Here is a 112,941-nt window from a genome sequence, read left to right as displayed (position 1 = left end):
TACGTGGCCTCGACGGTGATCCCGCTCCGGCGCAGCACCCACCAGTCCTTGGCAATCGACCAGCACAACCGGGTGATCAGGCATCCGACGTAGAAGCCCGCGTAGGAAGCCGCCCACACGATGACGAGTCCGGACTCACCCGTGGCGGCCGTCAGGCAGATCCCCAGCACGAACAGTGCGCCGAACGCCCACCAGTACCACCGGCCCCCGCCCGGCGGCCGGGGCCCGCGCGGCGGTCTCGGCTCGTACGACACCGCCGTACGGCCACTGCGCCGCGGCTGGTCGGCGTCCCGCACCGGCAGCGCCGAGTTGACCGCGTCGGCGAACACCTTCGCGGCAGTCCGGCTGCTGGGACGCAGGCGGTACGTGGCGGGGTCCGGCTCGTCGGGGGCGGCGGTGAGGACGATCTCGATGCCGCGCCGCCCGGCCGCGCCGCGCGGGCGGACCGTCTCGATCGCGGTCAAGGGAATGCGCAGGCTCAGTCCGGTCCCGGCCCGGTCGAGCAGCACGGCGCCGCGCCGCAGGCGAGCGGTGGTGAGGCGGCTGCGCAACACCTGTTCGGTCGTCACGGCGGGGAGCGTAGGGCATGGGCATGACGTGAAGTAAGGGGCGCGGTCACACACGAAGGGGCGGTGACGATCCCCGTCGTCACTACGGCCGATGCCGCCCCCGGGACCTGATCCGGTGCGGCATCAGCTCACGGACCTCCGCCTCGGCCGCGCCGACGACCGGTAAAGGGAACTCGTCGCGGCCCCCGCTCCGATCACCGTGTCCCGCACCCTCTTCGCCGTCCGCGTGCTCACCCTCGGCCTGCTCCCGCCGGTCGGACCGCGTGGAATCGGGCGCACGGTCGTGTGCGCTGTCGTCCCCTGCACCCTCGTCCGTCGCGTCGCCGTTCTCCGCGACGCGCAGCCGCGGGGCCGGTGCCCCCGGCGGCATACCGGGCTCGTCCGGCCCGTCGTGAAGGGGTCCGGGGCGGGCCTCTCCGCTCTCGCCCGACACCAGACGCGCGTGCTCCTGCCAGCCGAGGCGGAACCAGTCCACCCGCTCGCGCTCGGCCTCCTCGACGGTGACGACGCGGAGCGCCTCGGGACCGAACTCCGCCAACTTCCGGCCGAGTTCGACGACTAAATCACCGGCGCGGCGCCGCCCGTCGGGCACTTCGCCACCCATACACCCCTGCCCCTTCGTCCCACCTGGGACTGATCACTGACTTCCCATTCAGCCGCCTTCCGGCAGGAACTGCTTCGCCACCCTGACGAAGGTGTCCCGCAACTCCGGCGGTACTCCCATGCGTTGGGCCGCTTCCTCAGGTGTCAGACGCGGCCCTTCGGCCTCTCCATTCCCCTGCGGGCTGCCGCCAACCGGCAGGTCCGCCTCGCTGAGCCGGCCCGACCTGATCAACATGTCCCGCACCGGCACCCCCAAAGCCACCGCGAGCCGCCGCATGGTCTCCAGGTCGGGCATGCTCTGCCGGTTCAACAACCGGCTGACGGCTGCCCGGTGGACACCGGCGTCGTCCGCGAGCCGCGACTTTCCGCCACCTCGCGGGCTGTCGATGGTGTAGCCGCGCTCCCGCATCAGACCTTCGATCCAGTCCGCGAACGCGTCCAGGCCCGACGGTTCGCCGCCGCGCTCCTGGCCCGCCCCCTGGTCCGGGCCTTGGTCAGGGCCCTGCTCGATGTGGGCCCGTGCCCACGAGCTTCCGCTCATGACGCTGATCTCCCCTCGTCGCGGGCACAGGGTACCGAGCGCGCGCGCACCAAAGCTGCGCGCGCACGCACACAGTTACGGAGATCTGTACAACACGCCGACGGGGACGGCTGGTTGGTCTCTTGGGTGCACCCTCCTCCCGCTCGCCTTGTACACATCGGACTCACTTGCGCACGCGCACGCAACATGCCACTGTCATCACGCGTTCGCATGTGTCGAACAAATGTTCCCATACGCGGGGAGGCGCTGCACGTGTCAAGCCCGAAAATTCTTCCCATTCCTTCGCTGACCAGGGTTTTCACCCGGCACGACGATGAACTCGACTGGCGCAGGTCCGCCGCCTGTGCCGAACTACCCCAGCACCACGTCTTTACGCGGAGCCCCTCGGAGGCCGCCCCTACGTTGCGAGCCTGCAACAAATGCGCGATCCGGCAGGAGTGCGAGGCCGTGGTCGACCCCGCCCGTACCTGGTTCGACGGCGTCTGCGCGGGCCGGCTGTGGCGCAACGGTCGCGCGGTCGACGCCCAGGAAGAGAGCGAGACCCGGCGATGAACGTACGCACCGAACGCCCGGCCCGTGAGACCGCCGAAGCCCTCGACTGGCTGCGCGCCCTCGCCGAGCGATTCCCTCTGCTGCTCGCGGAGTTGGCCCCGGCCCCCGCCTCCGGCACCCCCCGCCCCGGCGCCTCCGGAGGGAGCCGCGACGGTGGCCGCGCCCCGCTGCGGCTCTACGTCTCCGACACCCTGCGCGACGTCACCGACGGCGTCGTCGAGCTGGAGGAGGCGGTCCACGAACGGCTCGCACTGCGACCCACACGTCCGTCCCCCGCTCCCGTCCCCGTACGACTTCGGCGTCTCGCCGAACTCCTCGACCAGGTCGCCGCCGTACCGGACCTCTACGCCCACGTGACCAGCGAAGCCCGCCGGATGGCCGGCCGCTGCGCCCGCGCGACCGGCGACCCCGAGCAGCTCGTACGGATCCCCGGCCGCTGCCCCGCCTGCGACTCGGTCTCCCTGCGAGCACTGCCGGAGCGGGCCGTGGTGATGTGCGTGAACCCGGCCTGCCGCCACGTACTCGAAGAGGAGAGCGACGGATGACGTACGTGACCGGCGACCTGGCCGCCGCCGAAGCGGGCGTCGCACCCGCGACCATCCGCAAGTGGGTGCAGCTCGGACACCTCCCGCCGGCCGGGAAACAGGGGCGGCGAACGCTGTACCGGCTTGAGGACGTGTTCGCCGCCGAGCGCGCCGCACGCGGCAGGGGGAAGTGAGTCACCTCGACCCATCAGGGCCCGTCGACCTGCGTCGACGGGCCCTTTCGCATGTCTCCAACTGGCCACACTCCAGAGTCAGTTGCGGGATCCGGCACCCCGGATCACACTTGAAGCAGCGGCAGAGCTGCGCCCGGAACCCCGGGCGGCGGTCCTGCCGCTTTGTGTTGCCCGGACTCCCTCGTCGCGGTCGCGATCCGGGCGCGAACGCCGCGCGACTCCCCGTATCCGAAAGTCCGAAGGACCTAAGGAGCGTCCATGTGGCCGTCCTGAACTTTCCCGACGTCGAGATGCTCGTCGTCGACTTCCTCAAGAACCGCACCGAGATGGCGGGCGTGACCGTCGACAACCGGCCGCCCGCCGGGTTCGACGGCACCCAGAAGACCGTCCTGGTCTCCAGGGCAGGCGGCGCCTGGGTCGACGACCTCGCGCTCGACCACCCGCTGGTCGACCTGGAGGTGTACGCGGCCGACAAGACGGTCGCGCACGGCATCTCGCTCGCCGCCCGCGCCTGTGCCGTCGAGCTGGAGGGCACGACGTACGGCACCGCGCTCGTCACCGACGTCGCCGAGGCGGACGGGCCGCGCTGGCTGCCCGACTACAACCGTCCGGCGAGCAGCCGGTACCTCACGACGCTGCGGCTGTCGATCAGCCCCGCGTAGCCCCACCTCAACACACCGACACATAAGAGGAGTTCGCATGCCTTCTCCCAACACCAGCTCACAGATCCGCGTCGCCGGCACCGGCAAGGTGCTCGTCGCCCCGTACGGCGCCAGCCCGGCCGTCGTCGGCCCCATCGACACCAAGGCGACCTGGCCGACCGGGTGGACCGAGCTGGGCTACACCTCGACCGACGGCGTGAAGCTGGCCAAGAAGGACAAGATCGACCAGGTCGACGGCTGGCAGTCGGTGAGCGCGCTGCGCTACATCTACTCCGACCGTGAGCTGACGCTGAAGTTCCAGCTGATGCAGTTCAACAAGACCACGCTGCCGTTCTTCATGGGCGGCGGTTCGACGGCTGCCGTCGCCACCACCGGCGCGGAGGCGGGCACCTTCAAGTACGACCTCACCTCCAACCCGTCGGCGGACGAGCGTCAGCTCGGCTTCGAGTTCACCGACAACAAGGGCGGTACGCCGGTCGTCTACCGGCTGATCGTGCCGCGCGGCCAGGTCACCGAGACCGAGGAGCTCTCGATGACGCGAACCGGTGCGCTGAAGCTGGGCGTCACCTTCACGGCGTTCGCCCAGGACGACACGTCGCAGCCGCTGGCCACCTGGCTGATGAAGGACGACGCGTACGTGTAACCGGCCCCGGGGCCGCCACCCGGCCCCGCCCGTCCCCTCCAGCGGTACGGCGCCCACCCGAGCACGGGCGGGCGCCGTACCGCGCCACCCACCCAGTCTTCCGAAGGAGCACACCCATGCCCGGTTTCGACGTCAACGCCGCCCGCGCCCAGCGCCTGGAGGCGCTCGGCCGCACCTGGCCGTTCCAACTCGACGACGACACCTTCGAATTGCCGACGGAACTCGGCCGCGCGACGGCCCGCAAGCTGCGCGACCTCGACGACAACGACGTGGACGGCCTCCTGCACCTCCTCCTCGGCGACGAACAGTTCGCGCGCTTCGACCAGCACGACGTCACCGTGCAGGACATCGGCGCCATCCTGGAGGCCTACGGCAAGGAGACCGGGCTCGGCCTGGGGGAAGGCTGAGCCTCGACGCGCTCGTAGAAGAGCACGCCGAGGCCATCGAGGCCGACCTGCTGCGTCACTACGGTGTCGACCTGCTGGACTGGTACCGCGACCGGCTGACAGCGCGACGGCTCGCGACGCTGGTCAAGTATCTGCCGCACGACAGCAACCTTGCCCATGAGCTGCACGGGGAGAGTGCGGACTGGTCGGTGGGCGAACATCTGTTGGCCCACATCGCGGACCAACTCGCCGAAGCCAATTGGATGTTCGCGACGGTCAACCGGGACGAGGACGCGGAGCCCGTGGACTTCCCCGAGCCTCTTCCCCGGCCGGGCGTGCCGGCACCCGGCCAGTCGGGCGAGGAGGCGGAGCCCGACGCGGTGCACCTCCCGGCCCCCGAACAGCTGACCAGGTTCTTCGCCCACCCCTAGGGCGCTTCCGGCGGATCAGGCCAGAATCCTGGCTCCCCCGATGTAGACACAAGCCGCCTGTACGACTGCCCAGGTGCCGATGTGGACTCCGGCCCACGGAACGATGCGTGCCAGTTCGAACCGAGCACGCGACCGGGACGGTCTTCTGCGGTCGTAGACCACCTCGACCGGAGACCCGGTTTTCAACTCATCCGGTGGAGCGTAACGCAGTCTGACGCTCCGGAAGTGACTGACGTCACCCGAGTCGACGTATCGGTATCGGACCGGGTGCACCTGGTTGTCGTAATGGACCCAGTCGCATTTCCCCACGGTCTCGACGCCTCTCGCCCGGAGAACCCAGCGCACGCACAGAGACCTGACCACGAATGGGGAGACCACCAAGGAAGGAAGAAAAACTATTACATAGGAAAGCCAGGCTCCAGCAATCAACACAACCCCCTGGATGTGGACGAAACATGTCAGGACCAAAAGCGGGACCCGACGACGCCTGGGTACATCCGTTCTGGCTCAATAAGCAGGAAATAGAGCACCAGAAGTCCCTCTATCGCGACCTGAGCCACACGGTCAATTTGCTGAAGTTCGACCTAGCGGCAGTAGCCACTGGACTGACGCTGATCAAGGCCGACTTCACCCTCTTCAAAGTCGACGAAAAGGGAATAACGCTTCGCGGTAAGCAGCTCGCCACCTTCCCTTGGGCCGACAAGAAAAAGAGTCTTGAAGAGCGCATCGAAATGTACCACAAGGGCAACTTGAAGCGGCAGGAGAAGATCGACCGGCAGATCGCAAAGCTCACCACTACCAGGGACGCGGCTCTGGGGAAGGAGAGTTCCGCGAAGGGCTCCACGGACAAGTCGGCGGTATTTCGAATTCGAACCGAAATGTCAGGACTTGACGCCAAGGCCAATCGCATCGACTCGAAGGTCAAATTGCTGACCACTGTCCTGTCGAATCGCACCACCCGCGTGAACAAACTGCAAGTGAAGCTCGACGCGTTGAAGAAAAAAGAAGAAGAGGCCAAGACGGCACGCCGGGCGGTCAAGGATCAGACCACTGCGGCAAACAAGGAACTGACGAAAATGAGGCGCGAGATTCGCACCGCGCAGAGGTCGGTAGCGGATTTCAGCCGACAGCTCTGACCGAGGCCGCTTCATCGATTCTCCCGCACGAGCACACGAGAGGAACGTTCCATGGGACTCGCAGTCAGTCTCGGTACCGCCTCAGCAGCCACCAGAAAGTTCACACAGACCGTCTCGCAGAGCGCCTCCCAAGTCTCCAGGATGAAGACGGCCACCGCTCAGAACGTCACCGCGCTCAAACAATCGGACACGGCTCTGGGCAAGGCACGCTCGCGAAGCGACAAATTCAAGACGTCGCTCAACGGTCTGAAGTCCTCTTCAAGCAAGGCCAGTACCGCTCTTCGCGACGTAAAACGCCAGTCCGACGCCGTGGACAAGTCCGTCGGCAAGGCCGGCAAATCCGCCACCAGTGGCGGTAAGTCGATGACCGGGCTCGGGAAGGGGCTGAAGGGGGCCACCCTCGCGCAGAAGGGGCTCAACGTCGCCATGAAGGCGAACGCCTTCGGGCTCGTCATGACCCTGCTCGCGCCGATCATCAGCCAGTTCATCAACATGGACAAGGTCTCCAAGCTCCTCGCCAAGGGCGTGAAGTGGGCCTGGAACGCCATATCCGGCGCCATCAAGTCCCACTCCGGTCCCATCAAGGCCGTCATGAAGGGGATCATCAACGCCTTCACGGCCCTGCCCCGCGCCTACATCGGCGGCATGAACGCCATGATCGGCGGCCTGAACAAGATTCACGTGAAGATTCCGGGCTGGGTGCCGGTCGTCGGCGGCAAGGAATTCGGGATCAACCTCCCGAGAATTCCGAACATTCCGACGCTCGCCGAAGGCGGCGTCATCGGCGCGCGGACCGGCGGCCGTCTCGCCGTCGTCGGTGAGGCCGGTGAGGACGAGGCGGTCATTCCGCTGTCGAAACTGAACGCGATGCTCGGCCGTCACCCGGGCGGTGGCGCCGCCGTGGAACGGCTCGCCGCCGCTGTCGAGAAGCTCGCCGACCGGCCCGTACACATCCAGGTCGACTCGCAGACCATCGCGCGCGCCGTCTTCCTCGGCCAGCGCCAACTCGCCCGCCGATAAGCCGACTACACCGAACGGAGTGTGAATCGTGGGCAGCAATCTGTGGATCGGCGCGCCTGGGTCCCTCTACGAGATCGATCAGGCCACCACGTCCTTCGACCGCAGCGCCGACCTCGGCGTCAGTGAGTTCAAGTCGCTCGGCGGCCTCGTCACCGTCACCCGCACCGCGTCCACCACCCGTCGTACGAAGCTGAGTTGGGACCGGTTGCCGCCCGCCGACGCCCGCGCCCTCGACCGGCTCGCGCGGCGCATCGACGGTCCGGGCCCGCTCGTCCTCATCGACCCGGTCGCCGGGAACGTGCTCGGCGCCGCGCAGGCCGCGGGGCGCGGTGTCGCGGGGGCCGGGGACGTCAGCGGGCTCGACCAGTGGTTCAAGGTGTCGGCGACCGGCGCCGTCGTCGAGGTCGCGGGCGCGCCGGGGATGTTCGCGTTCACGGCCGCCGACGCGACCAGCAAGCTCGGCTGGCGGTGCGTGCCGTGGCAGGGCAACTTCCCGGTGGCGGCCGGCACCCGGATCTCGTTCCGCGCGCCGAGCGCCATCGCCGCGCTGGGGACGGTCGGGGTCAACATCGACTTCAAGAAGGCGGACGGGAGTTATCTGTCCGGGCCTTCCGCGACCGGCCCCTACGTCGCGGCCACCGTCCCCGCCGGAGCCGTCTTCGCCACGCCGTGCGCGACCCCCGGCACCGCCGGCACCTACTCCCTCGCCGGAGCCTGCCTCTCGTACGACGACGGGGCCGCGCACACCATCCCCGGCGACGGCCTCCCGCAGCTCGCCGTGACCACGTACACCGATACCCCCGGCCTCCCGCTGCCCTATCGCAGCATCAACCTCGAACTCGTGGAGGTGTCCCGTGCAACAAGCTGATCCGGCCACGGAGGCCGCGCTCGGCACCGGCGAGCGCACCGCCACGCACACCACCCGGCTCGGCGGGCAGGACGTCAGCGACCAGGTGCAGTCCTGGGAGCTGGAACGCTCGTACGCGACCGATCTCCCAGCCGCGATGCGCGCCTTCTCGGGGAGCTCGTCGGCGCAGCTTCAGCTCCAACTGGGCGGGAGTGGGACGGGCTTGGCTCCGGAGCTGTACTCGGCGTGGGCCGACCGGGCCACCGGCGACCTCGCCCGCCCCGGCCAGAGCGTCGTCCACGAGACCGGAGTCGGAGCCGGTGGCGCCCTGCCCTCCTTCCGCGGCACCCTGCGCGCCCGGTCCGCCGCATCCGGCACCGACACCGTGCAGCTCACCGCGCTCGACGGCGCCGAACGGCTCCGCTCGCCCGCCGAACTCCCGCGCCCCTACACGGGGTTGTACTGGGGCCGGCCCATCGCCACCGCCACGTGGTGCGTCGACGAACTGCTCCGCCAGGCCGGCTTCCTGACCAGCCCGCCGGCGCGGGCCCCGCTGTTCGTCGCGGGCGAGCCGCTGACGCTCGTCCACGCCACGCTCCACGGCGGGTTCGCGACCTCGTACGGCATGCCCGAGGACCTGCCCGACCCGCGCCACTACACGTGGGCGCGGGCCGGGGCGCCGCACGAGATGGCCCTCGTGCCGCGCGGTCTACCGGCCGGGGCGAGCGGCATCACGGCGTCCTGGTTCCCGCGCAGCCGCGTCACCGTACCGGGCAGCCGGCTGTTCGCCGAGGCGTGGGTGAACACCGCCGTCGGCATCGGCTCGACCGTCCGACTCGACCTGGAGCTGAACCGCACGGGTACGGCCACCGGCACCCTGTCCCTCGCACTCGACTTCACCGCGGGCACTGTCACGGCGTGGTCGCTCAGCAGCGACTCGGCGGTGCCGGGCGGCGGGCTCACCTGGAGCCAGAACGCCACCGCGATGAAGGCGCAGCGCGGCGTGTGGCACATCGGCGCGTACGTCGATGTGTACGCCTCGACGGGCGGTCGGGCCCTGCCGCAGATCACGCCGCTGCTGACGGCGCCCGACGGCACGACCTGGGTCGGCGGCGTCGGCGCGTTCACCGCGACGACGGGGCCGCAGCCTGTCGCCGAGCTGCGCAAGATCCGGCTGATCACGTCGATGGCGACGGAAGCGGTGCAGGTGACGAGCGGTCTGGCGGGACCGCCGACCGTCGCCGACTTCACGCAGGCGGGGCAGTGGGTCAAGTCGGCCGACCTCGACGAGGCGATCCTGCCGCTGCGGACCATTCCGAAGGTGTCGGGTTCGCAGTGGGAGGCCATCGGCCAGATCGCGAAGGCCAGCATGTCCACGGCCGAACTGGACGAACGCGGCCGCTTCCGCTGGCGCAACTTCACACGTTTCGCGACGACGCCGACCGGCCCGGATCTGACGTTGACGTCCGTGCGCTCGATCGCCGCCCTCACGGTCACCGAGGAGATCGACGCCTGCCGCAACTACTGCGTGCAGCCGGTCTCCGACTGGAGCGCGGTCCGCATCAAGCAGGCCGACTCGATCGTCGACACGGTGGTGCGGGAGATCCCGGCGGGCGGCTCGCTCACCGTGAACTACACCTTCGGAGAAGAGGAGTTGGACGTCGGACCGCCCGACACCGACGACGACTCGGTCGGTACACCCGGTTCGTCGTTCCGGGTCGCGACGCAGAACGCGGCGGGCACGAAGGCGGTCAAGGGGGCGGTCGACGCGATGGTGCGGCGCGAGAACGGCGTCATCGTCCTCCGTCTCACCAACCGCACGTCCTCCCGGCTCTACACGGTCGACACCAACGGCGCCCCGTCCATCCGGATCGCGCCGATCCAGCCGAACGCCGAACCGGTGGACCGGCAGGCGGTGTCGTACGTCGCGGGCAGCGACAGCGAGAAGTGGTACGGCCGCCAGGAGTTCTACGGCGACCAGTCGGAGTGGGTCCAGGATCTGGGTGCGGCGCAGCAGTTGGCGTCGGCGATGCGGACGGCCGGGGAACTCCCGGTCCCGGTCCTGGAAGACGTCCAGGTCCTGTACGACCCCCGTATCCAACTCGGCGACGTCGTCCGGGTGGTGGACACGTCCGGCGCGGCCCTTGACACCCTCGCCTGGGTCGTCGGCATCACGGCCTCCGCGGCGGCGGGCGGCGGAGTCCAGCAGACCCTGAGCCTGCGCGGCGTCGCCCCGAACGGCGTCCCGGCGGACGCGGGCCTCACCCCGGACGCCCCGGCGCTCCCTCCGGCCCCGACCCCGTCCCGCACGTACGCCTCGGTGGCGACGTCGTACGCCACCCTCACGGCGATGCGTTCCGCGAACCCGACATGGGAGGACGTCCGCCGCCCAGCGGTGGCGTAACCCGCGCCCCTCGAGCCCCTGCGGCGATTGAGCGGCGGGGTCCGGGGCGGAGCCCCGGGACCGCAACCCCAGTACCGGCAACCACACCTACCCACGGAGTGCACCGTGTCGGACGTCTCCGATGAACCCACCCCCGTACAACCTCCCGACGCCCTCCTCCAGGAGCTCGCCGCCACCCGGGCCGCCGAGGCCGACCCCTACGAGGACCCGCCCCCGGCCGACCGGCAATCCGTCGGCGACGAACTCCTGACCGTCACGCTCGACCCGCCACCCGTTGAGGAGACCCCGTGAGCACCCAGTACACCCCGATCAGCTCCCTGCCCTACCCCCAGGCCACCGACCCCGCCGACCTCCCCGCCCATCTCAAGGCCCTCGCCGACACCATCGACCCCCGCCTCGTCATGCGTTTCCCGGACACCGCGACCCGCGACGCGAAGCTGGCCGCCCCGGTCGCCGGCATGATCGCCTGGATCGGCACCCCGGGCCGGATGATGTACTACACCGGCACCGGATGGCTGCCGCTCGCCCCGGTCCCGGTGTACCGGGTCAACGTCGACGACGGCGACACCGCCTCGACCACCTACGCCGAGACCCTCGCCAACGCCGCAGGTGACCCCATGACGGCGACGTTCACCGTCCCGGCGTCCGGCCAGGTCATCGTCACCGTAGGCAGCTACATCCGGTCGTCCGGCGCCTACTCCTCGTACATGTCGGCCAACATCCGCAACGCCTCCGGCACGGTCGTCCTGGCCGCCGACGACAACCGTTCCGCGGCATCCTCGCTCAACAGCCGCAGCTCGGTCTCCGCCCAGTTCCTCGTCACCGGCCTCGTCGTCGGCACGACCCACGCGGCGACCCCCGCCTACCGCTCCGGCAACGCCTCGAACACGGCCTACTTCGACACCCGCTTCATCCGCGTCGATCCCATCCCGTAAAAGAGGAGCCTCGGTGGCCACACCCCTGACCGCGTCCGCCTTCGCCCGCGTCCTGCGCGACGAGGGCGTGACCGTCCGCGAACACGCCAACTGGCAGTCCCACAACCGTAATCACAAGGGCGCGTGGGGTCCGGTCAACGGCGTCATGCTGCACCACACCGCCGGCCGCGACAGCCTCGCCCTCTGCCGCGACGGCACCGCCACCCTCCCGGGCCCGCTCTGCACGGGCCTCGTCGCGAAGGACGGCACCGTGCACCTGGTCGGCTACGGCCGCACCAACCACGCGGGCTCCGGCTCCGCCGCCACCTACGCGGCCGTACGCGCCGAACGAGCCCTTCCGTCCCCACCGGGCCCCGACTCCGTCGACGGCAACATCCATTTCTACGGCTTCGAGATCGAGAACCTCGGCAACGGGCAGGACCCCTACCCCTCGCCCCAACTCACCGCCGTCGAACGGCTCTCCGCCGCCCTGTGCCGCGTCCACGGCTGGACGGCGGCGAGCGTCATCGGCCACAAGGAGTGGACCCGCCGCAAGATCGACCCGTCGTTCTCGATGAGCGGCATGCGGACCCGGATCGACGCCCGCCTCGGTGTCCGCCCCACCCCGCCCCCGTCCTCCTGCGCCGAGTTCCCCGGCGCCGCCTTCTTCGTGCCGGGCCGCCGCAGCGCGCTGATCACGGCGGTCGGGCGGCGGCTCGTCGCGGAGGGCTGCGGGCGGTACCGGATCGGTCCTGGCCCGGAGTGGACCGAGGCCGACGTGGCCTCGTACGCGGCCTGGCAGCGCAGGCTCGGCTATACGGGCGCGGACGCCGACGGCGTTCCCGGCCGTACCAGCTGGGACAAGCTGCGCGTGCCGCGCGCATGAGAGGAGACGGAGGAGTGGGTGAACAGGTCGATGTGGCCCTGGAGTTGGAGCGTCTTCGACGCTCCGTCGACGTCGGCTTCGCCGCCACCCAGGGCAACCTGGCACTGGTACTGCAACGCGCCGACCAGACGGACAAGACCCTCGGCGAGCACGAGGACCGCCTCGACGCCCTCGAACGCTCCCGCTGGCCGCTGCCGTCCCTCGCGGCACTCACCTCGTGCGCCGCGCTGGTGATCGCGGTGTGGCAGTCGACGGGGAGATGAGGACATGTGAAGGGGCCCGGAGGTCGTGACCTCCGGGCCCCTTCACGCGCGTGCGCCTACTTGTCCTGCGACCGCCTGTTCTTCGGCCGCCACACCACCAGCGCGCTCGTCTGCTGGACCTCCTGGTACGGGACCAGGTCCCGGCGGTAGGAGGCGTGCACCGCCGCCTCGCGCTGCTGGATCGCGGAGGCCGCGCTCTCCACTGCCGAGGAGAGTTCGGCCACCCGGGACTGCAACGCGGCGACCTGGTTCTCCAGCTCGATGATGCGCTTGATGCCGGCGAGATTGATGCCCTCGGCCTGCGACAACTGCTGGACGGTGCGCAGCAGTTCGATGTCGCGGGCCGAGTAGCGGCGGCCGCGCCCGGCCGTGCGGTCGGGCGAGACCAGGCCGAGCCGGTCGTACTGGCGCAGGGTCTGCGGGTGCAGGCCGGACAGCTGTGCCGCCACTGAGATGACGTACACCGGCGTCTCGTCGGTCAGTTCGTACGGATTGCTGCGCCGACGACCCGGCTGCCCGTCCATCACCCTCACGCTCCCTTCGCGGCCTTGAACAGTTCTGCCCGCACGTCGGTGTCCTCAGTCGCCTTGCGGTACGACTCGAGGGCCGAGCGGGCGTCCTCCGAAAGGTCCTTGGGTACGTCCACCTCGACCGTCACCAACAGGTCTCCGCGCGTACCGTCCTTGCGGACGGCGCCCTTGCCGCGGGCCCGCATCGTCCGCCCGTTCGGCGTGCCCGGGGGCAGCTTCAGGGTGACCGGCGGGCCGCCGAGCGTGGGCACCTTGACCTCGCCGCCGAGCGACGCCTCGGTGAAGGTCACCGGGACGGTGACCGTGAGGTTGTCGCCCTTGCGGCCGAAGACCGGGTGGGCGTCGACGTGCACGACGACATACAGATCGCCCGCGGGGCCGCCCCGTTCACCGGGAGCGCCCTTGCCGCGGAGTCGGATGCGCTGGCCGTCGGAGACCCCCGCGGGGATCCTGACCTGCATGGTGCGGGAGGACTTGGCCCGCCCGCTGCCCTTGCAGCTGTCGCACGGGGTCTCGGCGATCAGGCCGCGGCCCTTGCAGTCCACGCACGGGTCGGTGAGGGAGAAGCCGCCACCGCCGCCCCGCGAGACCTGTCCGGTGCCGACGCAGGTCGGGCACACGCGCGGTGTGCCGTTCGCGTCGCCGGTGCCGGAGCACGCCTTGCAGGGGGCCTGGGAGGACATCCGCAGCGGGACCGTCGCCCCGTCCACCGCCTCGGTGAAGCTGAGCGTCACCTCGGACTCGATGTCCTGGCCCCGGCGCGGCTGGGTACGCGTGCCCGGGCCCGCGCCGCCCCGGTTGAACAGTCCGCCGAACACATCGCCGATGCCGCCGCCGAAGCCGCCCGGACCGCCCTGGCCCTGGGCGCCGCCTCCGAAGAGGTCGCCCAGGTCGAAGTTGAACGAGCCGTTGCCACCGGCGGCGCCGGGTCCCGGACGGAACCCGCCGCTGCCGAACAGGGCGCGCGCCTCGTCGTACTCCTTGCGCTTCTTGGGGTCACCGAGGATGTCGTTCGCCTCGGAGATCTCCTTGAAGCGCTCCTCCGCCTTGTCGTTGCCCTTGTTGGCGTCGGGGTGGTTCTCGCGGGCGAGCTTGCGGTACGCCTTCTTGATCTCGGCGTCGGTGGCGTCCTTCGGGACGCCGAGGACCTTGTAGTAGTCCTTCTCGATGAAGTCCTTGGTGCTCATCGGCCTCGACGTCCCTCCTTACCCGTGTGTGTGACGTCAGCCCTCTTCCGGGCCACCGTTCTCCTTCTCGGCATCCTTGTCGGCTGCCTCGTCCGCCTTCGCGCCCGGCTGCGGCTCGGCCACGGCCACCCGCGCGGGGCGGATGGTGCGCTCGCCGATCCGGTAACCCGGCTGAAGGATCGCCACGCAGGTCGTCTCGGTCACGTCCGGCGCGTAGGAGTGCATCAGGGCCTCGTGCACGGTCGGGTCGAAGGGCTCGCCCTCCTTGCCGAACTGCTGAAGGCCCATCTTCGCGGCGACCGTCTCCAGGGATTCGGCCACCGACTTGAAGCCGCCGACGAGCTCGCCGTGCTCACGGGCACGGCCGATGTCGTCGAGAACGGGAAGCAGCTCGGTCAGGAGGTTCGCGACGGCGATCTCCTTGACCGTGACGCGGTCCCGCTCCACACGGCGCCGGTAGTTCTGGTACTCGGCCTGAAGCCGCTGGAGGTCCGCGGTGCGCTCGTTGAGCGCGGTGCGCACCTGGTCCAGCTGTGCTGTCAGGGCCACATCCGAAGCGGAAGCGGCCGAGTCCCCGGCCGGGGCCGCCCCCTCGCCCTTGTCGGGCGAGGTGGCGGCCTTCGGCTCGGCGTCGTCAGGGGTGGCGCCGGAGGGGACGTCAGGCTCTTCGCTCTCGCTGAAGCCCGGGGTCTCCTCGGTCACGCGGCACCGTCCTTGCGGTCCTTGTCCTCGTCGACGATCTCGGCGTCGACGACGTCGTCGTCGGCCTTGGCGTCACCCTGCGGGGCGTCGGCACCCGGGGCCTCGGCGCCACCGGCGGCCTGGGCGTCGGCGTACATGGCCTGGCCCAGCTTCTGCGAGACGGCGGCGACCTTCTCGGTCGCGGTGCGGATCTCGGCCGAGTCGTCGCCCTTGAGCTTCTCCTTCAGCTCGGTGACGGCCTCCTCGACCTCGGTCTTGACCTCGGCGGGAACCTTCTCCTCGTTGTCCTTGAGGAACTTCTCCGTCTGGTAGACGAGCTGCTCGCCCTGGTTGCGGGACTCGGCGGCCTCGCGGCGGGCGTGGTCCTCGTCCGCGTACTTCTCGGCCTCTTCGCGCATCCGGTTGACCTCGTCCTTCGGCAGCGAGGAGCCACCGGTGACGGTCATCTTCTGCTCCTTGCCCGTGCCGAGGTCCTTGGCCGTGACGTGCATGATGCCGTTCGCGTCGATGTCGAAGGCGACCTCGACCTGCGGGACACCGCGCGGGGCCGGCGGCAGACCGGTCAGCTCGAACATCCCGAGCTTCTTGTTGTACGCCGCGATCTCGCGCTCGCCCTGGTAGACCTGGATCTGCACCGACGGCTGGTTGTCCTCGGCCGTCGTGAAGATCTCGGAGCGCTTCGTCGGAATCGTGGTGTTCCGCTCGATGAGCTTGGTCATGATGCCGCCCTTGGTCTCGATGCCGAGGGACAGCGGGGTGACGTCGAGGAGCAGGACGTCCTTGACCTCGCCCTTGAGGACACCGGCCTGGAGGGCGGCGCCGATGGCGACGACCTCGTCCGGGTTGACGCCCTTGTTGGCCTCGTTGCCCGCGGTCAGTTCCTTGACCAGCTCGGCGACGGCCGGCATACGGGTCGAGCCACCGACGAGAACGACGTGGTCGATCTCGGAGAGGTTGATGCCCGCGTCCTTGATGACGTTGTGGAACGGCGTCTTGCAGCGCTCCAGAAGGTCGGACGTGAGCTGCTGGAACTGGGCGCGCGTGAGCTTCTCGTCCAGGTGCAGCGGGCCCTCGGCGGACGCCGTGATGTACGGCAGGTTGATCGTGGTCTCCGTGGAGGAGGACAGCTCGATCTTCGCCTTCTCGGCGGCCTCGCGCAGGCGCTGGAGCGCCATCTTGTCCTTGCCCAGGTCCACGCCGTGGCCGTTGTTGAACTGCTTGACCAGGTAGTCGACGACGCGCTGGTCCCAGTCGTCACCGCCGAGCTGGTTGTCGCCGTTCGTGGCCTTCACCTCGACGACGCCGTCGCCGATCTCCAGGAGCGAGACGTCGAAGGTGCCGCCACCGAGGTCGAAGACCAGGATGGTCTGGTCGTCCTTGTCCAGGCCGTAGGCCAGGGCCGCGGACGTCGGCTCGTTGACGATGCGCAGGACGTTCATGCCCGCGATCTCGCCGGCTTCCTTCGTCGCCTGCCGCTCGGAGTCGTTGAAGTAGGCCGGGACGGTGATGACCGCGTCCGTGACCTTCTCGCCGAGGTAGGACTCCGCGTCGCGCTTCAGCTTCTGCAGGATGAACGCGGAGATCTGCTGCGGGTTGAAGTCCTTCCCGTCCAGGTCGATCTTCCAGTCGGTGCCCATGTGGCGCTTCACCGAGCGGATGGTCCGGTCCACGTTCGTGACCGCCTGGCGCTTGGCGACCTCGCCGACCAGAACTTCGCCGTTCTTCGCGAAAGCGACGACGGACGGCGTGGTCCTGGCGCCCTCGGCGTTCGCGATGACGGTGGGCTCACCGCCCTCCAGAACGCTGACGACGGAGTTAGTCGTGCCCAGGTCGATGCCGACCGCACGTGCCATTTCGATTCCTCCAGCTACCTACTTGAGTGGAACTGGCTCAAGACTGCAACACCCTCCCCCTCGGCGTCAACAGACCTGAGTCCCACCCACTCAAGTTTTATCCTGCCCTTATCGGCAAACCGCTGGAGACATGCCTCTGACCTGGGCTTTTAAGAGGCTTCGGAAGCTCGTACGGAGATGATTACGCTACGAGCGAGGCGTAGAGGCACTCGGTGCGCTCGGTCCAGACGGCTTCCCCGTACCGCTTCGCGTACACCGCGCGGCAGTGCTCCCGCAGCGTCGGGAAGACCTTGGCGGCCACGTCGAGCGCGTCGGGCAGCTGCGCGTCCGGGGTCGTGACCGTACCCGTGCCCTCGGACCGTACGGCACGCGGCACCGCCGACGCCCCGGCCCCCTCGAAGGCCAGCACCGGCAGCCCCGCCGCGAGCGCCTCCGCGTACACGAGCGGCACCGCCCTGCGCGCCTCACGCCCCGGCAGCACGAGCCCCCGGTACCCCGGCAGCGCCCGCCTCAGCTCCCCCCGCCCCACGGCCCCGCACATCCGCACCGACGCGGGCGCCGCCGCCCGGCACCGCGCCTCCAGCGGCCCCGTCCCGACCAGATCGAGCCGCTCACCCGCGGGCCAGCGGCGCAGCAGTTCCAGCACGCCCCGCTCCGGCGCGAGCCGCCCGACGCACACCCAGGCGTCGCCCGCCCCGCCGGGCCCGGCCGCGGCATCGGGTTCCGCTTCCGCTTCCGCGACGGTGGGCACGAAGTCGGACACCACGTCGAGGCGCTCCCGGGGCAGCCCGGCGCGCGCGCAGGCGTCCCGGCTCGCCTCCGAGAGGACCACGAGGCGGTCGGCCCGCCGCAGCAGCGGGTCCTGGCGCAGCCCGCCGCGCGCCGACCGCGGGAACGGCAGCCCGGCGAACCGTGTGCCCCGGTGGGGGCCGTGCCGCAGGGTGGCGACCATGGGGCCGGTCCAGTCGGCGACCCAGGCGCGGCCGAAGGCGGGGAACAGGTTGTGGACGTGCACGACGTCCGGGCCGAACGCCCGCAGTGTGGCGAGGGGGCCGCCGCCGCGGCCGTTCGCCGAGACGAGGCGCACCTCGTGCCCGGCGCGGGTGAGCGCGGCGACTTGGTCTAGGACGGCCTCGTCCTCGCCGCCGGGGGCGCCGAAACCGTGGACGACGGCGATCCTCATGGTCAGACCCCGGCCGCGGCGGTCGTGACCACGCCGAACGCGCCGCCCGCGTCGACGAGGGCGGCGTCCGCGATGTCGAGGAGCCCCAGCGTCGGCTCCCAGCCGGTGAGTTCCCGCAGGGGCCCGGGGTCGGGATCGTGCGCCTCCTCGTCCTCCCCCGCGCCCAGCTCCTCGTACGGGAGGAAGCGGAGCGGGGACGGGGAACCCGAGCGTTCGACGAGGACGCCCGCCAGGTCGGCGACGGCGGTCTCCTGCGTGCCGCAGACGTCGAAGACACGCCCGGGCGCGGCCGGCTCGGCGAGCAGTCGCAGCAGCGCGTCGACGGTGTCGGCGACGTGCGTGAGGCGGAGCCGCCGGGTGCCGTCGCCGTGGATGGTGAGCGGCAGGCCCGCGACGGCCTGTTCGGCGAGGCGCGGCACGACGGCGCCGGACGCGGACGACTGGCGCGGGCCGACGGTGTGCCGGAGGCGCACCAGAATCGTTTCCTCGCAGTGGGCCGGGCCGTCCCCGACGGCGAGCAGTCGGCGGCCGTGCCGCCGGGCGGCCTCGGCGACGGGGCCCGCGCCCTCGGCCGCCAGGTGGACCACCACCGCGCAGCGGCCCGCGAGTTCGTCGACGAGCCGGGCGTCGAGGGCCGAGCCGCGCACGAAGCGGAGCCGGGGGCTGGGCCAGGCGGCGGCGAGGTTGGCGCGGTCGCCCGTGGACAGGTCGTCGAGGACGACGACGGTGTGTCCCTGGGCGAGCAGCGCATCGGTGAGGTGCGAGCCGACGAGGCCCGCGCCTCCGGTGACCAGATAAGTGGAGGATGCAGTGGTCGACGGTGCGCTCATCCCCATAAGTTATTCCGTTATGTCCAAATATGGGGTGAATAACACGATCCGCTTTGGCGCCCCACACGGCCCCGCACAGGGGTACCTGGGCGACACAGATCACCAACCCGGCGACTACATTGCGTCCGGGTAAGTGGGTAGTCTCAGACGGACAACCTAAGTTACCGCTTAGTAATGACCGTCCCCGAGAAGACTTCCCTCGCAGGCCCGAGGAGCCCCCAATGCAACTCGCCGCGATCATCGTGTCGCTGGTTACGATCGTGGTCGGCGCGGCACTGTTCGTCCGTGCCCTCCTGCAGATCTACAACTTCATGCGGCTCGGTCAGAACGTACCCGCAGGTACTCGCACCGACGAACCCGTGCAGCGCACCGTCACCGTGGCCAAGGAGTTCCTCGGCCACACGCGCATGAACAAGTGGGGCATCGTCGGCGTCGCGCACTGGTTCGTGGCGGTGGGCTTCTTCTCGCTGCTGCTGACGATCGTCAACGCCATCGGCCAGCTGTTCCAGGCCGACTGGCTGCTGCCGATCATCGGTGAGTGGGCGCCGTACAACATCTTCGTCGAGTTCATCGGCACGATGACGGTCCTCGGCATCGCCGTCCTCATCGTGATCCGCCAGCTCAGCAAGCCGAACAAGGCGGGCCGCAAGTCCCGCTTCGCGGGCTCGAACTTCGGCCAGGCGTACTTCGTCGAGGCCGTCATCCTCATCGTCGGCGTCTGCATCTTCATGCTGCACGCCCTCGAAGGCGCCCAGCACCACGTCGACAGCTACGAGGCGTCGTTCTTCATCTCGTACCCCGTCGTCAACGCGCTGTCCGGCCTGGACGTCTCCACGCTCCAGACGCTCACCTACTTCTTCGCCGGTCTGAAGATCGCGACCTCGTTCATCTGGATGATCACGGTCGCCCTGAAGACCGACATGGGTGTCGCCTGGCACCGCTTCCTCGCGTTCCCGAACATCTGGTTCAAGCGCAACGCGGACGGCGACGTCTCGCTGGGCGCGCTGCTGCCGATGACCTCGGGCGGCAAGGAGATCGACTTCGAGGACCCGGGCGAGGACGACACCTTCGGCGTCTCCCAGGTCGAGCAGTTCTCCTGGAAGGGCCTGCTGGACTTCTCCACCTGCACCGAGTGCGGGCGTTGCCAGTCGCAGTGCCCCGCGTGGAACACCGGCAAGCCGCTCTCCCCGAAGCTGCTCATCATGTCGCTGCGCGACCACGCGCACGCGAAGGCCCCGTACCTGCTCGCCGGTGGCGGCAAGGACATGGAGGGCAACGAGAAGGCGACCGAGGAGCAGCTCAAGGACGTGCCCGCCGCCGCCCTCGCGGAGGCCGAGCGCCCGCTGATCGGCACGGTCGAGGAGAACGGCGTCATCGACCCGGACGTCCTGTGGTCCTGCACCACCTGCGGCGCCTGCGTCGAGCAGTGCCCGGTCGACATCGAGCACATCGACCACATCGTCGACATGCGCCGCTACCAGGTGATGATCGAGTCCGCGTTCCCGTCCGAGGCGGGCACGATGCTCAAGAACCTGGAGAAGAAGGGCAACCCCTGGGGCCTGGCGAAGAAGCAGCGCCTGGAGTGGCTCAAGGAGCTCGACTTCGAGGTGCCGGTCGTCGGCAAGGACATCGAGGACCTCACCGAGGTCGAGTACCTCTACTGGGTCGGCTGCGCCGGCGCCCTGGAGGACCGCGCGAAGAAGACCACCAAGGCCTTCGCCGAGCTGCTCAACATCGCGGGCGTCAAGTTCGCGATCATGGGCGGCGACGAGAAGTGCACCGGTGACTCCGCCCGCCGCCTCGGCAACGAGCCGCTGTTCCAGCAGCTCGGCCAGGAGAACGTCATGTCGCTGAACATGGCCTTCGGCGAGGAGTACGACGAGGACGGCAAGGTCACCGAGGAGTCCAAGAAGCCCCGGACCGCGAAGAAGATCGTCGCGACCTGCCCGCACTGCCTCAACACGATCGGCAAGGAGTACCCGCAGATCGGCGGGGATTACGAGGTAATCCACCACACGCAGCTGCTCCAGCACCTCGTCGACGAGGGCAAGCTGACGCCGGTCACGCCGGTCGAGGGCATCATCACGTACCACGACCCGTGCTACCTGGGCCGTCACAACAAGATCTACTCCCCGCCGCGCGAGATCATCGCCAGCGTCCCGGGCGTCCGCAACGAGGAGATGCACCGCCACAAGGAGCGCGGCTTCTGCTGCGGCGCCGGTGGTGCGCGGATGTGGATGGAGGAGCGGATCGGCAAGCGCATCAACAACGAGCGCGTCGACGAAGCCCTCTCGCTCAACCCGGACATCGTCTCCACCGCCTGCCCGTTCTGCCTCGTCATGCTGACCGACTCGGTCAACGGCAAGAAGAACGACGGCAAGGCCAAGGAGTCCGTCACGGTCGTCGACGTCGCCCAGCTGCTGCTCGACTCCGTCAAGACGCCGGTCGACCCGGCGGGCGAAGCGGAGACCGAGGACGCTCCGGAGCCCGAGCCGGTGAAGTAACTCCCGTCCCCGTACGTCGATTTGGGCGCCCCGTTCCTGGAACCTCCTGGACCGGGGCGCCCACTTCTTTTGTTGCGTCCCGTACAACCCTTCCGGCCGATCCCGTGTCAAACGGTGCGCCGGACAAGGAACGGGCCCTTTCCGGCCATCCCCCCGCGCTGCCCGGTCTTCCTTCAGCCAAGGAGCCGCACGTGCGCAAGAACCGTCCGGCCGCCCTCGCGGCGGCCTCGTTCCTTCTTCTCGCCGGTACGTACATCGCCGCCGCCCCGGCCGCCTACGCGGGCACACCGGGGAGCACCCGCGCCAACGACCGCAACACCGACTTCAACGGCGACGGCTACGACGACGTGCTCGTCGGCGCCCCCGGGGCCACCGTCGGCGGGCAGGCCGGGGCCGGGCTCGTCACCGTCCAGTACGGCGCCGCGAGCGGGATGGGGACCTCCCGCTCCGCCGTCCTCAGCCAGAACACGACCGGCGTGCCGGGCGCCGCCGAGAAGGGCGACGCGTTCGGGCAGGCCGTCGCCACCGGTGACCTCGACGGCGACGGCTACGACGACGCGATCGTCGGCGCGCCCGGCGAGGACCTCGGCACGGTGACCGACTCGGGCGGCGGCGTCGTCCTGTGGGGCACGCCCAGGGGCCTGTCCGGCAGCGCCAGCACGGGCCTTGAAGCCGACGAGCCCGCCACCGGCGGCAAGTTCGGCCAGTCGCTCGCCGCCGCCCGGTTCACCGACGGCGGCGACGGCGACCTGCTCGCCGTCCTCGACTCGGTCGGCCTCGCGATCTTCCGCTACGAGGCCGCACCCACCGCCAGATCCACCACCGGGGCGGCGGCGAAGCACCTGGTCCGCGACTCCCGGACCGACTTCGCGCCCACGGCACCGAAGGCCAAGGCCCCCAAGGGCAAGGCGCCGACCGCCACCGCACGCGCCGCCACCCTCGCCGCGCCGACCGGCATCCAGCCCAAGTCCCTGACCACCGGCGACTACGACGCCAACGGCTTCGCCGACCTCGTTGTCTCCGGCCTCTCGGTCGGCGACGAGTCCGGCGACGGCTGGTCGTACGTCATCCCCGGCACCGCCTCCGACGCCGACCCGCTGCCGAACCTCACCCTGCGCGGCGGCCCCGTCGCCGCCTCCGGGGACGTCAACGGCGACGGCAAGGACGACCTCGTCACCGGCGAGCCCAACAGCCCCGACGACGGCGGCCCCTGGACGACCGGCGGCATGGTCGGCGTCCACTACGGCTCGGACTCGGGCCTCACCGGCGAACCGCAGTGGTGGACGCAGGACTCCGACGGCGTGCCCGGCACCGCCGAGAAGGGCGACGCCTGGGGCGGCGACCTGTCCGTCGGCGACACCAACGGCGACGGGTACGCCGACGTCGCGATCGGCGCGCCCGGCGAGGACATCGGGACGGTCGCCGACGCGGGCGCCGTGACGGTGATGCGGGGGACGACCCTCGGCCTGCGGACCAGCGATGTGCGGGACTTCAACCAGAACTCGGCGGACGTCCCCGGCGCAGCCGAGAAGGGCGACAAGTTCGGCGGCCAGGTCTCCTTCACCGACCCGAACGACGACGGCCGGTTCGGCCTCCTCGCGGCGGCGCCCGGCGAGAACACCAACGACGGTGTGGTGTGGGTGTTCTCCGCGGGGTCCGGTGGGGTCACGGCAGCCGGGTCGTGGACGTACGGGGCGGGAGCGCTGTCCGCTCCGTCCCTGGACGCACGGTTCGGCGCCGCGATCGACGACTGACCGACGACTGCTCGACGACGGGGGCCGGCTCACCGCGTACAACCATTCACCGGCCCCCAGCCGTCACACCAGCGGATCACTGAGAACAACCGAGTACAACTGCCTCACCCAACGCTGGAGTTGACGTGCGCCTCAAGAAACTCGCCATGGCCGCCGGGGTGGCCGCCCTCGCCGCGGGCGGCCTCACCCTCCCCCTCGCGGGGACCGCGACCGCCGCGACGAACCTCAAGGACGACTTCAACGGCGACGGGTACCGCGACCTCGCCATCGGCACGCCCAAGGCCAACGCCGTGACGGTGACGTTCGGTTCGGCCTCCGGCGTGAGCACCGGAAAGGCCGTCACGATCACGCAGGAGACCTCCGGCATACCCGGAACCACCGAGAAGGAGGACGAGTTCGGCGAGAACGTCACCAGCGGCGACGTCAACGGCGACGGATACGCCGACCTGATCGTCGGCGCCCCCGGCGAGCAGGTCACCGACTGGGCGAGCGGCTCGCTGAACGTCGTGTGGGGCGGCCCGAACGGCTTCACCAAGGGCGCCACCGTCTACCACGCGCCCTCCGCCGACGACCGGCGCTTCGGCGAGAGCGCCGTCTTCGTCGACCTCGACGGCGACGACCACGCGCAGCTCGCCGTCGTCAGCGCCAAGAAGTACTGGTGGTACTCCGACTCCAACAAGCCCGAGGACGCCTACGCGCCCGAGGTCGAGTTCGTACCCGCCGACGTGACCCTGGAGGGCCTCACCGCCGACCAGTTCCACGGCACGGGCGTCGGCAGGACGTACACCTACGTCCTCTACGGCAAGCACGCCGACGGCAGCCCCTACACGGGATGGGTCAACGGCGGCCCCGGCGACATCGGCTACTACTCCGGGCGCATCGACGGTCAGTTCGCCGGCTCCACCACCGAGGCCGCCGCGACCGGCGACGTGAACTGCGACGGCTACCCCGACCTGGTCACCGGCCAGGCGGCGGACAACTCGATCTGGGTGTTCTACGGCGGATCCACCATCTTCACCGACGAGATGGAGGGCATGGACAAGGTCACCCAGGACAGCGACGGGGTGCCGGGAGCGAGCGAGGCCGAGGACCGGTTCGGCGCGTCCGTGGCCGTCGGCGACGTGGACGGCGACGGCTGCGACGACGTCGCGGTCGGCGCGCCCGGCGAGACCGTCAACGGGGTCGAGGGCACCGGCTCCGTCGTCCTCCTCAAGGGCGGCAAGGGCTACATCAGCGCGGGCCGCTCCTACCACCAGGACACCGCCGGGGTGCCGGGCGTCGCGGAGCCGGGCGACCGCTTCGGGTCGACCGTACGGCTGAAGGACATCAACGGCGGCGGCCGCGCGGACCTCTCCGTCGCCGCGTCCGGCGAGGACATCGGCCCGGCCGCCGACGCGGGCGCCGTCACGGTGCTGCGGGGCTCGGCGCCGTACCCGACGACGACGGGCGTGACCTCGTTCAACGGCGCGGACTTCGGCCTGCCCGGCGCGGGCATCCAGTTCGGCACGTCCCTGCGCTGACGGCCCCGTCCCCCGCCCTGCCATCATGTGGACGTTGTGAACTCATGGGACGGGCGGGGGCTTTGTTGATGCCGGATCACATACGAAGAAGCGGCGGGGCGCTGTGCGCCGTGCTGCTCGCCGCCGCGCTCACCGCGTGCGGCAGCCACGACGACGGCGCCGTGCGCCGCCCCGCGACCGTGGCGGGCAAGCAGCACCGGAGCGCGCCGCTGCCGATCCCGCGCGGCAAGGGCAGCAAGGTCCCCAGCGACTTCAACGGCGACGGCGCCCCCGACCTCGTCATCGACGACCTCGCGCACGACGGGCTCGGCGACGACCCCGGCATCGGCGTCGTCTACGGGCGCAAGGGCCACGGACTCGTCTTCGCCACCCGGCAGTTGCTGACCCCGGCGAAGTACGCGGCACGGACCAAGGGGCGGGCCCCGGCGACGTTCGCCTCGGAGGCGAGCTGCGACCTCGACCGGGACGGCTACGCCGACCTCGTGGTCTCCACCGACCCTCCGTACGACGGCCAGGGCATGCCGCCCGTCCCGCTCCAGATCCTCTTCGGCTCGCCCACCGGGATCTCCGGCAAGGGCGTCACGCTGAAGATCCCCGCGCGGGCCCGCTTCGGCAACGAGTGGCCGGACCAGCCGGTGTGCGGGGACTTCGACGGCGACGGCCGGGACGACCTGGTGGTGCACGCGAGCGGCGGCCGCCTCAGCGTCCTGCCCGGCCCCTTCACCCGCGCGGGCGCCCCGCGCGGCACGGCCGGCATCGCCCAGGCCGGCGGCAACGTGCCGACCGGCCCCGCGGCCGACCTGAACGGCGACGGCGCCGACGACGTGCTGGTCCGCGCCCACGCGGGCACGGCCCGCTCCTCGGTCGCCCTGGGCGGGCCGAACGGCTTCACGAAGGGCGCCACCTACCCCTCCGGCACGGCAGCCGCGGCCGGGCGCTTCGGGGTGGCGGTGCTCGGCAAGGACGGACTGCGCCTGGGCGGGCGGGCGCTCGACGTCACCGGGGGCCGGCTGCTGCCGGCCGGCCGCGACGTACTCGTCTCCGACGCCGACACCACGTACCTGATCCACGCGGGCAAGGCCCACCGCCTCCCGGCGAAGGGCCACGCGATCGCCGCGGCGGACTACGACGGCGACGGCCACATCGACGCGGCCCTCCAGTCGGCCACCCCCGACCGCCTGACCATCGTCCCCAGCTCCACGCGGAGCCCCCGCCACCCCGCCTTCACCACCCGCGACTTCACGGACTGACTCGAGAAACCCGACCGCTTCCCCGTACAACCCTCCTGCCCCACCAACGGTCTCCTGTTAGCCGAACGCGGCGTCATGCCCGGGTCAACTCCCGGCGAACGCCCCGCGAACGGCACCCCGTTGACGGGACACCCGCCAGGCGTCCCCTTCCCGCAGGAGCCAACCGAATGGCCAAGCACAGACGCACGCCCGCCCCTTCCCCGACTCGTCTCCGCCTCGCCATGGCCACTGCCACGGCAGCCGCGCTGACCGGCGGGGTCTTCGTCGCCACGGCGGGGACCGCGACCGCGGCCACCCCGGGCGTCACCGCCGCCGACGCCGACTTCAACGGTGACGGCCTCGCCGACGTCGCGGTCTCCGCGCCCACCGCCTACGTGAACGGGCACGGCGGGGCCGGCCAGGTCAGCGTCCTGTACGGCGGCACCGGCAAGCACGCCACCATCAGCCAGAACACCGCAGGCGTCCCCGGCACCGCCGAGACGAGGGACAACTTCGGCTACGACACCGCCTACGGCGACTTCGACGGCGACGGCTACGACGACCTCGCCGTCAGCGCCCCCGCCGAGGACGTCGGCAGCGACACCGACGGCGGCACCGTGGCCGTCCTGTGGGGCTCGGCCTCCGGCCTGACCAGCGGCACGACGATCACCGACCCGCGGGCGTCCTCCCACGACTTCTTCGGCTCCTCCCTCCAGGCCGGCGACTTCGACGGCAACGGCAAGGACGACCTGGCCGTCGCCAGCCCCAGCTCCTCCACCGTCGACGTGATCCGCGGCGGTGCCCGCAGCGGCTCCATGGGCGGCGCGTACAAGGTCACCACCCCGGTCCAGACCGGCTCCGACGGCGTAGGCGTCATGAACCTGCACTCCGGCGACGTCAACGGCGACGGAAGGACCGACCTGATCGCGGACGGCTTCGAGGCCGACTCCGAGACGGGCTGGAACGCCAACTTCTACCTGCCCGGCACCGACTCCGGCGTCCGGTCCACCGGCGCCGTCAAGCTGCCCGCGGGCATCATCACCGACGTCGGCGACGTCGACGGCGACGGATACGGCGACGTCATCGCCGGGATGTCCTGGGACGACGACACCGGCGTCCCCGGGGCCCAGCTGGGCGGCGCCGTCAAGATCGTCCACGGCAGCGCGTCCGGCCCGGTCGTCTCCGACGTCCAGACCATCGACCAGGACACCTCCGGCGTCCCCGGCGGCGGCGAGAAGGGCGACGGGTTCGGCGGCGAGCTCGACCTCGGCGACGTCAACGGCGACGGCCACCTCGACCTCGTCGTGGGCGCCGACGGCGAGAACATCGACGGCGTGACCGACGCCGGCGCCGTCACCGTCCTGTACGGAGCCGCGGACGGCTCCGGCATCACGGGCGCGGGCTCCAAGATTCTCAGCCAGAACACTCCTGGCGTGCCCAACTCCAGCGAGAAGAGCGACCAGTTCGGCTCCGACGTCCACGTCGACGACCTCGACGGCGACGGCCGCGGCGACGTCGTGGTGGGCGCCAACGGCGAGAACGGCTTCAACGGCGCCGTCTACCCCCTTCAGTCCCGCACGGACGGCACCCTGTCGTCCTCCGCCGGCATCTACACCTCGACGCTCGGCATCTCCGCAACCGGCCAGCCCCAGCTCGGCGTCAACTTCGCCGACTGACGCCCCGGTTCACCGGCGGACCTGAGCAGTCGGCTCAGGTCCGCTCCACCCCCGCGCCGACCCCCGGAGCCACGGCTTGCCCCTGCACAGAAGCCTTTCCCGCCTGCTCGCAACGGCCCTCACCAGTGGGCTCCTCCTCACCGCGGTCGCACTGGCCCCCACCGCGAGCGCGACCCCGGCCACAGACCGCACCGCTCCCGACTTCAACGGCGACGGCTACCCCGACCTGGTCTCCTCCGCCCATGCCGCCACCGTCGGCTCCGCGAGCCGCGCGGGTGCCGTCGTCGCCCTCTACGGCTCGGCCACCGGCGTCGGCTCCGGCCACCGCAAGGTGATCAGCCAGAACACGTCCGGCGTGCCCGGCGTCGCGGAGAAGTACGACCTGTTCGGCGCCGCCACCGCCACCGCCGACTTCAACGGTGACGGCTACACGGACCTCGCCGTCGGCACCCCCGGCGAAGATGTCGACGACGACACCGACGGCGGCACGGTCGTCATCCTGTGGGGCTCGGCGAACGGCCTGACCCAAGGCACCACGGTCTCCGACCCGTCCCGAAGCTCCCACGACTCGTACGGACAGGCCCTGGCCGCGGGCGACTTCGACGGCGACGGCGACATCGACCTGGCCGTCGGCAGCACCAGTTCCACCGTCACCTTCCGCGAGGGCCCCTTCACCACGTCCGGTTCCAGCGGCGGCAGTTCGACCCTCGCCACGGACCTGCACGAGTGGAACTCCAGCGTGCGCGCCCTCGCGGCGGGCGATGTGAACGGCGACGGCACGGACGACCTCGCGGTCGACGGACAGAACATCGGCCACCTCTACCAGAGCGGCGCCGACGGCCTGACCCCCGCCGTACGGACGGAGGGCACCGACGGGCAGTTCCGTCACGGCCTCGCTTTCGGTGACGTCACCGGCGACGGCTACGACGACTTCGTCTACGGCGACATGCTCGACCTCAACTCCTCGAACCAGGGCGGCGGCAGCGTGAACCTGTATCGCGGCGGCCCGGACGGTGTCGGCGGCGCCAAGCCCCAGCACATCGACCAGAGCACCCAGGGCGTCCCCGGGGTGGACGAGTACGAGGACGCGTTCGGCGGCGCCGTCTCAGTCGGCGACATCGACGGAGACGGCTGCGCGGATGTCGCGGTCGGCGTCTCCGACGAGATCATCGGCACCGCCGAGACCACCGGCGAAGTCGTCGTCCTGCGCGGCGGCCCGGCCGGCCTGACCACATCCGGCATCCAGGTCTTCCACCAGAACACCAGCGGCGTCCCCGGCACCAACGAGGACGGCGACCGCTTCGGCTGGGCCGTGTCCCTCGACGACGTCGACAACGACAGCCACGCCGACCTGTTCATCGGGTCCCAGCACGAGAACGCAGGCAACGGCTCCCTCACCTACCTGAAGGGCCGCTCCTCCGGCATCACCACAAGCGGTGCCGCCGCCTTCGGCCCGAGCACCGTCGGCGTGTCCACCGCGGGCGCCCCCGCGTTCGGCGCGACGCTCGCCCCCTAAGTGGCCCCCGTAAGGGATGTCACAGGTCAGCCGCAATGCCGGGCCCGACCCCCGGGCCCGGCATTCCGTTCATGGAAACCAGGTACGTTCGAGTACGTGGCTGGATTCAGGAACGGACGCGGCCGGGACAACCGCGAAGCGCCCCAGGGGCACCCTCCGTACGGGCCCCCTCAGCAGCAGCACGGGTACGGGCAGCAGCAACAACAGCACCGGCAGCAGTGGCCGCAGGCGAACGGCGGGCACGGCGAGCCGGAGTACTTCGGCGACCCGAACGCGCCGCGCGCCCACGACCCGTACGCCGCGAACAACCCCGGCCACACCCAGGCCTTCTCGGTGAACCCCGGCGACGACCCGTACGCGTACGGCCAGGGCTCCACCTACCAGGCGGGCGCGCCGGGCCCGTCCGGTCCCGTCGGACCCCGCCTGCACTGGAAGCCGCTGCTCTCCGGAGTCGTCCTGCGCCCCTCGGCGACGTATCTCCAGATGCGTGACTACGCGATGTGGGGCCCTGCCCTGATCGTCACGTTCCTCTACGGACTCCTGGCGATCTTCGGCTTCGACGGCGCCCGCGAGGACGTCATCAACGCCACGATGTCCTCCGCGATCCCCTACGTCCTGACGACCGGCATCGCGATCACGGTCAGCTTCTTCGTGCTCGGCGTGGTCACCCACACCCTGGCCCGCCAGCTCGGCGGCGACGGCGCCTGGCAGCCCACGGTCGGCCTGTCCATGCTGATCGCCTCGCTCACCGACACCCCGCGCCTGGTCTTCGGCATGTTCCTCGGCGGCGACGCGATGTTCGTCCAGCTCATCGGCTGGGCGACGTGGGTCGCGGCGGGCGCGCTGCTGACCACGATGGTCTCCAAGTCCCACGACCTGCCCTGGCCGAAGGCGCTCGCGGCCTCGGCGATCCAGCTGATCGCCCTGCTCTCGATCATCAAGCTGGGCACGTTCTGACACGTCCCGGCACACGCCGTCCGGCACACGAAATGAGGGGCCCCGCAGGGCCCCTCATTTCGTACGTCCGGCGCACGCTCAGGCGTCGAGGACCTGGCCCTCGCGCTTCACGACGGGCGGTTCAACACTCCACGGGAAGTTGATCCACTCATCGGTGCGCTTCCACACGTACTCGCACTTCACGAGTGAGTGGGACTTCTCATAGACCACGGCCGAGCGGACCTCCGCCACGGTGTCGAGGCAGAAGTCGTGGACGAGCTTCAGGGTCTTGCCGGTGTCCGCGACGTCGTCGGTGATCAGGACCTTCTTGTCGCTGAAGTCGATCGCGTTGGGGACCGGCGCGAGCATGACCGGCATCTCGAGCGTGGTGCCGACGCCCGTGTAGAACTCCACGTTCACCAGGTGGATGTTCTTCACGTCCAGCGCGTACCCGAGCCCGCCGGCGACGAAGACGCCGCCGCGCGCGATGCTCAGGATGATGTCCGGCTGGTACCCGTCGTCGGCGATGGTCTGCGCGAGTTCGCGCATGGCGACCCCGAACTTCTCGTACGTGAGGTTCTCGCGCTCGGGGCTGACGTCACTCATGTCGCTGCTGCTCACACCTGGGTCCGATGGAAGTTGAGGAAGGAACGGGAGGCCGTCGGGCCGCGCTGTCCCTGGTAACGCGAACCGTAGCGCTCGCTGCCGTACGGGAACTCGGCGGGTGACGACAGCCGGAACATGCACAGCTGGCCGATCTTCATGCCGGGCCACAGCTTGATGGGGAGCGTCGCGAGGTTCGACAGCTCCAGCGTCACGTGGCCGCTGAAGCCGGGGTCGATGAAGCCCGCCGTGGAGTGGGTCACCAGGCCGAGGCGGCCGAGCGAGCTCTTGCCCTCGAGGCGCGAGGCGAGGTCCTCGGGCAGGGAGATGACCTCGTACGTGGAGGCGAGCACGAACTCACCGGGGTGCAGGATGAAGGGCTCGTCGCCTTCCGGCACCACCATCCGCGTCAGCTCCGACTGTTCGACGCTCGGGTCGATGTGCGGGTACTTGTGGTTCTCGAACACCCGGAAGTAGCGGTCGAGCCGCACATCGATGCTCGACGGCTGCACCATGGATTCGTCGTAAGGATCGATGCGGACCCGTCCGGCGTCGATCTCGGCCCGGATGTCCTTGTCTGAGAGAAGCACGTAGCGAGGATACGCAGTGGGCGCGGGCCCGCCACAATCGGCGGGGCCCGCGCCCACTGTCACTGGTGCCGCTTACCGCTCGTCCGGTCCCACAGGAACGGCGTGCCGAAGTCGCGCGCACCGCGGACACCGAATCAGCCGGCTGGGACCGAGGCGGTCCGCCTGCTGCATCGGGAACGAAGCGGTGCTGAACACGTGCCCTTCGGCACATCGGACGACGGTGCGATCCATCGAGTCCATCAAGTCCCGGAGTCCCTTCCCCACGGAGCCATTGGGCCAGTTTCCTGACCGACGACGAAAAGCAACATTACGGGATGAAAGGGACGCCAATCCAGGCGGCACCCCGAGGTGAATCGTCCTCGGCCGGAGTTCCCACCGTACGCTTCAACTCCCTTCACCCGCAGTCACTTCCAGCCCCCACAACGCAGCCGGGCCCCGGCGCTTCAGCGTCCGGGGCCCGGCATGGGGTACAGTGTCGGCAGTACGGATCGCCTCAACGGCCGTACCGCGCGGGTGTAGTTTAATGGTAGAACATAAGCTTCCCAAGCTTAGAGCGCGAGTTCGATTCTCGTCACCCGCTCCACGAAGAAGCCCCAGGCCAGCGGCCCGGGGCTTTTTGCTGTGCGGACTCTTCAGGGGAGTTTGTGGGCGAGGACGTCGAGGGTCTCGACGGAGGGCGGCTGGGCGAACAGTTCGTCGGCCCGTTCCATCAGTGCGCTGCCAAGGCGGCCGGCGAGATGGGCCTGGCGTGCATCGTCGTCGGGAAAGGCGTCGAAGATGGCGAAGGTGGACGGGCCCAGGCGCACGGCGAACCAGGCAAGGGTGCCGGGCTCCTCCTGGACGATGGCAAGGCCCTCGCGGAGAAAGGCGGCGACCTCTTCCTCCTTGCCGGGCAGTGCCTCGACCTGTACGTGCAGCGCGACGTTGATGTCTGCCATGAGAGGGCTCCTTTACCGTGCTCGGCCACCCGGGAGCGGCAGGGCACCGAAGTGAACGGGTGGCCTGGAACGGGTTTCCCGTATGGACGCGTTCATTCCCCATTGTCCACCTTTTCCCGGTTCATGGTCTCGGGCGCCTCTAGGTGTGGGAGAGCGGGTTCCGTCAGCTCAATGGAAAACCCCAGGCCCAGGGCCTGGGGTTTTTCGTGTGTTCAGATCGTGTCCAGGTCGCGGCTGCGGGTTTCCGGGAGGGCGAGGGCGCAGAGGAGGGAGAGGAGGGCCATGCCGCTCATGAACCAGCCGCCGACGGAGGCGCTGTAGGTCTCGGCCAGGGCCGTGACGACGAGGGGGGCCGCGGCGCCGCCGAGTACGCCGCCGAGGTTGTAGGAGAAGCCGGCGCCGGAGTAGCGCAGGCGGGTCGCGAAGAGTTCGGGCATGTAGGCGCCCGCCGGGCCGTAGATGATGCCCATGCAGAGCAGGGCCCCGCTCAGGGCGACGGCGATGAGGACGTAGTTGCCGGTTTCGAGGAGCGGGAAGAGGGCCGCACCCCAGACGACGCCGAACGCGGCGCCGCCGATGATGAGTTTGCGGCGGCCGACGCGGTCCGACCAACGGGCCACGGCGTAGGTGGAGATGCCGAGGACCGTGACGGCGACGAGGGTCAGGAGCAGCATGTCGTTCTTGGGGATGCCCAGGTCGTCGGTCGTGTACGTCATGCAGTACGTGGCCGCCGTGTAGAACATCACGTAGACGACGGTGATCATGCCCGCGCCGAGCAGCATCTCCTTGGGGTGCTTGCGGAAGGCCTCGGCGAGCGGGGCCTTGGCTGTTTCCTGTTCCGCCGTGACCTTCGCGAAGGCCGGGGTTTCGGAGATCTTGAGGCGGATGGCCAGGCCCACCGCGACCAGCACGAAGGACAGCAGGAACGGGATGCGCCAGCCCCAGCTGTCGAAGGCCGCGTCGTCCAGGAGCGACGACATCAGCAGGAACGTGACGGTGGCGGCGAAGTAGCCGACGGGTGAGCCCATTTGGGGGGCCGCGGCGTACAGGCCGCGTTTGCCCTTGGGGGCGTGTTCCACGGCGAGGAGGGCCGCGCCGCCCCACTCGCCGCCGAGGCCGAGGCCCTGGATCAGGCGGAGCAGGACCAGGAGGACCGGGGCAAGCACGCCGAGGGTGTCGTAGCCGGGAAGCAGGCCGATCAGGCCCGTGGACAGGCCCATCATCAGGAGCGAGACGACCAGGACGGCCTTGCGGCCGACGCGGTCGCCGAAGTGGCCGAAGATCGCGGCGCCCAGCGGTCGCGCGGCGAAGCCGACGGCGAAGGTGGACAGCGTGGCCAAGGTGCCCGCTGCTTCGGAGAGTTCGGGGAAGAAGGCCTCGTTGAGGACGAGCGCGGCGGCGGTTCCGTAGATGTAGTAGTCGTAGAACTCGATGGCCGTGCCGATGAAGCTCGCCGTGGCGATCCGGCGCATGCCGGACGGCGGTGTGGCGGGGACGGTGCCGCCCGCGGTGGCGGGCGAGGCGGATGAAGGCATGGGCCGGCCTCCGGAGGGGGCGGTGAGGGTCAGGGACTCCGTCGCGGAAGGCGAATGAACCGCGAACCGCGAACTGGGTGTGAACCTAAGGCGGTACGTGCGCCCCGCCCCTTGTCCGCTCGGACAGTGCTCGGGGCCCCCGAGTGTCCGGCCCGACAGGGTTCCGGTTCAGGCGCCGGGGAACGCCGGGTCGGTGAGATCCCGCGCGTCCAGGTCCAGGCGGAGCTGGAGGGTCGCGGCAAGCCGGTGTTCGGGGTCGTCGAGGTCGAGGCCGGTCAGTGCCACCGCCCGGCGGACCCGGTAACGCAGGGTGTTGGGGTGGACGTTGAGGCGCTTGGCGACAGCGGTGACGTCACCGAACGCGTCGAGGTAGAGGAGCAGGGAGCGGGCGAGGTCGGTGCCCTGGTCACGGTCGCGGATGACGAGCGCGGCCACCGCGGGGAAGCGGAGCCGCGGGGAGCGGTCGAGGAGTTCCAGGGTGTCGCGGATCAGGAGCGCCGGGGCGAGGCGGGTGTGGGTGCCGACGGTCGTCTCGGGTGTGCGGGCGAGGAGTTGCAGGGCGCGGTGGCCGCGGAGCTTGACGGCCGGGACGTCGGCGAGGCGCTCCGCGCGGCCCGCGAGGACGGCCTGGACGCGGGTACCGGTGAGGCGGCGCAGCGTGGCGACGAGTTCGTCGGCCCAGCGGACAAGGGGGGCTTCGTCCTCGTACGAGGACGGTGTGGGCGGCGAGGACGCAGCCGTCGGCAGCACCGCGTAGATCTGGCCGCACGCCTGCGCCACCAGCGCGTTCTCCCGGTGCGCCGCCACATGCACGGACACGATCCCCGCCGCCTCCGCCCGCCGCGCGTCGGCCCGCAGCGCGTCGCCGTCCTCGGCGGGGTCGCGCAGGTCCACGGCGACGACATCGGCCCCGGCCGCCGGGTCGATGCCGAGGTGGGCGGCGAGCGCAGCGGCGTCGAAGCGGCCGGTGAGCAGGCCGTGGCTGAGCTCCTCGCGGGAGGCGAGGCGGGCGCCCGGGTCGCCCTGGAAGTAGTGGTCGACGAGTTGGACGGCGGCGATCCGGGCGGCGCCGCGGAGCAGTTGCGGCGACCGTTCGGCGAGCGGCCTCGCGCCCTCCTGGACCCAGATGGTGCCGAGCGGACGGCGCCCGGCGTTGACGCCGATCACGAGGCGGCGGCGGGCGCCGAGGTCCGGCTGTTCGTCGACGGTGACGACCTCGTCGCCGGCCCGGACCCGCTGATGGACGCCGAGGCTGCGCAGCAGCGCGAGGTACGGCTCGGGGCAGCTGCGGCCGAGGATGGTGGCGCGGCGCAGTTCGTCGGCCTCGTCGACGGGTCCGGCGTACGCGAGGACGCGGTGCGCGCCGTCCTCCAGGCTGACCAGACCCTGCGTGAGCGTGGCCACGGTCTGGGCGAGGGAGAACAGGTCGCCGCTGCGGCTCGGGGCGAACTCCCCTGCGGGCGCCGCCAGTACGGCGCGGATCTCGGCCTCCGCGAGGTCCCAGCGCAGCCCGCGCGGCAGCCCGATGACGGCGGTCCCGGTGCCCTCCGCCGCCGCCCGCACCGCCTCCGGCAAGCCGTCGTCGCCGACCCGCACCGCGAGCGCGCCCGCGCCCGCTCCGGCGGCCGCCGCGACCATGTCCACGGCCTCGGCCTCCCGCGCGCCGACCGCGAGCACCAGGGCCCCGGCCGCCCCGTCGAGCGCCTCGCCCGGTTCGGCGATGACCACGTCGTGGATCTCGGCGTCGTCCGGCCCGCACCACACCGGCCGCGGCTCCAGCACGTCCGCGAGGCGTCGCACCACGGCACGTACATCGGCACGCACGTCGGCCCGGCCGCGGGCCCCGGTCTCCAGAGGTCTGTCGTCCACCCGGGCAGCGTAGACACCTGCCCTGTGCCGTGGAACGGCCGCGGGTTCCGGGCTCCCCAGTACTCTTCGCTTGGCCGATGGACGCGACGGACGAGTCGTGGGACGGAACGGGGACAGGTGATCAGTGACGGCATGGCCGAGGTACTGCGCTCCCTGCGCCTGTTGGATGCCGGGGGCGATCCCGGCGCGGCCTGTGCGCGGGCCCTCGGGGTACCGGGGGTGGCGGCGTCCTTGCTGGTGAAGGCGGGGCAGGGGGCCGAACCGTTGTGGTGCCACCCCGAGCTGAGCGGGCGGTTCGAGGATCTCCAGTTCACGCTGGGCGAGGGCCCCGGGCCCGACTCGCTGCGCGACGGAGTGCCCGTCCTCGAACCCGATCTGCGGCTGGTGCCGCCCGGCCGCTGGCCGGCGCTGCTGCCGTCGGCCAGGGAGCTCGGCGTGCTGGGCGTGAACTGCTTCCCGCTGGGCGTTGGCGCCGTGCGACTCGGGGTACTCACCGTTTTGTGCGACGGCAAACCTCTGTCGGACCAGCAGTACGCCGACGCCACCGCACTCGCCGCGGCGCTCACCTCCGCGGCCCTGAGCGGGGACCCGGTGGACGGGTCGAGCGGACTCCGGCGCGCCGCCGTGCATCAGGCGACCGGGATGATCAGCGTGCAGCTCCACGTGCCTGTCGCCCAGGCCCTGTTGCGGCTGCGCGCCCACGCGTTCGGTACCGGGCGGCCACTCGGCGAGGTGGCGGACGATGTGGTGGCCCGCAGGATCCGGTTCCATCACGAGGGGGAAGATCGTGACGACGACGCTGGAGGAGACATGAGCGGGCCGGACTCTCCCGGAGACATCTCACCCGAGGACAGAAGGGAGTGAGCGGCATGGCTCGCGAGCAGCGGCTCGCGGAGGTGTTCGTCGAGGTGACGGACTCCCTCATCGCCGACTTCGACGTCATCGACATGTTGCAGCGGCTCACGGCCCGCTGCGTGGAACTGCTCGACGTGTCGGCGGCCGGTGTCATGCTCGCCGACGTGCACGGCCGGTTGCAGGTCGTCGCGGCGTCCGACGAGCGGTCGAAGACCCTCGAACTCTTCGAGCTCCAATACGACCAGGGTCCGTCCCTGGAGTCCCATCGCTCCGCCCGCGCGCTCACCAATGTCGACCTGACGGATCCCCTGGCCACCGCGGACTGGGGGCAGTTCACGCGCCGGGCCCGCTCCAGCGGCTATCGCACCACGCACGCGGTGCCGCTGCGGCTGCGCGATCAGGTCGTCGGCGCGCTGAGCCTCTTCCAGACGTCCACGACGCCGCTGCGGACCGACGACGTCGCGCTCGCGCAGGCGTTGGCCGACGTGGCCACGATCATCGTGCTCCAGCAGCGTTCCCTGGAGCAGGTGCATCTGGAGAAGAGCCAGGTGGAGCGGGCGCTCATCAGCCGGATCGTGATCGAGCAGGCGAAGGGGGTGCTGGCCGAGCGCTGGGGCACGTCGGTGGACGAGGCGTTCGAGGCCTTCCGCCGGTACGCGCGCTCCCGGCAGCTGCGTCTCTCGGAGTTCGCGGCGACGATCGTCGACGGCTCGTTCGACACGAAGGTCGTCCCGCCGCCGGGGCCGGACGAGTCGGCGAACCGCGGCGCCTGAGCGCGACACCGGCAGACGGCAGTACGGCGGCGGCCCCGGACGAGTGCGACTCGTCCGGGGCCGCCGCCGTGCTCAAGGCCGGTCGAGGTCAGCCGCGGATGTGCGTGTGGTGCGAGGTGATGACGCACGAACCCGTGCTGGTCGCCGAGGTGCACCAGGGCACGGGCCCCGGCTTCAACGTGTACGCGTGCCCGCCGTGCGCCGAGTGGACCCAGCCGCACGAGGCCGACCGTTCTGAAGGAGCAGCACAATGACGACACCCGAGGCGGTCGCCCTACTGGGGCGCCGACGCTTAGCCACGCGTATGCGCAACGCGCTGGAGACCGACGCCCGCCGCGCCATGCGTGCGCAGGCCATCGGCGGGGAGCGGGTCCGCTGGCGAGTAAGGGGGCAGACCAACGTCTCCTTCACACCCGACCGGTCCGGCTTCCTCACCCCCGACTTCCTGATCCGCCATGGCAGCGACACCGTGCTGGTGGGCGAGGTGCTCGACGGCTCGGACACCATCAGGCACATCGAGTGGAGGAAGGCCCGGTACGCGGACGCCGGGATCCCCTGGTACTGGGAGGTCGAGCTCGACGCCGACGGCCCCCGAGACATCACCTGCGTACGGGCCTACGGACTGGCCACCGTCGACCGGGCCGGGCTCGTCGTCGAGCCACGGCGCCCCATGGTGTACGTCCCCGTCGGCGAGTGGGAGCCGGACGGCCTCGGAATCGAGTTTCCCGAGCCCTTCGCCATGAGCATCGGCTGGGAGGACCTGGCGTTCTGAGTCGCCGCCCCTTCCCCAGGATCTTCCGGTCTGCTTGACTCCGGCCGCGCGTGCCGATCGTGGGCGAACGACGGAGGGACGGACGACCGATGGAGATCACCCGTAGACGTCTGCTGAGTGTCCTCGCCGCGAGCGGGGTGCTCGCCGCCGTGCCCACTCAGTGGGCGAGCGCGGCTCAACTCGCTGACGGGGCGGCGCGGTTGCTGGCCAATGCGACCGAGATGTTCGCCGGGAACGCCGCGTCCAACGCGCGCGAGGAGACCGCCGGCAAGCTGGCCGCGATCGAGAAGACGGCCCGGACGAACCTCGCCGCCATGGACGCGGCATCGGGCGACGGCGAACTGTTCAAGGGCGTGCCGCTCGGCACCAGCGACCCGAACCTCAACACCACGTATCAGCGGGTGTACGAGATCGCGCTCGCGACCGCAACGCCCGGCATCTCCGGTGACCTGTACGGGAGTTCGGCCGTCCGCACCCGTGTCGTCGATGCGTTGACGTGGCTGCACGAGCGGTACTACGGCGACCAGTCCAAGGGCTATTACGGCAACTGGTTCACCTGGGAGATCGGCGTCTCGCAGCACGTCAGCCGCGCGCTCGTGCTGCTCGGGGACGCCGCGCCCGCCGAGCTGACGGCCACGTACATCGCCTCCATGGACGCGTACCTGCGCAACGGCAAGGACGGCGACGTCGACCTCGACTCGCGCTTCCACACCGGGGCCAACCTCGCCGACATCACCACCAACCGCATCCTCCAGGGCGCCCTCACCGGCGACGAGGCCCGCATCCGCAAGGCACTCACCGACCAGCTGACGGTCTTCGCGACGGTCGACCCGTACCACCTCCGGCACGGCGTGACCGACGGCCACTACGCCGACGGGTCCTTCATCCAGCACTCCTCCGTCGCGTACACGGGCTCGTACGGGAAGGGCCTGCTCACGCGCGTCGTCCAGACGCTGAAGCTGCTCGACGGGACCGGGTTCGCCTACGGCGAGGAACTCGTCCCCACCGTGCGGAAGTGGGTGCGCGACGGGTTCGCGCCGCTGATCTTCGAGGGCTGGATGATGGAGGCGGTGAAGGGGCGGGCCGTGTCACGCACGGGCAGCGGGTACGCCGATTCCGCCACGGTCGTCGAGGCGGTCGTCGACCTCGCGTCGCTGTCGACGGGGACGGAGGCCGGGGCCCTCAAGGCGTACGTGAAGCACATACGGGCCACGTCGAAGGCGAACCTCGACCCGGCGACGTTCGTCTCGCCGCTGAGCATCGTCCGGTACGCCGACATCCTCGCGGACTCCGGCGTCCGCCCCGCCGACCTCAACCCGCCCGCCCGCTCCGTCGCCTTCAACGCCATGGACCGCACGGTGCACCGACGTCCCGGATACGCGTTCACGCTCTCCCGCAGCTCGTCGCGCATCAGCAAGTACGAGTACATGAGCGGCGAGAACCTGATGCCGTGGTTCCAGGGCGACGGCTCCCACTACCTGTACCTGGCGGGCCAGGACCAGACCCAGTCCTTCGGCGTCGACTACTTCACCACCGTCTCCCCCTACGGCCTCGCGGGCGTGACCGCGCCCGTCGAACACCGGGGAACCGTCCCGGAGTTGTACGGCGGCAAGCTCTTCTACGACAACCCGGACCACCCGCTGAACTTCACCGCGTCGTCCGAGTCGCAGAACAAGTACGTGTACTTCCCGACGGCCACGCAGGCGTACTCGGGCGGGGCCGTCCTTGACGGCACGTACGGGGCCGTCGGCTGGGTCGCGTCCGACGACGTGCCGTGGCGGGACAAGCGTGCGGGGCTGCTTCCGGACGACTTCGTGGCGTACCGGAGCGCGCGGGCCACCAGGTCGTGGTTCCTGCTCGACGACGAGATCGTGGTGCTCGCGGCCGGGGTCGGGGACGCTCCCGGCGGCGGGCGGGCCGTGACGACGACCCTCGACGCGCGCGTGGCACCCGCGGGGGACGCGGTGACCGTGGCCGAGGGCGACGGCTGGGTGCGCTGGGCGGACGGGACGCGGGACGCGGCGGTCGGCTACGTGCGCCTGGCCGGGCCGGAGGCGAAGCCCCGCCTCGAAACGGTGACCCGCAGCCGCCGCGTCGTCCGCACCTCGAACCCCGACACGGCGGTCACGAAGCAGGTGTTCTCGCTGACCGTCGAGCAGGCGGCCGGGGCGAAGCCGGTCTCCTTCGCGTACGCGCTGCTGCCGAACGCGTCGGAGTCGGCGGTGCGGACGTACGAGGGCGCGCGGGTGCTCACCAACACGACGAACACGCAGGCCGTCCGCCACGACGGGCTCGGGCTCACCGCCGCGAACACCTTCACCGGCGGCGCGCACCGGGTGGCCGGACTCGACGTCGAAGGGCCCGCGTCCGTCCTCGTACGGCAGCGGAACGGCGGGGTCGCGGTCGCGGTCTCCGATCCGACCACCGAACGGGACACCGTCTCGGTCGTGATGCGCGGCCGGACGCTGCGCAAGGCCGAGGGCGACGACGCGGTGCGCGTCACCGCCGTGCCGGGCGGAACCCGGCTCGACGTCGACACGCACCACGCGTACGGACGGAGCTTCGGCGTGACGCTGCGAGCCTGAGGACCTGACGACTACTCGTCGGACTCCAGGTCGCCCTCCGTCTCCAGGTACACCTGGCGGAGGGCCTCCAGCGTCTGCGGGTCCGGCTTCTCCCACATGCCGCGCGACTCGGCCTCGAGCAGCCGCTCCGCGATGCCGTGCAGGGCCCACGGGTTGTTCTCGGAGAGGAACTGGCGATTCGTCTCGTCGAGGACGTACGTCTCGGTCAACTTGTCGTACATCCAGTCGGCGATGACGCCGGTCGTGGCGTCGTAGCCGAACAAGTAGTCCACCGTCGCGGCGAGTTCGAAGGCGCCCTTGTAGCCGTGGCGGCGCATCGCCTCGATCCACTTGGGGTTCACGACGCGGGCCCGGAAGACGCGGGACGTCTCCTCGACGAGCGTGCGGGTCTTGACCGTCTCCGGGCGGGTCGAGTCGCCGATGTACGCCTCGGGGGCGGTCCCTCGCAGAGCGCGCACGGCGGCGACCATGCCGCCGTGGTACTGGAAGTAGTCGTCCGAGTCGGCGATGTCGTGCTCGCGGGTGTCCGTGTTCTTGGCGGCGACCGCGATGCGCTTGTAGGCCGTCTCCATCTCGGTGCGGGCCGCCTTGCCCTCCAGGCCGCGGCCGTACGCGTAGCCGCCCCACACCGTGTAGACCTCGGCCAGGTCGGCGTCCGTGCGCCAGTCCTTGGAGTCGATCAGCTGGAGCAGTCCTGCGCCGTACGTGCCCGGGCGCGAGCCGAAGATACGGGTCGTCGCGCGCCGCTCGTCGCCGTGCTCGGCGAGGTCGGCCTGGGTGTGCGCCCGTACGTGGTTGATCTCGGCCGGTTCGTCGAGCGACGCGGCGAGGCGCACCGCGTCGTCGAGGAGGCCGATGGTGTGCGGGAACGCGTCGCGGAAGAATCCGGAGATCCGGAGGGTGACGTCGACGCGGGGGCGGTTCAGTTCCTCGTACGGGATCGGCTCCAGGCCGGTGACGCGGCGCGAGGCGTCGTCCCAGACCGGGCGGATGCCGAGGAGGGCGAGGGCCTCCGCGATGTCGTCGCCGGCGGTGCGCATGGCGCTGGTGCCCCACAGGGACAGGCCCACGGAGGTGGGGTAATCGCCGTTGTCGTCCTTGTACCGGGTGAGGAGGCTGTCGGCGAGGGCCTGCCCGGTTTCCCAGGCGAGGCGGCTCGGGACGGCCTTCGGGTCGACGGAGTAGAAGTTCCGCCCGGTCGGCAGCACGTTCACGAGCCCGCGGAGCGGCGAGCCACTCGGCCCTGCGGGGACGAAGCGGCCGTTGAGGGCACGGACGGCGTTCTCCAACTCGTCCGTGGTGGCGCTCAGCCGCGGGATGACCTCGCGAGCCGCGAACTCCAGGATGGCCGCAACGGGGTCGGCGCCCTCGTCATCGGCGCGCTGCACCGTGGGCCGCCTTGCCCACCCTGCCGCCCCAGGCGGCAGATTGCCCAAGGCGGGGGCGACCTCATCGGCCCCTTCGGCGTCGGCGGGCATTTCAAGCCCCTCCGGCGATTGAGGAGCGGGGTCCGGGGCGGAGCCCCGAGGCGTGGGGGGAAGCGCGGCGAGGGCTTGCGGTACCGCATCCGGGTCCCAATCCGCCGCCTCCATCGCCTCGACGAGGGCGCGGGCCACCGCCTCCGCGTCGTCCGCCGCGGAGCGGGTCGCCGCGGACTCGTCGAGGCCCAGCGCCTCCCGCAGACCGGGAAGCGCCTGGTTGCCGCCCCAGATCTGCCGGGCCCGCAGGATCGCCAGGACCAGGTTGACCCGGTCAGGACCGGAGGGCGCCGCGCCCAGGACGTGCAGGCCGTCGCGGATCTGCGCGTCCTTGACCTCGCACAGCCACCCGTCGACGTGGAGCAGGAAGTCGTCGAAGCCGTCGTCGTCGGGACGGGCCTCGAGACCCAGGTCGTGGTCGAGCTTCGCCGCCTGGATCAGCGTCCAGATCTGGGCCCGGATGGCCGGCAGCTTCGCCGGGTCCATCGAGCTGATCTGGGCGTATTCGTCGAGGAGTTGCTCAAGGCGGGCGATGTCGCCGTAGGAGTCGGCACGGGCCATCGGCGGCACCAGGTGGTCGATGAGCGTGGCGTGCACGCGGCGCTTGGCCTGGGTGCCCTCGCCCGGGTCGTTGACCAGGAACGGGTAGACGAGGGGGAGGTCGCCGAGCGCCGCGTCCGGCGCGCACGCCGCCGACAGGCCCGCGTTCTTGCCCGGCAGCCACTCCAGGTTGCCGTGCTTGCCCAGGTGGATCATCGCGTCCGCGCCGAAACCGCCGTCGGCCGAGGCCGCCGCGATCCAGCGGTACGCCGCCAAGTAGTGGTGGGACGGCGGGAGATCGGGGTCGTGGTAGATCGCGATCGGGTTCTCGCCGAAGCCGCGCGGCGGCTGGATGAGGATGAGGAGGTTCCCGCGGCGCAGCGCCGCGAGGACGATGTCGCCCTCGGGATTGCGCGAGCGGTCCACGAACATCTCGCCGGGCGGCGGGCCCCAGTGCCGCTCGACGCTCTCCCGCAGTTCCTGCGGCAGCGTCGCGTACCAGCGCTTGTAGTCGGCGGCCGGGATGCGGACCGGGTTCTTCGCGAGCTGTTCCTCGGTCAGCCACTCCTGGTCGTGACCGCCCGCGTCGATGAGCGCGCGGATCAGCTCGTCGCCGTCGCCGGAGGCCAGGCCGGGGATCTCGGCCCGGTCCCCGAAGTCGTACCCCTCGTCGAGGAGCCGGCGCAGCAGCGCCACCGCGGATGCGGGGGTGTCGAGGCCCACCGCGTTGCCGATGCGCGAGTGCTTCGTCGGGTACGCGGACAGGACGAGCGCGAGCTTCTTGTCCTGCGCCGGGATGTGCCTGAGGCGGGCGTGCCGTACGGCGATCCCGGCGACGCGGGCCGCGCGCTCGGGGTCGGCGACGTACGCCGGGAGCCCGTCCTCGTCGAGTTCCTTGAAGGAGAACGGGACGGTGATGAGGCGGCCGTCGAACTCCGGCACCGCGATCTGGCTCGCGGCGTCGAGCGGCGAGACGCCCTCGTCGTTCTCCTCCCAGTCGGCACGGGAGGAGGTCAGGCACAGGGCCTGGAGGATCGGCACGTCGAGCTGGGTGAGCGCGCCCGCGTCCCAGGACTCGTCGTCGCCGCCCGCGCTCGCCTCGGCGGGCTTCGTGCCGCCCGCCGCGAGGACCGTCGTGACGATCGCGTCGACCGGGCGCAGCGCGTCGATCAGCTCCGGCTCGGGGGCCCGCAGCGACGCGACGTACAGCGGCAGCGGCCGGGCGCCGGCGCGCTCGATCTCGTCGCACAGGGCGTGCACGAACGACGTGTTGCCGCTCATGTGGTGGGCGCGGTAGTACAGCACGGCGACCGTGGGGGCGCCGTCGTGCCGTGTGGCGGGCTCGCGCTCCAGCTCGCCCCAGGTCGGCGCGGCCACCGGCGGCTCGAAGCCGTGGCCGGTCAGCAGCACCGTGTCGGAGAGGAAGCGGGCCAGGTGGTCCAGGTTCTCCGGACCGCCGTGCGCCAGGTACTTGTGGGCCTCGGCCGCGATGCCGACGGGGACCGTGGACGAGGCCATCAGCTGGGCGTCGGGAGCCTGTTCACCGGTGAGGACGACCAGCGGCATCCCGGCGGCGGTCAGCCGGTCGATGCCGTCCTGCCAGGCGCGGACGCCGCCGAGGAGGCGTACGACCACCAGGTCCACGCCGTCGAGGAGGCCCGGCAGGTCCGTTTCCACGTCGATGCGGGAGGGGTTCTCGAAGCGGTACGCGACCGGGGCACCCGCGGCGTTGGCCGCACGAGCGCTGAGCAGGTCGGTGTCCGACGTCGACAGGAGCAGGAGCTGCTGAGGCATGCGTCGTCTGGCCTTCCTCGGGGTGTCCGCGCCCCGGGTGGTCGTTGATGCAGGGAGTTCCTGGCTCGCTCTCCGGGTGGAGAGTTCACAGTGGCGGGACCGCGCCGGATTCGCACCGGGCTTCCTCCCCTGCCGCCGTCGCCGGCGACGGCCGACCGGGTCCGGGCAGCCACCGAGCATCGTACGGTGCCGGGCGACGACCTGGTACGGGGTGGTGGAAAGAGCCCATAGGTATGCTCCCCGGCATGTCCCCCTCCCCCATATCCGTCCCGGGCACCGGCTCGGGCGACGCCTGCCCCGGTGCTTTGCGTCTGCACAGTGCCGATGACGGGTTCCTCGCGCGGGTACGAATCCCCGGCGGGGTACTGACCGTGGTCCAGGCTCGGGCGCTCGGCGACACGGCGGAGCGGCTCGGCGACGGGATGCTGCACCTCACCTCGCGAGGGAATGTGCAACTGCGAGGGTTGCGCGAAGGGTGCGGGGGTGAGCTCGCGGAGGTGCTCGGGGCGGCGGGGCTGCTGCCGTCGGCGGCGCACGAGCGGGTCCGCAACGTGGTGGCTTCGCCGCTGTCCGGGCTCGACGGTGGCGGATACGTGGACGTACGGGACTGGTTGACCGGGCTCGACGCGGCGCTGTGTGCGAGTTCCGTCACGCCGGAATTGTCCGGTCGGTTTCTGTTCGGTCTTGACGACGGGCGGGGGGACGTCGCCGGTCTCCGTCCGGATGTGCTGGTCCGCGGGATGCCGTCGGGGGACGCGGAAGTGTCGGTCGGCGAGGCGCGGTTCCGGGTTCCGTTCGACAGCGCCGTGGTCGCGGCGATCGCCGCGGCGGAGGTGTTCGTCGCGCTCGCGCGGGAGGCCGGGGGGCGGGTGTGGCGGGTGGCCGAACTGGACCTTCCCGCGCACGAGTTGACCCGCCGCCTGTCCGCCCACCCGTCGTTGACGCCTCGGGGCTCCGCCCCGGACCCCGCTGCTCAATCGCCGCAGGGGCTTGAAAATGCCCACCCGCCGGGGCCTGATGAGGCCGGTGGCGTCGGCGCCTTGGGCAGTCCGCCGCCTGGGGCGGCAGGGTGTGCAAGGCGGCCCACGGTGCCGCGCGCCCCTGACGACGGCGTCAGCCCCGTGGCGACTGTTCCGTTCGGGGCCATTGGGGCCGGCCAATGGGACGCCCTCGTCACGCTCGCCGAGCGGCTTCCGCAGCAGGAGCTTCGGCTGACGCCCTGGCGCAGCGTCGTCGTGCCCGGTGCCACGCAGGCGCAACTTGCCGGTACGGGGCTCGTCGTCGACCCCGCGTCCCCGTGGAACCGCGTAGCGGCCTGCATCGGGCACCCCGGCTGCGCCAAGTCGCACGCCGACGTCCGCCGCGACGCCGCCGCCCGCATCGACGACGCCCACCCGACCCTCCCCACCTACTGGTCCGGCTGCGAACGCCGCTGCGGCCACCCCGTGGGCCCTTACGTAGACGTCGTGGCGCAGCCCGGCGGCGGATACACCACCACCGTCCCCCACCACCCCGAGAGCTGAGAGCAACCGTGTTCGACTACGAGAAGGACGGCGCGGCGATCTACCGCGAGTCCTTTGCCACGATCCGCGCGGAAGCCGCGGACGGACTCGCGGCGCTGCCCGCCGACGTCGCCCAGGTGGCGGTCCGCATGATCCACGCCTGCGGCCAGGTGGATCTCGTACAGGACATCGGCCACTCGACCGGCGTCGTGGCGAACGCGCGCGCCGCGCTGCGCGCCGGGGCGCCCATCCTGTGCGACGCCCACATGGTCGCCAGCGGCGTCACCCGCAAGCGGCTGCCCGCCGACAACGAGGTCGTCTGCACGCTGCGGGATCCCCAAGTGCCCGATCTCGCCCGCGAATTGGGGACTACGCGCAGTGCCGCCGCGCTCGAACTGTGGCGTGACCGGCTGGACGGCGCCGTCGTCGCCATCGGCAACGCGCCCACCGCGCTCTTCCACCTCATGGAGATGATCGCGAAGGGTGCGCCGAAGCCGGCCGCCGTGCTCGGCATACCCGTCGGCTTCGTCGGCGCCGCCGAGTCCAAGGAGGCCCTGGCCGGGAACGAACTCGGCCTCGAACACCTCGTCGTGCGCGGTCGGCGCGGGGGCAGTGCCATCACCGCCGCCGCACTGAACGCCATCGCGACCGAGGCGGAGATCATGGAGGACCGGTCATGAACGACTCCCCTTCCCAGCAGGGTAACCCTCAGCAGGGAAAGCTGTACGGCGTCGGGCTCGGGCCCGGCGACCCGGAGTTGATGACCGTCGCCGCCGTGAAGGCGATCGCCTCCGCCGACGTCATCGCGTACCACTGCGCGCGCCACGGGCGTTCCATCGCCCGCTCGATCGCCGCGGAGCACATCCGTGAGACGCAGATCGAGGAGCGGCTGATGTATCCGCTCACCGTCGAGACGACCGATCACCCCGGCGGCTACCGGGGCGCGCTCGACGAGTTCTACGAGGAGGCGGCGGCCACCCTCGCCGCGCACCTCGACGCGGGGCGCACCGTCGCCGTGCTCGCCGAGGGCGACCCGATGTTCTACGGCTCGTACCAGCACATGCACAAGCGGCTCGCCGACCGGTTCGAGACGACCGTCATCCCCGGTGTCACGTCCATCAGCGCCGCCGCCGCGCGGCTCGGGCAGCCGCTGTGCGAGGACAAGGAGACGCTGACCGTCATCCCCGGCACGCTGCCGGAGGACGAGCTGTCCGCGCGGATCGCCGCCGCGGACTCGGCGGTCGTGATGAAGCTGGGGCGTACGTTCACCAAGGTGCGGGCGGCGATCGAGGGTTCGGGCCGGCTCGACGATGCCCGCTACGTCGAGCGGGCCTTCATGGAGGGTGAGCGCACGGGTGCGCTCGCCGACATCGACCCGTCCTCCGTGCCGTACTTCTCCGTCGCCGTGCTGCCCTCCCGCGTCGACGCGGAGCCGGTCGTGGACCCGGAACCGGCGCGCGGCGAGGTCGTGGTCGTCGGCACGGGGCCCGCGGGCGCGCCGTGGCTGACGCCGGAGTCGCGAGGCGCGCTGGCGAACGCGGACGACCTGGTCGGGTACACGACGTACCTCGCGCGCGTGCCCGGGCGGCCGGGGCAGGTGCGGCACGGTTCGGACAACAAGGTGGAGTCCGAGCGCGCGGAGTTCGCCCTCGACCTGGCGCGGCGCGGGCATCGGGTCGCGGTGGTCTCCGGGGGCGACCCCGGGGTCTTCGCGATGGCGACGGCGGTGCTCGAAGTGGCCTCGGAGGAGCGGTACTCGGGGATTCCCGTGCGGGTCCTGCCGGGGGTGACCGCGGCGAACGCCGCCGCGGCGAAGGCGGGCGCGCCCCTCGGCCACGACTACGCCACGATCTCCCTCTCCGACCGGCTCAAGCCGTGGGAGGTCATCGCGGAGCGTCTGCGGACCGCTGCCGCGGCGGATCTGGTGCTCGCGCTCTACAACCCCGGGTCGCGCAGCCGTACGTGGCAGGTGGGCAAGGCCCGTGAGCTGCTCCTTGAGCTGCGGCTTCCCGACACGCCTGTCGTGCTCGCGCGGGATGTGGGCGGGCCGGAGGAGGCGGTCCGGGTCGTGCGGCTCGCGGACCTGGATCCGGAGGTCGTCGACATGCGTACGTTGCTGATCGTCGGGTCGTCGCAGACCCAGGCGGTCGTCCGTGCGGACGGCCGGACGGTGGCGTGGACCCCGCGCCGCTACCCCGAACCCGGCGCCATGTGACACCCACCCGTGGCCGACGCCACGGGGCTCCGCCCCGGACCCCGCTGCTCAATCGCCGCAGGGGCTTGATTTGGGGCTCTGTCCCAAGCCCCGCGCCTCAATCGCCGCAGGGGCTTGATTTGGGGCTCCGCCCCATACCCCGCGCCTCAATCGCCGGCGGGGCTTGAATTTGCTCACCTTGCGCCGCAGGTGGGTGTTTCAAGCCCCTGCGGCGATTGAGCAGCGGGGTATGGGGCAGAGCCCCAGCCTTTAGGGCACCGTGGCGTGGAGCCACTCCGTTGCCGCCTCCACCGTGGTGGCCACCGGGACTCCCTCGGGGACCGGGGGGCGGCGGACCACGATCACCGGGATGCCCGCCTCGCGCGCGGCGACCAGTTTCGGGGACGTCGCCGCGCCACCGCTGTCCTTGGTCACCAGGACGTCGATGGCGTGCTCCGCGAGGACCGCGCGTTCGCCGGACAACGTGAAAGGACCTCGGTCGAGCAACACCGACATCCGCGGCGGAGCCGGCGGCTCGGGCGCGTCCACGGACCGTACGAGGAAGTCCGCGTCGTCGACATCCGCGAACGCGGCGAGACCCATTCGGCCCGTCGTGAGGAAGACCCGCCCCGCCCCCCGCACGGCGGCCGCCGCCTCCGCCAGGGAGCCGACCTCCCGCCAGTCGTCCCCCGCACCCGGCACCCAGCCGGGCCGCCGCAGCGCGAGCAGGGGAACATGGGCGGTGGCGGCGGCCCGCGCCGCGTTGAAACTGATCGTCTCGGCGAAGGGATGGGTGGCATCGATGACCGCGTCCACGGCGTGCTCGCGGATCCACTCCGCCATGCCCTCGGCCCCGCCGAACCCGCCGATCCGCACCTCACCGGCCGGCAGCCGGGGCGCCGCGACGCGCCCCGCGAGCGAACTGGTCACGCGGACCCGCGGGTGCAGGGCCTCGGCCAGGCCCCGGGCCTCGGTCGTCCCGCCGAGAATCAACACGTGCGGCATCGGGGAACTCCATGAGCGGTGAGACAGAGGCGAAGGGTGGGCGCGGTGCCCAACTCAAGCACACCGGTCTGCGACCCGGCTGGACGACCGGCGCCTGCGCGACCGCCGCGACCACGGCCGCGTACACGGCGCTGCTGACCGGCGAGTTCCCCGACCCGGTGACGATCACCCTGCCGAAGGGCCAGACGCCGTCGTTCGCCCTGGCGGTCGAGTCCCACGACGGGGACTCGGCGACGGCGGGCGTGGTCAAGGACGCGGGCGACGACCCGGACGTCACGCACGGCGCGCTCGTACGGTCCACGGTGCGACGCCTCCCACCCGGCGAGGGAGTGGTGTTCAAGGCGGGCCCCGGCGTCGGCACGGTCACCCGGCCCGGACTTCCGCTGCCGGTCGGCGAACCCGCCGTCAACCCCGTCCCCCGCGAGATGATCCGCACGCACCTCGCGGAGGTCGCGGCCGCGCACGGCGCCCCCGGTGACGTGGAGGTCACCCTCTCCATCGACCACGGCGAGGAGATCGCCCGCTCGACCTGGAACCCGCGGCTCGGGATCCTCGGCGGGCTGTCGGTGCTCGGCACGACGGGGATCGTGGTGCCCTACTCGTGCTCGGCGTGGATCGACTCGATCCGCCGGGGCGTGGACGTGGCGCGCGCCGCGGGCCGTACGCATGTCGCGGGCTGCACCGGCTCGACGTCCGAGAAGACGGTCGTCCGCGAACACGCCCTGCCGGAGGACGCGTTGCTCGACATGGGCGACTTCGCGGGGGCCGTCCTGAAGTACATCCGCCGCCACCCGGTCGACCGGCTGACCATCTGCGGCGGCTTCGCCAAGCTGTCCAAGCTGGCGGCGGGCCACCTGGATCTGCACTCGGGGCGGTCACAGGTCGACAAGGGGTTCCTGGCGGACCTGGCGCGCAGGGGCGGGGCGTCGGAGGCGCTCGCCCAGGAGATCTCCGAGGCCAACACCGGTCTCGCGGCACTCCACCTGTGCACGGCGGCGGGCGTCCCGCTGGGCGACCTCGTCGCCGACACGGCCCGCGACGAGGCCCTCGCGGTGCTGCGCGGCGCCCCGGTCGCGGTGGACGTCATCTGCATCGACCGGGCGGGGAACGTGGTGGGGCGCAGCGCCGTCGCCGGTCACGACAGGCTCTGAGCGTCCTCGTTCACGGACGGGTCCACCCACGGCTGCCACTTCGCGCTCGTGGCGACGGCCGCCACCTGCGCGGCGCTGAGCGGCGGGGCCGCCACGACCGCCGGGCCGTGCTTGCCGTCCGTGCTGTTGGAAGCGGTGACGACGACGCGGGTGCCGTCCTTGCGGAGTACGTCGCTGGTGCGCCGCACCAGCTTCCCGGACCTTTCCTCGTAAGTGATCCGCACGGAGCCGTCCGCGAGGTTGCGCGCGTCGCAGGAGGTCTGCCGCACCCCGCTCTCCCGGCGGGCCTCGCAGGAGTAGAAGGTCTGGAGCTGCGCCTTGGTGACCGGGCGGAGCGCCTTGCCCTTCCCCGAGGCGCCCTCCCCCGACTTTCCCGACGCTTCCTTCGCGGCCGCCGACTTGTCCGGAGCGGTGGTGCCGCTCTTGTCCTGCTTGCCGTTCCCGTTCCCGCCTTCCGCGTTCTCGCGCGCGGCGTCCTTGCTCAGCGCGTCGGCCGTGGCGAGCTGGAAGCCGCCCTCCACGCTCACCGTCACCTCCGAGCGGCCGCCTTCGCCGGTGACGAGCAGCCGCCCGCCCGCGTTCGCCGCCCGCTTCCCGCCCGCCGGACCGTCCCACCACTGGTAGCCGCCGGTGGCCGGGGCGCCGGGAAGCAGCGACGTGAGGACGGCCACGGACGCCTTCCCGGTGAGGGCCTCCTTTCCGGCGGGCGCGGAGACCCGCGCGGCGGCCGGCGAGAAGTCGGGGAGGGTGACGACCGTGTCGGGGCCCCGGGCCACGGACGTGCCGTCACCGCCGCCCGGCAGGATCACGCCCGTCAGCGCCCCCGTGGTCAGCCCCGCCGCGAGGGTGAGGCCCGCGGAGGCCCACAGGGCCCGCCTGCGCCGCCGCATCCGTCGCCCCCTGGCCAGGCCGCCCGCCACCAAGTCGGTTCCAGGAAGCGGGAGTTCACGGCCGTACGTCTCAAGGAGCTGCCCCACGCGAGGCGCGAACTCCTGCTCTTCCCCGTTCATGGGTGAGTCCATGGGTGAGTTCATCGGCGAGTTCATGGCCGATCGGTCCCTTCCCCTCAGTGATCAGCGATCAGTGACTGACGAGAGCGTCGTACTCGCCGCCCAGCGACGCGCGGAGCTGCGCCAGCGCGCGCATGCTGCGGATCCGCACGCTGCCCGCGCTCATCCCCAGGTCCGCGGCCGCCTGGGCGACGCTGCGGTCCTCCCAGTAGCGCAGCACGACCACGGCCCGGTCCTTCGGCGTCAGCTGCGCCAGGGCCCCGGCCAGGGCGATCCGCAGGGCGGGGTCGTGGGAGGCGGACGGGTTGTCCGGCAGCCGGTCCACGGGCTTCTCGTACGTCCGATGCAGCCGGACATGCGAGAGGTAGGTGCGCATCAGCATCGTGCGCACGTACGCCTGTGGACTGTCCGCCTTGCGGACCCTCCCCCAGGACACGAAGACCTTGCCCAGAGTGGTCTGCACCAGGTCCTCGGCCAGATGCCAGTCGCCGCAGACGAGAAAGGCGGACCGGAAGAGGCGCGGGCTCACGGCTCGCATGAAGGACTCGATCTCCGCATCCCTACGAGCTGATCCACCCATGGGTCTCCCTCTCCCGACAGCGCGTCCGCTCCCACATCAGTCATGACGCCGCGGGCCCGCCGCCGCGTTACGCGCCCGCCCGGACTATCGGCGCAGCGCCTCCGCCGGCTGGATGCGGGAGGCCCGCCACGCCGGGTAGAGACCGGCCACGAGGCCGGTGACCAGACCGATGACGGGGGCCGCCGCCACCGTCGTCGGATGGACCACGGGCGTCCAGTCGCGCGCGACGGCGACGCCCACCACCGTCAGGGTGCCGAGGCTGGTGCCGATCAGCCCGCCGAGGGCGCCCAACGCCCCCGATTCCGCGAGGAATTGGAGCGTGATGTGGCCGCCCCGCGCACCGAGCGCCCGGCGCAGCCCGATCTCACCGGTCCGTTCGAGGACGGCGACCAGGGTGGTGTTGGCGATCCCCACCGCTCCGATGACCAGGCAGATCGCGGCGAGCAGGAGGAAGAGCTGCTGAAGGTCCGAGGTCACATGGGAGCGCAGTGTCCTGGGGTCGGGCGGCGGCTCGGCCTTGAAGTACTCGGGGTGGTCGGGGCGCAGCGCCGTCGGCGCCACCTTCGCCACCTGCCGCGCCGCGCCGATCTTCGTGGAGATGAGCATCTTCGCGCCGCCCGCGCCGGGTTCGCCCCACAGCTTCACCGCGGTGGAACGGGGGACCACGACCGACAGCAGCAGATCGGCCTTGCGCTTCACGTCGTCGATGATCCCCACGACGGTGAACGGCTGGTCCCCGATGAAGATCGCGGGGTTCGTCTCCAGCGTCGTGATCCCGAGCCGCGAGGCCATCCCGGCCCCGATCATGACGACGGGCTGCGCCGTGCGCTCCGCGTAGGCGTCGTACACCCGGCCCTGCGCCACGTGCGGGACCGCCGCCTCGATGACGCCGGGCGAGGCGGCGACGATGTCCGCGCGCTCACCCGACGCGGCGTCGCCCACCGGCGAGGAGCGGATCGTCGCGTCGGTGCCGCGGGTGTCGACCGTCCAGTAGACACCCGCGTGTTCGACGCCGGGCAGCCGCTCGACCCGGGCGTCGGAGTCGCGCGGGAACGCGAGGCGGACGAACTCGTTCTGGTCGATGCCGATGTCCTCGATGTCGACCTCGGTCGCGCTCAGGATGTTGAAGCGCTCGTCGATCTGGGAGGACGTGGTGGCGGTGAGACCGAGGATCGCCACGAAGGTGCCCACCCCGAGGACCGTGCCGAGCGCGGTGAGCGCCGAACGGGCGGGCCGCTGCAACATGCCGGCGACGGACTCGCCCAGCAGGTCGCGCGGGGAGAGGACGGAGGGGGCGACGGGGCCCGGCGCGCGGCGCCCGCCGAAGCGGCGCCACGGCCACCGTACGGAGGGCCCGCGGCGTCTGCGGTGGTTCACGTCGCGGCCACCTGCTCGTGGAGGATCCCGTCGCGGATGGCGACGGTGCGTGCGCCGCGCGCGGCGACGGTGGGGTCGTGGGTGATCACCAGGACCGTCATCCCCGCCCCGTGCAGCTCTTCGAGGAGGCCGAGGACCGATTCCGCGTTCTTGCTGTCGAGGTTGCCGGTCGGCTCGTCGCAGAGCAGCAGCGAGGGGCGGGAGACCAGGGCGCGGGCGATCGCGACGCGCTGGCGCTCGCCTCCGGACAGCCGGGTGGGCAGGGAGTCGACGCGGTGGCCGAGGCCGACCCGCTCCAGGGCGTCCCGGGCGCGGTCCGCGCGCTCGGCGCGCGGCGTGCCGTTGTAGACCATGGCGAGCAGGACGTTCTCGGACGCGCTGCGGTGCGGCAGCAGATGGAAGGACTGGAAGACGAACCCGATGCGGCGGCCGCGCAGCGCGGTGCGGTCGCCGTCCCTGAGCGTGCCGATGTCGATGCCGTCGAGCAGGTACGTGCCCTCGGTGGGGGCGTCGAGCAGTCCCACGATGTTCAGGAAGGTCGACTTCCCGGAGCCGGACGGGCCGATCACCGTGACGAACTCGCCCTCCTCGATACGGATGTCGCAGGGCCTGAAGGCCGGTACGGGTGGCGGGCCCGGGTAGGTGAGACCCACCTGACGGAACTCGATGACGGGGGCGTCCGCCCGCCCGGCGGGCGTCATCGCCCGGCCCCGGTGGCGGCCGACTTCACTCCCGTGACCACCTCGTCGCCCTCGGCGAGCCGTTCGCCGGCGGCCGGGGTCACCGCCACGAACCCGTCCCCCGACGTTCCCGTGCGCACCTCCACCCGGCGCTGCCCACCGCCTTTTTGACGTACCGTCACGACGGTGCTGCCGTCGCCGGCCGAGGAGACCGCCGTCACCGGCACCACCAGCGCCTCGCCCTTCGTGGACGCCGCCTCGACGGTCAGCCGGACGTCCTGCCCCACCGTGTCGCCGGGCAGCGCCTTGTCCGGGGCGACCACCATCAGATAGCCCTGCGCCGCGCCGTCGCCGCCGGAGCCCGAACCCGATCCGGCACCGGCGCCTTCGCCGGAACCGGCCTCGGTCCCGCTTGCCCCCTGTGCCGCCCCGCCGTCCTGGGCTGCGGCCATGGTGTCCGCCACCGAGCGGACCGAGGCGGTCGTCGTGAACCCCGTCGCCTCCGAGCGGATCTCCACCTTCTGCCCGGCCCTGACCAGGCCCTTCTGGGACTCCTGGAGGTAGCCGTCGACGGCGAGGCGGCCCGCGGAGACCGTCATCACCTTGCCGGTGGCCGTCGAGCCGAGCACCGCGTTCACGCTGTCGACGCGGGCGGGGAAGCCGGACAGATACACGACCTCCGAGGCGGGCAGCATCGGCCCCGCCGCCACCTGCGCGCGCTCCAGCCTGCCGCGCGCCAGCTCGAGATCCTCCGCGGCCCGGTCCACGGCCTTGCGCGTCTCGTCGTCGGCGTGCTTGTCCCGGGCGTCCTTGGCGTCCTCCCATGCGCGGTCGGCCGTGGTGACGGCGTCCTGCGCGGCCTGCACCGTCGCGGCGCCGTCGCTCTGCGCGGACACCGGGCTGTAGCCGATCGACGCGTAGAACGCGGCGAGGGCGCTCTTGGTCCCCGCCCCGAACGTCCCCGAGGCGTCCCGCCCGGTCGCGTGCCCCAACCCCGCGAGCGCGCGCTGGAGTTGGGCGACGTCGGCGCCCTTGGAGCCCGGCTTGAGGTCGCGGTAGACGGGCACCTTGCCCTTGAGGGCGAACACCGGGCGGCCGGATATCTCGGTCAGCACCTGCCCCGCCTGGATCCGGGTGCCCACCGGCCTGGGCGCCTTGGTGACCACGGAACCGGTCGTGCCCTCCGTGCCGCCGCCGGCCGGTGCCACGTCGACGGTCTGTCCGGCCACCACCGTGCCCCGCAGGATCACCGAGTCCTTCAGCACCCGCTTCTCGACCGGGGCGGTCAGTACGGCCTCGGGCGGCGCCTTCGCGTCCGCCGCGGCCTGCGCGGGGGACTTCACGACGAACGAGGCCGCGATCCCGGCCCCGGTCAGCAGCACCGCCGCCGCGGCCACGACCGCCACCCACTTCCGCTTCCGCGACAGACCCCGGTCGGCGGCTGCGAGGGGTTCCTCGGAGGTCAACGGGCGTGCCTGATCTACTGGTTGGGACACGGCACCTCTCCAGACCGAGCCATCTCTTCGACTGCTTGACGCTCCGGGAGCGCCCCGGCGTTACGAGACCTCGGCCATCAGCTTGAGCTGCTTCTCCTTGGCCTTCTTCGCCTCGGCGAGGGCCTGCGCGTTCTGCTCGATCATCTGGTTCTGGTAGGCGACCTCGACGGTGTACCAGGTCCCGACGACGTTGTACTTGACCTTGCAGGCGACGTCCGCCGACGCGACCCGGCGCTCCTTGGCAGTGGCGACGGCGGCCTTCTGCCACTGGGGGTCGTCCCCGGCCTTCATCGGGTCGGCGTAGGTGTAGCCCTGCTTCTTCATGCAGGCCGACCACTTCGCGAAGGCGGCGCGGACGCGTTCGTCCTCGTAGGACTTGGCCCAGCTGTTGGTGTTGACCTTGGTGGCGGTCGCGTCGCCGCCGTAGGACTGCTCCCCGGAAGCGCCGAGCTTCGCCCGCGCCTCCCCGATGCAGCCACCGGCGGGGACCTTCTTGCCCTGGTAGTCCTGGCCGCCCTTCGCGGCGGTGGACCCGGGCTTCACGTTCGGGTCGTCGGTGCCGGTCAGCACCATGTTGGCCGTCCGGCTCAGCTCCTGCGGCTTGGTCCGCCGCGCCGTCTTCCCCGAACCGACCGGCTTGTACCCGTGGGTGGCGACGGCGTCGGCGTCCGTCACGCCGTACCGGAACTGCGTACGGCTCTTCGGCCGGAACGCCTGCTCCGCCGCGGGCACCCGGTACGCGATGCCGAAACGCTCCATGCACCTCTCGCGCAGCGTGAACTCGGCCTGCTGCATCTTGTCGAGCTGGTCGTCGCTCATCAGATACGCGTCGATAGGCAGCGACTTGTCCGTGACCGAGGTCAGCTTCGGCACGGAGGAGACCTTGGGAATGCCCGTACCGCCCTCGGACGACGCGTTCGCCGATCCGTCCGCGTCGTCACTGCATCCGGCCAGCACCGCGACGGCGACCGTCGCTCCGAGCAGGGCCAGGGGAAGGCGGAAGCCGCTGGTGCGCATGATGGTGAACGTCCTTGACCTGTTTGAGGTTCGGCGAAGAGGGGACTCGCTAGAATTCCGGCCGCGGAGGTGCGCTGCCCAGCTGCATTGGGCAGCGCACCTCTTGCTCGAACGGGCGCGGCTCGCTCAGCCCGCCAGGAGCGGTCGGCCTAGTAGAACTTGCCCGACGCGTTCTCGTTCTTCAGCGACGTGTTCAGGTTCGCCGCACCACCGGCCGCGATCGACTGGGACACACCCGAGTAGTTGCTGTTGTAGTAGATGCGGATTCCGTTGTAGAAGTCCCAGTTGTCAACGGAGGCGGTGTTGTTCTTGACCGGGAGACCGGCACCCGCACTGCCCGCGGCACTCGCGCTGAAGTAGTAGCCCGAGTAGTTGGCGATGTTGAAGTACTGCCGGTAGAAGGCGCCGGAGTAGTTGCTGTTGTAGTACAGGCAGGCGTAGCCGCTGGTGCAGGACTCCGCCGCCATGGCCGTACCGGACGTGCTGAGGGCCGTGCCGACGCCGGCCAGGGCGACCGCCGAGGCGACGGCCAGATTTCTGAGGCGCATGGACTTCCTTTCAGGGTGTCTGGAAAGCACGAAACGAGCAGCCGACAGCGGTCGCGGCCCGGTCTCCAACTGCCCCGCTGAAAAGGGAAGTTGGGTACGTCCGACCGCATCGAATCGCTTCGACCGCCACGGCTCGGCCCGAAACCTAACTCCCCCGGCACCCCGGTAGCGAGATCCACTTTCCCCGTGGCCAGAAACCGGCTGTCCGGCGCACGGCGGTCACCCCGGCGAAGCCGTCGCGCACGTGAAAGGGCACGTCAACGACGTCGGTCCAGACCAATTCCGGGAGAGCGCCGGACACGCGCCCTCTTCGCGAAACGGACTAAAGAGCCATGTATCGCACAGCGGAGGGAATTCCTCCACCAAACGGCCCGTTGGCAATCTTGACCGGTTTTGAACGCCCCCTGCGCCTCTGGCTACGCCTGCGAACAGTCTCGGTCGCGCTCCGTCGAGTACAGGTGGCTGTCGCGGAACTGGGAGGCGCCCAGTGTGCGGCCCACGATGATGACGGCCGTGCGCAGCACGCCCGCACCCTTCACCTGGTCCGCGATGTCGGCGAGGGTGCCGCGCAGGACCAGTTCGTTCTCACGGCTGGCGTAGGCGACGACCGCCGCCGGGCAGTCCGCGCCGTAGTGCGGGAGCAGGTCGTCGACGATCCGGTCCACGTACCGCGCGCCCAGGTGCAGGACGAGCAGCGCCCCGCTCGCGCCGAGCGTCGCCAGGTCCTCGCCGGGAGGCATCGGCGTGGCCTGCTGGGCGATACGGGTCAGGATGACCGTCTGGCCGACCGTGGGCACCGTCAGTTCGCGCTTCAGCGCCGCTGCCGCCGCCGCGAACGCCGGGACCCCGGGCACCATCTCGTACGGAATGCCGAGCGCGTCCAGGCGCCGCATCTGCTCCGCCACGGCGGAGAACACCGACGGGTCGCCGGAGTGCAGGCGGGCCACGTCGTGCCCGGCCTCGTGCGCCGCGACGAACTCCCGCTCGATGGCGTCGAGATCGAGGTTGGCCGTGTCGATCAGCTTCGCGTCCGGCGGGCATTCGGCGAGGAGTTCGGCCGGGACCAGCGAACCCGCGTACAGGCACACCTGGCAGTCCGCGAGCGTGCGCGCGCCGCGGACCGTGATCAGGTCGGCGGCGCCGGGGCCCGCCCCGATGAAATAGACCGTCATGCCTGTCCAACCCCTGTCTTCGTTACGGACCATTGCGTGACCGGCATCGCCTGCCGCCACCCCGTGAAGCCGCCGACCGGCACCGCCTGCGCGACGGACAGCCTCACCAGCTCGCCGCCGTGGCTCCGGTACCGGGCGGCGAGCAGCGCCTCGGATTCGAGGGTGACCGTGTTGGCCACCAGGCGGCCGCCCGGCGCGAGCGCGTCCCAGCAGGCGTCGAGCAGGCCGGGGGCCGTGAGGCCGCCGCCGATGAACACGGCGTCGGGGGGCGGGAGTTCGGCCAGCGCCCCGGGTGCCGGGCCGGTGACGACGGCCAGGCCCGGGACCCCGAGCCGCGCCGCGTTCCGTTCGATGCGGGCCGCGCGCTCCGCGTCCCGTTCCACGGCGTACGCGCGGCAGGTCGGGTGCGTGCGCATCCACTCGATGCCGATCGAGCCCGAACCGCCGCCGATGTCCCACAGGAGTTCCCCGGGCGCGGGCGCGAGCGCGGCGAGGGTCGCGGCGCGCACGTGGCGCTTGGTGAGCTGGCCGTCGTTCTCATAGGCGGCGTCGGGCAGGCCCGGCGCGGCGCCGAGGCGCAGGGCGTCGGGGGCGCGGCGGCAGTCGACGGCGATCACGTTCAACGGGTCGCCTGCCGCGTGCGTCCAGTCCTCGGCCACCCCCTCGTACGAGGCCTCCTCCTCGGCGCCGAGGCGTTCGAGGACCGTGAGGCGGCTCGGCCCGAAGTCCCGGTCCGTCAGCAGCTTCGCGACCTCGGCGGGGGTGTCCGCGCCCGCGGAGAGGACGAGGACGCGGCGGCCGTGGTGCAGCGCGGCGGCGAGCCGGTCGGCCGGGCGGCCCACCAGCGTGACCACCTCGGTCTCCTCGACGGGCCACCCGAGGCGCGCGCAGGCGTACGACACGGAGGACGGGTGCGGCAGGACGTGCAGCGCGTCGGCGCCGACGGTTTCGACGAGCGTGCGGCCGACGCCGTAGAACATCGGGTCGCCGCTGGCCAGGACGGCGACGCGGCGTCCCGCGTGGCGCGCCAGGAGGCCGGGTACGGCGGGACGCAGCGGGGAGGGCCAAGGGATTCGTTCGCCGGGGCACTCCGGCGGGAGCAGGTCGAGTTGGCGGGGCCCGCCGATGACCGCGTCCGCGGCGCGAAGGACCTCGCGGGACACCTCCGGCAGGCCCGGCCAGCCGTCCGCGCCGATTCCGACGACGGTCACGGCCGGTATGGCGGGGTCGGGGGGAGTCACGGCCGATTACCTCAGGTGGGGGGCGTCAAGAACGTCAACGTCGAGGCCGCACTCTATCGGGCGACACCGGTGGGGCCGTTTAAGCCCCTGCGGCGATTGAGCAGCGGGGCCCGGGGCGGAGCCCCGAGGCGTGAGCGACGCGCCGCGCACACGCCCGGTCCCCCGTACCACCGCGGCCACCGTGTTACCTCAGAGCGATCGGCACCAGCGGGAGGCAGGACGACATGGCGGGATACGGGACGGCACGGGCCTGGGCCCTGACCGCCATGGTGGTCGGGGCCTCGGCCCTCCCCGGTACGACGCCGGAGGCATCCGCCGCGGAGGACCCCGCGCCGACCGCCGTCGTCTGGCCGGTGACCGCGACCCCGCACATGACGGCGGCCGCCCTCGGCTCCGGTGCGAACGCGAAGCCCGTCTTCGACGACGACTCGCTCGCCGGCCTGTTCGCCCCCGGCGGCCGGCTGCGCGAGGTCGTCGAGGCGGGCAAGGGCCGCGACGTCAGCTGGGTGCTCGACCCGGACGTGGTGATCGCCGCGCAGGAGATGTCCACCGGCTACCGCGTCGCGAAGGACAGCGAATCGGCCAGCCCGCAGGACACCACCGAGGGCACGGGGCAGGGCGCGGCCCGTACCTGGCTCAGCGCGCTGCGGGAGGCCGTCGAGGGCCGCGAGGTCTGGCTCCTCCCGTACGCCGACACGGACCTCGCCTCGCTCGCCCACCACCCCGGCACCGACACCGACGACCTCACGGAGGTCGTGTCCGGGCTCGCGGCCGACGCGAAGAAGCGGGTCGACCGGATCCTCGACACCAGGACCCGCTCCGGACTCGGCTGGCCCGCCGACGGCGCGCTCGACTCCGACGTGACCGCGCTCGGCGCGAAACTGGGCGTGACGCGGGTCCTTGCCTCGGGTCAGGGGCTCACGCCCGCGGACGCCGAACCGGTGACCCTGGGCAGCGGCGACGACGCGATGACGGCGCTGCCCTACGAGGCCGACCTCACGACCGCGCTCGGCCGCATCAAGGACCGGGCGCCCGACCCCACCCCTTCCGCATCACCTTCGCCCTCGCCCTCGGCCGACGACTCCACGGCGTCCCCGAGCCCGAGTCCGAGCATCTCCGCGAGCCCCGACACCGCGGGCAAGGCCACCGTCGAGCACATCACCGCGCTCCTGAAGGCGAACGCCCGCCCGGTCCTCGTACCGCCCCGCAATCTGTCGGGCACGGCCGCGGACGCGCTCGGTGCCGCCGTCGACGCAGGCACCGAGGACGGCTGGCTGGACCTCCAGGACCTGCGCGCGGCCGACGACGACCCGGTGAAGGGGCGGGCCGGGTCCCCGTCCGCGTACCCCTCGCGGCTGCGCGACAGCGAGTTGAGCCGGGACCAGCTGACCGACGCCGCGGGCGATCTGGACCGGCTCGCGACGCTCAGCAAGGTGCTCGCGGACCCGAAGGACACCACGGCGTCCGTGCACGCGGCGATGGCCCGCGCCCTGGCCACGGCCTGGCGGGCCGAGGGGGCCGACGACACGGCGCAGCGGACGTTCCAGGACCGTACGACGGACTTCCTGTCGACGTCGGTGAAGTCGCTGCGCCTGGTGCCGAAGACCACGGTCACCGTCACGTCGGGCGACGCCTCGATCCCGGTCACGGTCGACAACGCGTTGCAGCAGGAGGTCTCCGGGCTCGAACTGCGCGTCACGTCCAGCGACTCCGAGCGCCTCAAGGTCAACGACGACAAGATCGCGGTGTCGGCCGAGGGCTCGGCGAGCCACACCTCCCAGATCGACGTCACCGCGAAGGCCAACGGCAAGGCGCACCTGACGGCCCAGCTCTACACGACGAGCGACGGCAAGCCGTGGGGCGAGGAGATGACCTTCGAGGTCGACGTGACGTCGGTGTCGTCCGGGGCGATCGCCGTGGTGGCGGCGGGCGTCGGGCTCATCGTCCTGGCCGCGGTGTTCCGGATGCGCCAGATGCGCCGGCGCAACGGGACCGGGAACGGGAACGGCCAGGACGAAACCGGCCAGGACGAGAGCACGGGCAAGACCGACTCCGACTGATCACGAGTCCTTGTCCGCCTTCTTCACCGCCGCCTCCGCGTCCACGATGCCGAGGCCGAGCTTGGCGTTCTTCTTCGGGTTGACGGCCGTGTCCCGGATCGTGGAGATGATCTCGTCGGGGTCGAGCCCCTGGTGGTGCAGGAGCGCCGCGAGCGCGGAGACGTAGGGCGCCGCCATCGACGTGCCGGAGAGCTTTCCGTAGCCGGACGTGTCCTTCAGGGTCTCCTTCGTCTTGTACGTCGGCAGCGTCGAGAGGATGTCCTCGCCGGGGGCCGAGACCGCCTGCTCCGCGCCGAAGTTGGAGAAGTCGGCCGCCGTGCCCTTCTCGGTGCTCGCGCCGACGACCAGCACCGGCGTCCGCACCTTGTACGGCTGGGTGTCCGCGCCGTCGTTGCCCGCCGCGGCGACGACCACCGCGCCCTTGTCGTGGGCGTGCTGGATGGCCTGGTTGAGGATGCCGCCCTGGAGCAGCTTCGTCATCAGGACGCCCTCGCCGAGCGAGAGATTGATGACGTCGGCGCCGTGGTCGGCGGCCCAGACGATGCCCTTGGTGATGTTGCCGTTGGAGCCGGAGCCGTTCGCCCCGAGTACGCGTACCGGCATGATCTTGGCGCCCGGGGCGCCGCCCGCGACGCCGACGCCGTTGTCGGTGTGGGCGGCGGCGATGCCGGAGACGTGGGTGCCGTGGCCGTTGAGGTCCTTGGGGTCGTCGTCGCCGTCGACGAAGTCGGTGCCGTCGACGAGCCTGCCCTTGAGGTCGGGGTGGTCGGTGGCGACGCCGGAGTCGACGACGGCGATCACCGTGTCGTCGCCCTTCGACGTGTCCCAGGCGGCCGGCAGTTTCATCGCGTCGAGGGCCCACTGGTCCTTCCGCATGGGGTCCGGCTTGCTGTCGTCCCCACAAGCGGTCAGGAGCAGCAGACTGGCGACGGTGGCGGCGACGAGCGGTGTACGGATGCGCATGATCCGAGCCTGCGGGCCTTCTCCGCCTCACGCATGTGGTGGCCAGCCGTGTGGGCTACCGCCGCGGCTCACCGCGCCCAGTGGGGCATCCAGAAGTCGTCCGGGCCGCCGTCCTCCTGACGCTCGTACCGGTCCGTCAGATAGGTACGCAGCGCCGCGAGACCGGGGTGCCGGTTGTCGGCCCGCCACAGCAGCGACAGCGGGTAGCGCGGCGTCGGACGGCGTACCGGGACGAAGCGCAGCTCGATGTCGGCGGGGCGGGTGAGCGGGGTGCGGGTGCCCATGATGGTCGCCACGTCGTCCGCCGCCGCGACCGTCCGCAGCAGGTGGCCGCCGCCGAACGTGGTGCCGCCGACGTCGATGGTGAGACCGAAGGCGCGCTCCAACTCCTCGTAGTACGCGGCCCATTCGCTGCCCTTGGCCATGCCGGGCATCCAGATCCGGTGCCCGGCCAGCTCGGCGGGCGTGACCTCGGCCCGGTCCGCGAGAGGGTGCGCCGCGCCGGTGACGAGGATGGCCGGCTCGTCGATGACACGGGCGCTGCGCACCTCGCGCGGCAGCCGGTCCTCGGGCACCGCGCGCGTCCAGAACGCGGCGTCGACGCCCCCTTCCCGTACGGACGCGAGCGCGGCGGGACCGCCGTGGCCGAGGGCGACGACGTCGAGCGGGAGGTGCGGGTGGGCCTGGTGGAAGTCCTGTACGACCCCGTTGGTGATCACGTTGGCGCCGAGCACGTCCACGCGCAGCGGGCGACCGCCGCCGCGCACGGAGTCGGCGGCCCGCTCGGCGGCGGCGAGCAGCTCCCGGGCGTGCGGCAGGAAGGTCTCGCCGTCGAGGGTGAGCCGGGCGCCGCGCGGGGTGCGGGTGAACAGGCGTGCGCCGAGCTCCCGCTCCAGGGCGGCGACGCGCTTGGAGGCGGCCTGCTGGGTGATGCCGAGCTCGGCGGCGGCGATCTGGATCTGGCCCTCGTCGGCGACGGCGACGAAGGTGCGTACGTTCTGGAGGTCCACGGGGTGCACGCGGTCCATACAACCATTGGTTGTGCGACTGCGGGTGCCGGTTGTTTGCCGCGGCGCGCCGTCCGGGGCTTGTATCTCCTGGTCGGAGGGCGGAGACGGGAGGGCGCGACATGCGGCTCGGACGGGATTTCGGGTGGCTGTGGGCCGCCTTCGCGGTGAGCACCGCGGGTTCGTGGCTCGCGCTCGACGCGTTCCAGCTGGTCGCCGTCCTCGCGCTGGACAGCGGCGCCGCGCAGGTCTCGTTCCTGGCGGCCGCCGGGCTCGCGATGGGCGCGCTGCTCGCGGTGCCGCTCGGGCCGTGGATCGAGTTCCGGCGCAAGCGGCCGGTGATGATCCTCGCGGACCTGGTGCGCTGCGCGGCCCTGCTCACGCTGCCCGCCGCGTACGCCCTCGACGCGCTCACCTTCACGCAACTCGTCCTGGTCTCCGTGGTGGTGGCCGCCGCCGACATCGTGTTCCGGGCGGCGAGCGGCGCCCACCTCAAGGCGCTCGTGCCCGCCGAGGGCCTGCTGCCCGCCAACGCCCGCTTCGAGGCGACGCAGTGGACCGCCACGGCCGTCGGGCCGCCGCTCGGCGGCGCGCTCATCGGCGCGTTCGGGCCGCTCACGACGGTCCTGGTGGACGCGGCGAGCTACGTCCTGTCGGCGGCCGGCGTGCGCGCCGTCCGCGCCCCCGAGCCGCGGCCCGCGAGCAGCCCGAACGGCGGCGGGTTCGGCGCGGCCGACATCGCCGAGGGCTGGCGCCACGTGTGGCGGCAGCCGCGGCTGCGCGCCCTGTTCCTCAACAGCAGCCTGGTGAACGCCCTGATCATGGTGGGCTCCCCGCTCATGGCGGTGCTGCTCCTCGACGACCTGGGCCTCGCCCCCTGGCAGTACGGCCTGGTCTTCGGGGTCCCGTGCCTGGGCGGTCTCGCCGGCTCCCGGCTCACCGGGCCGCTGGTGCGGCGGTACGGGGAGCGGCGGGTGCTCCTGGTGAGCGGGGCGGCCCGGGCGTGCTGGCCGATCGGGCTCGCGTTCGTGGGGCCCGGTCTCGCGGGGATGCTCGTGGTGATCCTCGTGGAGTTCGGCCTCATCACGTGCTCCGCCGTCTTCGGCCCGGTCATGGCGGCCGAGCGGCTGCGCCTGACGGACGACGACCGGGTGGCCCGGGTGCTGTCCGCGTGGACGGTCACCCAGCGCGCCGTCACGGCCGTACTGACGCTGACGTGGGGCGCGTTCGCGGCACTGATCGGTACGCGCGGGGCGCTCGCGCTCGCCGGAGTGCTGCTGCTCGCGACGCCCCTGCTGCTGCGCGGCCTGCGCTCCCCGGCGTGTGCACCCCGCCCCGCGGCGCCCGCACTGCCAGAGTGACCACGAACAACCGCCCCAAATGCACCGGATGGTCCGGTTCAGGGAGTTAGGGAGCTTTCGTGGCACACGTACACGTGATCCTCAATCAGAAGGGCGGCGTGGGAAAGTCCACGCTCGCCGTGAACCTCGCGGCCGTCACCGCCGACGTGCTCGGCGCGGGCGCCCCCGACGCCGAACGCCCGCCCGTCGTCGCCGTCTCCATCGACCCGCAGGGCTCGGCCGTGTGGTGGTCGGAGCGGGTCGGCGACGGCCTCCCCTTCGACTTCGTGCAGGCCCACGACGACCTCTCGGGGCTCGCCGCGCTCTCCCGGATCCCGTCCGCCGAGCACGTCTTCGTCGACACCCCGGGCTGGCTCGACCTCGCCGACGACGACGGCGACGACCCCCTCGGCAAGGGCGCGGCCGCCGACGCCCTGCGCGCGGTGCTCTCCAACGCCACCGACGTCATCGTCCCCATCGAGCCGGAGCCGCTCGGCTTCCAGCCCACGCAGCGCACCGTGGAGCGCGTCGTGAAGCCGCGCGGGCTGCCCTTCCGCGTGGTCATCAACAACTGGGACCCGCGCGACGGCAAGGCCGACCTGGTGCAGACCCGCAAGTTCGTCGAGGCGCAGGACTGGCCGCTCGCGCGCACCGTCGTACGCCACTACAAGCTGCACACGCGGGCCAGCGCGGACGGCCTGGTCGTCACGCAGTACGGCGCCAACCGGGTCGCGCTCCAGGCCCGCGAGGACTTCTTCCGGCTCGCCCTGGAGGTCGGCCTCGCGGCGATCCCGGCCCCGACCCGCAGCAAGAAGTCCTCCCGTACGAAGCCGGCCGCGAAGACCGCCACGGCCGCCAAGCCCGCCAAGACCGCTGCGGCCGCCAAGACTGCCAAGCCCGCGAAGAAGAAGGTGAACAGCTGATGGGGCGCCGTACCGACCTGTCCTCGCTCCTGTCCTCCGAGAAGGCCGCCGCCGAGGAGCAGGCCGCGGCGCCCGCCCAGCGCAGACGCCCCGACACGAAGCCGCTGACCGTCCCGATCGGCGACCTCACCGAGAACCCGGACAACCCGCGCCACGAGCTGCGCGACCTCGACGGGCTCGCCGAGACGGTCCGCGAACGCGGCGTCCTCCAGGCCCTCGGCGTCGTCTCCGCCGCCGTCTTCCTCGCCGCGCGCCCGCACCACAAGGAGGCCGTGGGCGAGGCCCCGTACGTCGTCCTGCACGGCCACCGGCGGCTCGCGGCGGCCAGGATGGCGGGCCTCGATGAGGTTCCGGTCCTGGTCAGGGACGATGCGACGCGTTCCGACGAGGACGCGCTGATCGAGAACGTGCAGCGCGACGACCTCACGGAACTGGAGCAGGCCCAGGCCATCCAGGGCCTGATCACCTCCTACGGCTACTCGCAGCGCCAGGTCGCCGCCCGGATCGGCAAGACGCAGGGCTTCATCTCGCAGCGCCTGTCCCTGATGAAGCTGCGCGAGGACATCCAGGAGGCCCTCGCCGACGGCCGCGTCTCCATCGAGGACGCCCGCCGGATCGCCCGCCTCCCGAAGGAGGAGCAGGTGCTCCCCGGCGAGCCGGATGCCGCCGCGACCGTCCCGGCCGCCCGCAAGGAGAAGCGCGGTCGCGATTACGGCGTAATCAAGATCGACAGCCGGGGGACCCCGGACGATGTGGTCGAGGCGCTGCGCCGGCATCTGGCCCCCGCCACCCTCGACCGGATCATCGAACTGCTCGGCCGATAGTCGCCCGTGTCGTCGATGCGGTCGCCGTGGTCGCTTACCGTGGCCCCGTGCTCGAAGTGCCGACCGTGCCGACCTTGCCGTCCACGAACCTGACCCCGCAGCCGCCCGCCGAGGCCGTCGCCCCGCTGATGCGCGGCCTCGACGTGCTGCGGAGCCTCACGGACGCCGAGCACGCGGGGAACGCGCCCGGCACGCTCGCCCTCGCCGACCTCGCCCGGGCCACGGGCCTGGCCCGCTCCACGGTCGACCGGATCTGCGCGACCCTCGCCCACCTGGGCTTCGTCCGCCTCGACGGACGCGACGCCGCGCTCGCCCCGCCCCTGATGACCGTCGCCAACGCCTGCCTGGACGCGCTGCGGGTGCCGGGCCTCCTCGGCCCCCTCGCCGACGAACTGGCCGACGAACTCGACGAATCCGTCTCCCTCGCGGTCCCCGACGGCGACGACATCCGCTTCGTCCACCAGGTGCTGCGCAGGCGCGCCCTGTCCATCAGCTTCCGGGTGGGCGACTCCCTGCCGGGGGGCGGGTGTGCGCCGGGGTTGGTGTTCCGGGACGGGTTGCCGCTGGCGGTGGACGACCAGTTGGTGGAGCCGGGGCTCGTGGCGGTGGCGGTTCCCGTACAGGGTCCCGACGGTTCCGTGGTCTGCGCACTGAGCGTGGTGAGCCATACGAGCCGCCACACGGCGGAGGAACTGCCGACGGCTGTACGCGAGGCCTTGGACAAGTCCGTACGAGCGATGGAATCGGTGCTGGCAAATCAAGCCCCTGCGGCGATTGAGCAGCGGGGTCCGGGGCAGAGCCCCGCGACCGAGGAAACGTCACCCGCAACAATCCAGTCGCTTGCCAGAGGCCTCACCGTGCTCACGGCCTTCGACGCCGCCCACCCCGAACTGACCCTCGCCCAGGTCGCCGCCCGCACGGGCCTGGCCCGTGCAACGGCCCGCCGCGCCCTCATCACCTACGAACACCTCGGCTACGTCACCCACGAGCACCGCAGGTACACGCTCACCCCCCGCGTCCTCGCCCTCGGCTGCGCGCCCCTGTCCCGCACCACGCTCCCCCGCATCGCCGCACCGCACCTCGCGGCCCTGTCGAAGCGGCTCGGCGAATCCGTCGGCCTGTCGGTGCCGGACGGCGCGGCCGTGCGGTGCACCGCACGCGTGACGCCGCGCCGGGTCATGAGCGTCGACATCGGCGTCGGCTCCCGGCTGCCCGCCGCGGACACGGCCGCCGGGCTGCTGCTGCGGGACGGCGGGGAGCTCGCCGTGGCCGACGGGCCCGAGGCCGGACTGCGCTCCGTCGCCGTGCCGGTGCGGGACCGGGCGGGCCGCGTGGTGTCCGCGCTCGACGTCACCGCGCACCAGGGGCGCGGTGACGACGCCGCGTGGGCGGCGGAGCTCACCGCGGCCGCGGAGCGCATCGCGGCGGACCTGCACGTGACGTCGCGCTTCGTGACCGTCCCCGTGCACTGAGACCCGGATCTCACCCGCGTACGGACCTTCGTCCCTACTCCGCACGACGAATGACACGCATTCTCGACGTGATGACATCTCGTGGCTCGAGCGGCTTCCACTCCTCGATCCGTGGCGCGGTCCCTTCCGACTCCCGCCCCACGGGCGGCTGGCGTGCCGTGGTGCTGCTCGTCGCGGTGATGGCGCTGATCATCACCACCCTCGACGTCGCGACGCCCGCCGACTTCCGGGCACGCGCCCTGCTCGGCCTCGTGCCGATCATGGTGGCGCTGCTCGCCCCCGTGTCCGTCACGGCCGTCGTGACCGGGCTGCTGATCTGCGTCTACATCGGGCTCCAGGCCGTGGCGCCGCTGCCGACCAGCGGCAGCTGGGCCGTGCTCGGGCCGCTGATGATCGGCACCGGCGGCCTGCTCGGCGTGCTGATCGCACGCCGCAGGGAGGAGCAGCGGGCCCGCGTCCAGGCCCTCACGGACATCGCCGAGGCCACGCAGCGCGCGGTGATGCGCGGACTGCCCGAGCGCTTCGAGGACCTGCGCATCGCCGACTACTACCAGCCCGCCGCCCGCGCGGCCCGGGTCGGCGGCGACTGGTACGACTTCCAGCCCTCGCCGTACGGGGTGCGCGCCGTGCTCGGCGACGTCAGCGGAAAGGGCCTGCCCGCGGTGTCCGCATCGGCGTGGCTGCTCGGCGCGTTCCGGGAGGCGGCGTACCACGAGGAGCGGATCGAGGAGGTGGCCAGGCGCCTGGAGATCGCCATGCAGCGCTACAGCGCCTGGACCCGGCTCACCGACGAAGAGGGCCTCACGGACGCGTTCTCCACCGGCCTGCTGCTGCACTTCCCGCCGACGGCCCCCGAGTCCGTCGACATCGTCAACTTCGGGCACGAGCCGCCGCTGGTCGTCACCGCGGACGGCCGTGTGCGCACCCCCGAGCTCCCGGCCGGGCTCCCCCTCGGCATGGGGACGCTGGGCGCGGCGGCGCCGGGCACGGCCCGGCTGCCCTTCGGGGTCGGGGACACGCTGATCCTCTTCACCGACGGTGTGACCGAGTGCCGCGACGCGGGCGGCACCTTCTACCCCGTGCGCGAGCGGCTGCCGCGCCTGGTGTCGCCGGACGCCGCGCAGGAGCCGCCCGAGGCGCTCCTCGGCCGCCTCGCGGAGGATCTGCGCGCGCACCGGTACGGGCCGCCGAGCGACGACGCGGCGATCACCGTGATCCGCAGGACCGCGGAGCGCGCGCCGTATCAGAACGAGGCGGACGCCGAGCTGTACGAGTACCGGCCGAAGGGGAAGGAAAAGGAGCCCGCCGGCGCCGCCGTTCGGGGGGCGCCCGCTCAGTACGCGACCGACATGCGCTTCCTGGAGTGCGCGTCGCGCTCGATCTCGTCGACGAAGGCCAGCGCGTAGTCCTCGGCGCTGATCCGGCTCTGGCCGTCCGCGTCCTGCATCAGCCGGTCCCCGCCGATCCGGAACTCCTCGGTGCGCTCCCCCGGTGCGATCTCCGCGGCGGGCGAGATGTACGTCCAGTCCAGGTCGTCGACCGTGCGCAGATAGTCGAGCACGTCCCGGTGCGCGAGCGCCTCGCCGCGGTACGCGTCGGGGAATCCCGGCTGGTCCACGAGCGCCTCGCCGGGCGCGACCTCCAGGCTGCCCGCGCCGCCGACCACCACGAGCCGCGCGACCCCGGACCCGCGCACCCCGGCGACCAGCGCCTGATTGAGCGACAGGAACGGCTTGACCGGGTCGGATCCGTCGCGCGGCGGCGCGAGGGCGGAGGCCACGGCGTCGTGCCCGCCCGCGAGTTCCGTCAGCCGCTGCACATCGGAGACGTCCGCCGCCGCGGCCGTGACTCCGGCGACGGGCACGTCGCCGGAGCGGCTGACGGCGGTCACGCTGTGGCCGCGGCCCAGTGCCTCGGCGGCGATACGGCTGCCGACCATGCCGGTGGCGCCCAGGAGCAGGATGTTCATGGGGTCAGCGAAACACGGTGCGGCACCGCGCGCATGTTGCGAAGGGCGGGCCACGAGAGGTCAATGGAAGACGAAGGACGCGAGACTCGGGGCATCCGAGGGGGCCTGGCAGAAAGGAGCCCGTCATGGCTCAGCATGCGGCACCCGCACCCGGACGCGGCGGTACCGGCGGCGCGGCGATCTCGCCGACGAGCGCGGCCGTCGTCATTCCCGTCGTGACCGGCATCGCGTACGGATTCTGGGCGGCGAGCATCGACCGCTTCGGCGGCGAGGTCACCGGAGGCAACATCGCGCTCGGCTTCGTCACGGGCATCATCGTGGCGGCGCTCTGCTTCGGCATCCACCACTGGTCGAAGGGGCAGGCGGGTCGGCACTTCCTCGCGCGGGCCTCGGCCTGGGGCGCGTTCGCCGGCATCGCGATCGGCTTCCTGCACAGCCTCTCGGACCCCGCGATCCTGTGGTCGATCATGCTCGGCCTGGTCATCGGGGCGTCCACGTTCGTGGGCACGTACTACCGCTACTACTCGGCGAGCGAGTACGCGCCCGTATAGAACGTGTGTTCTAGATGCCTGTACCGCCCGGCGTCCTAGAACGTGACGCCGAACTCCCGGTACTCGCGGTAGTAGAAGCCGCTCGGGCCGTGGTCATGACCGTGATCGTGCCGCGGCCCGTCGGACGGCGCCCCGGACGTGCAGCTCGGCACCGCACGGCCGCCGGTGTCGACGTACGCGGCGCTGGCCCAGCCGCGGGCGCCCGTGAACCAGTACCAGGTCGTGGTGGAGTGCACGGACGAGCCGTCGGTGGCGCACTCGATGCGGTCCTGGCTGCCCGGCGCGAGCCGGTACACGACCGACGCCGAGGTGCTCGGACCCGAGCGCAGATTGAGATCGGACCCGGAGACGACCGTCCCCCAGACGACGTCCCCGCTGTTCGCACTGGCCGGTGCCGCGGCGGTGACGGCGAGCAGACCGCCCGCCAGAAGCCCGGCGGCAGCCAGGGCCGGAGTGGTTCGGCGCATGATCGGCCTCCCGGAGTGAGCCCAAGATCTTCACGCCCCCACGTCCAGGAAACACCCGTTCGGCCCAGTGCTCCACCGGAGCGCTCGCGCCCCGCGCGGCCGGGGACTTGCCTGGGACGGTGACCCGAAAAGCGCTGGCCCCCCTCTCCACGGTGCTGCTCGTCCTGGCCTGTCTGCTCGTCCCGCTCGGCACGCTCTCCACCTGGGCGAAGTACGAGATCGGCGACAGCGACCGGTACGTGTCGGCGATGGCACCGCTGGCCGGCGACGCGGACGTGCGGAACGCGGTCGCCGACGCGGTGACCACCGAGGTCGTCAAGAACCTCGACGTGGGCGCGCTCGAATCGGTCGTCGAGGACTATCTGCACGACGCGGTCGTCTCGTTCACGGACACCGATGCCTTCCGCGGCGCCTGGAACACCGCGAACCGGGCCGCCCACGACGCCGTGCAGCAGGCCCTCGACGAGGGCACCACGGGCCCCGTCACCCTCGACCTCGCCCCCGTCACCCGGCAGGTCAAGCAGCAACTGGAGGCGAACGGCGTGCCGTTCGCCGAGCGGATCCCGGTCGCCCACACCGAGGTCACCCTGCTGTCCGCCGGTGATCTGGCCGGGCTGCGCAAGGGCTTCCACGCGTTCCAACTCGCGGGCCCGTGGCTGCCGTTGGCGGCCGTGGTGTGCGCCGTCGCCGGTCTCGCGCTCGCCGCGCGCCGTCGCCGCGCGCTCGCCTGGACGGCCCTGGGCGCCGCCCTGAGCGCGGGCGCACTGCTCATCGCGCTGCCGCTCGCCCGCGCGCTGACGCTCGAAGACATCTCCGACGCCGCGAACAAGGCGGCCACCGCCTCCGTCTACGACGCCCTGACCTCGCCCCTGCGCACCACGTCATGGGTGATCGTCGCCGTGGGCGTGCTGGTGGCGCTCGCGGCCTGGCTCGGCAGCCACCCGTTCGGCCGCGCACGGAATGCCTCCCCTGCGCCGCGGCGCGAGCATTCCGGTGACACGAGGAGGCGCCCGCATGACGAACACACCACCGGAAACCGGGTCGACGACCGCCTGGTCCAAGGACCACCGCACACCCGACCCTGACCCCACCCGCGGCGAGGGCCCCCGCAACGACTGGGCGGCCGGCGGCACCCTGTTCGCGGGCGTCCTGATGCTGGTCAGCGGCTGCCTCGGCGTCCTCAACGGGATCGCGGCCATCGCCAAGGACGACGTCTACAGCCGGATCGGCGACTACGTCTACGCCTTCGACCTCACCACGTGGGGCTGGATCCACCTCGTCATCGGCGCGCTCGTCGCGGTCACCGGCTGGGGCGTGCTCAAGGAGAAGGACTGGGCACGCGGCGCGGGCATCGGCTTCGCCGCGCTCTACGTCGTCGAGTACTTCCTGTTCCTGCCGTACGCGCCCGTGTGGTCGCTCATCTCCATCGGCATCGGCGTCTTCGTCATCTGGGCGCTCGCCTCCGACCACGGCCGCGCCCCCAACCCCGGGGCCACCAAACCGGCCTGACGGGCACGCACCCCGGCTAACCTGGAGAACTCCGAACAGAGCGGTACGGAGACGGGGGCCGGGCCTTGGACCAGAGGCAGCAGCACATCACGGACGAGGCGCCCGACGCCGCGCGGTACGAGCCGCGGGGTGCCGGGCGCCGCCGTGTGAACCGGGCGGGGGCGTGGGCGGCGGCGCTGCTGCTCGCGGCGGTCAGCGCGGTGGTCGGCTGCCGGGCCGCGGACCGCGACGCGCTGACGCCCGTCCCCCAGCTCCTGGCGTTCCTCCCCTGGCTGCTCGCCCCCACGGCCGCCGCGCTGCTCCTCGCGCTGCTCTCCCGCTGGCGTACGGGAATGGTCTGGGGCGTCGTCGTCCTGGGCGCGCTCGCCTGGTACATGGAGCCGTACGGGAAGGACGGCGAGCCGGACGGCGCCCCCGTGTCCGGCATCCGGGTGCTCACGTCCAACGTCCAGTTCAGCCGCGGCACGAACGCCCTGATCGACACGGTCACCCGGCACCGCCCCGACATCGTGTTCGTCGAGGAGTGCGGGCGGCCCTGCCGGGACGCCCTGGACCGGGAGTCGCTGCGCACCCGCTATCCGCACCGGCAGGCCGTGGCGGCGGACGGCTCCGAGGGCTCGATGATCCTGAGCCGGTTCCCGCTGAGGGCGGCGCCGACGGTGGCCGGGACGATGGGCATGCCCGCCGCCGTCGCGGACGTACGGGGTCACGCGGTCCGCCTCCAACTGGCGCACCCCATGCCGCCGTTGACCGACCAGGTGGGCGTGTGGAAGGCGGAACTGGGCCGCCTCGCGGACGCGGCGCGGGCCGCCGAAGGGCCCGGGATCACCGCGGGGGACTTCAACGCGACGCAGGACCACGCGGCGTTCCGCCGGATCCTCGACGCGGGAGGCCTGCGCGACGCGGCCCGCCTCACCGGCCACGCCCGCACGCCGAGCTGGCCGTCGACGGCGCCCGGCCCGCTGGGCACGCAGATCGACCACGTACTGGTGACCGACGACTTCTCGGCGGACGCGTCCCGCTTCATCCGCCTCGCGGACACGGACCACCGGGCGCTCCTGGTGGACCTGACGCTGCACGGCTGAGCCGCCCGCACCGCACCGGGCCACCGTCCATGGGGAGGCGGACGGTGGCCCGGTGTGTGCGGAAGGCGGCGGCCCGCTGCGGTCAGGTCGCAGGTGGGGGGCCGGGCCGCGCGCCTCGACCGTCGGACCGCCTACCGGAGCGCGGCCTCAGCCTTGTGCAGGGCCTTGGCGAACCCGTTGGCCCACAGGGATTCCACCTGGGCCTTCTCGTTCGCGTCCGGGTTCGCGTTGGTGCACGAAGGGCCGGGCCCGCCGCCCGACATCAGCTCGCTGCACGGCCCCTCGTAGTGATCGGGGAGGCCGAGGACATGGCCCGTCTCGTGCGTGGTCACGCGCGTGGAGTCGTACTCCTGGTTCTGCGCGTAGTCCAGGAAGACGTAGCCGCTGCCGTGCCCGTCGGTCGACGCGTACGAACCGCGCGAGTCGTTCCCCTCGCGGTACGAGAAGTCGCCCCCTCCGGAGGAGGCCTGGAGCTTCACGTTCGACACCGACGAGTTCCAGATCGACGCGCTGCTCGCTATCTGCTGCTGGAAGGTGGGAGCCTGCGAGGCGTCGTACGAGACGGTGACGGACTCGGCGCCGGGGTTCGCGGCCCGCTTCTCGGCGACGGACTTCAGGACGGCCTGGAAGAACGCCTTGTTGGCGGCGGCCTCCTCGGCGGAACCGGCGTAGCTCGCGTACGAGGACACGGGCGCCGGGTGGGCGGCCGCCGGGCTCGCGGCGAGGGCGGTGACGGTGAGGCCGGCGCCGAGGGCGCAGGCGAACAGACGGATGACCGTGGGGGGTTGTGTCATGTCCATGCGTGAGAGTCTGGGGCGGGTGGGACCCACGGGATAGATGCCAATACGCGATAACTCCGCGTTATCACCACACGGTTGACCCTGGTGCGGCGCACGGTACCCGCCTACGCTCGACGCTCATGGAGCTGGAGGTGCGGCACCTGCGCGTCCTGTGCGCGATCGAGGACACCGGCAGCCTGCACAAGGCGGCCCGGCACCTGGGCATGACCCAGCCCGCGCTCAGCACGCAGCTGCGCCGCATCGAGGACCACCTCGGCGGCCACCTGTTCGTCCGCGAACGCACCGGCTGCCGCCCCACGCCGCTCGGCCGCACCCTGCTCACACGGGCCCGGCCGCTCGTGGACGACCTGCGCGCGCTCGTCGACGAGACGCGTGCGATGGCGCGGGACGTGACCGGCGGCCTCCTGCGCATCGGCTCCACGGCCAGCCGCGCGATACCGGGCTGGCTGCGCCGCCTGCGCGCGAGTTCGCCGCACGAACCGTCGCTGCGCATGGACGTCTCGGCGCACGCGCTGCTCCGCCTGGTGGCCGACGGCGGCCTCGACGTGGCGTTCGTCCACGAGGTGGAAGGCAGCCCGCTCCGCATACCGGAGTCCCTGACCTGCAAGGTCCTCCTCGCCCGCGAACCCCAGTACGTGTCCCTGCCGGCGGACCACCCGGCGGCCCGCGGCCCGGTCGTCCGCCTCGCCGACCTGGCGGAGGACCGCTGGATGATCGACCCGACGGTGGACGGCGAGTGGGACGGCCTGCTCCGCGCGTTCCGCGCGGCGGGCCTCAACCCGCGCGTTCTGCACGGTGATTACCTGACCGCGTCCAACCTCGTCGCGACCGGCGAGGTGGTGACGCTCTGCCAGCCGACGTCCCTCGCCCGCCCCGACATGGCGATCCGCCCCCTGGAGGGCGACCCCGTGGCGGTACGGCTCCTCCTCGCGGCCCGCTCCGAACCCGTCCTGGACGCGGTGCTGCCGGCCCTGCGGGAGGCCTATTGGGAGTCGGCACACCAGTCACCGGCGTATCGGACACGTCTCACGGAGTCGGGCGTGATCGACTGAAACCGCACAGAAAGGGCGGCAGTTGTCCGCTCGGTCGAACGACCCGACCCTGCCCAAGATCACGGCCTGCGGCGGCTAACCTTACGTGTCCGCCCTGGCCAGGGGTTCCAGGGACGTCGGGGACAACTCATGCGGAAGGTTGCGCACATGGGCATTCTGGATCTGCTGCGGAACGCGTTCGGGCGGTCGCGCAAAAAGGACGAGACCGCTGCCGCCGCGGACCCATCGCCCGCCACAACGGACCCTCCCACGGTCCCCGCCCCCTCCAAGGGCGAAGCGGACGACCTGGTCTCGGCAGCTTTCGACAACATCTCGGTCCCAAAGCCGTCCCCTCCGGCGGGCGGCGACCGGGTGACCCGGGGCTCCGGGGGGCCGACTGAGGAGCGGGCTGCGGCTGGGGGGTCGGCTGCGGTTGAGGGGTCGGCCCCGGTTGAGGAGTCGGCTGCGGCTGGGGAGTCGGCTGCGGCTGAGAAGTCGATTGCGGCCGAGGAAACGGCTCCGGTCGAGGATCAGGCTCCGGTTGAGGAGTCGGCCTCGACTGAGAAGCAGGCGGCGGCTGAGAAGCCCGCTCCGGCCGAGAAGTCGATTGCGGCTGAGAAGTCGGCTCCGGCTGAGAAGCCCGCTCCGGCTGAGAAGTCGATTGCGGCTGGGGAGTCGGCTGCGGCTGAGAAGCCCGCTCCGGCTGAGAAGTCGGCTGCGGCCGAGAAGTCGATTGCGGCTGAGGAGCAGGCGGCTGAGAAGTCGGCTCCGGTTGAGAAGTTGGCTGCGGCCGAGAAATCGGCCTCGACTGAGAAGCAGGCGGCGGCTGAGAAGCCCGCTCAGGCCGAGAAGCCCGCTCAGGCCGAGAAGTCGGCTCCGGCTGAGAAGTCGATTGCGGCTGGGGAGTCGGCTGCGGCCGAGAAGTCGGCTCCGGCTGAGAAGCAGGCTGCGGTTGAGGAGTCGGCCTCGACTGAGAAGCCCGCTCCGGCCGAGAAGCAGGCTGCGGCTGAGAAGTCGACGGCGGCCGAGAAGTCCGTTTCGGCCGAGGACGTGAAGGCCGAGGAGTCCGCTCCGGCCGAGCTCAAGGCGGAGGAGACCGCTGACGCGGAGCCCGAGGCTGCGGCTGCCGCATCTGCGGAGGACGAGGCGGAGACGGCCGAGCCCAAGGCCGCCGCTCCCGCCGTGGGCGAGCCCACGGACGACGCCGAGGCTCCGGCTCCCGCCCCCGCTGTGGGCAGGCGTCCCGCAGGGCGGGACGGGTGGGCACAGCCCCCGGTGCAGGCAGAAGAGGACAAGGGGGCCGACCCCGTCGAGGCAACGGAGCCCGCCCCGGCGCAGGCCGACGAAGACGGCACCCCGGCGCAGGCCGACAAGTCCGAAGAGGTCGACCCCGTCGCGGCAAAGACCCCGGCGCAGGCCGAGAAGACCGAGAAGGTCGACCCCGCCCCGGTAAAGACCCCCGCGCAGGCCGAAGCGACCGGAGACGCCAAGCCCGGCAAGCCCGCCCACACGCCCGCCAAGGTCAAGACCCGCGCCCCCGGCCTCGCGGCCGCCCACTCCGCCGCCGGCACGGCCCTGAAGAAGAACGGCCTCACCGGCACCCGCGCCACCGTCTACCTCGTCCTGGACCGCTCCGGCTCCATGCGCCCGTACTACAAGAACGGCTCGACCGCCGCCCTCGCGGAGCAGACCGTCGCGCTGGCCGCCCACCTCGACGCCCGCAAGACCCCCACCGTCCACACGGTGATCTTCTCGACGGACATCGACGCCTCCGGCGACCTCACCCTGGACGCCTACGAGGGCAAGATCGACGCGTGGCACGCCGAGGCGGGCCGGATGGGCCGCACCAGCTACCACCGCGCGATCGAAGAGGTCGTCGCCCACCACGAGAAGTCGGACGACCCCACCGCCCCGGCCCTGGTGATCTTCCAGACGGACGGCCCCCCGGACACCCAGCGCCCGGCGAACGAGGCCCTCGCGGAGGCGGCCAAGCACCCGCTCTTCTTCCAGTTCGTGACGTTCGGCGACCCGGACTCGAAGAACTTCGACTACCTCCGCAAGCTGAAGGCGGAGAACGCCGCGGTCTTCCACGCGGGCGAGACCCCGCTGGAACTCACGGACGCGGAGCTCTACGAGGGCCTCCTGGAGGCCTGGCGCCCGTAACCCCGGCCCGTAGCCCACCGGCAACCCCGCCCAGCAGGGCCCCGACACCCCATGGCCGTCCGCGCGGTAAACACCGCGCGGGCGGCCGCCCCATGTCGGCTACGATTTCTAGATTCCACCCACGTCACTACCCGGGAGCAGCCCCCGATGGCTCGACACCTCATCACCAGCGCCCTTCCGTACATCAACGGGATCAAGCACCTGGGCAACATGGTGGGGTCCATGCTCCCGGCCGACGTGTACGCCCGCTACCTGCGCAAGCGCGGCCACGACGTGCTGTACATCTGCGCGACGGACGAGCACGGCACCCCCGCCGAGCTGGCGGCCAAGGAGCGCGGCATCCCGGTCGCCGAGTTCTGCGCGCAGGCGCACGACGCGCAGAAGGCGGTCTACGACGGTTTCGGTCTCGCGTTCGACCACTTCGGCCGCAGCTCCTCGGAGCAGAACGCGGAGATCACCCAGCACTTCGCCCGCAAGCTGAACGAGAACGGGTTCATCGAGGAGCGCTCGATCCGGCAGGTGTACTCGCCCGCCGACGGCCGCTTCCTGCCCGACCGCTACGTCGAGGGCACCTGCCCGCACTGCGGCTACGACAAGGCCCGCGGCGACCAGTGCGAGAACTGCACGCGCGTCCTGGACCCGACGGACCTGATCGACCCGCGCTCCGCCATCTCCGGCTCCACCGACCTGGAGATCCGCGAGACCAAGCACCTCTTCCTGCTCCAGTCGAAGCTCCAGGTAGAGGTCGAGGCGTGGATCGACGAGGTCGCGGGCGAGTGGCCGCACCTCGCCTCCTCCATCGCCCGCAAGTGGCTGACCGAGGGCCTCAACGACCGCTCGATCACCCGCGACCTGGACTGGGGCGTCCCGGTCCCGGCGGACACGTGGCCGGAGCTGGCGGCCGAGGGCAAGGTCTTCTACGTATGGTTCGACGCCCCGATCGAGTACATCGGCGCGACGAAGGAGTGGGCGGACCAGGCCCCCGACGGTGAGACGCGCGACTGGAAGTCGTGGTGGTACGAGCCGGCCGGCGCCTCCGACGTCCGGTACACGGAGTTCATGGCGAAGGACAACGTCCCGTTCCACAGCGTCATGTTCCCGGCCACGGAGATGGGCATCCGCGAGCCGTGGAAGAAGGTCGACTACCTCAAGGCCTTCAACTGGCTGACGTACTACGGCGGCAAGTTCTCCACGTCGCAGAAGCGCGGTGTCTTCACCGACCAGGCCCTGGAGATCCTCCCGGCCGACTACTGGCGCTACTTCCTCATCGCGAACGCCCCCGAGTCGGACGACTCCTCCTTCACGTGGGAGCACTTCACCGCGACGGTGAACAAGGACCTGGCCGACACCCTCGGCAACTTCGTCAACCGCGTCCTGTCCTTCTCCCGCAAGCGCTTCGGTGACGACGTCCCCGAGGGCGGCACCCCGGGCGAGGCCGAGACCAGGCTGGGCCAGGAGATCTCCACCCTCCTCGCCGAGTACGAGACCCAGATGGAGGCCCTCCAGTTCCGCAAGGCCGCGGCGGCACTGCGCGCCCTGTGGTCGGCGGGCAACTCCTACCTGGAGGAGAAGGCCCCCTGGCTGGAGATCAAGACCGACAAGGACGCCGCGGCCCTCACGCTGCGCACGGCGATGAACCTCATCCGCCTCTACGCGGTGGTCTCCGAGCCCTTCATCCCGGCCTCGGCCGCCGCCATGCGCGCCGCGTTCGACCTCCCGGGCGACGACGCCGACTGGGTCACCCCCGAGGAGGCCTCGTCCCTGACGACGGTCCCCGCCGGCACCCCCTTCACGGTCCCCCCGGTCCTCTTCGCCAAGATCACCGACGAGGACCTGGAGTCCTACAAGGAGCGCTTCGGCGGCGAGCCGGAGGCGTAACGCACCAAGCCGAAGGGCCCGGAACCGATCCCCGGTTCCGGGCCCTTCGCGCTGCTCAGCGCGCCCACTCCCTCAGCGCACCCCACCCCACCACCAGCGCCCCGCCCGCGTAGGCGGCGAGGACGGCGATGCCCGTCCAGGGGGCGAGTGGGGCCGTACCGGTTCCGGTCGTCGTCTGGATCGCGAGGCCCGCCGTCATCGGGGAGAACCTCTGGACCCGGTGCAGCACGTGCTCCGGCATCGTGATGATCAGCGTGGCCAGGTAGGGCCCGTACAGCAGCGCCATCACCGCGCCGACGGCCGCCGCCGCGTGCCGGACCACCAGTGCCACCCCCACGCTCAGCAGCGCGACGAGCAGCAGATAGACGACCGTGCCGAGCGCCGCCCGCCACAACACCCCTGAGGACAGAGGCAGTTGAGGAAAGCCCGGCCTCTTCCCCAGCACCGCCCGGCCCGCCGCCAACGAGCCGAGGACCGCGGGGAGCGCCGCCGCCAGGACCGCCGCCAGCGTCACCACTGTCTTCGCCAGGAACACCGTCGTACGCCGCGGGTTCGCCGCCAGGGTCGTACGGATCATGCGCGGGTACTCGCCGCAGACCACGGCGACCGCGACGAGCGCGGCCGCCGTCTGCGCCAGGTACACCCCGGACAGGGACAGCGCGGTCGGCGCGAGGACCCCCGACTGGCCCTTGCCCGCGCTCGCCGCGATCAGCGCGGTGAACGCGACCATCACCCCGGTCACGGACGCCACCGTCCACAACTGCCCGGGAACGGTCCGGAGTTTGGTCCATTCCCCGTGGATCGCCCGCCAGGCGCTCACGCCCGTCATACGTCCCGCCCGGCCAGCCGCCACCGCGCCGCCCCGAGCACGACGGCCACGTACAGGCAGAGCACTCCGAAGCCCGCCCACGGCGTGATGACGGTGTCGAGGAGCCTGCGGGTCTGCTGGACCGCCAGGCCGGCCGTGGGCGTGGACCTGCCGACGAAGTCGCTGAACCCGATGGACGTGGTCTGCGCGACGATCGGCAGCACCACGAACGTGACGATCATCAGGACCACGGCGGGCACGGCACGCCGCAGCAGCGCCCCGACCCCGAGGCTCAGCACGGCGGCCAGCGCGAGGAACGCCGCGCTGCCGACGATCGCCCGCATCGTCGCCGGGTCGGTGAGCGAGAGCTCGGGGAAGAGGGGAGGGGCGAAGCCGTTGTCGCGCAGCGCGGGGCGGGCGACGAGGAACTCCGCCACGCTCGCGACCAGGCCGACGACGAACACCGTCGCGCCGAGGACGAGCGCCTTCGCGGCGAGCACCCGGCCGCGCCGCGGGCTCGCGGTGAACGTGGTGCGCACGGTCCCGGTCTTGTACTCGGACGTGATGAACAGGACGCCGAGGGCGATCACCGCGATCGTCGCGATCTGAATGCCGTCGTCGAGCGCCATCTTGACCAGGTCGGGCTGCCCGCCGAGCTGTCCGACGCCGCCCATGCCGAGGCCGCCCAGGTCACCGCTGCCGGTGAGGGTGAAGGTGCCGTCGTGTGCGCTGAAGGGCTTCGGGGCGGCGACGGGGTCGGCCATCTCCCCCTTCTTCACGGACTGTTGGATGTCCGTCTGCCGCCAGACGGCGGCACCGGCCCGCGCGGGGAAGGTCACGTGGTCGAAGACGGCCCTGCCGAGTGTGGCCCTGGGGTGCATACGCACTTCGCCGGGGCCGGTGCGCTCCTCCTTCCCGTCGAACGGCGACGTGACGAAGAGGCCCGCTTCCGCGGTGGCGGGCAGTCCGGCGACGGTGAGCGTGCCGACCTTCGTCCAGGCGCGGCCGTCCGCGGACTCGTAGCCGGTGACCCGGTCCCCGGCCCGTACGAGCCGCAGCCAGCGCGGGGCGTCCGCGCTGCCGGAGCCGGTCAGTTCGTGCGTGCCGTCGGCCATCATCCGCACGCCGTGCTCCGGCGTCACCATCAAGGCGGCGTACGAGGATCCGCTCGCGGTGCCGTTCTTCAGGAGCAGGCCCGCCTTCGCCCAGTCGGCGCTGTTCTTCTGCGCGGCGACGCGCACGGTGAAGGTGCCGTCACCGGCGGCCTGGCGGTGCACGAAGGTCGAGGCGTCGTACTTCTTCGGGCCGCCGTAGCTGAACTGGCTGCCGTTCGCCGAGGCGACGGTCAGCAGCAGGCTCAGGGCGAGCAGCGCGAGCAGCGCGAGGGGCGTGCTGCGGACGCTGCGCAGCTTGGTCCACTCGGCGCGCACGGCACGGACCATCGGGACCATCGGCGGCCTCATGACGACGTCTCCTGCGCGCTCGGTCCGGTAGCGGAGAACTCCGCTGCCCCGCCGGTGAGTTCCATGTACGCCTCCTCCAACGTGGCCCGGTGCCGGGACAGTTCGGAGAACGGGATGCCGTGCGCGCCGAGCCGGGCGACGACCTCCTCGGCGGCCAGACCGGTGACGGTGAGCGCGTCGGGCCCGGTCACGGCGACGGTGGCGTCGGCGCCCGCGAGGACTGCGAGGGCCTCGGCGCGGCGGCCGGTGCGCAGGGCGATGCGTTCGCCGGACGCCTCGTCGAGCAGCGCGGCGACGTCGGTGTCGGCGAGCAGCCGCCCCCGGCCGATCACGATGACGTGGTCGGCGGTGTCCTGGAGTTCGCTCATCAGGTGCGAGGAGACGAGGACCGTTCGGCCTTCCGCGGCAAGGGACTTGAGGAAGTTCCTGATCCACTGGATGCCCTCGGGATCGAGCCCGTTGACCGGCTCGTCGAGGATCAGCACGGGTGGATCGCCGAGCAGCGCGGCCGCGATGCCGAGCCGCTGGCGCATCCCGAGGGAGAAGCCCCCCGCGCGCTTCTTCGCGGCGGAGGCGAGGCCGACCTGGTCGAGGACGAGGTCGACGCGGCGGCTCGGCAGACCGTTGTAGTGGGCGAGCCACAGCAGATGGTCGCGGGCGCGCCGGCCCGGGTGCAGCGCCTCGCAGTCCAGCAGGGCGCCGACGGTGGACAGCGGGTCGGCGAGCCGCGTGTAGTCCTGCCCGCCGATGAGCGCGGCCCCGCTGTCGGGCCGGTCGAGCCCGAGCATCATGCGCAGCGTCGTCGACTTCCCGGCCCCGTTGGGCCCGACGAACCCGGTCACCCGCCCGGCCTCGACGGTGAAGCTGAGGTCGTCCACGGCCATGGTGGCCCCGTACCGCTTGCACAGCCCGCGGGCCTCGATCGTCATATCCGTCATGCCCGTTGACGTTAGGGACCGGGCGGCGCGGCGGCGTCCCGCCCGGGCGTGGTCTCGCGGGCGGGACGCTCCCCCCGCAGGGGGACGCCGCTCGCGGTACGACCCGCCGATAATGACCGCCATGACCTGGATCCGGACCTGGACCGAGGCACGGGCAGGAGTGCGGCGCGCGGCGACCGCGCGTGACCTGCCGCTGCTCGCCGCCACGGCTCTGGCCCTCCTTGCCCTCGGCGAGGTCACCGGACAGGGGCACGACCCGGCGCGCGCACTCCCCGGCCTCCCCGGGCTCCTCGCCCTGGCGCTGGGCGCGACCGCCCCCTTCGCCTTCGTCCGCTCCCAGCTCCTGCTCACCGCCACCGCCCTCACCGCGGCCGCGCTGCTGGCCCCCCTCACGTACGGGCGGACGCTGTACGCGGGGCTCCCGGCGCTCGCCGCCGCCCTGTACCTGGTGGGGCGGCGCCGGCCGGGCCGCACCGCCGTCCTGTTCGCCGTGCCCTTCACCGCGTACGCGCTCACGGACGACGCGGGGCCCTACGGCGTCGTCCTCCTCGCGGGCGCGGCGGCCGCGCTCACCGCGGGCGGCGCCCGGCGCGCGAAGGCCGAGGCGGCTCGCCGTTCCGCCGCCGACTGGGCGTACGCGGACACGGCCCTCGCCCATGCCGCGCTCGGTGAACGAGCCCGCATCGCACGGGAGTTGCACGACATCGTGGCCCACCACATCTCGACGATCTCGGTGCAGGCGGAGACCGCCCGGTACACGACCCCGGATCTGCCGCCCGAGGGCGCCGAGCGGTTCCTGGCCATCGGCGACACGGCCCGGCTCGCCCTCACCGAGATGCGCCGGCTGCTCGGTGTGCTGCGCGAGGACGCCCCGGCCGAACCCGCGCGAGCCGCGACCCGTACGCCCCAGCCGGGCCTCGACCAGCTCGTCACCCTCGTCGACGAGGCCCGCGCGGCGACCGGCACGGCCGTCCGCCTCATCGTCCGCGGGCACGTCACGGCCCTCGACCCGGGCCTGGAACTCACCGCGTACCGCATCGTCCAGGAAGCCCTGACCAACGCGCGCCGGCACGCGCCGGGCGTCGCCGTGGACGTCGAACTGCACTACAGGGAGAGCGAGTTGGCGATACGCGTACGGGACTGCGGCCCCGGCACGGGCCCCGGCGAACCGGGCCATGGACTGCTCGGCATGCGCGAACGCATCGCGATGGCGGGTGGCACCCTGCACGCGGGCCCGGCCCCGGCGGGCGGCTTCCTCGTCGACGCGATCCTGCCGGTAAGGCCCCCCGCCTCATGAGCGACGCCATCCGTATCGTCGTCGCCGACGACCAGGACGTCGTACGGGCCGGGTTCGGCGCGCTCCTCGACAGCCAGCAGGACTTCACGGTGGTCGGCAGCGCCCCCGACGGCGCCGAAGCACTCCGTATCTGCCGCGACGTCCGCCCCGACCTGGTCCTGATGGACGTCCGCATGCCCGGCATGGACGGCATCGAGGCGACCCGCCGCATCACCCGCGAACTGGCCGCCACCCGCATCGTGATGCTGACGACCTTCGACCTCGACGAGTACGTGTACGACGCGCTCGCCGCGGGCGCCAGCGGCTTCCTGCTGAAGGACATGCAGGCCGAGCGGCTCTTCGAGGCGGTCCGCGTCGTCGCGGCGGGCGAGGCACTGCTCGCGCCGACGGTCACGCGCCGGCTCATCGCGGAGTTCACTCGCCTGCGCCCGCGCGCGGAGCCCCAACAGGCCCGCGCCGTGGAGGCGTTGACCCCGCGCGAACGCGAGGTGCTGCGCCTGATCGCCGAGGGCCTGTCCAACCAGGAGATCGCGGCCCGTCTCGTCGTCGGCAGCGAGACCGTGAAGACCCACGTCAGCCGGGTCCTCGCCAAGCTCGGAGTCCGCGACCGGGCGCAGGCAGTGGTGGCGGCGTACGAGTCGGGGCTCGTCGTGCCGCGCTCGGGCTGAGCATGCCGCAGAACGCGTCAGGGCCCGAGGTCCTTCGACCTCGGGCCCTGACCTGACGCACGTACAGCCGGTTACTTCTTCTCGACCGGCTTGCGCAGCTGGATGTTGAGCTCGCGCAGGCGCGACTCGTCCAGCTCGGTGGGCGCGCCCATCATCAGGTCCTGCGCGTTGCCGTTCAGCGGGAACGAGATGGTCTCCCGGATGTTCGGCTCGTCGGCGAGGAGCATGACGATGCGGTCGACGCCCGGGGCGATCCCGCCGTGCGGCGGGGCGCCGAAGCGGAACGCGCGGAGCATGCCCGCGAACTCGGCCTCGACGGTGTCGCGGTCGTAGCCCGCGATCTCGAAGGCCTTGAGCATGATCTCCGGCTCGTGGTTCCGGATCGCGCCGGAGGACAGCTCCGTGCCGTTGCAGACGATGTCGTACTGCCAGGCCAGGATGTCAAGCGGGTCCTTCTCCTCCAGGTCCTGCATACCGCCCTGCGGCATGGAGAACGGGTTGTGGGAGAAGTCGATCTTGCCGGTCTCCTCGTCCTTCTCGTACATCGGGAAGTCGACGATCCAGCAGAAGCGGAAGACGCCCTCCTCGAAGTGGCCCGCGCGCTTGGCGGCCTCGACGCGGACCGCGCCCATGATCTTCGAGACCTCGTCGAACTCGCCCGCGCCGAAGAACACGGCGTGGCCGGCCGCGAGGCCGAGGCGCTCAGTGAGGACCTTGACGTTCTCCTCGGTGAGGAACTTGGCGATCGGGCCCGCGAACGTGCCGTCCTCGCCGACGCGGATCCAGGCCAGGCCCTTCGCGCCCTGCTCGACCGCGTAGTCACCGAGGCCGTCGAAGAACTTGCGGGACTGCGAGGCGGTGTCCGGGACGGGCAGCGCGCGCACGTGCTTGCCGGCGAACGCCTTGAACTCGGAGCCCTCGAACACGTCGGTGATGTCGACGAGTTCGAGCTTGGCGCGCAGGTCCGGCTTGTCGTTGCCGTACTTCAGCATCGACTCGCGGAACGGGATCCGCGGGAACGGGCTGGTGACCTCGCGGCCGCCTCCGAACTCCGTGAAGATCTCCGTCATGAGCTTCTCGATCGGGCGGAAGACGTCTTCCTGCTCGACGAAGCTCATCTCGATGTCGAGCTGGTAGAACTCGCCCGGCGAGCGGTCCGCGCGCGCGTCCTCGTCGCGGAAGCACGGCGCGATCTGGAAGTAGCGGTCGAAGCCCGAGATCATCAGGAGCTGCTTGAACTGCTGCGGCGCCTGGGGGAGGGCGTAGAACTTGCCCGGGTTCAGGCGGGACGGGACGACGAAGTCGCGGGCGCCCTCGGGGGAGGTCGCGGCGAGGATCGGCGTCGCCATCTCGTTGAAGCCGAGGTTGACCATCTTCGAGCGGATCGAGGCGATGACCTCGCTGCGCAGCATGATGTTGCGGTGCATGCGCTCGCGGCGCAGGTCCAGGAAGCGGTACTCCAGGCGGCGCTCCTCGCCCACCCCGTCGTCCTGGTTGATCTGGAACGGCAGCTGCTGGGCCGCGCCGAGCACCTCGACCTCGGACGCCTCGATCTCGACCTCGCCGGTGGGCAGCTCCGGGTTGACGTTGTCCGCGCCGCGGGAGACGACCTTGCCGTCGACGCGGACGACCGTCTCCTTGGTCAGCTTGTCGAGGACCTCGGCAGCCTTGGTGCCCGGACGGGCGACGAGCTGCGTGATGCCGTAGTGGTCGCGCAGATCGATGAAGAGGATGCCGCCCAGGTCTCGGCGATTGTGCAGCCAGCCGCTCAGCCGGACGTCGGAGCCGACGTCAGAGGCGCGGAGCTCGCCGCAGGTGTGGGACCTGTACCGATGCATCGTCGTTCATCCAGCCTTTGCACTTGGGGTTCCCCGGGAGACAACCGGGATCCCCCCAAGCGTACCGGGCACAGCGGCCGCTCCGGGCGGCCCGTCGGCGCCGCCCCGCCGCTCCTCTGGTGGCACCCGGCGATCACCTCTTTCTAGAGTGGTGCAATGCGCACTGGTGAGCCCCTCCCTCCCGTGGAGGACGTTCTCGCCGCTCTGGCCACCGGGCTGTGGCGATGGGACAACCGGGCGGGGCTCGTCACTTTCGACGCCGAGGCCGCCCGGCTGATCGGCCTGCCCACCATCCCCGGGGGCGAGCCGGTCGCCCTGACGGAGTCCGCCGCCCGCGCGCGTTTCCATCCGGTCGACTGGAACGAGATAGACGGGATCGTGCAGCTCGCCGTCGCCGAGGGCACCCTCGCCGAGGCCCGGCTGCGCGTCATGGACGGCAAGGGCCGGGTGCTGCGCACCGTACGCAGCCGCTCCAAGCCGATCGTGCACGGCGACGCCCCGGACTCGTACGAGCTGATCGGGACGCTCCAGGAGGTCTCCGAGCCGCCGCCTGAGGCCGCCTCGCGAACCCCGGTGACCGGCGACTGGCGGCGCTCGCGCGAGGCCTTCCTGCTGGACGCGGGGCGGGCGCTCGCCGAGGCCGGGTCCACGGAGGAGGTCCTGCGGGTCGCCGCCGGGCTCTCCATGCCGGGGTTCTCGCCGGACGGCCTCGCGGTGTTCGGCGTCGCGGGCGACCGGCTCACCGTCATCGGGCACCACGGCCAGGAGGACGGCGACGAGTCCCCGTTCACCGACATGGACCTGCGCACCGACTATCCGGGCGCCGAGGTCGTCCGCACCGGACGCGCGGTCTATCTGTCCTCACCGGAGGAGTACCGCGCCCGCTACCCGGCGGCCTGGCCGCTGGCCGCCCGCTTCGAGCGCAAATCGTGGGCGTTCCTGCCGCTGATCGTCGCGGGCCGCACGATCGGCGCGTGGATGGCGGGCTTCACCTACCCGGTGTCCTTCACGCCCGACGAGCGCTCGGTCCTCACCACGGTCGCCCGGATGCTGGCGCAGGCCCTCTCCAGGGCCGGGGTCGCCGAGTCCGAGCGGGAGCTCACCGACGGCCTGCAAAAGACGATGCTGCCCTCGCTCGGCCCCGAGATCCCCGGCATGAGCATCGCCGCCCGGTACGTGCCGACCGGCGGCGGGCTCCAGGTCGGCGGCGACTGGTACGACATGATCCCGCTGCCCGGCGGCGGCATCGCCCTGGTCATCGGCGACGTGCAGGGCCACGACGTGCGCGCGGCGGGCCTCATGGGGCAGCTCCGGGTCGCCCTGCGCGCGTACGCCTCCGAGGGGCACAGGCCGGACGCCGTGCTCTCCCGCGCCTCCCGCTTCCTGCACGGCATCGGCGACACCGACGACTCCGGGGCCGACCCGCGCTTCGCGACCTGTCTGTACGTCCAGGCCGACCCGGCCACCGGCGTCCTGGAGATCGCCCGCGCCGGGCACCCGGACCCCGCGATCCGGATGGCCGACGGCACCGTCCTCGTCCGTCCCACCGCGGGCGGACTGCCGCTCGGCGTCGACCCGGACACGGACTATCCGACGACCCGCCTCGTCCTCGAACCCGGCGAGACGCTGCTCATCTGCACGGACGGCCTGATCGAGACGGGCGGGCACGACCTCGACACCGGCTGGTCGCGGATCCGCTCGGCCCTGGAGTCCGGCCCGGACGAGCGCCTGGAGGAGATGGCCGACGCCCTGGTGCAGGCGGTCCACGGCCCCTCCTCGCACCACACCACGGGGCCGCTCGCGGACCGCCGCGAGGACGACATCGCGCTGTTGCTGCTGCGCCGCACCACCCAGTCGGCCGGTGCCACCGTCACCCGGCGCACCGCGATGACCGTCGCCCAGGCCGAGCCCGAGCGGATCGCCGCCGCCCGCCAGCAGCTGCGGGAGCTGCTGCACGACTGGGCCGACCCGGATCAGACGGACTCGGCGGTGCTGCTCGTCTCCGAGATGGTCACCAACGTCCTGGTGCACACCGACGGCGACGCGCTCCTGGTCGCCGAGATGACCCGGCACGGCGCCGAACCCCGCCGCCTGCGCGTGGAGGTCGCGGACGCCTCCGACGACCTGCCGCACAAGCGGCGCCCCGGCGAGCTGGCGTCGTCGGGGCGCGGTCTGGTGCTCATGGAGCTGCTCGCCGACCGCTGGGGCGTGGACCCGCGGGGCGACGGCAAGAACATCTGGTTCGAGCTCTACGAGCCCTCGACGGACCCCGCGGACCCCGCGGACCCCGCGGACTCGGTGGACCCGGCGGCCCCGGACGCCCCGTCACCCGTTTCACGTGAAACAGAAGGCGGGTCTTCGCCCATGTCATCCGGCGCGTAACGCCTCCTCAACTCCCCGAGGACGCCGAACGCGGCGGCCACCAGCGGCACCGCCAGCAGCATCCCGAGAATGCCCGCGACCGCCGCACCCGCCGTGATCGCCAGCATCACCATCGCGGGGTGCATCTGGACGGTCCGCGACTGGATCATCGGCTGGAGGATGTGCCCCTCCAGCTGCTGCACGGCGAGGATCACCCCGAGCGTCCACAGGGCGATGATCAGCCCCCGGTCGGCGAGCGCGACGAGCACGGCGACGGCCCCGGACAGGGTCGCGCCGAGGTAGGGGATGTACGCGCCGACGAAGACCAGCGCGCCGAGCCCGACCGCGCCCGGCACCTGGAGGATCAGCAGCCCGATCGTGATGCAGATGGCGTCGATGAGCGCGATGAACGTCGTGCCGCGCATGAATCCGGAGATCGCCTCGAAGGCCCGCCGCCCCATGGCCTCCAGGATCTCGCCGTGGTGCGGGGCGATGCTGCGCGCGAGGCCCGTGGCCCGGTTGGAGTCCTTCAGGAAGAAGAAGGTGAGCAGCAGCGCGAGCACGCTCGTGGCGAGCAGCGAGCCGAGCGCGGACAGCCCGGCGATCACCCCGCCCGCCAGGTTGGAGCCCCACTTGCCGACCTGGTCCTTGGCGTTGTCGGCGACGTTGCCGAGGTCGTCGGCGCCGACGATGCCCACGTGGTCCCTGAGCCAGTCGCCGGCCTGCCGGAGCGAGTCGACGATCTGCTCGCCGGTGTCGATCAGCGCGGTGACGACGATGTAGCCGGCGCCGCCGACCACGGCGACGAGCGCGACGCAGGTGAGGATGGCGGCCAGCGCGCGCGGCAGTTTCAGTTTGGTCAGCCACTCGAAGACCGGTCCGAGCAGCGCGGTGCCGAGCAGCGCGAGCAGCACGGGCGTGACGGCCGACTGGAAGATGATGACCAGCGCGATACCGACGGCGGCGACACCCACGACGAGCAGGACGACGACGCACCAGGCGGCGAGGCGGCGGGCGGGATCGGGGAGGAGTGGCTTACCGGTCTGCACCCCGCCAGTTGATCATGCGCGCGAACGCCCCGCCTCCCGGCCGGGTCCGGCCGAGTGACGGTGCGTCACTTCTTGCGTCACTTCTCCTGGTTCGTGCACCGCATCACGTGTGCGGCAGGCGCTCCTTGCTCGGGATGACGCCGAGCTTTCCGGCCTGGAAGTCGTCGAAGGCCTGCTGGAGCTCGGCCTTGTTGTTCATCACGAACGGGCCGTAGTGCGCCATGGGCTCACGGATCGGCTGACCGCCCAGGATGACCACTTCGAGGTCGGGGGTGTTCGCGTCCTGGTTCTCGTCGGCGCGCACGGTCAGGGACGAGCCCGCGCCGAACACGGCGGTCTGTCCCGTGTGCACGGGACGCCGGTCGGCGCCGACGGTGCCCTTGCCCGCGAGCACGTACACGAGCCCGTTGTAGTCCTCGCGCCAGGGCAGCGTCGCCTCGGCGCCCGGCCGGACGGTGGCGTGCACCATCGTGATCGGGGTGTGCGTGATGCCGGGGCCCTCGTTGCCGTCCAGCTCACCGGCGATGACACGGAGCAGCGCGCCGCCGTCGGCGGTCGTGAGCAGCTTGACCTGGCCACCGCGGATGTCCTGGTAGCGCGGGTTCTGCATCTTGTCCTTGGCGGGCAGGTTGACCCACAGCTGGAGGCCGTGGAACAGACCGCCGCTCATGACGAGCGACTCCGGCGGCGTCTCGATGTGCAGCAGACCCGAGCCGGCCGTCATCCACTGGGTGTCGCCGTTGGTGATGGTGCCGCCACCGCCGTGCGAGTCCTGGTGGATGAAGGTGCCGTCGATGATGTACGTGACGGTCTCGAAGCCGCGGTGCGGGTGCCAGGGGGTGCCCTTGGGCTCGCCGGCCTCGTACTCCACCTCACCCATCTGGTCCATCATGATGAACGGGTCGAGGTGCTTGTAGTTGATCCCGGCGAACGCGCGGCGCACCGGGAAACCCTCCCCTTCGAAACCGCTGGGCGCGGTCGTCACGGCGAGCACGGGGCGCGCCACGGCGTCCGCCGGCGCGGCCACACGGGGCAGGGTCAGCGGGTTCTCGACGGTCACAGCGGGCATGGCGGCCTCCTCGGGGTCTGCCATCAATTTAGTTGAACAGTGAACATCTCGCAAGTCGCCGACTATTCCCGGGCATGCGAAAGGCCCGGACGCGAGGCGCGTCCGGGCCCGTACGAGCCGGTCAGGGGGGGCGGAGGAGCTAGCCGTCTACGAAGTAATGGCGCCTAGCCATACATGCGGCGCATCGCGAAGTCGACCATCTCCTCGACCGCCTTCGCGTCGAAGACCATCCGGTGCTCGCCCTCCATGTCGAGGACGAAGCCGTACCCGGTGGGCAGCAGGTCGATCACCTCGGCGCCCGTGATGACGAAGTACTTGGACTCCTTGCCCGCGTACCTGCGCAGCTCCTTGAGCGTGCTGAACATCGGGATCACCGGTTGCTGCGTGTTGTGCAGCGCGAGGAAGCCCGGGTTGTCCCCGCGCGGGCAGTAGACCTTCGACGAGGCGAAGATCTGCTGGAAGTCCTCGGCGGACATCGAGCCCGTGGTGAACGCGCGGACCGCGTCCGTGAGCGAGGGCGGTGACGGCTCCGGGTACAGCGGCGGAGCCTGCTGCCCGTACCCGCCCTGCGGCGGCGCGTACTGCTGCTGCCCGGCGCCCGGGCTCTGGTCGTAGCCGTACATGAGGGAAAGACTACCGACGCCCCAGGGGGTGGCGGGACGGGAGCGCCAAGGCGCCTAGTTCGTCACAGATGCCCACTGGGGGTTGATTCTTATTACCCACGGGTAGCATCCTGTTGGTTACTAGTTGGTATGCGTACGAGGACGGTCCGGACGACCCGGACGACCCGCCTCCCCGATCTTTAACGGAGCCGTCGCCATGGGGCATTACAAGTCGAATCTCCGCGACATCGAGTTCAACCTCTTCGAGGTGCTCGACCGCGACAAGCTGTACGGCACCGGCCCGTTCGGGGACATGGATGTCGACACCGCCAAGAGCATCCTCGAAGAGGTCGCCCGCCTCTCCGAGAACGACCTCGCGGAGTCCTTCGCGGACGCCGACCGCAACCCGCCGGTCTTCGACCCCGAGACCAACACGGCGCCGGTCCCGGCCTCCTTCAAGAAGTCCTACAAGGCGTTCATGGACGCCGAGTACTGGCGCCTCGGCCTGCCCGAGGAGATCGGCGGCACCACCGCCCCGCGCTCCCTGATCTGGGCCCACGCGGAGCTGATCCTCGGCGCCAACCCGGCGGTCTGGATGTACTCCTCGGGCCCGGCGTTCGCCGGCATCCTCTTCGAGGAGGGCAACGAGGCGCAGAAGAAGGTCGCCGAGATCGCCGTCGAGAAGCAGTGGGGCTCGACGATGGTGCTTACCGAGCCGGACGCCGGTTCGGACGTCGGCGCGGGCCGCACCAAGGCCGTCGAGCAGGCGGACGGCTCCTGGCACATCGAGGGCGTGAAGCGCTTCATCACGTCCGGTGAGCACGACATGTCGGAGAACATCCTCCACTACGTCCTCGCCCGCCCCGAGGGCCACGGCCCCGGCACCAAGGGCCTCTCCCTCTTCCTCGTCCCGAAGTTCGAGTTCGACTGGGAGACCGGCGAGCTGGGCGAGCGCAACGGCGTCTACGCCACGAACGTCGAGCACAAGATGGGCCTCAAGGCCTCCAACACGTGCGAGATGACCTTCGGCGACCAGCACCCCGCCAAGGGCTGGCTGATCGGCGACAAGCACGACGGCATCCGCCAGATGTTCCGCATCATCGAGTTCGCCCGCATGATGGTCGGCACGAAGGCGATCTCCACGCTGTCGACGGGCTACCTCAACGCCCTCGAGTACGCCAAGGAGCGCGTCCAGGGCTCCGACCTGGCCCGCAGCACGGACAAGACCGCGCCGAAGGTCACCATCACGCACCACCCGGACGTCCGCCGCTCCCTGATGACGCAGAAGGCGTACGCGGAGGGCATGCGCACGCTCGTCCTCTACACGGCCTCCGTGCAGGACGCGATCCAGGTCAAGGAGACCGCCGGCGAGGACGCCTCCGCCGAGCACGCGCTCAACGACCTCCTCCTGCCCATCGTCAAGGGCTACGGCTCCGAGAAGGGCTACGAGCAGCTCGCCCAGTCGCTCCAGACGTTCGGCGGCTCCGGGTTCCTCCAGGAGTACCCGATCGAGCAGTACATCCGGGACTCCAAGATCGACACCCTCTACGAGGGCACGACCGCGATCCAGGGCCAGGACTTCTTCTTCCGGAAGATCGTCCGCAACCAGGGCGCCGCGCTGAACGCGCTCTCCGAGGAGATCAAGAAGTTCCTCGCCGTGGAGACCGGTGGCGAGGAGCTGACCGCGGCCCGCGAGACGCTCGGCAAGGCCGCCGGCGAGCTGGAGGCCATCGTCGGCCTCATGATCAACGACCTGGTCGCCACCGAGCAGGACGTGAAGTCCATCTACAAGGTGGGCCTGAACACGACCCGCCTCCTGATGGCCTCCGGTGACGTCGTCGTCGGCTACCTGCTCCTGAAGAGCGCGGCCGTCGCCGCGGAGAAGCTGGCCGCGGGTGCCTCGGGCAAGGACGTCGCGTTCTACCAGGGCAAGATCGCCGCCGCGAAGTTCTTCGCCGCGAACGTCCTGCCGGGTGTCACGGGTGCGCGCAAGCTCGCCCAGACGACGAGCGAGTCGGGCGTCGACCTCATGGACCTCGACGAGGCGTCCTTCTAGACCCTGTCGTGGTTGGGCCCGTCGTCCCGTGTTGCGGGGCGACGGGCCTTTGCCTTTGGCCACAGTGCATGGCCTCGTCCGCGGACGCGCCCACTCACGGTTGCGCGCGCAGTTCCCCGCGCCCCTTTCAGGGCGCGGGGAACTGCGCAAACGCGAGCACGGCAGGGCCGCAGGACGCCGGCGCAACCGCACCCCGCAGGGTCTGCGCGAGGGCCGCCGGAGGCAGGTCACAGGGGCCGCGCCCCACCCGGAGGGACTGGCTACCCTTGGCCGCATGAACACCGCCTCCCGCCCCTTCGATCGCGGGCACACCGACGACCTGATGTCCTTCCTCGCGGCGAGTCCCACGCCGTACCACGCCGTGGCCAACGTGGCCGCACGCCTGGAGAAGGCGGGCTTCCAGCAGGTCGCGGAGACCGACGCCTGGGACGGGACGAGCGGCGGAAAGTTCGTGACCCGCGGCGGCGCCGTCATCGCCTGGTACGTGCCGGAGGGCGCGAGCGCCCACACACCGTTCCGGATCGTCGGCGCGCACACCGACTCCCCGAACCTGCGCGTGAAGCCCCAGCCCGACATGACGAGCAACGGCTGGCGCCAGATCGCCGTCGAGATCTACGGCGGACCGCTCCTGAACTCCTGGCTCGACCGCGACCTCGGCCTCGCCGGCCGCGTCTCGCTGCGCGACGGCACCGAGCGCCTGGTGAACGTCGACCGCGCCCTGCTGCGCGTCCCGCAGCTCGCCATCCACCTGGACCGATCGGTCAGCTCGGACGGCCTCAAGCTCGACAAACAGCGCCACATGCAGCCCATCTGGGGCCTCGGCGGCGACGTCCACGAGGGCGACCTGCTCTCCTTCCTCGAGGACGAGAACGGGCTCGGCCGCGGCGACATCACCGGCTGGGACCTCATGACGTACGCCATCGAGGCCCCCTCCTACCTGGGCCGCGACAAGGAACTCGTCGCCGGGCCCCGCATGGACAACCTGCTCTCCGTGCACGCCTGCACCGCCGCGCTCGCCGAGGTCTCCAAGCAGGAGAACCTCCCGTACATCCCGGTGCTCGCCGCCTTCGACCACGAGGAGAACGGCTCGCAGTCCGACACCGGCGCCGACGGCCCGCTGCTCGGCACGGTCCTTGAGCGCTCCGTGTTCGCACGCGGCGGCTCCTACGAGGACCGGGCGCGCGCCTTCGCGGGCACGATCTGCCTCTCCTCCGACACCGGCCACGCCGTGCACCCCAACTACGGCGAGCGCCACGACCCGACGCACCACCCGCGCGCCAACGGCGGGCCGATCCTCAAGGTGAACGTCAACAACCGTTACGCGACGGACGGCTCGGGCCGCGCCGTCTTCGCGGCCGCGTGCGACAAGGCGGGCGTCCCGTTCCAGTCGTTCGTGTCCAACAACGCGATGCCGTGCGGCACCACCATCGGCCCGATCACCGCGGCCCGGCACGGCATCAAGACCGTCGACATCGGCACCGCGATCCTCTCCATGCACAGCGTGCGCGAACTGTGCGGCGCCGACGACCCGTACCTGCTCGCGAACGCGCTCACGGCGTTCCTGGAGGGCTGAACTCCGGTGTGAGAACGAGGGGTTCGGGGGTACCCGGGCCCCTCACGCAATTCCGCACACACCGCAGGAGGCGGACCTGATGAGCCTTGGGGGTTGCATCATCCTGATCGCTGTCGGCGCGATCCTCGCGTTCGCGACCGACTGGCACATGGAGAGCGTCAACCTCGACCTGGTCGGCTGGATCCTGATGATCGTCGGCCTGATCGGGGTCTTCGTGTTCCGCAGTATCGGCAAACGAAGGGGTCTGATCCCACCGGCCAACCGCACGACCGTGATCGAGGACGACCGGGACCGCCGCGTCTGAGCCCGCGCCCGGCGATATTCTCGAACGTCAGCGACGTCGGGCCCGCCGGGAGAGTGCACGTACATGGAGTTCCAGCTCCTCGGACCCGTGGCGGTCAACGGAGGCGCCGGTTCCGTGCCGCTCGGTCCCGCCAAGCGGCGCAGCCTGCTCGCGATGCTGCTGCTGCGGTCCCCGTCCGCGGTCTCCGTCGACACCCTCACCGAAGCACTGTGGGAGGACGAGCCGCCGCTGCACGCGCGCACCGTCATCCAGGGCCATGTGTCCCGGCTGCGGGCGCTGATATCCGAGGCGGGCCTGGACACGTACGACGTCGAACTCACCACGCAGGGCCGGGCGTACGCGCTGCGGCTGCCCGAGACGCTGCTCGACGCCCGCCGCTTCGAGGACCTGGTGGGCCTGGCCAGGCGGCAGCGCGACCCGGCGGACGCGGCGCTGATGCTCCGCGAGGCGCTCGCGCTGTGGCAGGGGGACGCGCTGGGCGGCACGGTGGCCACGCCCCCACTGCGCGCCGCCGCGTCCGCCCTGGTGGAGAGCCGACTCGCCACGGTCGAGCAACTGGCCGCCACCTACGGCGAGTTGGGCACCCATGACCGCGCCGTCGCGCTGCTGAGCGGCGAGGCCGCCACCCACCCGCTGCGCGAACCACTGATCGCCGAGCTGATCCGGGCGCTGTACCGGGCAGGCCGCCAGTCGGACGCCCTGGAGCAGTACCACCGCACCCGCAGGGAACTCGCCGACGCGATGGGCGTCGACCCGGGACCCGTGCTGCGCGCCGCGTACGAGGAGGTCATCGGAGCGGACGGCACCACCGGTCCGGCCCCCGGGCCCGGCGGCACCCCCGCCCCCGATCTGCTGCCCCGCCCTCCCCGCGGCTTCCACGGGCGGCACCGCGAACTCTCCGCGCTCACCCGGGCCACCACCGCCACCCAGTCGCCCATCGCCCTGCTCACCGGGCCCGCCGGTGTCGGCAAGACCTCCCTCGCGGTGCACTGGGCACACACGCACACCGACACCCACCCCGACGGCCGGCTCTTCGCCGACCTGCGCGGGCACAGCGGCGGCGAACCGGCCGACCCCATCGACGTACTCCGGGAGTTCCTGCTCGCGCTCGGCGTGGAGGCGGCCGCCGTGCCCGCGTCCGTCGAGGCCGCCGCGGCGCGCTTCCGGTCCCTGGTCAGGAAGCGGCGGCTGCTCGTCGTCCTCGACAACGCACGGGACTCCGCGCAGATCCGCCCGCTGCTGCCCGGAGGCGACGGCTGCACCACCCTCGTCACCAGCCGCACCCGCCTGGACGCCGTGATGGCCGAGGACTGCGCGAGCCCCGTCCCGGTCACCGTGCTCGGCGCGGACGACGCCGCGGGACTGCTGACCGCCGCGCTCGGCGAGCCCGATTCCGGCCGCGCCCCCGACGCCGTACGGGAGATCGCCCGGCTCTGCGACGGGCTGCCGCTCGCCCTGCGCATCGCCGCCGCCCGCCTCAAGGGCCGGCCGCACTGGACCGCAGCCGACCTGGCCTCCGAACTCGCCGACGAACACGGCCGACTGGCGCTCCTGTCCGCGGAGGACACCGGCGTGGAGACCGCCCTGCGCGCCTCCGTCGCCCGCCTGGACGCCGCCGACGCCGCACTGCTCGGCGCGCTCGGGCACTCCTTCACCCGGCGCAGCGACGCGTACGCCGCCGCGGCCGCCGCCGGGATCGGGCTCGCCGAGGCCCGCGCGGGGCTCGACCGGCTGGCCGCCGCCCACCTCGTCCAGGAGGCGGGCCCCGACCACTACGGCCTGCACGACCTCGTGCGGCTCTACGCGCGCGGGATGCCCCGCGACGAAGGGCCCGACGCCGTCACCCGGCGCCTTGTCGACCACTGGCTGCGGGCCCAGCACGCCGCCGTGGACGTGTTCGACCCCACCGGGGCACGGACCGTCGCGCTGCCCGAAGGGTTCGACACCGGGCCGCCCGTGCCCCGGTTCGCCGAACGGGACGCCGTGTTCGGCTGGTTCCTGGCCGAGGAGAGGTCGCTGATGGCCGCCGTCTCGGCCGCCGCCCGGCTCGGCGACGACGACCGCACCTGGCGGATCGCCGCCCTGCTGTGGCCGCTCGTCCACTGGCACCCGCACCCCGGCTGGCAGCTGCCGCTGCGCACGGCGCTCGCCGCCGCCGAACGGATCGGCTCCACCCAGGGCATCGGCTGGCTGCGGGCCGTCACCGGCATGCTGTTCGTGGAGACCGGGCAGTTCGCACGGGCCGAGACCTTCCTGGCCGGTGCGGTGGCGCCGCTGCGCACCTTCGCGCCCGAGGTCTCCTGCCAGGTCCTCGTCATGCTCGCCGTCGCCCGGCACCGGCACGGCGACCCGGCAGGCGTACTCGACGCGCTGGCGGACGCGGCGCACGACGCCCGTACGGCCGCCCATCCGATCGCGGTCACCCTGGAGCACTACCACGCCACCCATGTCGCCCTCGTCCAAGGCGACTTCACGGCGGCCGCCGAGCACACGGCCCGCTGCATCGCCGCCATCCCCGACAACGAGATCGCCGGCTGGCGCCCGCTGATCTGGGAGTCGTACGGCATCTCGCTGCACCACAGCGGGCTGCACCAGGAGGCCCGCGAGGCGCTGCTCGCCGCGGTCGCCGCCAACGAGGAGGAGGACCTTCCGGCACGTACGGTGCGCACGCTGACCCGGCTCTGCGATGTCGCCGCCGAGCTCGACGAGCCGCTCTCGGAGGCCTCCTACCGGGCCAGGGCCGAGCAGCTCCAGCAGTCCCTCACACGACCTTGACCGGGCCTTCACCTGCGACGACGCTTCGTTAGTGGGGTGTTAGCGGAACGCCAGCGGCGGGCGGCAGGGTCGTAACCGTCAACAAACCTAACGATCACGGGGGACCTGCTCATGCGTACCGCCCTGCGTAAGAACACCATGTTTGCCGTCGCCGCCGCGGCGCTCGCCTTCTCGCTGACCGCCTGCAACGACGGCTCGGGCACCGAGGACAACGGCGCCGCCGCGTCCGCGTCGAGCAGCGCGAGCGCCGAGAGCAGCCCCGCCGCCGACTCCACCGAGGGCGCGCCCGCCGCCGAGGGCGACCAGAGCGGTTCCGCCGGCGGCCAGGACTCCGCCGCCCCGGCCGAGGGCTCCGGCTCCGGCTCCGGCTTCGACACGGGCGCCAAGGGCGAATGCATCAACACCGGCGGCGCCGACGGCTGTTACGAGGGAACCCTGTCCTATCTGGCCGACCACAAGATGACGGTCGGCGACCAGGCCTTCGACGTCGATGACAGCACCAAGATCCTCGGCGCCGCGGCGATCTGCGCGCCCTCGGACGGCTCGGTGTCGACCGACGACAACAACACGGGCACGACCCCGTGCACGTACGACCAGCTGGTGAAGGCCGCCAAGATGGGCACCGTCAAGGTGCGGGTCAACAAGGACTCGGAGGGCGTCGCCTCGGCGGTCGCCGAGTTCTACCACCCGTAACCGGCGGCGCTACGCGTCCATCCCCGCGAGCACCAGCGGCAGCCGCTCGGCTCCGCCCTCGTCCACCACCACGACCGGGACACCCCAGTCCTGCTGGTGGACGTGGCAGGCGGGGTACTCGTTCTCCGGGTCGTCGTCGCAGGACGCGGCCATCGCCGAAACGTGCAGGACGCCCTCGGTGACGTCGGGGTTCAGGGTCAGTTCGCGGGAAAGGTCCGTGCCCGCGCCGTCGCCCGCCGCCAGCAGCTCGGGCGGCGTCGACGAGACGAGGAGGCGGGTCGAGGGCCCGTACCGGGTGTCGAGCTTCTGCCCGGACGGGGCCTGGAACACCACGTCCAACTTGAGCCGCCCGCCCGCCACCTCGGTCGCCGCCCGCTGCGTGCGGTGCGCGACCGACTCGACGCGCACGGCCTCCTCGGGCAGGCGGAGACGGGTCAGCCGGTGCCGCGCGGACTCGACCACGACCACGTCGTCCCCGACGACCACGGCGTCGCTCGGCTCCCGCAGATCCGTGGCCAGGGTGCTCACCTGACCCGTCGCCGGGTCGTAGCGCCGCAGGGCGTGGTTGTACGTGTCCGAGACCGCGACCGAGCCGTCGGGCAGCGCGGTCACGCCCAACGGATGCTGGAGCAGCGCCTGTCCGGCGTCCCCGTCGCGATGTCCGAAGTCGAAGAGCCCGGTGCCGACGGCGGTGTGCACGGCGCCGTCCCCGTCCACGTACCGCAGCGCGCTGGTCTCGGAGTCGGCGACCCAAAGGCGCGACCCGTCCGCCGACACGGCGAGGCCCGACGGCTGCGCGAACCAGGCCTCGTCGCCGGGCCCGTCCACCAGGCCCTCGTTCGTCGTCCCCGCCGCGACGGCGACCGTCCCCGCCTCGGGGTCGTACGTCCACAACTGGTGCACGCCCGCCATGGCGATCCACACCTTGCCCCCGAACACGGCGACGTCCCAGGGGGAGGAAAGGTCCACCTCGAGGGCGGGGCCACTGGTCGGTGAGCCCTGCCACCACTGCTTTCCGGTGCCGGCGAGGGTGGTGACGGTGCCGGTCGGGAGGTCGACGGCCCGCAGCGCGTGGTTCACCGTGTCCGCGACCACGACGGTGTTCTCGTCGAGCAGCGCGAGCCCCTGCGGCTCGTTGAAGGAGTCGGCACCGAAGCCCCGCTCCCCACTGCCGAGCCTCCTGACGACGGTCTCCCCGTCCGCCTCCAGCTCCACCAGCTGATGCCGCGTCGTGTCACTGACCAGGAAGTTCCCGGAGGGAAGGGCGACCGCCTTGCCGGGGAACCGCAGATCGGTCGCGACCGGCTCGGGCGCCACATACGGCCCTTCGCCGCGCCGCAGCGTCCCCTTCGCCGCGTGCTCCTCCTCCAACTCGCCGACCAGCGCCTCGATCGCGTGCGCGTGCCCCTCACCGGCGTGCTGCGCGACCACATACCCCTCGGGGTCGATCACGACGAGCGTGGGCCAGGCGCGGACCGCGTACTGCTTCCACGTGGCGAGCTCGGGGTCGTCGAGGACCGGATGCTCCACCCCGTACCGCTCGACGGCGTCGACCACGGCCCCGTGCTCGGCCTCGTGCACGAACTTCGGCGAGTGCACACCGATGATCACGACGGTGTCCCGGTGCTTCTCCTCCAGCTCCCGCAACTCGTCGAGGACGTGCAGGCAGTTGATGCAGCAAAAGGTCCAGAAGTCCAAGATCACGATGCGTCCGCGCAGATCGGCGAGGGTGTACTCGCTGCCTCCCGTGTTCAGCCAGCCGCCCTTTCCGACCAGCTCGGGGGCGCGGACACGGGCTCGGCGGGCGGTGCGGGCGGGCGCGGAGTCGTTCATGGTTCAAGCGTGCCACGCGTGGCCCGTCGTCGAGTCGACGTGGTCCGGTACGGGGTCGTGGGCGTCGCCCGTCGTGGGGGTGCCGGTGGGTTCCAGGAGGAGGATGGAGGTGCCAGGGGCCGCGTGCGGCTTGTGCCAGGTGCCGCGGGGGACCGTGAAGACCGAGCCGCGGGGCAGGACGACATCGCGTTCGGCGTCCTTCTCGCGCAGGGAGATCGTGAGTTCGCCCTCGACGACCAGGAAGAACTCGTCCGTGTCCTCGTGGACGTGCCAGACGTGTTCTCCCTCGACCTTCGCGAGGCGGACGTCGTAGTCGTTGACGGTCGTGACGATGCGGGGGCTCCACAGGGCGTCGAAGGTGGTCAGGGCCTTGGCGAGGTTCACGGGTTCCATGTCCCCCATGCTCGGTGCGGCGCCGGTCCCCCCGCGAGTGCTAGGAATCGCACATGCCGCAAGGATCCTCGCACCGCCCGCAGCACGTCGTCGTCCTCGTCGACGAGGGCGTCAACCCCTTCGAAGTCGGCGTCGCCACGGAGGTGTTCGGGCTGCCGCGACCCGAACTCGGCGACCGTGACCCGTTGTACGAGCTCACGCTCTGCGCCCCGCGCCCGGACATCCGTATGAACCACGGGTTCTTCACGATGGCGGGGGCGGAGGGCCTGGAGGCCGTCGACCGCGCCGACACCCTGATCGTGCCGGGGCGGCCCGACAACGTGGTGCCGCGCACCGAGGCCGTACTCGAAGCCGTGCGGCGGGCGCACGCGCGCGGGGCACGGATCGCGAGCTTCTGCACCGGCACGTTCGCGCTCGCCGAGGCCGGGCTGCTCGACGGGCGGCGGGCCACAACGCACTGGCGGTGGGCCGAGCAGTTCCGCGCGCTGCATCCGAAGGTGCTGCTCGAACCGGATGTGCTGTTCATCGACGAGGGCGACGTGCTGACCGCCGCGGGCAGTGCGGCCGCGCTCGATCTGGGGCTGTATCTCGTACGGCGCGACCATGGAGCAGAGATCGCCGCCTCCGTGTCCAGGCGGCTAGTCTTCGCCGCCCACCGCGACGGAGGGCAACGGCAGTTCATCGAGCGGCCGCTGCCCGAGGTGCCCGACACCTCGCTCGCGCCCGTGCTCACCTGGGCACAGGAACGGCTCGACGAACCGCTCACCGTCGCCGCGCTCGCCGCCCGCGCGGGCCTCAGTCCGGCCACCCTGCACCGCCGCTTCCGCGCCGAACTGGGCACGACGCCGCTGGGCTGGCTCCTTGCCGAGCGCGTGGCTCTCGCCTGCCGGATCATCGAGCGCGGCGAGGAGCGGATCGACGTCGTGGCGGCCAGGAGCGGGCTCGGCAGCGCCGCCAATCTGCGGGTCCATCTGAAGCGGGCGACGGGGCTGAGTCCGTCGGCGTACCGGAAGAGGTTCGGGGGCCGGTCCGCGGGTCCCGGTGTGGCAGGCGGGCGCCGGAGGGATTCGTGACCGACGCTGGGCAGCTATGAGCGAGAGCAGCGGACGCGTCGGCCGTACCGTCCAGTGGGCCACCGAGCAGGTCGAGAGCGTGCGGGAGCGGGTTCCCTTCGTGACGCGCACGGTGCGGCAGTTCGGGGCCGTGCGGTTGCTGGACTCCTCCACGCGGCTGGCCGCGCAGGCGTTCCTGACGGCGATCCCGATGCTGTTCGTCGTCGCCGCCTTCGCGCCGTCGGCCGTGCGGCAGCAGCTGCTCGACTCCTCGCGCACCGCGATGGGGCTCAGCGGCGACTCGCTCGACCAGGTCAAGCAGGTCTACGCGGCGGGGGATTCCGGTACCCGCGACAGCTCGGGGGTGGTCGGGGTCCTCGTCACGCTGCTGTCGGCGACGGCGTGCAGCCGGGCGTTGCAGCGGGTGTGCGAGCGGTCCTGGGGGCTGCCGCCGGCGGGGCTCGGGCTCATCGCCTGGCGGTGGCTCGCGTGGCTCGGGGTGTGGACGGTGGCGATCCTCGCGCAGGGCGTGCTGCGGGACGGCTTCGGCGCGGGGGCGTGGCTGGGGCTCGTGCTGTCGTACGTGACGAGTGTGCTGCTGTGGTGGTGGACGCAGCATCTGCTGCTCGGGAGCCGGGTGGCGTGGCTGCCGCTGCTGCCGGGGGCGCTGCTCACCGGGGCGGGCGTGGTCGCGCTGTCGTGGGCCTCGCATCTGTACATGCCGCGCGTGCTGAACCGTTCGCTCGCGCAGTTCGGCGCGTTCGGGCTCGTGTTCACGCTGCTGTCGTGGCTGATCGTGCTGTTCACGGTGGTGTGCGTGGGGATCTCGGTGGGCCATGTCGTGGCCCGGGAGCGGCCGGTGGCGCGGGTGTTGCGGACGCCTGAAGCGGGGTAGGGCCGCACCCCTCGCGAGGGGTGCGGCCCTGCCGTGTCCGTGCGGTGGCCGGGTTACCGCAGCGGGTTGCCGAACAGCGCCTTGGCGTCGGGGGCGCCGAGGTCCTTCGGGTTGATGGCGGTCGAGCCGGTCGCGGTGATGCCGGTGGCGGTTCCGGGGAACGACCAGACGGCGCCGGAGTTCGCGTTCTCCCCGGTCGCGGAGACCGCGAGGTCGCGGTGGCCGTCACCGTTGGTGTCGAGCAGCCGGCAGCCGGAGCCGAACGCGTCGCCCGACTCGGCGACGCCCGGCACGTTCGCCGAGTTCTGGTTGAGCACCTGGGAGCCCTCGCCGGTCACGCCGTCCGCGGTGCCGTGCAGCAGCGCGACGGCGCCCGCGTCGCTGAGGCCGCTGAAGTCCTCGCCCGCGATGCCGAGGGCGACCTCGGCCTTGCCGTCGCCGTCCACGTCGGCCACGGAGACGCAGGAGCCGAGCTTGTCGCCGTCCTCCTGGGCGCCGTAGAAGCCGGGCAGGGACTGGTCGAAGGACTGGGTGGCATCGTTGTCGAGGCCGTTCGCCGAGCCGAACGCGACGGTGACCTTCTGGTTGGTCTCACCGATGTCGGACTCCTCGGGGTCGGAGCCGACGACCAGGTCGTCGATGCCGTCGCCGTTCACGTCACCGGAGGCCAGTTCCCCCTGGGTCTCCGGTGCCCAGCCGCGCTTGAAGCCCGAACCGCTGCCGTACAGGACGGTGTTGTTCCACATGCCGTCGCCGTTGTACGAGCGCAGGGCCAGGTCGTCGCGGCCGTCGCCGTTGAGGTCGCCGACGGCGTTGAAGAACACGGGTCCGGTCGTCGAGTCCGGTCCGTCGACGCAGCCGTACTCGTCGTCGACGCAGGTGGCGTTGTTCTGGCCGTAGCCCCACCACTCGGACTTGTCCATGAAGTCGAGCTTCTTGGCGGGGGCGCCGGCCTTGGAGACGGGGCCCTTCCACAGCGCGGCGCCCTGGTGCTCGGGATCGTCGCCGTAACTGCCCATGTCGGCGAGGAGGGCCAGGTCGGCCTTGCCGTCGCCGTCGAAGTCGCCGATCTGCGGCGAGCGTCCGTACGTGGCGATCTTCGTGCCGCCGGTCAGGCCGGAGGCGGAGCCCCAGACGATGACGCTGCCGGCGTCCTTGCTCTTGGAGCCGATGACGAGGTCGCTGTAGCCGTCGCCGTCCAGGTCGCCCTTGGTGAGGTACTGGCCGAACGCCTCCTTGGCCGCGGCGGAGCCCGGGATGCCGCTGGTGGAACGGGAGATCAGCTTCTTGTTCGCGGGGTCGAGCCCGTTCGCCGAGCCGTACGTCACCGCGACGTAGCCGGCGCCCGCCTGGCCGGAGATCGTGCCTCCGGGTGCGGCGGTGACGAGGTCGGCGTAGCCGTCGCCGTTGAAGTCGTCGGCGGGGTCGGCCTTCCCCGCGGCCGCCTCGGCGGTGGTGGTTCCGGTGGAGAGCGTCCCCGTGGCCGCTTGGGCCGGGGCCAGTGACACGGCGGTCAGGCCGCCCGCGACGAGGGCCGCGGACAGCAGGCCGATCCGGTTTCTGCGGACGCTGTGGGGTCGTGCGCGCAACATACGGTTCCTTTGGTCGTAAGGTCACGTCCACCTCATACGACCCCATTAATCCCTCGAACGGTTGCACGTACCACTGAATTCGCTTTCTACGTGCGGCTTTTCGAGCCATGAGGAATGCGCCGTTCCCCCATCCGGCCCCGAACGGCCGCCGCGACGAGGGTCCTCCTCCCGACTTCCGGGCACTCATGGACGTATGCGCTACGAAGTGAGAGAGCGGATCCTCGGGATCGGCGAGGACTACTGGATCGAGGACGAGCAGGGCCGCAAGGCGTTCCTCGTCGACGGCAAGGCGATGCGGCTGCGGGACACCTTCGAGCTCAAGGGGCCCGACGGGCAGGTCCTCATCGACATCCACAAGAAGGTCTTCGCGCTGCGCGACACGATGGTGATCGAGCGCGGGGACGAGGAGCTGGCCAGGATCAGGCGCAAGCGGCTGTCCCTGCTGCGCAATCACTACCGTGTGCAGCTGGCCGACGGCAACACGGAGCTCGACGTCAGCGGCAAGATCCTGGACCGGGAGTTCGCCGTCGAGTACGAGGGTGAGCTGCTCGCCGAGATCTCGCGGCGGTGGCTGCGGGTGCGGGACACCTACGGCGTCAACGTGGTCCGCGAGGACGCGGATCCGGCGTTGCTCATCGCGGTGGCGGTCTGCGTGATCCACCTGGCGGAGAAGGAACGGGGGGTGGTGGACTGACCTCGGCGCAGCGTTGCCACGGGCTCCCGGACCGGGCTGAGACGGACCCCCTTTCGGCCCGCCCACCTCCCACCCACCCGCCCCCTCCGGGGGCGTCGGCCTCACGGGGTGCCACACCCATTACGGTCGGCGCTGCCCCGCCCTGGGCAACCTGCCCCGGCACGGCTCCCCACCCCTTGCGGTCGGCCCCACCCGCCTTGGGCAATCTGCCGCCTGGGGCGGCAGGGTGGGCAAGGCGGCGCCCCGGTGCGGCCCCTATCGACCGGTCGGCGCCGCAAGCCCCAGTTGGCGGTCCTTCAGGGCCGGGAACTGCTCACGGGTGACCCCGACCTTCGCCGGGTCGAACTCCACCCGGAGGACCTCTTCCCCGGACCCCGCCTCCCCGAGCACCACACCCCACGGGTCGACCACGATGCTGTGCCCGGCCTGCGGAACTCCCGCATGCGTACCGGCACTTCCGCAGGCCAGAACGTACGACTGGTTCTCCACGGCCCGCGCCTGCGCGAGCAGCGTCCAGTGCGAGCGGCGCCGCTCGGGCCACCCCGCCGACACGATCAGCGTCTGCGCGCCCCGGTCGACCAGGCCCCGGTACAGCTCGGGAAAGCGCAGGTCGTAGCAGGTGGTCACGCCCACCACGGTCTCCGGAAGGCGCACCGTCACCAGTTCCTCGCCGGCCCCCATCAGCACGGCCTCGCCCTTGTCGAAGCCGAACCGGTGGATCTTCCGGTAGGCGGCGGCGAGTTCACCGTCGGGGGAGAAGACGAGCGAGGTGTTGTAGAGGGGGCCCTCCGGGTCACGTTCCGGGATCGAACCCGCGTGCAGCCATACGCCCGCGTCCCGCGCGGCCTTGGCCATCGCGTCGAAGGTCGGGCCCTCCAGCGGCTCGGCCTCCTCGGAGAACAGCTCGTAGGCGAAGGCCCCGGTCGTCCACAGCTCGGGGAGCACGACGAGATCGGCGCGCCCCGCCTCTTCTCGTACCAGTGAACTCACGCGCTCCCGGCGGGCGTTGACGGACTCGGCCGCTTTGTCGTCATTTACCGCGATCTGGATGAGCGAGGCGCGCACACTACCACCGTCCTGGCATTCGAGCCGTCGGCTCTACGTCAACAACAGCCCTGCGTTCGTCACACCAAAGCACTGCCGGGGTGCCTACGGGCAGCGTAACTTAGCCTCTCAAGACACCCACGCCCGTGCCCGACGACTGTCTAAACGCCCGTGTACCACCGCTCGAGGGGTCCCCTTCCGTGAGTCTCCACCCCAGCCTTCAGACCTACGCCGACGCCTGGACCCACTCCGTGGAAGCGATATCCGAGCTGGTCACCCCGCTCGCGGAGGGCGAATGGAACCGGGCCACACCCTGTCCGGGCTGGTCGGTGCGCGACCTCGTCTCGCACGTGATCGGCGTCGACTGCGAGATGCTCGGCGACCCGCGGCCCATCCACACGCTGCCCCGCGACCTCTACCACGTGCAGACCGAGACGCAGCGCTACCACGAGGTCCAGGTCGACATCCGCCGGCACCACACGGCACCCGAAATGGTCTCCGAGCTGGAGTACACGGTCATCCGCCGCAACCGGCACCTGCGCAACGAGACCCGCGAACCCTCGACCCTCGTGCGCGGCCCGCGCGGCATCGAGGAGACCCTCGAATTCGCCATGCGCAGGAGGGCGTTCGACATCTGGGTGCACGAGCAGGACCTGCGCTGGGCCCTCGGCAAGCCCGGCAACCTCGACTCCCCGGGCGCGTACGTCACCCGGGACCTGCTGCTGTCGATCCTCCCGAAGGTCGTCGCGAAGGACGCGGGCGCCCCGGCGGACTCGGCCGTCGTGTTCGATGTGCACGGCCCCGTGGAGTTCCTGCGCACGGTACGCGTGGACGTCGACGGCAAGGGCACGATCGATGGCTCCCCGTCGCTCGGCCCCGCGGTGACGATCGCGCTGGACTGGGAGACGTACGTACGGCTGTCCTGCGGGCGGGTCACGCCGGACGCGGTGGCGGACCGGGTGAAGACGGAGGGCGACGCGGATCTCGCCTCCGCGATCCTGTCGGCGCTGGCGGTCACGCCCTGACGTTCGGTACGCCCGACCGTCCCCCGGCCTCGGGGCTCCGCCCCGGACCCCGCTCCTCAAACGCCGGAGGGGCTTGATTTACACCGGGACGTGGACCGATGCCACCCGGGAAGCCACCAGGCGCTCGCGTTCGGCGCGGGCCGCCCGCCGCCGCAGGCGGAGGATCTGGCTCACGCCGAGCGCCTCGAGGACGAACACCGCGGAGAAGGCCACCCGGTAGTTGTCCCCGGTGGCGTCGAGCAGCACCCCCACCGCGAGCAGCGTCGTCATCGAGGCGATGAACCCGCCCATGTTGACGATCCCGGACGCCGTCCCCTGCCGCTCCGGCGGATTGGCCGGCCGCGCGAAGTCGAACCCGATCATCGACGCGGGCCCGCACGCCCCGAGCACCACACACATCACCACGAGCAGCCACATCGGCGCCTGCCCCGGCCACACCACCGGCATCGCCCACATCACCGCGGTCGTCGCCACGGTCCCGAGCGCGAGCGGCAGCCGCGCCGCGTGGTGCCGCGCCACGATCTGCCCGTACACGAGCCCGACCATCATGTTGGAGAGCACGACGAGCGTCAGCAGCTCACCGGCCGTCCCCCGCGAGAGCCCCTGCGCCTCCACCAGGAACGGCAGTCCCCACAGCAGCAGGAACACCATCGCCGGGAACTGCGTGGAGAAGTGCACCCACAGGCCGAGCCGCGTCCCCGGCTCCCGCCAGGTCGCCGCGATCTGCCCGCGCACATACGCGGCGCCCTTGTGCGTGCCGGACGGCGGGGCGGGCTCGAACCCCTCGGGGTGGTCCTTGAGGAACAGCAGCATCAGCACGAGCACCAGCACACCCGCGAGCGCGCTGCCCGCGAACGCGGCCGTCCACCCGATGCCGTGCAGCAGCCGTGCGATGACCAGCGTGGAGACGAGGTTGCCCGCCATGCCGACGAGACCCGCCAGCTGCGCGACCAGCGGGCCGCGCCGCGCCGGGAACCACCGCGTGCCGAGCCGCAGCACGCTGATGAAGGTCATGGCGTCGCCGCAGCCGAGCAGCGCGCGCGACACCAGCGCCATCGAGTACGAGGAGGAGAACGCGAAGCCGAGCTGTCCGACGGTGAACAGGATCACGCCGAGCGTCAGGACCTTCTTGGTGCCGAGCCGGTCGACCATCAGGCCGACGGGTATCTGCATGCCCGCGTACACGAGCAGCTGGAGGATCGAGAACGTCGACAGGGCCGAGGCGTTGATGTGGAAGCGTTCGACGGCGTCGAGGCCCGCGACCCCCAGCGACGTACGGAAGATGACGGCGACGAAGTAGACGGCGACGCCGATCGACCAGACGGCGACGGCCCGCCGCCCGCCGGGCGGATCGCCGGGCAGGGACATCGAGGGGGAGGACGGGGAGGCGGCTGAACTCATCGCTCGTCACCCCGCGCCAGGCTCCGCACCCAGCTGACGTGCCGGCGCACGACGGCGACGGCGGCCTCCTCGTCCCCGGCCCGCAGGGCGTCGAGGATCTCGCTGTGCTCGGAGAGCGTCTTCGCGATCCGGTCGGGGTGCGAGCGCATCACGGCGACGCCCATCCTCAGCTGCCGGTCGCGCAGCTGGTCGTAGAGGCGGGAGAGGATCTCGTTGCCCCCGCTGCGGACGATCTCCGCGTGGAAGCAGCGGTCGGTGGTGGCGGCCTCCGTGAACTGCCCGGCCGCGGCCTGTGCCCGCTGCTCCTCCAGGAGCTCCTCCAGGCGCGCGATGAGCTGCGGCTGGGCGGGCACGGCCCTGCGCACCGCGTGCTCCTCGACGAGCAGCCGGGTCTCCACGACGTCCGCGATCTCCTGCGCGGAGACCGGCAGGACCAGGGCGCCCTTCTTCGGGTAGAGCTTGAGCAGGCCCTCGACCTCGAGCTTGAGCAGCGCCTCGCGCACGGGCGTGCGGGAGACCCCCACGGCCTCGGCGAGCTCGCCCTCGGTGAGCAGCGTCCCGCCCTCGTAGCGGCGCTCGAGAACGCCCCGCTTCACATGGTCGTAGACGCGCTCGGCGGCGGGCGGGCGCTTCTCGGCGGCGGGCTTGGGGGCAGCGGCCTTTTCTGTGACGGTCGACGGCATGCGCACATCATAGATACAACACGTACGCAAGATGGAGGGCGTCCATCATGCGGGATGCCACGCGCCCCTCACGCGCCCCTCACGCACTCCTCTTCGCGCGCAACCAGTGGAGCCCTTCACGTGTCTCACACGGTGCGGCCCCGTCCCCAAGGGGCCGGATTCCAGGGACATTTGGAGCAATCGACTTGAAAACTCGCAGAGTGGGCACTGCCCTCGTGCTGGCCGGGGCCGTGATCACGAGCGGTGCCCTGACCACCACCGCTCAGGCCGCCACGGCGCCGGCGAAGCCGACCATCGCCGCGGCCGGTGGCTATGTGATGAACAACGGAACGGGTTCGAGCCTGTACACGAAGGCGGCGGACACCCGCAGGTCCACCGGTTCCACCACCAAGATCATGACCGCCAAGGTGGTGCTGGCCCAGTCGAATCTCAACCTGGATTCCAAGGTCACGGTCCAGAAGGCGTACAGCGACTACATCGTCAAGAACACCGCGTCGTCGGCCCGCCTGATCGTCGGCGACAAGGTCACCGTCCGCCAGCTGCTGTACGGCCTGATGCTGCCCTCGGGCTGCGACGCGGCGTACGCGCTCGCGGACAAGTTCGGCTCGGGCTCGACCCGTGCGGCGCGCGTGAAGTCGTTCATCGGCAAGATGAACAAGTCCGCGACCGACATGGGCCTGAAGAACACCCACTTCGATTCGTTCGACGGCATCGGCAACGGCGCCAACTACTCGACACCGCGCGACATCACGAAGATCGCGTCCTCGGCGATGAAGAACTCGACGTTCCGCTCGGTCGTGAAGACGAAGTCGACGAAGCAGAAGGTCACGACGAAGTCCGGCGGCTACCGCTACATGTCGTGGTCCAACACGAACAACCTGCTCGGTACGTACTCCGGCACCATCGGCGTCAAGACCGGGTCGGGACCGCAGGCCGGCTACTGCCTGGTGTTCGCGGCGACGCGGAACGGGAAGACCGTGATCGGGACGGTGCTGAAGTCGACGTCCGTCAGCGCGCGGACGTCCGACGCCAAGAAGCTGATGGATTACGGGTTCAAGAGGTAGCCCGTAATCATCCGCTGCGCCGGGGCCCGGGGCTCTGCCCCGGGCCCCGCTGCTCAATCGCCGCAGGGGCTTGATGTCCCGCCGGCAGCGGATTGATCAGGCCCAGGTGATCAGCCGCTTCGGGCGCTCCAGGATCGCCGCGACGTCGGCGAGGACCTTGGAGCCCAGCTCCCCGTCCACCAGCCGGTGGTCGAAGGAGAGCGCCAGGGTCGTCACCTGGCGCGGCTTGACCTTGCCCTTGTGGACCCACGGCTGAAGCTTGATCGCTCCGACGGCGAGGATCGCCGACTCACCGGGGTTCAGGATCGGCGTACCGGTGTCGACGCCGAACACGCCCACGTTGGTGATCGTGACGGTCCCGCCCTGCATCGCGCCCGGGGACGTCCTGCCCTCGCGCGCGGTGGACACGAGCTCGCCCAACGCGGACGCCAGTTCGGGCAGGGTCTTGGCCTGCGCGTCCTTGATGTTCGGCACGATCAGACCCCGCGGGGTGGCGGCGGCGATGCCCAGATTCACGTAGTGCTTCTGGACGATCTCCTGGTTCGCCTCGTCCCAGGCCGAGTTGACCTCGGGGTTGCGCTTGATCGCGACGAGCAGGGCCTTGGAGATGAGCAGCAGCGGATTGACCCGCAGCCCCGCCATGTCCTTGTCGCCCTTGAGCTCCTCGACGAGCTTCATCGTGCGCGTCACGTCGATGGTCACGAACTCGGTGACGTGCGGCGCCGTGAACTTCGAGTTCACCATCGCCTGCGCGGTCGCCTTGCGGACGCCCTTGATCGGGATCCGGGTCTCGCGGACGGAGTCGTACGAGGCGGCGGCCGCCACCTCGGTGTCCTCGACGGCGGCAGGCGCGGGGGCCTCGGGCGCGGGCGCGACGGCCGCGTGCACGTCCTCGCGCGTGATGATCCCGTCGGTGCCGGACGGGATCACGGCGGTGAGGTCGACGCCGAGGTCCTTGGCGAGCTTGCGCACGGGGGGCTTGGCGAGGGGCCGGGCCAGGGTGGCCGTGCCGTTGGTGGCCGCCACCGTCTCGGACTCGGCTCCCTTGCGGGCCCGGCGCTTCGTGGAGGACTCGGCGACGCCGTACCCCACGAGCACGGGCTGACGGCCCTGCGGCGCCTCGGCCTCGGCCTCCGGCTCCGCCGCGGGAGCGGCCGGCTCGGGCGCGTCCCCCGCCACGTCCACCGAAATGATCACCTGGCCGACGTCGACCGTCGTCCCCTCGGGGAAGAGCAGCTCCTTGACCACCCCGTCGTACGGGATCGGCAGCTCGACGGCCGCCTTCGCGGTCTCGACCTCGCACACGACCTGGCCGTCCTCGACGGAGTCGCCCGGCTGCACGTACCACTTGAGGATCTCGGCCTCGGTCAGGCCTTCACCCACGTCGGGCATCTTGAACTCACGAGCCATGATTCAGCCCCCTCTCAGTACGCCAGCGAACGGTCGACGGCATCGAGCACCCGGTCGAGCCCCGGCAGGTACTCCTCCTCCAGGCGCGCCGGCGGATACGGCGCGTGGTACCCGCCGACCCGCAGCACGGGCGCCTCCAGGTGGTAGAAGGACCGCTCCGTGATCCGGGCAGCCAGCTCCGCGCCGGAGCCGAGGAAGACGGGCGCCTCGTGCACGATGACGAGGCGGCGGGTCTTCTCCACCGACTTCTGCACGGCGTCGAAGTCCATCGGCGAGATGGAGCGCAGGTCGAGGACCTCCAGGGACTTGCCCTCCTCCTCGGCGGCCGCGGCCGCCTCCAGGCAGACCTTCACCATGGGGCCGTACGCGGCGAGCGTCAGGTCGCTGCCCTCGCGCGCGACGGCGGCCTTGTGCAGATCGCCGGGCACCGCCTCCGTGTCGACCTCGCCCTTGTCCCAGTAGCGGCGCTTGGGCTCGAAGAAGATCACGGGGTCGTCGCTCTGGATGGCCTGCTGGAGCATCCAGTAGGCGTCCGACGCGTTGGAGGGGCTGACCACCTTGAGGCCCGGCACGTGCGCGAACAGCGTCTCGGGCGACTCGCTGTGGTGCTCGACGGCGCCGATGCCGCCGCCGTACGGGATGCGGACGACGACGGGCGTCTTGATCTTGCCGAGCGCGCGGGCGTGCATCTTCGCGAGCTGCGTGACGATCTGGTCGTACGCGGGGAAGACGAAACCGTCGAACTGGATCTCCACGACGGGCCGGTAGCCGCGCAGCGCGAGGCCGATCGCGGTGCCGACGATGCCGGACTCGGCGAGCGGGGTGTCGATGACCCGGTCCTCGCCGAAGTCCTTCTGAAGACCGTCGGTGACGCGGAAGACGCCGCCGAGCTTGCCGACGTCCTCGCCCATGACGAGGACCTTCGGGTCGTTGTCGAGCGCCGTGCGCAGCGACTCGTTGATCGCCTTGGCGATCGGAAGCTTCTGTACCGCCATGACCGTCAGGCCCCTTCCCCGTCT

At 71.6% G+C, this 112,941-nt stretch carries 102 protein-coding genes, 1 tRNA gene, 1 pseudogene and 1 riboswitch (2 of these 105 only partly in view); of the genes and pseudogenes, 58 read left to right on the top strand and 46 right to left on the bottom strand.

All coding sequences use genetic code 11. From position 1 onward, the window contains the following. The 3 genes from ACNYS0_RS21975 to ACNYS0_RS21965 form a co-directional block, all read right to left on the bottom strand. Positions 1-569, bottom strand: the 5' portion of a protein-coding gene (locus ACNYS0_RS21975) for a hypothetical protein (protein ID WP_422476086.1). 301 nt of this gene lie to the left of the window's left edge; the window shows 569 of its 870 coding nt (coding positions 1-569); its start codon is at positions 567-569; its stop codon lies off the left edge, out of view. A gap of 82 nt (positions 570-651) precedes the next feature. Further along, a complete protein-coding gene (locus tag ACNYS0_RS21970; RefSeq protein ID WP_422476085.1) occupies positions 652-1,173 on the bottom strand; it encodes a hypothetical protein in 522 nt (173 codons plus the stop codon). Positions 1,174-1,221: 48 nt separating this feature from the next. Continuing rightward, a complete protein-coding gene (locus ACNYS0_RS21965; protein WP_422482749.1) occupies positions 1,222-1,581 on the bottom strand; it encodes a helix-turn-helix transcriptional regulator in 360 nt (119 codons plus the stop codon). Positions 1,582-2,115: 534 nt separating this feature from the next. Between ACNYS0_RS21965 and ACNYS0_RS21960 the strand changes: the two genes are divergently transcribed. The 15 genes from ACNYS0_RS21960 to ACNYS0_RS21890 all read left to right on the top strand — a co-directional run bounded on the left by ACNYS0_RS21960 (position 2,116) and on the right by ACNYS0_RS21890 (position 12,575). Further along, positions 2,116-2,265 (top strand): hypothetical protein, encoded by a 150-nt coding sequence (locus tag ACNYS0_RS21960; protein WP_422476083.1) that lies wholly within the window; start codon positions 2,116-2,118, stop codon positions 2,263-2,265. Beyond that, positions 2,262-2,810, top strand: coding sequence for a hypothetical protein (locus tag ACNYS0_RS21955; RefSeq protein WP_422476081.1), 549 nt, complete (start codon positions 2,262-2,264; stop codon positions 2,808-2,810). Before ACNYS0_RS21960 ends, ACNYS0_RS21955 begins: the two co-directional genes overlap by 4 nt. Next, on the top strand, positions 2,807-2,983 hold the full coding sequence (locus ACNYS0_RS21950) for a helix-turn-helix domain-containing protein (RefSeq protein WP_422476079.1): 177 nt from the start codon (positions 2,807-2,809) through the stop codon (positions 2,981-2,983). The genes ACNYS0_RS21955 and ACNYS0_RS21950 overlap by 4 nt, the downstream gene beginning before the upstream one ends. Positions 2,984-3,243: 260 nt before the next feature. Further along, entirely contained in the window at positions 3,244-3,645 is a 402-nt protein-coding gene (locus ACNYS0_RS21945) for a hypothetical protein (RefSeq protein ID WP_422476077.1), read from the top strand. Positions 3,646-3,682: 37 nt separating this feature from the next. Further along, positions 3,683-4,288 (top strand): phage tail tube protein, encoded by a 606-nt coding sequence (locus ACNYS0_RS21940; protein WP_422476075.1) that lies wholly within the window; start codon positions 3,683-3,685, stop codon positions 4,286-4,288. A gap of 116 nt (positions 4,289-4,404) precedes the next feature. Beyond that, the gene (locus ACNYS0_RS21935) at positions 4,405-4,695 is read left to right on the top strand and encodes a hypothetical protein (RefSeq protein ID WP_326023921.1); all 291 of its coding nucleotides are present in this window, start codon (positions 4,405-4,407) and stop codon (positions 4,693-4,695) included. Positions 4,696-4,883: 188 nt separating this feature from the next. Then, positions 4,884-5,105 carry a hypothetical protein gene (locus tag ACNYS0_RS21930; RefSeq protein WP_422476073.1) on the top strand — a complete coding sequence of 74 codons (222 nt, stop codon included), beginning with the start codon at positions 4,884-4,886 and terminating at the stop codon, positions 5,103-5,105. A gap of 455 nt (positions 5,106-5,560) precedes the next feature. After that, the gene (locus ACNYS0_RS21925) at positions 5,561-6,241 is read left to right on the top strand and encodes a hypothetical protein (RefSeq protein ID WP_422476071.1); all 681 of its coding nucleotides are present in this window, start codon (positions 5,561-5,563) and stop codon (positions 6,239-6,241) included. Between the two features lie 51 nt (positions 6,242-6,292). Continuing rightward, positions 6,293-7,261, top strand: a complete 969-nt coding sequence (locus tag ACNYS0_RS21920; RefSeq protein ID WP_422476069.1) for a hypothetical protein — start codon at positions 6,293-6,295, stop codon at positions 7,259-7,261. A 28-nt stretch (positions 7,262-7,289) separates the two neighbouring features. Further along, positions 7,290-8,129: a hypothetical protein gene (locus tag ACNYS0_RS21915; protein WP_422476067.1), complete on the top strand. Its 840-nt coding sequence runs from the start codon at positions 7,290-7,292 to the stop codon at positions 8,127-8,129. Then, positions 8,116-10,512 (top strand): hypothetical protein, encoded by a 2,397-nt coding sequence (locus tag ACNYS0_RS21910; protein WP_422476065.1) that lies wholly within the window; start codon positions 8,116-8,118, stop codon positions 10,510-10,512. The genes ACNYS0_RS21915 and ACNYS0_RS21910 overlap by 14 nt, the downstream gene beginning before the upstream one ends. A 105-nt stretch (positions 10,513-10,617) precedes the next feature. Continuing rightward, positions 10,618-10,803: a hypothetical protein gene (locus ACNYS0_RS21905; RefSeq protein ID WP_422476063.1), complete on the top strand. Its 186-nt coding sequence runs from the start codon at positions 10,618-10,620 to the stop codon at positions 10,801-10,803. Continuing rightward, on the top strand, positions 10,800-11,447 hold the full coding sequence (locus ACNYS0_RS21900) for a hypothetical protein (protein WP_422476061.1): 648 nt from the start codon (positions 10,800-10,802) through the stop codon (positions 11,445-11,447). Before ACNYS0_RS21905 ends, ACNYS0_RS21900 begins: the two co-directional genes overlap by 4 nt. A 13-nt stretch (positions 11,448-11,460) precedes the next feature. Continuing rightward, positions 11,461-12,312 carry a peptidoglycan-binding protein gene (locus ACNYS0_RS21895; RefSeq protein WP_422476059.1) on the top strand — a complete coding sequence of 284 codons (852 nt, stop codon included), beginning with the start codon at positions 11,461-11,463 and terminating at the stop codon, positions 12,310-12,312. A gap of 14 nt (positions 12,313-12,326) precedes the next feature. Then, positions 12,327-12,575, top strand: coding sequence for a hypothetical protein (locus ACNYS0_RS21890; protein ID WP_326023931.1), 249 nt, complete (start codon positions 12,327-12,329; stop codon positions 12,573-12,575). A 56-nt stretch (positions 12,576-12,631) separates the two neighbouring features. Here ACNYS0_RS21890 and ACNYS0_RS21885 read toward each other — a convergent pair whose 3' ends face one another. The 6 genes from ACNYS0_RS21885 to ACNYS0_RS21860 form a co-directional block, all read right to left on the bottom strand. After that, positions 12,632-13,099, bottom strand: coding sequence for a heat shock protein transcriptional repressor HspR (locus ACNYS0_RS21885; protein WP_422476054.1), 468 nt, complete (start codon positions 13,097-13,099; stop codon positions 12,632-12,634). Between the two features lie 5 nt (positions 13,100-13,104). Continuing rightward, a complete protein-coding gene (dnaJ, locus tag ACNYS0_RS21880; protein WP_422476052.1) occupies positions 13,105-14,292 on the bottom strand; it encodes a molecular chaperone DnaJ in 1,188 nt (395 codons plus the stop codon). A gap of 36 nt (positions 14,293-14,328) precedes the next feature. Then, positions 14,329-14,994, bottom strand: coding sequence for a nucleotide exchange factor GrpE (grpE, locus tag ACNYS0_RS21875; RefSeq protein ID WP_422476050.1), 666 nt, complete (start codon positions 14,992-14,994; stop codon positions 14,329-14,331). After that, positions 14,991-16,847, bottom strand: coding sequence for a molecular chaperone DnaK (gene dnaK, locus ACNYS0_RS21870; protein WP_422476048.1), 1,857 nt, complete (start codon positions 16,845-16,847; stop codon positions 14,991-14,993). The genes grpE and dnaK overlap by 4 nt, the downstream gene beginning before the upstream one ends. 181 nt (positions 16,848-17,028) lie before the next feature. Beyond that, on the bottom strand, positions 17,029-18,030 hold the full coding sequence (locus tag ACNYS0_RS21865; RefSeq protein ID WP_422476046.1) for a glycosyltransferase family 4 protein: 1,002 nt from the start codon (positions 18,028-18,030) through the stop codon (positions 17,029-17,031). A gap of 2 nt (positions 18,031-18,032) precedes the next feature. Beyond that, the gene (locus ACNYS0_RS21860; protein WP_422476044.1) at positions 18,033-18,860 is read right to left on the bottom strand and encodes an NAD-dependent epimerase/dehydratase family protein; all 828 of its coding nucleotides are present in this window, start codon (positions 18,858-18,860) and stop codon (positions 18,033-18,035) included. Between the two features lie 221 nt (positions 18,861-19,081). Here ACNYS0_RS21860 and ACNYS0_RS21855 point away from each other — a divergent pair, with 221 nt between their 5' ends. The 7 genes from ACNYS0_RS21855 (at position 19,082) to ACNYS0_RS21825 (ending at position 30,016) form a co-directional block, all read left to right on the top strand. Continuing rightward, positions 19,082-21,364, top strand: coding sequence for a (Fe-S)-binding protein (locus tag ACNYS0_RS21855; protein WP_422476042.1), 2,283 nt, complete (start codon positions 19,082-19,084; stop codon positions 21,362-21,364). Positions 21,365-21,555: 191 nt separating this feature from the next. Beyond that, complete coding sequence (locus ACNYS0_RS21850; protein ID WP_422476040.1) at positions 21,556-23,118, top strand: esterase; 1,563 nt, start codon at positions 21,556-21,558, stop codon at positions 23,116-23,118. Between the two features lie 125 nt (positions 23,119-23,243). Beyond that, positions 23,244-24,638, top strand: coding sequence for an FG-GAP-like repeat-containing protein (locus ACNYS0_RS21845; protein WP_422476038.1), 1,395 nt, complete (start codon positions 23,244-23,246; stop codon positions 24,636-24,638). 68 nt (positions 24,639-24,706) lie between these two features. Then, positions 24,707-25,888 (top strand): FG-GAP repeat domain-containing protein, encoded by a 1,182-nt coding sequence (locus ACNYS0_RS21840; protein ID WP_422476036.1) that lies wholly within the window; start codon positions 24,707-24,709, stop codon positions 25,886-25,888. Between the two features lie 167 nt (positions 25,889-26,055). Next, positions 26,056-27,543: an FG-GAP-like repeat-containing protein gene (locus ACNYS0_RS21835; RefSeq protein WP_422476034.1), complete on the top strand. Its 1,488-nt coding sequence runs from the start codon at positions 26,056-26,058 to the stop codon at positions 27,541-27,543. Positions 27,544-27,619: 76 nt separating this feature from the next. Beyond that, positions 27,620-29,059, top strand: a complete 1,440-nt coding sequence (locus tag ACNYS0_RS21830) for an FG-GAP-like repeat-containing protein (protein ID WP_422476032.1) — start codon at positions 27,620-27,622, stop codon at positions 29,057-29,059. A gap of 96 nt (positions 29,060-29,155) precedes the next feature. Then, entirely contained in the window at positions 29,156-30,016 is an 861-nt protein-coding gene (locus ACNYS0_RS21825; protein WP_422476030.1) for a Yip1 family protein, read from the top strand. A gap of 78 nt (positions 30,017-30,094) precedes the next feature. On the opposite strand, the gene ACNYS0_RS21820 is transcribed toward ACNYS0_RS21825, so the two are convergent. Together ACNYS0_RS21820 and dcd are read right to left on the bottom strand one after the other, a co-directional pair. After that, positions 30,095-30,601 carry a phosphoribosyltransferase gene (locus ACNYS0_RS21820; RefSeq protein ID WP_422476028.1) on the bottom strand — a complete coding sequence of 169 codons (507 nt, stop codon included), beginning with the start codon at positions 30,599-30,601 and terminating at the stop codon, positions 30,095-30,097. Between the two features lie 11 nt (positions 30,602-30,612). Then, on the bottom strand, positions 30,613-31,188 hold the full coding sequence (gene dcd / locus ACNYS0_RS21815; protein ID WP_385763353.1) for a dCTP deaminase: 576 nt from the start codon (positions 31,186-31,188) through the stop codon (positions 30,613-30,615). Positions 31,189-31,697: 509 nt separating this feature from the next. Here dcd and ACNYS0_RS21810 point away from each other — a divergent pair. Continuing rightward, positions 31,698-31,771: transfer RNA gene (locus ACNYS0_RS21810), tRNA-Gly, on the top strand. Positions 31,772-31,820: 49 nt separating this feature from the next. Here ACNYS0_RS21810 and ACNYS0_RS21805 read toward each other — a convergent pair. The 3 genes from ACNYS0_RS21805 to ACNYS0_RS21795 all read right to left on the bottom strand — a co-directional run bounded on the left by ACNYS0_RS21805 (position 31,821) and on the right by ACNYS0_RS21795 (position 35,530). Further along, entirely contained in the window at positions 31,821-32,126 is a 306-nt protein-coding gene (locus ACNYS0_RS21805; protein ID WP_422476026.1) for a putative quinol monooxygenase, read from the bottom strand. 212 nt (positions 32,127-32,338) lie between these two features. After that, positions 32,339-33,661, bottom strand: coding sequence for an MFS transporter (locus ACNYS0_RS21800; protein WP_422476024.1), 1,323 nt, complete (start codon positions 33,659-33,661; stop codon positions 32,339-32,341). A gap of 168 nt (positions 33,662-33,829) precedes the next feature. Beyond that, the gene (locus ACNYS0_RS21795) at positions 33,830-35,530 is read right to left on the bottom strand and encodes a PucR family transcriptional regulator (protein ID WP_422476022.1); all 1,701 of its coding nucleotides are present in this window, start codon (positions 35,528-35,530) and stop codon (positions 33,830-33,832) included. 132 nt (positions 35,531-35,662) lie between these two features. Between ACNYS0_RS21795 and ACNYS0_RS21790 the strand changes: the two genes are divergently transcribed. The 5 genes from ACNYS0_RS21790 (at position 35,663) to ACNYS0_RS21770 (ending at position 40,515) form a co-directional block, all read left to right on the top strand. After that, positions 35,663-36,394 (top strand): ANTAR domain-containing protein, encoded by a 732-nt coding sequence (locus tag ACNYS0_RS21790; RefSeq protein WP_422476020.1) that lies wholly within the window; start codon positions 35,663-35,665, stop codon positions 36,392-36,394. A 5-nt stretch (positions 36,395-36,399) separates the two neighbouring features. Beyond that, positions 36,400-37,158, top strand: a complete 759-nt coding sequence (locus tag ACNYS0_RS21785) for an ANTAR domain-containing protein (protein ID WP_422476018.1) — start codon at positions 36,400-36,402, stop codon at positions 37,156-37,158. A 119-nt stretch (positions 37,159-37,277) separates the two neighbouring features. Beyond that, positions 37,278-37,412: a hypothetical protein gene (locus tag ACNYS0_RS21780; RefSeq protein WP_422476016.1), complete on the top strand. Its 135-nt coding sequence runs from the start codon at positions 37,278-37,280 to the stop codon at positions 37,410-37,412. Between the two features lie 50 nt (positions 37,413-37,462). Then, entirely contained in the window at positions 37,463-37,930 is a 468-nt protein-coding gene (locus tag ACNYS0_RS21775; protein ID WP_422476014.1) for a hypothetical protein, read from the top strand. An 89-nt stretch (positions 37,931-38,019) separates the two neighbouring features. Beyond that, entirely contained in the window at positions 38,020-40,515 is a 2,496-nt protein-coding gene (locus ACNYS0_RS21770) for a polysaccharide lyase family 8 super-sandwich domain-containing protein (protein ID WP_422476012.1), read from the top strand. A gap of 11 nt (positions 40,516-40,526) precedes the next feature. Here ACNYS0_RS21770 and cobN read toward each other — a convergent pair whose 3' ends face one another. Further along, positions 40,527-44,327, bottom strand: coding sequence for a cobaltochelatase subunit CobN (cobN, locus tag ACNYS0_RS21765; protein ID WP_422476010.1), 3,801 nt, complete (start codon positions 44,325-44,327; stop codon positions 40,527-40,529). Positions 44,328-44,381: 54 nt separating this feature from the next. Continuing rightward, positions 44,382-44,475: riboswitch (cobalamin riboswitch) on the bottom strand. Between the two features lie 97 nt (positions 44,476-44,572). On the opposite strand from cobN, the gene cobG reads away from it, so the two are divergent. Genes cobG through cobJ form a run of 3 tightly spaced genes read left to right on the top strand, consistent with a single transcriptional unit; the run spans position 44,573 to position 48,044 of the window. Beyond that, positions 44,573-45,850 (top strand): precorrin-3B synthase, encoded by a 1,278-nt coding sequence (gene cobG, locus ACNYS0_RS21760; protein WP_422476008.1) that lies wholly within the window; start codon positions 44,573-44,575, stop codon positions 45,848-45,850. An 8-nt stretch (positions 45,851-45,858) separates the two neighbouring features. Then, entirely contained in the window at positions 45,859-46,509 is a 651-nt protein-coding gene (locus tag ACNYS0_RS21755) for a precorrin-8X methylmutase (RefSeq protein ID WP_422476006.1), read from the top strand. Continuing rightward, positions 46,506-48,044 carry a precorrin-3B C(17)-methyltransferase gene (cobJ, locus tag ACNYS0_RS21750; RefSeq protein WP_422476004.1) on the top strand — a complete coding sequence of 513 codons (1,539 nt, stop codon included), beginning with the start codon at positions 46,506-46,508 and terminating at the stop codon, positions 48,042-48,044. The genes ACNYS0_RS21755 and cobJ overlap by 4 nt, the downstream gene beginning before the upstream one ends. Before the next feature lie 249 nt (positions 48,045-48,293). On the opposite strand, the gene ACNYS0_RS21745 is transcribed toward cobJ, so the two are convergent. After that, a complete protein-coding gene (locus ACNYS0_RS21745) occupies positions 48,294-49,028 on the bottom strand; it encodes a cobalt-precorrin-6A reductase (RefSeq protein ID WP_422476002.1) in 735 nt (244 codons plus the stop codon). Between the two features lie 11 nt (positions 49,029-49,039). Between ACNYS0_RS21745 and ACNYS0_RS21740 the strand changes: the two genes are divergently transcribed. Beyond that, positions 49,040-50,179: a cobalt-precorrin-5B (C(1))-methyltransferase gene (locus ACNYS0_RS21740; protein WP_422476000.1), complete on the top strand. Its 1,140-nt coding sequence runs from the start codon at positions 49,040-49,042 to the stop codon at positions 50,177-50,179. Here ACNYS0_RS21740 and ACNYS0_RS21735 read toward each other — a convergent pair. From ACNYS0_RS21735 to cbiE, 9 genes are all read right to left on the bottom strand, one after another. Beyond that, positions 50,164-51,189: a hypothetical protein gene (locus ACNYS0_RS21735; protein WP_422475998.1), complete on the bottom strand. Its 1,026-nt coding sequence runs from the start codon at positions 51,187-51,189 to the stop codon at positions 50,164-50,166. The genes ACNYS0_RS21740 and ACNYS0_RS21735 overlap by 16 nt on opposite strands. 70 nt (positions 51,190-51,259) lie before the next feature. Next, positions 51,260-51,769 (bottom strand): SigE family RNA polymerase sigma factor, encoded by a 510-nt coding sequence (locus tag ACNYS0_RS21730; RefSeq protein ID WP_422475996.1) that lies wholly within the window; start codon positions 51,767-51,769, stop codon positions 51,260-51,262. Positions 51,770-51,853: 84 nt separating this feature from the next. Next, complete coding sequence (locus tag ACNYS0_RS21725) at positions 51,854-53,146, bottom strand: ABC transporter permease (protein ID WP_422475994.1); 1,293 nt, start codon at positions 53,144-53,146, stop codon at positions 51,854-51,856. After that, complete coding sequence (locus ACNYS0_RS21720) at positions 53,143-53,847, bottom strand: ABC transporter ATP-binding protein (RefSeq protein WP_422475992.1); 705 nt, start codon at positions 53,845-53,847, stop codon at positions 53,143-53,145. Before ACNYS0_RS21720 ends, ACNYS0_RS21725 begins: the two co-directional genes overlap by 4 nt. Further along, entirely contained in the window at positions 53,844-55,322 is a 1,479-nt protein-coding gene (locus tag ACNYS0_RS21715) for a peptidoglycan-binding protein (RefSeq protein ID WP_422475990.1), read from the bottom strand. The genes ACNYS0_RS21720 and ACNYS0_RS21715 overlap by 4 nt, the downstream gene beginning before the upstream one ends. A gap of 60 nt (positions 55,323-55,382) precedes the next feature. Next, entirely contained in the window at positions 55,383-56,339 is a 957-nt protein-coding gene (locus ACNYS0_RS21710; RefSeq protein ID WP_422475988.1) for a hypothetical protein, read from the bottom strand. A gap of 149 nt (positions 56,340-56,488) precedes the next feature. Further along, positions 56,489-56,887: a hypothetical protein gene (locus ACNYS0_RS21705; RefSeq protein WP_422475986.1), complete on the bottom strand. Its 399-nt coding sequence runs from the start codon at positions 56,885-56,887 to the stop codon at positions 56,489-56,491. A gap of 416 nt (positions 56,888-57,303) precedes the next feature. After that, positions 57,304-58,059, bottom strand: a complete 756-nt coding sequence (gene cobM / locus ACNYS0_RS21700; protein ID WP_422475984.1) for a precorrin-4 C(11)-methyltransferase — start codon at positions 58,057-58,059, stop codon at positions 57,304-57,306. Then, complete coding sequence (gene cbiE / locus ACNYS0_RS21695) at positions 58,056-59,300, bottom strand: precorrin-6y C5,15-methyltransferase (decarboxylating) subunit CbiE (protein WP_422475982.1); 1,245 nt, start codon at positions 59,298-59,300, stop codon at positions 58,056-58,058. Before cbiE ends, cobM begins: the two co-directional genes overlap by 4 nt. Positions 59,301-59,524: 224 nt before the next feature. Here cbiE and ACNYS0_RS21690 point away from each other — a divergent pair, with 224 nt between their 5' ends. Continuing rightward, complete coding sequence (locus ACNYS0_RS21690; protein WP_422475980.1) at positions 59,525-61,360, top strand: DUF6049 family protein; 1,836 nt, start codon at positions 59,525-59,527, stop codon at positions 61,358-61,360. Here the strand turns inward: ACNYS0_RS21690 and ACNYS0_RS21685 are convergent, their stop codons facing one another. Beyond that, positions 61,361-62,323: a S8 family peptidase gene (locus ACNYS0_RS21685; protein WP_422475978.1), complete on the bottom strand. Its 963-nt coding sequence runs from the start codon at positions 62,321-62,323 to the stop codon at positions 61,361-61,363. A 68-nt stretch (positions 62,324-62,391) separates the two neighbouring features. Further along, positions 62,392-63,351 (bottom strand): LysR family transcriptional regulator, encoded by a 960-nt coding sequence (locus tag ACNYS0_RS21680; protein WP_422475976.1) that lies wholly within the window; start codon positions 63,349-63,351, stop codon positions 62,392-62,394. Positions 63,352-63,452: 101 nt separating this feature from the next. Here ACNYS0_RS21680 and ACNYS0_RS21675 point away from each other — a divergent pair, with 101 nt between their 5' ends. The 5 genes from ACNYS0_RS21675 (at position 63,453) to ACNYS0_RS21655 (ending at position 69,295) form a co-directional block, all read left to right on the top strand. Then, positions 63,453-64,691 (top strand): MFS transporter, encoded by a 1,239-nt coding sequence (locus ACNYS0_RS21675; protein ID WP_422475974.1) that lies wholly within the window; start codon positions 63,453-63,455, stop codon positions 64,689-64,691. Positions 64,692-64,750: 59 nt separating this feature from the next. Next, the gene (locus ACNYS0_RS21670) at positions 64,751-65,593 is read left to right on the top strand and encodes a nucleotide-binding protein (protein ID WP_422475972.1); all 843 of its coding nucleotides are present in this window, start codon (positions 64,751-64,753) and stop codon (positions 65,591-65,593) included. Beyond that, the gene (locus ACNYS0_RS21665) at positions 65,593-66,417 is read left to right on the top strand and encodes a ParB/RepB/Spo0J family partition protein (protein WP_422475970.1); all 825 of its coding nucleotides are present in this window, start codon (positions 65,593-65,595) and stop codon (positions 66,415-66,417) included. The genes ACNYS0_RS21670 and ACNYS0_RS21665 overlap by 1 nt, the downstream gene beginning before the upstream one ends. 128 nt (positions 66,418-66,545) lie before the next feature. Continuing rightward, positions 66,546-67,889, top strand: a complete 1,344-nt coding sequence (locus ACNYS0_RS21660) for a helix-turn-helix domain-containing protein (RefSeq protein ID WP_422482748.1) — start codon at positions 66,546-66,548, stop codon at positions 67,887-67,889. Between the two features lie 71 nt (positions 67,890-67,960). Beyond that, positions 67,961-69,295, top strand: coding sequence for a PP2C family protein-serine/threonine phosphatase (locus ACNYS0_RS21655; protein ID WP_422475968.1), 1,335 nt, complete (start codon positions 67,961-67,963; stop codon positions 69,293-69,295). Here ACNYS0_RS21655 and ACNYS0_RS21650 read toward each other — a convergent pair. After that, a complete protein-coding gene (locus tag ACNYS0_RS21650) occupies positions 69,223-69,858 on the bottom strand; it encodes an NAD(P)-dependent oxidoreductase (RefSeq protein WP_422475966.1) in 636 nt (211 codons plus the stop codon). The genes ACNYS0_RS21655 and ACNYS0_RS21650 overlap by 73 nt on opposite strands. Before the next feature lie 125 nt (positions 69,859-69,983). On the opposite strand from ACNYS0_RS21650, the gene ACNYS0_RS21645 reads away from it, so the two are divergent. After that, positions 69,984-70,409, top strand: a complete 426-nt coding sequence (locus tag ACNYS0_RS21645) for a hypothetical protein (protein WP_422475964.1) — start codon at positions 69,984-69,986, stop codon at positions 70,407-70,409. 35 nt (positions 70,410-70,444) lie between these two features. Here ACNYS0_RS21645 and ACNYS0_RS21640 read toward each other — a convergent pair whose 3' ends face one another. After that, positions 70,445-70,876: an SH3 domain-containing protein gene (locus ACNYS0_RS21640; protein ID WP_422475962.1), complete on the bottom strand. Its 432-nt coding sequence runs from the start codon at positions 70,874-70,876 to the stop codon at positions 70,445-70,447. 119 nt (positions 70,877-70,995) lie between these two features. Between ACNYS0_RS21640 and ACNYS0_RS21635 the strand changes: the two genes are divergently transcribed. From ACNYS0_RS21635 to ACNYS0_RS21625, 3 genes are all read left to right on the top strand, one after another. Then, complete coding sequence (locus ACNYS0_RS21635) at positions 70,996-71,961, top strand: hypothetical protein (RefSeq protein ID WP_422475960.1); 966 nt, start codon at positions 70,996-70,998, stop codon at positions 71,959-71,961. Continuing rightward, the gene (locus ACNYS0_RS21630; RefSeq protein ID WP_422475959.1) at positions 71,891-72,385 is read left to right on the top strand and encodes a DUF7144 family membrane protein; all 495 of its coding nucleotides are present in this window, start codon (positions 71,891-71,893) and stop codon (positions 72,383-72,385) included. Before ACNYS0_RS21635 ends, ACNYS0_RS21630 begins: the two co-directional genes overlap by 71 nt. 86 nt (positions 72,386-72,471) lie before the next feature. Continuing rightward, on the top strand, positions 72,472-73,470 hold the full coding sequence (locus ACNYS0_RS21625; protein ID WP_422482747.1) for an endonuclease/exonuclease/phosphatase family protein: 999 nt from the start codon (positions 72,472-72,474) through the stop codon (positions 73,468-73,470). 131 nt (positions 73,471-73,601) lie between these two features. Here the strand turns inward: ACNYS0_RS21625 and snpA are convergent, their stop codons facing one another. Beyond that, positions 73,602-74,264, bottom strand: a complete 663-nt coding sequence (snpA, locus tag ACNYS0_RS21620; RefSeq protein WP_422475957.1) for a snapalysin — start codon at positions 74,262-74,264, stop codon at positions 73,602-73,604. 125 nt (positions 74,265-74,389) lie between these two features. Between snpA and ACNYS0_RS21615 the strand changes: the two genes are divergently transcribed. The 3 genes from ACNYS0_RS21615 to metG all read left to right on the top strand — a co-directional run bounded on the left by ACNYS0_RS21615 (position 74,390) and on the right by metG (position 79,342). Then, positions 74,390-75,322 (top strand): LysR family transcriptional regulator, encoded by a 933-nt coding sequence (locus tag ACNYS0_RS21615; RefSeq protein ID WP_422475955.1) that lies wholly within the window; start codon positions 74,390-74,392, stop codon positions 75,320-75,322. A gap of 759 nt (positions 75,323-76,081) precedes the next feature. Then, positions 76,082-77,464: a VWA domain-containing protein gene (locus tag ACNYS0_RS21610; RefSeq protein WP_422475953.1), complete on the top strand. Its 1,383-nt coding sequence runs from the start codon at positions 76,082-76,084 to the stop codon at positions 77,462-77,464. Between the two features lie 147 nt (positions 77,465-77,611). Continuing rightward, entirely contained in the window at positions 77,612-79,342 is a 1,731-nt protein-coding gene (gene metG, locus ACNYS0_RS21605; RefSeq protein ID WP_422475951.1) for a methionine--tRNA ligase, read from the top strand. Positions 79,343-79,397: 55 nt separating this feature from the next. On the opposite strand, the gene ACNYS0_RS21600 is transcribed toward metG, so the two are convergent. Genes ACNYS0_RS21600 through ACNYS0_RS21590 form a run of 3 tightly spaced genes read right to left on the bottom strand, consistent with a single transcriptional unit; the run spans position 79,398 to position 82,551 of the window. Further along, complete coding sequence (locus tag ACNYS0_RS21600) at positions 79,398-80,171, bottom strand: hypothetical protein (RefSeq protein ID WP_422475949.1); 774 nt, start codon at positions 80,169-80,171, stop codon at positions 79,398-79,400. Then, complete coding sequence (locus ACNYS0_RS21595) at positions 80,168-81,613, bottom strand: hypothetical protein (protein ID WP_422475947.1); 1,446 nt, start codon at positions 81,611-81,613, stop codon at positions 80,168-80,170. Before ACNYS0_RS21595 ends, ACNYS0_RS21600 begins: the two co-directional genes overlap by 4 nt. Next, positions 81,610-82,551, bottom strand: coding sequence for an ABC transporter ATP-binding protein (locus ACNYS0_RS21590; RefSeq protein WP_422475945.1), 942 nt, complete (start codon positions 82,549-82,551; stop codon positions 81,610-81,612). Before ACNYS0_RS21590 ends, ACNYS0_RS21595 begins: the two co-directional genes overlap by 4 nt. A 121-nt stretch (positions 82,552-82,672) precedes the next feature. Between ACNYS0_RS21590 and ACNYS0_RS21585 the strand changes: the two genes are divergently transcribed. After that, positions 82,673-83,848 carry a sensor histidine kinase gene (locus ACNYS0_RS21585; protein WP_422475943.1) on the top strand — a complete coding sequence of 392 codons (1,176 nt, stop codon included), beginning with the start codon at positions 82,673-82,675 and terminating at the stop codon, positions 83,846-83,848. Then, complete coding sequence (locus tag ACNYS0_RS21580; RefSeq protein WP_422475941.1) at positions 83,845-84,516, top strand: response regulator; 672 nt, start codon at positions 83,845-83,847, stop codon at positions 84,514-84,516. The genes ACNYS0_RS21585 and ACNYS0_RS21580 overlap by 4 nt, the downstream gene beginning before the upstream one ends. A gap of 71 nt (positions 84,517-84,587) precedes the next feature. On the opposite strand, the gene aspS is transcribed toward ACNYS0_RS21580, so the two are convergent. Beyond that, on the bottom strand, positions 84,588-86,354 hold the full coding sequence (gene aspS, locus ACNYS0_RS21575) for an aspartate--tRNA ligase (RefSeq protein ID WP_422475939.1): 1,767 nt from the start codon (positions 86,352-86,354) through the stop codon (positions 84,588-84,590). A 156-nt stretch (positions 86,355-86,510) separates the two neighbouring features. Between aspS and ACNYS0_RS21570 the strand changes: the two are divergent. Next, positions 86,511-88,622 (top strand): annotated as a pseudogene (locus ACNYS0_RS21570) (ATP-binding SpoIIE family protein phosphatase); the annotation flags it as partial. Here the strand turns inward: ACNYS0_RS21570 and ACNYS0_RS21565 are convergent. From ACNYS0_RS21565 to ACNYS0_RS21555, 3 genes are all read right to left on the bottom strand, one after another. Beyond that, positions 88,604-89,764 carry an AI-2E family transporter gene (locus tag ACNYS0_RS21565; RefSeq protein ID WP_422475937.1) on the bottom strand — a complete coding sequence of 387 codons (1,161 nt, stop codon included), beginning with the start codon at positions 89,762-89,764 and terminating at the stop codon, positions 88,604-88,606. The pseudogene ACNYS0_RS21570 and the gene ACNYS0_RS21565 overlap by 19 nt on opposite strands. A 103-nt stretch (positions 89,765-89,867) precedes the next feature. Beyond that, complete coding sequence (locus ACNYS0_RS21560) at positions 89,868-90,833, bottom strand: pirin family protein (RefSeq protein WP_422475935.1); 966 nt, start codon at positions 90,831-90,833, stop codon at positions 89,868-89,870. A 164-nt stretch (positions 90,834-90,997) separates the two neighbouring features. Next, complete coding sequence (locus tag ACNYS0_RS21555) at positions 90,998-91,456, bottom strand: SseB family protein (protein WP_266711827.1); 459 nt, start codon at positions 91,454-91,456, stop codon at positions 90,998-91,000. A gap of 196 nt (positions 91,457-91,652) precedes the next feature. Between ACNYS0_RS21555 and ACNYS0_RS21550 the strand changes: the two genes are divergently transcribed. From ACNYS0_RS21550 to ACNYS0_RS21530, 5 genes are all read left to right on the top strand, one after another. Further along, entirely contained in the window at positions 91,653-93,491 is a 1,839-nt protein-coding gene (locus ACNYS0_RS21550) for an acyl-CoA dehydrogenase (protein ID WP_422475933.1), read from the top strand. Positions 93,492-93,765: 274 nt separating this feature from the next. After that, positions 93,766-95,064, top strand: coding sequence for a M18 family aminopeptidase (locus ACNYS0_RS21545; RefSeq protein WP_422475931.1), 1,299 nt, complete (start codon positions 93,766-93,768; stop codon positions 95,062-95,064). Between the two features lie 79 nt (positions 95,065-95,143). Beyond that, the gene (locus tag ACNYS0_RS21540) at positions 95,144-95,368 is read left to right on the top strand and encodes a DUF6458 family protein (protein WP_422475929.1); all 225 of its coding nucleotides are present in this window, start codon (positions 95,144-95,146) and stop codon (positions 95,366-95,368) included. A gap of 63 nt (positions 95,369-95,431) precedes the next feature. Next, complete coding sequence (locus ACNYS0_RS21535) at positions 95,432-98,143, top strand: AfsR/SARP family transcriptional regulator (protein ID WP_422475928.1); 2,712 nt, start codon at positions 95,432-95,434, stop codon at positions 98,141-98,143. Between the two features lie 111 nt (positions 98,144-98,254). Further along, positions 98,255-98,836: a hypothetical protein gene (locus ACNYS0_RS21530; protein ID WP_422475926.1), complete on the top strand. Its 582-nt coding sequence runs from the start codon at positions 98,255-98,257 to the stop codon at positions 98,834-98,836. 9 nt (positions 98,837-98,845) lie between these two features. Here ACNYS0_RS21530 and ACNYS0_RS21525 read toward each other — a convergent pair whose 3' ends face one another. Then, positions 98,846-100,669: an NHL domain-containing thioredoxin family protein gene (locus tag ACNYS0_RS21525; protein ID WP_422475924.1), complete on the bottom strand. Its 1,824-nt coding sequence runs from the start codon at positions 100,667-100,669 to the stop codon at positions 98,846-98,848. A 3-nt stretch (positions 100,670-100,672) separates the two neighbouring features. Next, on the bottom strand, positions 100,673-101,062 hold the full coding sequence (locus ACNYS0_RS21520; protein WP_422475922.1) for a cupin domain-containing protein: 390 nt from the start codon (positions 101,060-101,062) through the stop codon (positions 100,673-100,675). Between the two features lie 53 nt (positions 101,063-101,115). Here ACNYS0_RS21520 and ACNYS0_RS21515 point away from each other — a divergent pair, with 53 nt between their 5' ends. Both ACNYS0_RS21515 and ACNYS0_RS21510 read left to right on the top strand, forming a co-directional pair. Next, entirely contained in the window at positions 101,116-102,135 is a 1,020-nt protein-coding gene (locus tag ACNYS0_RS21515) for a helix-turn-helix domain-containing protein (RefSeq protein ID WP_422475920.1), read from the top strand. 16 nt (positions 102,136-102,151) lie between these two features. Next, positions 102,152-103,009, top strand: coding sequence for a YhjD/YihY/BrkB family envelope integrity protein (locus ACNYS0_RS21510; protein ID WP_422475918.1), 858 nt, complete (start codon positions 102,152-102,154; stop codon positions 103,007-103,009). Positions 103,010-103,062: 53 nt separating this feature from the next. On the opposite strand, the gene ACNYS0_RS21505 is transcribed toward ACNYS0_RS21510, so the two are convergent. Next, positions 103,063-104,601 carry an FG-GAP-like repeat-containing protein gene (locus ACNYS0_RS21505; RefSeq protein WP_422475916.1) on the bottom strand — a complete coding sequence of 513 codons (1,539 nt, stop codon included), beginning with the start codon at positions 104,599-104,601 and terminating at the stop codon, positions 103,063-103,065. Between the two features lie 193 nt (positions 104,602-104,794). On the opposite strand from ACNYS0_RS21505, the gene ACNYS0_RS21500 reads away from it, so the two are divergent. Further along, on the top strand, positions 104,795-105,295 hold the full coding sequence (locus ACNYS0_RS21500; protein ID WP_422475914.1) for an LURP-one-related/scramblase family protein: 501 nt from the start codon (positions 104,795-104,797) through the stop codon (positions 105,293-105,295). 255 nt (positions 105,296-105,550) lie between these two features. On the opposite strand, the gene ACNYS0_RS21495 is transcribed toward ACNYS0_RS21500, so the two are convergent. Next, positions 105,551-106,360 (bottom strand): carbon-nitrogen family hydrolase, encoded by an 810-nt coding sequence (locus ACNYS0_RS21495; protein WP_422475912.1) that lies wholly within the window; start codon positions 106,358-106,360, stop codon positions 105,551-105,553. 179 nt (positions 106,361-106,539) lie between these two features. Between ACNYS0_RS21495 and ACNYS0_RS21490 the strand changes: the two genes are divergently transcribed. Beyond that, on the top strand, positions 106,540-107,364 hold the full coding sequence (locus ACNYS0_RS21490; RefSeq protein WP_422475910.1) for a maleylpyruvate isomerase family mycothiol-dependent enzyme: 825 nt from the start codon (positions 106,540-106,542) through the stop codon (positions 107,362-107,364). A gap of 78 nt (positions 107,365-107,442) precedes the next feature. On the opposite strand, the gene ACNYS0_RS21485 is transcribed toward ACNYS0_RS21490, so the two are convergent. Together ACNYS0_RS21485 and ACNYS0_RS21480 are read right to left on the bottom strand one after the other, a co-directional pair. After that, positions 107,443-108,765 (bottom strand): MFS transporter, encoded by a 1,323-nt coding sequence (locus tag ACNYS0_RS21485; protein ID WP_422475908.1) that lies wholly within the window; start codon positions 108,763-108,765, stop codon positions 107,443-107,445. Continuing rightward, the gene (locus ACNYS0_RS21480) at positions 108,762-109,448 is read right to left on the bottom strand and encodes a GntR family transcriptional regulator (RefSeq protein WP_422475906.1); all 687 of its coding nucleotides are present in this window, start codon (positions 109,446-109,448) and stop codon (positions 108,762-108,764) included. The genes ACNYS0_RS21485 and ACNYS0_RS21480 overlap by 4 nt, the downstream gene beginning before the upstream one ends. Before the next feature lie 200 nt (positions 109,449-109,648). On the opposite strand from ACNYS0_RS21480, the gene ACNYS0_RS21475 reads away from it, so the two are divergent. After that, the gene (locus ACNYS0_RS21475) at positions 109,649-110,512 is read left to right on the top strand and encodes a D-alanyl-D-alanine carboxypeptidase family protein (protein WP_422475904.1); all 864 of its coding nucleotides are present in this window, start codon (positions 109,649-109,651) and stop codon (positions 110,510-110,512) included. A gap of 96 nt (positions 110,513-110,608) precedes the next feature. Here the strand turns inward: ACNYS0_RS21475 and ACNYS0_RS21470 are convergent, their stop codons facing one another. The 3 genes in view from ACNYS0_RS21470 to pdhA are tightly spaced (at most 14 nt apart) and all read right to left on the bottom strand, a layout consistent with a single transcriptional unit that may run on beyond the window. Beyond that, the gene (locus ACNYS0_RS21470; RefSeq protein ID WP_422475902.1) at positions 110,609-111,922 is read right to left on the bottom strand and encodes a dihydrolipoamide acetyltransferase family protein; all 1,314 of its coding nucleotides are present in this window, start codon (positions 111,920-111,922) and stop codon (positions 110,609-110,611) included. A 14-nt stretch (positions 111,923-111,936) separates the two neighbouring features. Continuing rightward, positions 111,937-112,917 (bottom strand): alpha-ketoacid dehydrogenase subunit beta, encoded by a 981-nt coding sequence (locus ACNYS0_RS21465; RefSeq protein WP_422475900.1) that lies wholly within the window; start codon positions 112,915-112,917, stop codon positions 111,937-111,939. 5 nt (positions 112,918-112,922) lie between these two features. Further along, on the bottom strand, positions 112,923-112,941 hold the final stretch of the coding sequence (gene pdhA / locus ACNYS0_RS21460; protein ID WP_422475898.1) for a pyruvate dehydrogenase (acetyl-transferring) E1 component subunit alpha. 1,226 nt of this gene lie beyond the right edge of the window; the window shows 19 of its 1,245 coding nt (coding positions 1,227-1,245); its start codon lies off the right edge, out of view; it ends in the stop codon at positions 112,923-112,925.

Source organism: Streptomyces anthophorae (assembly GCF_049310305.1).
Lineage (GTDB): Bacteria > Actinomycetota > Actinomycetes > Streptomycetales > Streptomycetaceae > Streptomyces.
This window is presented reverse-complemented; position numbering and strand designations above follow the sequence as displayed.

What these genes read in the sequence shown, in the direction of transcription:
- ACNYS0_RS21510 (WP_422475918.1), top strand. Translation starts at nt 102,152, where the DNA reads ATGAGCGAGAGCAGCGGACGCGTCGGCCGTACCGTCCAGTGGGCCACC.
- ACNYS0_RS21685 (WP_422475978.1), bottom strand. Translation starts at nt 62,323, where the DNA reads ATGCGCATCCGTACACCGCTCGTCGCCGCCACCGTCGCCAGTCTGCTG.
- ACNYS0_RS21555 (WP_266711827.1), bottom strand. Translation starts at nt 91,456, where the DNA reads ATGTACGGCTACGACCAGAGCCCGGGCGCCGGGCAGCAGCAGTACGCG.
- ACNYS0_RS21970 (WP_422476085.1), bottom strand. Translation starts at nt 1,173, where the DNA reads ATGGGTGGCGAAGTGCCCGACGGGCGGCGCCGCGCCGGTGATTTAGTC.
- ACNYS0_RS21650 (WP_422475966.1), bottom strand. Translation starts at nt 69,858, where the DNA reads ATGAACATCCTGCTCCTGGGCGCCACCGGCATGGTCGGCAGCCGTATC.
- dnaJ (WP_422476052.1), bottom strand. Translation starts at nt 14,292, where the DNA reads ATGAGCACCAAGGACTTCATCGAGAAGGACTACTACAAGGTCCTCGGC.
- ACNYS0_RS21690 (WP_422475980.1), top strand. Translation starts at nt 59,525, where the DNA reads ATGGCGGGATACGGGACGGCACGGGCCTGGGCCCTGACCGCCATGGTG.
- ACNYS0_RS21920 (WP_422476069.1), top strand. Translation starts at nt 6,293, where the DNA reads ATGGGACTCGCAGTCAGTCTCGGTACCGCCTCAGCAGCCACCAGAAAG.
- ACNYS0_RS21615 (WP_422475955.1), top strand. Translation starts at nt 74,390, where the DNA reads ATGGAGCTGGAGGTGCGGCACCTGCGCGTCCTGTGCGCGATCGAGGAC.
- ACNYS0_RS21680 (WP_422475976.1), bottom strand. Translation starts at nt 63,351, where the DNA reads ATGGACCGCGTGCACCCCGTGGACCTCCAGAACGTACGCACCTTCGTC.
- ACNYS0_RS21515 (WP_422475920.1), top strand. Translation starts at nt 101,116, where the DNA reads ATGCCGCAAGGATCCTCGCACCGCCCGCAGCACGTCGTCGTCCTCGTC.
- ACNYS0_RS21665 (WP_422475970.1), top strand. Translation starts at nt 65,593, where the DNA reads ATGGGGCGCCGTACCGACCTGTCCTCGCTCCTGTCCTCCGAGAAGGCC.
- ACNYS0_RS21655 (WP_422475968.1), top strand. Translation starts at nt 67,961, where the DNA reads ATGACATCTCGTGGCTCGAGCGGCTTCCACTCCTCGATCCGTGGCGCG.
- ACNYS0_RS21785 (WP_422476018.1), top strand. Translation starts at nt 36,400, where the DNA reads ATGGCTCGCGAGCAGCGGCTCGCGGAGGTGTTCGTCGAGGTGACGGAC.
- cobN (WP_422476010.1), bottom strand. Translation starts at nt 44,327, where the DNA reads ATGCCTCAGCAGCTCCTGCTCCTGTCGACGTCGGACACCGACCTGCTC.
- ACNYS0_RS21885 (WP_422476054.1), bottom strand. Translation starts at nt 13,099, where the DNA reads ATGGACGGGCAGCCGGGTCGTCGGCGCAGCAATCCGTACGAACTGACC.
- ACNYS0_RS21560 (WP_422475935.1), bottom strand. Translation starts at nt 90,833, where the DNA reads ATGCCCGCTGTGACCGTCGAGAACCCGCTGACCCTGCCCCGTGTGGCC.
- ACNYS0_RS21585 (WP_422475943.1), top strand. Translation starts at nt 82,673, where the DNA reads ATGACCTGGATCCGGACCTGGACCGAGGCACGGGCAGGAGTGCGGCGC.
- ACNYS0_RS21865 (WP_422476046.1), bottom strand. Translation starts at nt 18,030, where the DNA reads ATGAGGATCGCCGTCGTCCACGGTTTCGGCGCCCCCGGCGGCGAGGAC.
- ACNYS0_RS21835 (WP_422476034.1), top strand. Translation starts at nt 26,056, where the DNA reads ATGGCCAAGCACAGACGCACGCCCGCCCCTTCCCCGACTCGTCTCCGC.
- ACNYS0_RS21730 (WP_422475996.1), bottom strand. Translation starts at nt 51,769, where the DNA reads ATGGGTGGATCAGCTCGTAGGGATGCGGAGATCGAGTCCTTCATGCGA.
- ACNYS0_RS21775 (WP_422476014.1), top strand. Translation starts at nt 37,463, where the DNA reads ATGCGCAACGCGCTGGAGACCGACGCCCGCCGCGCCATGCGTGCGCAG.
- ACNYS0_RS21530 (WP_422475926.1), top strand. Translation starts at nt 98,255, where the DNA reads ATGCGTACCGCCCTGCGTAAGAACACCATGTTTGCCGTCGCCGCCGCG.
- ACNYS0_RS21640 (WP_422475962.1), bottom strand. Translation starts at nt 70,876, where the DNA reads ATGCGCCGAACCACTCCGGCCCTGGCTGCCGCCGGGCTTCTGGCGGGC.
- ACNYS0_RS21720 (WP_422475992.1), bottom strand. Translation starts at nt 53,847, where the DNA reads ATGACGCCCGCCGGGCGGGCGGACGCCCCCGTCATCGAGTTCCGTCAG.
- ACNYS0_RS21805 (WP_422476026.1), bottom strand. Translation starts at nt 32,126, where the DNA reads ATGGCAGACATCAACGTCGCGCTGCACGTACAGGTCGAGGCACTGCCC.
- ACNYS0_RS21955 (WP_422476081.1), top strand. Translation starts at nt 2,262, where the DNA reads ATGAACGTACGCACCGAACGCCCGGCCCGTGAGACCGCCGAAGCCCTC.
- snpA (WP_422475957.1), bottom strand. Translation starts at nt 74,264, where the DNA reads ATGACACAACCCCCCACGGTCATCCGTCTGTTCGCCTGCGCCCTCGGC.
- ACNYS0_RS21540 (WP_422475929.1), top strand. Translation starts at nt 95,144, where the DNA reads ATGAGCCTTGGGGGTTGCATCATCCTGATCGCTGTCGGCGCGATCCTC.
- ACNYS0_RS21580 (WP_422475941.1), top strand. Translation starts at nt 83,845, where the DNA reads ATGAGCGACGCCATCCGTATCGTCGTCGCCGACGACCAGGACGTCGTA.
- aspS (WP_422475939.1), bottom strand. Translation starts at nt 86,354, where the DNA reads ATGCATCGGTACAGGTCCCACACCTGCGGCGAGCTCCGCGCCTCTGAC.
- ACNYS0_RS21705 (WP_422475986.1), bottom strand. Translation starts at nt 56,887, where the DNA reads ATGCGCCTCAGAAATCTGGCCGTCGCCTCGGCGGTCGCCCTGGCCGGC.
- ACNYS0_RS21710 (WP_422475988.1), bottom strand. Translation starts at nt 56,339, where the DNA reads ATGCGCACCAGCGGCTTCCGCCTTCCCCTGGCCCTGCTCGGAGCGACG.
- ACNYS0_RS21820 (WP_422476028.1), bottom strand. Translation starts at nt 30,601, where the DNA reads ATGAGTGACGTCAGCCCCGAGCGCGAGAACCTCACGTACGAGAAGTTC.
- ACNYS0_RS21480 (WP_422475906.1), bottom strand. Translation starts at nt 109,448, where the DNA reads ATGCCGTCGACCGTCACAGAAAAGGCCGCTGCCCCCAAGCCCGCCGCC.
- ACNYS0_RS21840 (WP_422476036.1), top strand. Translation starts at nt 24,707, where the DNA reads ATGCCGGATCACATACGAAGAAGCGGCGGGGCGCTGTGCGCCGTGCTG.
- ACNYS0_RS21645 (WP_422475964.1), top strand. Translation starts at nt 69,984, where the DNA reads ATGGCTCAGCATGCGGCACCCGCACCCGGACGCGGCGGTACCGGCGGC.
- ACNYS0_RS21590 (WP_422475945.1), bottom strand. Translation starts at nt 82,551, where the DNA reads ATGACGGATATGACGATCGAGGCCCGCGGGCTGTGCAAGCGGTACGGG.
- ACNYS0_RS21745 (WP_422476002.1), bottom strand. Translation starts at nt 49,028, where the DNA reads ATGCCGCACGTGTTGATTCTCGGCGGGACGACCGAGGCCCGGGGCCTG.
- ACNYS0_RS21550 (WP_422475933.1), top strand. Translation starts at nt 91,653, where the DNA reads ATGGGGCATTACAAGTCGAATCTCCGCGACATCGAGTTCAACCTCTTC.
- ACNYS0_RS21630 (WP_422475959.1), top strand. Translation starts at nt 71,891, where the DNA reads ATGACGAACACACCACCGGAAACCGGGTCGACGACCGCCTGGTCCAAG.
- ACNYS0_RS21660 (WP_422482748.1), top strand. Translation starts at nt 66,546, where the DNA reads ATGCGCGGCCTCGACGTGCTGCGGAGCCTCACGGACGCCGAGCACGCG.
- ACNYS0_RS21675 (WP_422475974.1), top strand. Translation starts at nt 63,453, where the DNA reads ATGCGGCTCGGACGGGATTTCGGGTGGCTGTGGGCCGCCTTCGCGGTG.
- ACNYS0_RS21925 (WP_422476071.1), top strand. Translation starts at nt 5,561, where the DNA reads ATGTCAGGACCAAAAGCGGGACCCGACGACGCCTGGGTACATCCGTTC.
- ACNYS0_RS21525 (WP_422475924.1), bottom strand. Translation starts at nt 100,669, where the DNA reads ATGAACGACTCCGCGCCCGCCCGCACCGCCCGCCGAGCCCGTGTCCGC.
- ACNYS0_RS21535 (WP_422475928.1), top strand. Translation starts at nt 95,432, where the DNA reads ATGGAGTTCCAGCTCCTCGGACCCGTGGCGGTCAACGGAGGCGCCGGT.
- ACNYS0_RS21770 (WP_422476012.1), top strand. Translation starts at nt 38,020, where the DNA reads ATGGAGATCACCCGTAGACGTCTGCTGAGTGTCCTCGCCGCGAGCGGG.
- cobJ (WP_422476004.1), top strand. Translation starts at nt 46,506, where the DNA reads ATGAACGACTCCCCTTCCCAGCAGGGTAACCCTCAGCAGGGAAAGCTG.
- ACNYS0_RS21485 (WP_422475908.1), bottom strand. Translation starts at nt 108,765, where the DNA reads ATGAGTTCAGCCGCCTCCCCGTCCTCCCCCTCGATGTCCCTGCCCGGC.
- cobM (WP_422475984.1), bottom strand. Translation starts at nt 58,059, where the DNA reads ATGACGGTCTATTTCATCGGGGCGGGCCCCGGCGCCGCCGACCTGATC.
- ACNYS0_RS21965 (WP_422482749.1), bottom strand. Translation starts at nt 1,581, where the DNA reads ATGCGGGAGCGCGGCTACACCATCGACAGCCCGCGAGGTGGCGGAAAG.
- ACNYS0_RS21800 (WP_422476024.1), bottom strand. Translation starts at nt 33,661, where the DNA reads ATGCCTTCATCCGCCTCGCCCGCCACCGCGGGCGGCACCGTCCCCGCC.
- ACNYS0_RS21520 (WP_422475922.1), bottom strand. Translation starts at nt 101,062, where the DNA reads ATGGAACCCGTGAACCTCGCCAAGGCCCTGACCACCTTCGACGCCCTG.
- ACNYS0_RS21500 (WP_422475914.1), top strand. Translation starts at nt 104,795, where the DNA reads ATGCGCTACGAAGTGAGAGAGCGGATCCTCGGGATCGGCGAGGACTAC.
- ACNYS0_RS21465 (WP_422475900.1), bottom strand. Translation starts at nt 112,917, where the DNA reads ATGGCGGTACAGAAGCTTCCGATCGCCAAGGCGATCAACGAGTCGCTG.
- ACNYS0_RS21940 (WP_422476075.1), top strand. Translation starts at nt 3,683, where the DNA reads ATGCCTTCTCCCAACACCAGCTCACAGATCCGCGTCGCCGGCACCGGC.
- metG (WP_422475951.1), top strand. Translation starts at nt 77,612, where the DNA reads ATGGCTCGACACCTCATCACCAGCGCCCTTCCGTACATCAACGGGATC.
- ACNYS0_RS21790 (WP_422476020.1), top strand. Translation starts at nt 35,663, where the DNA reads ATGGCCGAGGTACTGCGCTCCCTGCGCCTGTTGGATGCCGGGGGCGAT.
- ACNYS0_RS21735 (WP_422475998.1), bottom strand. Translation starts at nt 51,189, where the DNA reads ATGAACGGGGAAGAGCAGGAGTTCGCGCCTCGCGTGGGGCAGCTCCTT.
- ACNYS0_RS21595 (WP_422475947.1), bottom strand. Translation starts at nt 81,613, where the DNA reads ATGAGGCCGCCGATGGTCCCGATGGTCCGTGCCGTGCGCGCCGAGTGG.
- ACNYS0_RS21860 (WP_422476044.1), bottom strand. Translation starts at nt 18,860, where the DNA reads ATGAGCGCACCGTCGACCACTGCATCCTCCACTTATCTGGTCACCGGA.
- cobG (WP_422476008.1), top strand. Translation starts at nt 44,573, where the DNA reads ATGTCCCCCTCCCCCATATCCGTCCCGGGCACCGGCTCGGGCGACGCC.
- ACNYS0_RS21470 (WP_422475902.1), bottom strand. Translation starts at nt 111,922, where the DNA reads ATGGCTCGTGAGTTCAAGATGCCCGACGTGGGTGAAGGCCTGACCGAG.
- ACNYS0_RS21935 (WP_326023921.1), top strand. Translation starts at nt 4,405, where the DNA reads ATGCCCGGTTTCGACGTCAACGCCGCCCGCGCCCAGCGCCTGGAGGCG.
- dnaK (WP_422476048.1), bottom strand. Translation starts at nt 16,847, where the DNA reads ATGGCACGTGCGGTCGGCATCGACCTGGGCACGACTAACTCCGTCGTC.
- ACNYS0_RS21780 (WP_422476016.1), top strand. Translation starts at nt 37,278, where the DNA reads ATGACGCACGAACCCGTGCTGGTCGCCGAGGTGCACCAGGGCACGGGC.
- ACNYS0_RS21855 (WP_422476042.1), top strand. Translation starts at nt 19,082, where the DNA reads ATGCAACTCGCCGCGATCATCGTGTCGCTGGTTACGATCGTGGTCGGC.
- ACNYS0_RS21600 (WP_422475949.1), bottom strand. Translation starts at nt 80,171, where the DNA reads ATGACGGGCGTGAGCGCCTGGCGGGCGATCCACGGGGAATGGACCAAA.
- ACNYS0_RS21740 (WP_422476000.1), top strand. Translation starts at nt 49,040, where the DNA reads ATGAGCGGTGAGACAGAGGCGAAGGGTGGGCGCGGTGCCCAACTCAAG.
- ACNYS0_RS21505 (WP_422475916.1), bottom strand. Translation starts at nt 104,601, where the DNA reads ATGTTGCGCGCACGACCCCACAGCGTCCGCAGAAACCGGATCGGCCTG.
- ACNYS0_RS21545 (WP_422475931.1), top strand. Translation starts at nt 93,766, where the DNA reads ATGAACACCGCCTCCCGCCCCTTCGATCGCGGGCACACCGACGACCTG.
- ACNYS0_RS21950 (WP_422476079.1), top strand. Translation starts at nt 2,807, where the DNA reads ATGACGTACGTGACCGGCGACCTGGCCGCCGCCGAAGCGGGCGTCGCA.